This window comes from Chromobacterium sp. ASV23 (assembly GCF_016428945.1).
In the GTDB taxonomy this organism is placed as follows: domain Bacteria; phylum Pseudomonadota; class Gammaproteobacteria; order Burkholderiales; family Chromobacteriaceae; genus Chromobacterium; species Chromobacterium sinusclupearum.
The window spans coordinates 1-93,681 of the sequence record NZ_JAELTR010000009.1; the positions used below are offsets into that span (position 1 = coordinate 1).

General features: G+C 62.1%; 83 protein-coding genes, 3 tRNA genes and 1 riboswitch. Of the genes, 59 read left to right on the forward strand and 27 right to left on the reverse strand.

Annotation, left to right across the window (positions count from 1 at the left end):
• Positions 1-219: 219 nt before the first annotated feature.
• The 8 genes from JHD59_RS06035 to tssB all read right to left on the reverse strand — a co-directional run bounded on the left by JHD59_RS06035 (position 220) and on the right by tssB (position 9,227).
• Complete coding sequence (locus JHD59_RS06035) at positions 220-696, reverse strand: hypothetical protein (protein WP_199153568.1); 477 nt, start codon at positions 694-696, stop codon at positions 220-222.
• Positions 697-727: 31 nt separating this feature from the next.
• Entirely contained in the window at positions 728-3,283 is a 2,556-nt protein-coding gene (gene tssH, locus JHD59_RS06040; RefSeq protein ID WP_199153569.1) for a type VI secretion system ATPase TssH, read from the reverse strand.
• Entirely contained in the window at positions 3,280-4,296 is a 1,017-nt protein-coding gene (gene tssG, locus JHD59_RS06045) for a type VI secretion system baseplate subunit TssG (protein WP_199153570.1), read from the reverse strand. The genes tssH and tssG overlap by 4 nt, the downstream gene beginning before the upstream one ends.
• Complete coding sequence (gene tssF / locus JHD59_RS06050; protein WP_199153571.1) at positions 4,260-6,059, reverse strand: type VI secretion system baseplate subunit TssF; 1,800 nt, start codon at positions 6,057-6,059, stop codon at positions 4,260-4,262. The genes tssG and tssF overlap by 37 nt, the downstream gene beginning before the upstream one ends.
• Positions 6,059-6,523: a type VI secretion system baseplate subunit TssE gene (tssE, locus tag JHD59_RS06055; RefSeq protein WP_199153572.1), complete on the reverse strand. Its 465-nt coding sequence runs from the start codon at positions 6,521-6,523 to the stop codon at positions 6,059-6,061. Before tssE ends, tssF begins: the two co-directional genes overlap by 1 nt.
• Before the next feature lie 12 nt (positions 6,524-6,535).
• On the reverse strand, positions 6,536-7,027 hold the full coding sequence (locus tag JHD59_RS06060) for a type VI secretion system tube protein TssD (RefSeq protein ID WP_199153573.1): 492 nt from the start codon (positions 7,025-7,027) through the stop codon (positions 6,536-6,538).
• A gap of 65 nt (positions 7,028-7,092) precedes the next feature.
• On the reverse strand, positions 7,093-8,574 hold the full coding sequence (gene tssC, locus JHD59_RS06065) for a type VI secretion system contractile sheath large subunit (RefSeq protein WP_199153574.1): 1,482 nt from the start codon (positions 8,572-8,574) through the stop codon (positions 7,093-7,095).
• 38 nt (positions 8,575-8,612) lie between these two features.
• Complete coding sequence (tssB, locus tag JHD59_RS06070) at positions 8,613-9,227, reverse strand: type VI secretion system contractile sheath small subunit (protein WP_199153575.1); 615 nt, start codon at positions 9,225-9,227, stop codon at positions 8,613-8,615.
• 275 nt (positions 9,228-9,502) lie between these two features.
• Between tssB and JHD59_RS06075 the strand changes: the two genes are divergently transcribed.
• From JHD59_RS06075 to tssA, 5 genes are read left to right on the forward strand one after another with little or no spacing between them, the layout of a single operon-like run.
• Entirely contained in the window at positions 9,503-9,895 is a 393-nt protein-coding gene (locus tag JHD59_RS06075; RefSeq protein WP_199153576.1) for a hypothetical protein, read from the forward strand.
• Positions 9,896-9,930: 35 nt separating this feature from the next.
• Entirely contained in the window at positions 9,931-11,265 is a 1,335-nt protein-coding gene (gene tssK, locus JHD59_RS06080) for a type VI secretion system baseplate subunit TssK (RefSeq protein ID WP_368671536.1), read from the forward strand.
• Positions 11,262-12,026, forward strand: a complete 765-nt coding sequence (locus JHD59_RS06085) for a DotU/TssL family secretion system protein (protein ID WP_199153578.1) — start codon at positions 11,262-11,264, stop codon at positions 12,024-12,026. Before tssK ends, JHD59_RS06085 begins: the two co-directional genes overlap by 4 nt.
• Positions 12,027-12,028: 2 nt before the next feature.
• Positions 12,029-15,835: a type VI secretion protein IcmF/TssM N-terminal domain-containing protein gene (locus tag JHD59_RS06090; protein WP_199153579.1), complete on the forward strand. Its 3,807-nt coding sequence runs from the start codon at positions 12,029-12,031 to the stop codon at positions 15,833-15,835.
• Positions 15,819-16,919: a type VI secretion system protein TssA gene (tssA, locus tag JHD59_RS06095; protein WP_199153580.1), complete on the forward strand. Its 1,101-nt coding sequence runs from the start codon at positions 15,819-15,821 to the stop codon at positions 16,917-16,919. Before JHD59_RS06090 ends, tssA begins: the two co-directional genes overlap by 17 nt.
• Here the strand turns inward: tssA and JHD59_RS06100 are convergent.
• Entirely contained in the window at positions 16,916-17,173 is a 258-nt protein-coding gene (locus tag JHD59_RS06100) for a hypothetical protein (protein WP_199153581.1), read from the reverse strand. The two genes, tssA and JHD59_RS06100, sit on opposite strands and share 4 nt — an antisense overlap.
• A gap of 306 nt (positions 17,174-17,479) precedes the next feature.
• Here JHD59_RS06100 and JHD59_RS06105 point away from each other — a divergent pair, with 306 nt between their 5' ends.
• The 9 genes from JHD59_RS06105 to JHD59_RS06145 all read left to right on the forward strand — a co-directional run bounded on the left by JHD59_RS06105 (position 17,480) and on the right by JHD59_RS06145 (position 29,432).
• On the forward strand, positions 17,480-20,113 hold the full coding sequence (locus JHD59_RS06105; protein WP_199153582.1) for a type VI secretion system Vgr family protein: 2,634 nt from the start codon (positions 17,480-17,482) through the stop codon (positions 20,111-20,113).
• An 18-nt stretch (positions 20,114-20,131) separates the two neighbouring features.
• A complete protein-coding gene (locus tag JHD59_RS06110; RefSeq protein WP_199153583.1) occupies positions 20,132-21,004 on the forward strand; it encodes a hypothetical protein in 873 nt (290 codons plus the stop codon).
• A 21-nt stretch (positions 21,005-21,025) separates the two neighbouring features.
• Positions 21,026-23,503, forward strand: a complete 2,478-nt coding sequence (locus tag JHD59_RS06115) for a T6SS effector BTH_I2691 family protein (protein ID WP_199153584.1) — start codon at positions 21,026-21,028, stop codon at positions 23,501-23,503.
• A gap of 1 nt (position 23,504) precedes the next feature.
• On the forward strand, positions 23,505-24,404 hold the full coding sequence (locus JHD59_RS06120; RefSeq protein ID WP_199153585.1) for a DUF6708 domain-containing protein: 900 nt from the start codon (positions 23,505-23,507) through the stop codon (positions 24,402-24,404).
• Positions 24,405-24,865: 461 nt separating this feature from the next.
• Positions 24,866-25,909, forward strand: a complete 1,044-nt coding sequence (gene dusA, locus JHD59_RS06125; protein WP_199153586.1) for a tRNA dihydrouridine(20/20a) synthase DusA — start codon at positions 24,866-24,868, stop codon at positions 25,907-25,909.
• Positions 25,910-26,011: 102 nt separating this feature from the next.
• Positions 26,012-27,085, forward strand: coding sequence for a PotD/PotF family extracellular solute-binding protein (locus JHD59_RS06130; protein WP_103318386.1), 1,074 nt, complete (start codon positions 26,012-26,014; stop codon positions 27,083-27,085).
• Positions 27,086-27,152: 67 nt separating this feature from the next.
• Positions 27,153-27,746: an RdgB/HAM1 family non-canonical purine NTP pyrophosphatase gene (gene rdgB, locus JHD59_RS06135; protein WP_199153587.1), complete on the forward strand. Its 594-nt coding sequence runs from the start codon at positions 27,153-27,155 to the stop codon at positions 27,744-27,746.
• Positions 27,747-27,849: 103 nt separating this feature from the next.
• Positions 27,850-29,052 carry a radical SAM family heme chaperone HemW gene (gene hemW / locus JHD59_RS06140; protein ID WP_199153588.1) on the forward strand — a complete coding sequence of 401 codons (1,203 nt, stop codon included), beginning with the start codon at positions 27,850-27,852 and terminating at the stop codon, positions 29,050-29,052.
• Positions 29,052-29,432, forward strand: a complete 381-nt coding sequence (locus tag JHD59_RS06145; RefSeq protein ID WP_103318380.1) for a RidA family protein — start codon at positions 29,052-29,054, stop codon at positions 29,430-29,432. Before hemW ends, JHD59_RS06145 begins: the two co-directional genes overlap by 1 nt.
• A gap of 66 nt (positions 29,433-29,498) precedes the next feature.
• On the opposite strand, the gene JHD59_RS06150 is transcribed toward JHD59_RS06145, so the two are convergent.
• Positions 29,499-31,322, reverse strand: coding sequence for a carboxypeptidase-like regulatory domain-containing protein (locus tag JHD59_RS06150; protein ID WP_199153589.1), 1,824 nt, complete (start codon positions 31,320-31,322; stop codon positions 29,499-29,501).
• A 454-nt stretch (positions 31,323-31,776) separates the two neighbouring features.
• On the opposite strand from JHD59_RS06150, the gene JHD59_RS06155 reads away from it, so the two are divergent.
• The 4 genes from JHD59_RS06155 to recG all read left to right on the forward strand — a co-directional run bounded on the left by JHD59_RS06155 (position 31,777) and on the right by recG (position 35,735).
• Positions 31,777-32,244, forward strand: coding sequence for a DUF4124 domain-containing protein (locus JHD59_RS06155; protein ID WP_199153590.1), 468 nt, complete (start codon positions 31,777-31,779; stop codon positions 32,242-32,244).
• A complete protein-coding gene (locus tag JHD59_RS06160) occupies positions 32,244-33,083 on the forward strand; it encodes a PhzF family phenazine biosynthesis protein (protein ID WP_199153591.1) in 840 nt (279 codons plus the stop codon). Before JHD59_RS06155 ends, JHD59_RS06160 begins: the two co-directional genes overlap by 1 nt.
• 88 nt (positions 33,084-33,171) lie before the next feature.
• Positions 33,172-33,603 carry a DUF2147 domain-containing protein gene (locus JHD59_RS06165; protein ID WP_103318371.1) on the forward strand — a complete coding sequence of 144 codons (432 nt, stop codon included), beginning with the start codon at positions 33,172-33,174 and terminating at the stop codon, positions 33,601-33,603.
• A gap of 83 nt (positions 33,604-33,686) precedes the next feature.
• Positions 33,687-35,735, forward strand: coding sequence for an ATP-dependent DNA helicase RecG (recG, locus tag JHD59_RS06170; RefSeq protein ID WP_199153592.1), 2,049 nt, complete (start codon positions 33,687-33,689; stop codon positions 35,733-35,735).
• Between the two features lie 197 nt (positions 35,736-35,932).
• Here the strand turns inward: recG and JHD59_RS06175 are convergent, their stop codons facing one another.
• The 5 genes from JHD59_RS06175 to pstS form a co-directional block, all read right to left on the reverse strand.
• Positions 35,933-37,387: an inorganic phosphate transporter gene (locus JHD59_RS06175; protein ID WP_199153593.1), complete on the reverse strand. Its 1,455-nt coding sequence runs from the start codon at positions 37,385-37,387 to the stop codon at positions 35,933-35,935.
• 238 nt (positions 37,388-37,625) lie between these two features.
• Positions 37,626-38,399: a phosphate ABC transporter ATP-binding protein PstB gene (gene pstB / locus JHD59_RS06180; protein ID WP_199153594.1), complete on the reverse strand. Its 774-nt coding sequence runs from the start codon at positions 38,397-38,399 to the stop codon at positions 37,626-37,628.
• 3 nt (positions 38,400-38,402) lie between these two features.
• Positions 38,403-39,311 carry a phosphate ABC transporter permease PstA gene (pstA, locus tag JHD59_RS06185; RefSeq protein WP_368671535.1) on the reverse strand — a complete coding sequence of 303 codons (909 nt, stop codon included), beginning with the start codon at positions 39,309-39,311 and terminating at the stop codon, positions 38,403-38,405.
• A gap of 19 nt (positions 39,312-39,330) precedes the next feature.
• Entirely contained in the window at positions 39,331-40,293 is a 963-nt protein-coding gene (gene pstC, locus JHD59_RS06190) for a phosphate ABC transporter permease subunit PstC (protein ID WP_199153595.1), read from the reverse strand.
• 85 nt (positions 40,294-40,378) lie between these two features.
• The gene (gene pstS, locus JHD59_RS06195) at positions 40,379-41,416 is read right to left on the reverse strand and encodes a phosphate ABC transporter substrate-binding protein PstS (RefSeq protein WP_103318361.1); all 1,038 of its coding nucleotides are present in this window, start codon (positions 41,414-41,416) and stop codon (positions 40,379-40,381) included.
• Positions 41,417-41,586: 170 nt separating this feature from the next.
• Between pstS and tpiA the strand changes: the two genes are divergently transcribed.
• The 20 genes from tpiA (at position 41,587) to JHD59_RS06295 (ending at position 59,582) form a co-directional block, all read left to right on the forward strand.
• Positions 41,587-42,333 (forward strand): triose-phosphate isomerase, encoded by a 747-nt coding sequence (gene tpiA, locus JHD59_RS06200; protein WP_199153596.1) that lies wholly within the window; start codon positions 41,587-41,589, stop codon positions 42,331-42,333.
• Between the two features lies 1 nt (position 42,334).
• Positions 42,335-42,685: a preprotein translocase subunit SecG gene (gene secG / locus JHD59_RS06205; RefSeq protein ID WP_043623651.1), complete on the forward strand. Its 351-nt coding sequence runs from the start codon at positions 42,335-42,337 to the stop codon at positions 42,683-42,685.
• 19 nt (positions 42,686-42,704) lie between these two features.
• Positions 42,705-42,789: transfer RNA gene (locus tag JHD59_RS06210), tRNA-Leu, on the forward strand.
• A 91-nt stretch (positions 42,790-42,880) separates the two neighbouring features.
• The gene (locus tag JHD59_RS06215) at positions 42,881-43,237 is read left to right on the forward strand and encodes an NADH-quinone oxidoreductase subunit A (RefSeq protein WP_043580265.1); all 357 of its coding nucleotides are present in this window, start codon (positions 42,881-42,883) and stop codon (positions 43,235-43,237) included.
• Positions 43,228-43,704, forward strand: coding sequence for an NADH-quinone oxidoreductase subunit B family protein (locus JHD59_RS06220; RefSeq protein WP_019103471.1), 477 nt, complete (start codon positions 43,228-43,230; stop codon positions 43,702-43,704). Before JHD59_RS06215 ends, JHD59_RS06220 begins: the two co-directional genes overlap by 10 nt.
• Before the next feature lie 11 nt (positions 43,705-43,715).
• Positions 43,716-44,312, forward strand: coding sequence for an NADH-quinone oxidoreductase subunit C (locus JHD59_RS06225; protein ID WP_103318356.1), 597 nt, complete (start codon positions 43,716-43,718; stop codon positions 44,310-44,312).
• The gene (locus JHD59_RS06230) at positions 44,305-45,558 is read left to right on the forward strand and encodes an NADH-quinone oxidoreductase subunit D (RefSeq protein ID WP_199153597.1); all 1,254 of its coding nucleotides are present in this window, start codon (positions 44,305-44,307) and stop codon (positions 45,556-45,558) included. The genes JHD59_RS06225 and JHD59_RS06230 overlap by 8 nt, the downstream gene beginning before the upstream one ends.
• Positions 45,558-46,058 (forward strand): NADH-quinone oxidoreductase subunit NuoE, encoded by a 501-nt coding sequence (gene nuoE, locus JHD59_RS06235; protein WP_103318352.1) that lies wholly within the window; start codon positions 45,558-45,560, stop codon positions 46,056-46,058. Before JHD59_RS06230 ends, nuoE begins: the two co-directional genes overlap by 1 nt.
• Positions 46,058-47,353: an NADH-quinone oxidoreductase subunit NuoF gene (gene nuoF / locus JHD59_RS06240; RefSeq protein WP_199153598.1), complete on the forward strand. Its 1,296-nt coding sequence runs from the start codon at positions 46,058-46,060 to the stop codon at positions 47,351-47,353. The genes nuoE and nuoF overlap by 1 nt, the downstream gene beginning before the upstream one ends.
• Before the next feature lie 3 nt (positions 47,354-47,356).
• Entirely contained in the window at positions 47,357-49,678 is a 2,322-nt protein-coding gene (gene nuoG / locus JHD59_RS06245) for an NADH-quinone oxidoreductase subunit NuoG (RefSeq protein ID WP_199153599.1), read from the forward strand.
• 3 nt (positions 49,679-49,681) lie between these two features.
• Positions 49,682-50,728 carry an NADH-quinone oxidoreductase subunit NuoH gene (gene nuoH / locus JHD59_RS06250; protein WP_103318347.1) on the forward strand — a complete coding sequence of 349 codons (1,047 nt, stop codon included), beginning with the start codon at positions 49,682-49,684 and terminating at the stop codon, positions 50,726-50,728.
• Positions 50,729-50,748: 20 nt separating this feature from the next.
• A complete protein-coding gene (gene nuoI / locus JHD59_RS06255) occupies positions 50,749-51,237 on the forward strand; it encodes an NADH-quinone oxidoreductase subunit NuoI (RefSeq protein WP_043623630.1) in 489 nt (162 codons plus the stop codon).
• Positions 51,238-51,246: 9 nt separating this feature from the next.
• Positions 51,247-51,891, forward strand: a complete 645-nt coding sequence (locus JHD59_RS06260) for an NADH-quinone oxidoreductase subunit J (RefSeq protein WP_103318345.1) — start codon at positions 51,247-51,249, stop codon at positions 51,889-51,891.
• A gap of 27 nt (positions 51,892-51,918) precedes the next feature.
• Complete coding sequence (gene nuoK, locus JHD59_RS06265; RefSeq protein ID WP_011134506.1) at positions 51,919-52,224, forward strand: NADH-quinone oxidoreductase subunit NuoK; 306 nt, start codon at positions 51,919-51,921, stop codon at positions 52,222-52,224.
• A 33-nt stretch (positions 52,225-52,257) separates the two neighbouring features.
• Positions 52,258-54,309, forward strand: a complete 2,052-nt coding sequence (nuoL, locus tag JHD59_RS06270) for an NADH-quinone oxidoreductase subunit L (protein WP_199153600.1) — start codon at positions 52,258-52,260, stop codon at positions 54,307-54,309.
• Between the two features lie 37 nt (positions 54,310-54,346).
• Positions 54,347-55,846: an NADH-quinone oxidoreductase subunit M gene (locus tag JHD59_RS06275; RefSeq protein ID WP_084201635.1), complete on the forward strand. Its 1,500-nt coding sequence runs from the start codon at positions 54,347-54,349 to the stop codon at positions 55,844-55,846.
• A 21-nt stretch (positions 55,847-55,867) separates the two neighbouring features.
• Positions 55,868-57,322, forward strand: coding sequence for an NADH-quinone oxidoreductase subunit NuoN (gene nuoN / locus JHD59_RS06280; protein ID WP_103318341.1), 1,455 nt, complete (start codon positions 55,868-55,870; stop codon positions 57,320-57,322).
• Between the two features lie 10 nt (positions 57,323-57,332).
• Positions 57,333-57,629, forward strand: coding sequence for a DUF2818 family protein (locus JHD59_RS06285; RefSeq protein ID WP_103318339.1), 297 nt, complete (start codon positions 57,333-57,335; stop codon positions 57,627-57,629).
• Between the two features lie 136 nt (positions 57,630-57,765).
• Positions 57,766-58,500, forward strand: a complete 735-nt coding sequence (locus JHD59_RS06290) for a hypothetical protein (protein WP_199153601.1) — start codon at positions 57,766-57,768, stop codon at positions 58,498-58,500.
• Between the two features lie 347 nt (positions 58,501-58,847).
• The gene (locus JHD59_RS06295; RefSeq protein WP_199153602.1) at positions 58,848-59,582 is read left to right on the forward strand and encodes a hypothetical protein; all 735 of its coding nucleotides are present in this window, start codon (positions 58,848-58,850) and stop codon (positions 59,580-59,582) included.
• A 61-nt stretch (positions 59,583-59,643) separates the two neighbouring features.
• Here JHD59_RS06295 and JHD59_RS06300 read toward each other — a convergent pair whose 3' ends face one another.
• Together JHD59_RS06300 and JHD59_RS06305 are read right to left on the reverse strand one after the other, a co-directional pair.
• Positions 59,644-60,510 (reverse strand): lipid A biosynthesis lauroyl acyltransferase, encoded by an 867-nt coding sequence (locus tag JHD59_RS06300; protein WP_199153603.1) that lies wholly within the window; start codon positions 60,508-60,510, stop codon positions 59,644-59,646.
• A complete protein-coding gene (locus JHD59_RS06305; RefSeq protein WP_199153604.1) occupies positions 60,507-61,400 on the reverse strand; it encodes a lysophospholipid acyltransferase family protein in 894 nt (297 codons plus the stop codon). The genes JHD59_RS06300 and JHD59_RS06305 overlap by 4 nt, the downstream gene beginning before the upstream one ends.
• 76 nt (positions 61,401-61,476) lie before the next feature.
• Here JHD59_RS06305 and metK point away from each other — a divergent pair, with 76 nt between their 5' ends.
• The 4 genes from metK (at position 61,477) to JHD59_RS06325 (ending at position 66,011) form a co-directional block, all read left to right on the forward strand.
• Positions 61,477-62,646, forward strand: coding sequence for a methionine adenosyltransferase (metK, locus tag JHD59_RS06310; RefSeq protein ID WP_043623605.1), 1,170 nt, complete (start codon positions 61,477-61,479; stop codon positions 62,644-62,646).
• A gap of 237 nt (positions 62,647-62,883) precedes the next feature.
• A riboswitch (S-adenosyl-L-homocysteine riboswitch) is annotated at positions 62,884-62,973 on the forward strand.
• A gap of 73 nt (positions 62,974-63,046) precedes the next feature.
• Positions 63,047-64,447, forward strand: coding sequence for an adenosylhomocysteinase (gene ahcY / locus JHD59_RS06315; RefSeq protein WP_199153605.1), 1,401 nt, complete (start codon positions 63,047-63,049; stop codon positions 64,445-64,447).
• Positions 64,448-64,577: 130 nt separating this feature from the next.
• Positions 64,578-65,414: a methylenetetrahydrofolate reductase [NAD(P)H] gene (gene metF, locus JHD59_RS06320; protein WP_103318328.1), complete on the forward strand. Its 837-nt coding sequence runs from the start codon at positions 64,578-64,580 to the stop codon at positions 65,412-65,414.
• Positions 65,415-65,465: 51 nt separating this feature from the next.
• Positions 65,466-66,011 (forward strand): TIGR00645 family protein, encoded by a 546-nt coding sequence (locus JHD59_RS06325; protein ID WP_103318326.1) that lies wholly within the window; start codon positions 65,466-65,468, stop codon positions 66,009-66,011.
• Between the two features lie 90 nt (positions 66,012-66,101).
• Here the strand turns inward: JHD59_RS06325 and JHD59_RS06330 are convergent, their stop codons facing one another.
• Positions 66,102-66,587, reverse strand: coding sequence for an Lrp/AsnC family transcriptional regulator (locus JHD59_RS06330; RefSeq protein ID WP_043623593.1), 486 nt, complete (start codon positions 66,585-66,587; stop codon positions 66,102-66,104).
• Between the two features lie 425 nt (positions 66,588-67,012).
• Here JHD59_RS06330 and hppD point away from each other — a divergent pair, with 425 nt between their 5' ends.
• From hppD to JHD59_RS06360, 6 genes are all read left to right on the forward strand, one after another.
• On the forward strand, positions 67,013-68,086 hold the full coding sequence (gene hppD, locus JHD59_RS06335) for a 4-hydroxyphenylpyruvate dioxygenase (RefSeq protein ID WP_043623590.1): 1,074 nt from the start codon (positions 67,013-67,015) through the stop codon (positions 68,084-68,086).
• 214 nt (positions 68,087-68,300) lie between these two features.
• Positions 68,301-69,431, forward strand: a complete 1,131-nt coding sequence (locus JHD59_RS06340) for a homogentisate 1,2-dioxygenase (RefSeq protein ID WP_199153606.1) — start codon at positions 68,301-68,303, stop codon at positions 69,429-69,431.
• Between the two features lie 181 nt (positions 69,432-69,612).
• The gene (locus tag JHD59_RS06345) at positions 69,613-70,590 is read left to right on the forward strand and encodes a fumarylacetoacetate hydrolase family protein (RefSeq protein WP_199153607.1); all 978 of its coding nucleotides are present in this window, start codon (positions 69,613-69,615) and stop codon (positions 70,588-70,590) included.
• Positions 70,583-71,227 carry a maleylacetoacetate isomerase gene (maiA, locus tag JHD59_RS06350; RefSeq protein ID WP_199153608.1) on the forward strand — a complete coding sequence of 215 codons (645 nt, stop codon included), beginning with the start codon at positions 70,583-70,585 and terminating at the stop codon, positions 71,225-71,227. The genes JHD59_RS06345 and maiA overlap by 8 nt, the downstream gene beginning before the upstream one ends.
• A gap of 156 nt (positions 71,228-71,383) precedes the next feature.
• Positions 71,384-71,459 (forward strand) — tRNA-Phe (locus tag JHD59_RS06355).
• 6 nt (positions 71,460-71,465) lie between these two features.
• Positions 71,466-71,541 (forward strand) — tRNA-Phe (locus JHD59_RS06360).
• 61 nt (positions 71,542-71,602) lie between these two features.
• Here the strand turns inward: JHD59_RS06360 and JHD59_RS06365 are convergent.
• Entirely contained in the window at positions 71,603-72,799 is a 1,197-nt protein-coding gene (locus JHD59_RS06365; RefSeq protein WP_199153609.1) for an MFS transporter, read from the reverse strand.
• A 280-nt stretch (positions 72,800-73,079) separates the two neighbouring features.
• Between JHD59_RS06365 and JHD59_RS06370 the strand changes: the two genes are divergently transcribed.
• Together JHD59_RS06370 and cfa are read left to right on the forward strand one after the other, a co-directional pair.
• Positions 73,080-73,877: a Cof-type HAD-IIB family hydrolase gene (locus JHD59_RS06370; RefSeq protein WP_199153610.1), complete on the forward strand. Its 798-nt coding sequence runs from the start codon at positions 73,080-73,082 to the stop codon at positions 73,875-73,877.
• A 198-nt stretch (positions 73,878-74,075) separates the two neighbouring features.
• The gene (cfa, locus tag JHD59_RS06375) at positions 74,076-75,230 is read left to right on the forward strand and encodes a cyclopropane fatty acyl phospholipid synthase (RefSeq protein ID WP_103318471.1); all 1,155 of its coding nucleotides are present in this window, start codon (positions 74,076-74,078) and stop codon (positions 75,228-75,230) included.
• 70 nt (positions 75,231-75,300) lie between these two features.
• Here the strand turns inward: cfa and ptsG are convergent, their stop codons facing one another.
• The 3 genes from ptsG to JHD59_RS06390 form a co-directional block, all read right to left on the reverse strand.
• Positions 75,301-77,067 (reverse strand): PTS glucose transporter subunit IIBC, encoded by a 1,767-nt coding sequence (ptsG, locus tag JHD59_RS06380; RefSeq protein ID WP_199153611.1) that lies wholly within the window; start codon positions 77,065-77,067, stop codon positions 75,301-75,303.
• Positions 77,068-77,241: 174 nt separating this feature from the next.
• Positions 77,242-79,755 carry a phosphoenolpyruvate--protein phosphotransferase gene (ptsP, locus tag JHD59_RS06385; RefSeq protein ID WP_199153612.1) on the reverse strand — a complete coding sequence of 838 codons (2,514 nt, stop codon included), beginning with the start codon at positions 79,753-79,755 and terminating at the stop codon, positions 77,242-77,244.
• 552 nt (positions 79,756-80,307) lie between these two features.
• Positions 80,308-80,700, reverse strand: a complete 393-nt coding sequence (locus JHD59_RS06390; RefSeq protein ID WP_199153613.1) for a DoxX family protein — start codon at positions 80,698-80,700, stop codon at positions 80,308-80,310.
• 102 nt (positions 80,701-80,802) lie between these two features.
• Here JHD59_RS06390 and JHD59_RS06395 point away from each other — a divergent pair, with 102 nt between their 5' ends.
• Both JHD59_RS06395 and JHD59_RS06400 read left to right on the forward strand, forming a co-directional pair.
• The gene (locus tag JHD59_RS06395) at positions 80,803-81,690 is read left to right on the forward strand and encodes a LysR family transcriptional regulator (RefSeq protein WP_199153614.1); all 888 of its coding nucleotides are present in this window, start codon (positions 80,803-80,805) and stop codon (positions 81,688-81,690) included.
• A gap of 43 nt (positions 81,691-81,733) precedes the next feature.
• Positions 81,734-82,051, forward strand: a complete 318-nt coding sequence (locus tag JHD59_RS06400) for a hypothetical protein (RefSeq protein WP_199153615.1) — start codon at positions 81,734-81,736, stop codon at positions 82,049-82,051.
• Between the two features lie 21 nt (positions 82,052-82,072).
• Here the strand turns inward: JHD59_RS06400 and JHD59_RS06405 are convergent, their stop codons facing one another.
• The 5 genes from JHD59_RS06405 to aroQ form a co-directional block, all read right to left on the reverse strand.
• Positions 82,073-83,182: a DUF3426 domain-containing protein gene (locus JHD59_RS06405; RefSeq protein ID WP_199153616.1), complete on the reverse strand. Its 1,110-nt coding sequence runs from the start codon at positions 83,180-83,182 to the stop codon at positions 82,073-82,075.
• On the reverse strand, positions 83,179-84,075 hold the full coding sequence (prmA, locus tag JHD59_RS06410; protein WP_199153617.1) for a 50S ribosomal protein L11 methyltransferase: 897 nt from the start codon (positions 84,073-84,075) through the stop codon (positions 83,179-83,181). Before prmA ends, JHD59_RS06405 begins: the two co-directional genes overlap by 4 nt.
• Positions 84,075-85,433 carry an acetyl-CoA carboxylase biotin carboxylase subunit gene (gene accC, locus JHD59_RS06415; protein WP_103318305.1) on the reverse strand — a complete coding sequence of 453 codons (1,359 nt, stop codon included), beginning with the start codon at positions 85,431-85,433 and terminating at the stop codon, positions 84,075-84,077. Before accC ends, prmA begins: the two co-directional genes overlap by 1 nt.
• A gap of 117 nt (positions 85,434-85,550) precedes the next feature.
• The gene (gene accB, locus JHD59_RS06420; protein ID WP_103318303.1) at positions 85,551-86,009 is read right to left on the reverse strand and encodes an acetyl-CoA carboxylase biotin carboxyl carrier protein; all 459 of its coding nucleotides are present in this window, start codon (positions 86,007-86,009) and stop codon (positions 85,551-85,553) included.
• Positions 86,010-86,045: 36 nt separating this feature from the next.
• Positions 86,046-86,516, reverse strand: coding sequence for a type II 3-dehydroquinate dehydratase (gene aroQ / locus JHD59_RS06425; protein ID WP_199153618.1), 471 nt, complete (start codon positions 86,514-86,516; stop codon positions 86,046-86,048).
• Between the two features lie 272 nt (positions 86,517-86,788).
• Between aroQ and queA the strand changes: the two genes are divergently transcribed.
• The 7 genes from queA to JHD59_RS06460 all read left to right on the forward strand — a co-directional run bounded on the left by queA (position 86,789) and on the right by JHD59_RS06460 (position 93,477).
• A complete protein-coding gene (gene queA / locus JHD59_RS06430; RefSeq protein WP_199153619.1) occupies positions 86,789-87,811 on the forward strand; it encodes a tRNA preQ1(34) S-adenosylmethionine ribosyltransferase-isomerase QueA in 1,023 nt (340 codons plus the stop codon).
• Positions 87,812-87,978: 167 nt separating this feature from the next.
• Positions 87,979-88,350: a gamma-butyrobetaine hydroxylase-like domain-containing protein gene (locus JHD59_RS06435; RefSeq protein WP_103318300.1), complete on the forward strand. Its 372-nt coding sequence runs from the start codon at positions 87,979-87,981 to the stop codon at positions 88,348-88,350.
• Positions 88,351-88,352: 2 nt separating this feature from the next.
• Complete coding sequence (gene ubiE, locus JHD59_RS06440; protein ID WP_199153620.1) at positions 88,353-89,087, forward strand: bifunctional demethylmenaquinone methyltransferase/2-methoxy-6-polyprenyl-1,4-benzoquinol methylase UbiE; 735 nt, start codon at positions 88,353-88,355, stop codon at positions 89,085-89,087.
• Positions 89,087-89,602: a M15 family metallopeptidase gene (locus JHD59_RS06445; protein WP_199153621.1), complete on the forward strand. Its 516-nt coding sequence runs from the start codon at positions 89,087-89,089 to the stop codon at positions 89,600-89,602. The genes ubiE and JHD59_RS06445 overlap by 1 nt, the downstream gene beginning before the upstream one ends.
• Positions 89,603-89,622: 20 nt before the next feature.
• Entirely contained in the window at positions 89,623-90,210 is a 588-nt protein-coding gene (locus JHD59_RS06450; RefSeq protein WP_199153622.1) for an SCP2 domain-containing protein, read from the forward strand.
• A gap of 8 nt (positions 90,211-90,218) precedes the next feature.
• Positions 90,219-91,745, forward strand: a complete 1,527-nt coding sequence (gene ubiB / locus JHD59_RS06455; RefSeq protein ID WP_199153623.1) for a ubiquinone biosynthesis regulatory protein kinase UbiB — start codon at positions 90,219-90,221, stop codon at positions 91,743-91,745.
• Between the two features lie 415 nt (positions 91,746-92,160).
• Positions 92,161-93,477, forward strand: coding sequence for an NAD(P)/FAD-dependent oxidoreductase (locus JHD59_RS06460; protein WP_199153624.1), 1,317 nt, complete (start codon positions 92,161-92,163; stop codon positions 93,475-93,477).
• Positions 93,478-93,681: the final 204 nt, after the last annotated feature.

Genomic DNA, 93,681 nt, shown 5'->3' on the forward strand with positions numbered 1-93,681 from the left:
GAGTCTCGTGGGCTCGGAGATGTGTATAAGAGACAGGAGTTCGGCCTGTGCGACAGCAGATGCTGCAGCTCCGCAAGACTTTTCTTGGCTTTGTTTTAATTTGTATCGATTCATGATGCTTCCTTCGTGTTGGTTGCCGTATTTGATAGTGGTATTTCTTATGTTTTCTTACTGGCTTGTTGTTTGAGATTGGCTTGTTGTGGATAAGTGATAGGGAAGTTATGGGGGTGGTTTGGAATGAAGCAGGCTCGGGTAGCCTTGCGGTCGTCCTTGCAGTACATACTTGTTTTTTTTGTAGTTGATAGCGTAAGGGCTGAAGGTCAAGCATATAGTTGCAAATTCAACGCTGTATACAATGACCAAGGTAGTGTCGAGGTGTCTGATCGGAAGCGTCTTATTATATCCTTTTTGAATCGATTCAAGCTCTGCCGGATATATTTCGCTGAGTTCTGATCTTATAGCAACCCGTCTTGCGGCTATTGCGATAGCCATGTTCTCTTTAGGGGTGAGCTTAAGCTGGTCGTATTTATTTTTAGCTTTTACGTCAGAGTCTTCTGTTGATTTAAAAAGAAAACAACCTTGAGGTGCTCCGCTGTTGTTATTCTGGAGCATGTATGGCGCATGGAATTTTTTGTTGTCAAAGTTTCTCTTTATTGGCTTGAAGGTGTAACCTTGAATGGAGTTATATTCTTTCATTGATATGCATCTCCAGATGCGACTATGAGATTTACTCCAACACCCACTCCGCCAACTTCCCCGTCACCTGCGCCATCAACACATTCTCGATATCCCGCGCACCCGCTGCGCTACATTTGGCGAGCACCGCTTTCACGATGGCGGGGTCGAAGTCGAACTGTTTGCCGGTGGCGGTCTTGTAGCGTTCCCGCAGTTTTTCCAGCTTGGCCAGGACGATGCCTTCCAGCGTGGTTTCGTCCAGCGGGCGGTAGGGCACGACGGTCATGCGGGCGAGGAAGGCGGGGCGGAAGGCCTGGAGCAGCACCTTGCGCAGGCGTTCGTTGAAGGCGTCGCTGCCGAGCTGGTCGGTGGGGGTGTCCAGCACCAGTTCGGCGCCGACGTTGCTGGTGGCCAGGATGATGGTGTTGTTGAAGTCCACCGTCAGGCCGGCGCCGTCTTCCATGATTCCCTTGTCGAATACGTTGTAAAAGGCTTCCAGCACGTCCGGGTGGGCTTTCTCGATTTCGTCGAGCAGCACCACGCTGTAGGGCTTGCGCCGCACTGCTTCGGTTAGCACGCCACCCTGGCCGTAGCCAACGTAGCCGGGCGGCGCGCCCTTGAGCTGGCTGACGCTGTGGGCTTCCTGGTATTCCGCCAGGTTGACCACGATCAGATTGCGTTCGCCGCCGTAGAGGGCGTCGGCCAGCGCGTAGGCGGTTTCGGTCTTGCCGACGCCAGTGGGGCCGAGCAGCAGGAACACGCCCACCGGCTTGCCGGGGTCGGTGAGGCCGGCGCGGTAGGCCTGGATGCGTTGGGCGATCTTGCCCAGCGCGGCCGGCTGGCCGATCACGCGCTGGCCCATGCGCTGGGCCAGGGTGCGGATGGCGTAGGCTTCGTCGGCCAGCATCTTGCCCACCGGGATGCCGGTCCAGCCGGCGATGACGGCGGCCACCGCCTTGGAGTCCACATGCTCCGGCACCAGCGGGTCGTCCTGGCGCAGCGCGTCCAGGCCGGCTTCCAGCCGCGCCAGTTGCGCCGCCAGCCGCGTGGCCGGCACGGCGTCGTCGCCGTCTTCGGCTTCGTCTTCTTCGAGCAGCAGCAGCGGCGGTTCGCCGGCGGGCAGCGCGGCTTGCAGCTGTTGCAGCTGTTGGCGGACGCGCAGGATTTCGCGCACCGCGTTCAGCTCGTCCTGCCAGCGCGCGCTCAGCTCGCGCATGGCGGCGGCGTGTTCGGCGCGGTCGCGGCGCAGCGCGGCGATGCGGGCGGCGTGGTCCAGGCCGGTGGCCTGTTCGTTCAGCAGCCGCTCCAGTTCTTCGTCCAGCATGGCCTGACGGTGGCGCAGGTTTTCCAGCTGCGGCGGCTGGTCGTGCTGGGCCAGCGCCACGCGGGCGCAGGCGGTGTCCAGCACGCTGATGGCCTTGTCCGGCAGCTGGCGGCCGGAGATGTAGCGGTGGGACAGTTTGACCGCGTCGTGGATGGCGGCGTCCAGGATGCGCACGCCGTGGTGCTGTTCCAGCCGGGCGGCGACGCCGCGCAGCATGGCCACGGCGCTGTCTTCGTCCGGCTCTTCCACTTGCACCGGCTGGAAGCGCCGCGCCAGAGCCGGGTCGCGTTCGAAGTATTTCTTGTATTCCTGCCAGGTGGTGGCGGCCACGGTGCGCAGCTCGCCGCGCGCCAGCGCCGGCTTGAGCAGGTTGGCGGCGTCGCTGTGGCCCTCGGCCGCGCCGGCGCCCACCAGGGTGTGGGCTTCGTCGATGAACAGGATGATGGGCCGGGCGGCGGCGCGGACTTCGTCCATCACGCCGTTCAGCCGTTGTTCAAACTCGCCTTTCAGGCCGGCCCCGGCCTGCAGCAGACCCAGGTCCAGCGCCAGCAGGCCCACGCCGGCCAGCGCCGGCGGCACTTCCTCGTGGGCGATGCGCAGCGCCAGGCCTTCCGCCACCGCGGTTTTGCCCACGCCGGGCGCGCCCACCAGGATGGGGTTGTTCTGGCGGCGGCGCAGCAGGATGTCCAGGCATTGGCGAATTTCGCCGTCGCGGCCGACGATGGGGTCGATGCGGCCGGCGCGGGCGTCGGCTACCAGGTCGTGGGTGAAGCGGGCCAGGGCGGAGGCCGGCTCCGCGCCGGAGGCTGGCGCTTGGCGCGCGGCGGCGGCCCAGGCGTCCAGTTGTTCGCTCAGCGGCTGGCGCGGCGCGCGCAGCAGGCAGGGCGCGCCGATCAGCAGCAGGTTGCGCAGCTCGTCCCGCTCCAGCAGGGTGAGCAGCAGCAGGCCGGAGCGGATGCTGGCCTCTTGGCGCAGCGTGGCCAGCAGCAGCGCTTCCTTGAGCCAGGCCACGGTATGGCTGGAGAAGGCCGGGGCGCGGGTTTCGCCGCGCTTGAACTGGTCCAGGCTGCGGCGCAGCTCCGCGCCCAGCTGGTCGGCGCTCAGGCCCAGCTTGGGCAGCAGCGGCGGCAGGTCGCCATCCGGCATGTCCAGCAGCTCCAGCAGCACGTGTTCGATTTCCACGTAATAGTGGCTTTGCTGCAGGCAGCGCTGGGCCGCCTGCTCCAGCGCCTTGCGGCAGCCGGGGTTGAGGCGGGACACCAGTTGCGCCAGTTCCGCGCTCATCGCGCGTCCTCCGCCTGGCGCAGGCGGGTGCGCAGCAGTTTTTCGCCATCGCCGCCGCCCAGCCAGCTGTCCCAGCAGAGGCGGGGGGCGGCGTCGCGGCGCAGCCGCAGCGGGGCGGGCGCGGTCTGCAGGCGCAGCGTCAGCTGGATGTCCAGGTCCGGGCCGAAATAGAACGCCGCCAGCGCGGCCAGGGCGCGGTGGCGTTCCGCCCCGGGCAGGAAGCTGTGATACAGCGCGGCGGACAAGGGGCCGATAATCAGGCGGATGCCGGCGTGCTCGTCCCAGGCGCGGCTGCCGGCCAACGCGCCCTGGCCCAGGCGGGCATTGCGGCCGTTGGGGCCTATGGCGCTGCGGCTGGCGGGCGGAATGTCGCGCCAGCCGCCGGCGAAGGGTTCGGCGGCAAACGGCGCGCCGAAGTGATGGCGCGCCAGCGCGACAAATCCGGCCAGCGAGCGGCGGCGGTCGGCCAACAGGGCGGCGCGCGCCAGCAGCGCGGCGTCCGCCACCGCCTGGCGGCCTTGCAAGCCGGCCGGCAGCAGGCCGCACAGGCTGAGCAGCAAGGGCCGGGCCGGGCTGCTGTGCGGCGCGGCGTAGCCCGGCGCCAGCCGGTAGCGCCGCCGCACGCGGTAGAGCAGGGACAAGAGCCGGTGCTGGAATAGTTGCAGGAAAGCCGCCGGCGCAGGGTCTTTGGCCAGCTTGCGCTGTTGCAGCCACTCCTGGTAAGCGTAAGGCAGGGGGCCGTCCGGCCCGCCCAGGCCGAAGGAGGCCACGCTCAGGGTCAGGCCGTCGCCGTCGTCTTGCAGCGCGTCCAGTTCGCTGGCGGCGAACAGCGGCGCCAGCGGCCCGCGCAAGCGCACCGCCTCGCGCGCCGGATCGGCGCCGCTGCCCAGCGGCGCGGCGTCGGGCCGCAGCCGCTCCAGCAGCATCACCGCCTGGGCGAACTCGAAGCCCTGCGGCTGGCTGAGCAGCCGTTCCGCTACAGAACCAGGCTGGGGCCGGAGGGCGGCTGCCATGATTGGATCTCCTGATGCTGGTGGACGAGGCGGGTGCGGATGAAACGGTTGGCGTGGGCGTACAGGGCGAAGAAATGCGCCAGCACGGCCGCGAACAGCACCGGGCTGGCGCCGGCGAAGCAGGCTGGGTCCAGCTGCAGCGTCAGCAGCAGGCCGTTGCGCCAGCCGCGCCAGGCGTCGGCCCCCACATGATCGACGATGCGTTCGCAGGAGAGCGAGGCCAGCCCTTCTATCTGGCGGCGCGCCGCCGCTTGTTCTCCCTGATTGTGCAGGGCCAGCATTTCGCGCAGCGCCGCCAGCGCCTGCGGCCCTTCGCTCAGCGACAGGTGATTGAGGTTGAGCAGCGAAGCCAGCTTCCATCGCGACGCGCCGTCCAGCGCCGGCTGGGTTTGCGGGCGCGGCGGGCGCAGCAGCCGCGCCTGCCCCACCGGGCCGGGCAGCTCGAACATCAGCGCCGCGCCGGCCGGCAGCTGTTCCGCCAGGTGGCGGTTGGTGCACAGCAGCTCCGCGGTGAGGCTGAGGTCCGAGGGCTGCTGCGGGTCGAAATCGGCATCCACCAGGGTGAGCAGCATGTCGCTGCCGGGCCGCTGGCGATGGATGCTGCTGACCCGGCGCGCATGCCAGTAGCGGCCGGCGTCTTCCCGGCCGTGGGCGCAGGAAAAATACGGCGGGACCACGCGCGCGCCGTCGGCGCTGACGGCGCGCACTTGGCGGATGGAATGGATTTCCACGCTGCGGTCGCGGTGGGCGTCCGCCGTCAACAGGTATTCGCTGCGGCTGCCATCGGGGCGCAGCGGTTCGGACGTGTGCGGAAACAGGTTGACCACCGGCGCGCAGCCCAGCGCGATATCGCCCGGCTGCAGGCCGATGCGCGCAGCGGGCGCGCGGTCGAAGGCGATGATGATTTCCAGCTGCCGCCGCGCTTGGCGCGGCACGGCGAGCGGCAAGTCGAAGAACAGGAATTTTTCCGGGCAGGCGAAGTATTCCGCCAACAGGGCATGCGCGGGGTGGACGCCGTCTTCGTCCGGCAGCAGCGCTTCGTCCGCGGAAAAGCCGCAGGCGCGCGGCCGCGCCCCTGGGCGGACGACAGGAGCCAGTCCCGGCTGGTCCGGCAGGCGGCAGCTGATTTGCAGGCTATGGGCGGAGAGCAGGTCGTACAGCGCGGCGGCGTAAATGGGCGAGCCGGCCAGATGGATGCGCAGCGCGCTCAGCGGCAGCGCGCCCAGCGGTTCCGGCCCCAGTTTTTCCAGCCGCAGAGCCAGCGCGGCGCGGGCCTGGGGCAGGCCGCTGGCGGCCTGGGCTTCGTCCTCGGTCAGCAGCGCGGCGTCCGCGACCGCAAGCGGCCACAGCACGGCGTCGGCGGCGGTGCGGAAGCGCAGCGTGTCGCCGGCGGTGGTGTCGGCGAACAAGGGCGTGCCGCGCGGAATGCGGTAGCCGGCGTCCAGCTTGCCCTTGTCCGGGTCCGGCTCGAAGCGTACGACGGCGCAGGACGGCATCGGCCGCAAGGCGTGCGGGTAGAGCTGCTCCAGCAGCGCGTCGGCCAGTTCCGAGTAGTCGTCGTCCAGGCGGCGCTGCAGACGGGCGCACAGCAGCGCGAAGCCTTCCAGCAGCCTTTCCACTTGCGGGTCCGGGCATTCGGAATCGCCCAGCTGCAAGCGGCGCGCCACCTTGGGATAGCGCAAGGCGAATTCGCCGCCGGCGTGGCGCAGATAGGATAGCTCGTGCTGGTAGTAGTCGAGCAGGCGCGGGTCTAGCGATTCCATCAGTCGGCCTCCTCGCAGGCGGCCAGCCGCGCGCCGGATGGGTTAAGCTCGGCGACAAAGGCCGCCGGCCAGCGCTGGCCGTCTGCATTCAGCAGCCCTTCTATGCGCACGCGCAGCGCATGCGGACGGTCAGCCAGGTCCACGCTGACGGCGGGGGATGCCAGGCGCGGTTCGTAAGCGCGGATGGCCAGGCGGATTTCGCGCGCCAGCCGTTGCCTGTCTTCGGCGCGGGCAGGATGCAGCGCGCTCCAGTCCGCCACGCCGTAGTCGATGACGCTGGGTTCGTTCAAGTACGGCCGGGCCGCGCGGCGGCTGGACAGCAGCCGCTCCAGCTCCGCCCGCACCGATTCTTGCAGCTGGCCGCGGCTGACGCGTAAGCGCGGCTCCGCTTCCAGCGGTTGGCGCGGTTCGGCATCGGCCAGGAGCTCGAACAGGGCGGGGCGGAACTGGGGGGCTGGGCGCATGGATGTGTCTGTTTAGCCTAATGCGTTTTCGACCAAGCCCCAGGAGGCGGCGGATGTTCCTTCTTTTTCGCCGGTATCTTTTTGGGTAGTGATTTCCCACTTGATTTTGGTGAAGTTCAGCGACAAATTTTCCACTGGTTTGCCCCCTGTTCCGCCGCTGACGCTCACGTTGGAAATGATGGCGTTAGTCAGTGTGTAAACGATGTAGGGCAATATCTCCTTGTCAGACTTGGCGGCATTGCGGCCGACAATGATTTTGGCTTCGGGAATATTTTTCCCTTGGCAGCAGTACGAGTTGAGGCTAGGGGTGGATTTATCGGTGAATTTGGTGAGGCTGAACTCGCCCAAATAGGCTTTGCCCGATGTGCGTTCACTGTTTTGCTGATTGGTAACCTGCAAAGCCACGTTATGGCTATAAGAGAGCACTTCGATCTTGTCGGCGTAACCAGTCAGCTTGCACTCGCCCTTGATGTCGCTGCCCAGGTCCAGAATGATGGCGTCCATTGCTTTGCTTTCTCCTTGGAAGGTATCGGTTCAGGCCCGCCGCGCGGCGGGCCTGCTTGGTCGCGTCAGGCGGCCACCGGCGGCGGCAGTTCGGCCACCAGGCGGATGGATGCGGTCAGTTCCTCCAGCTGGAAGTGCGGGCGCAGGAAGACCGTGGCGCGGTAGGTGCCCGGTTTGCCCGGCACCTCGCTGACGTCCACCCGCGCCTCGCGCAGCGGAAACTGGGCCTTCACTTCCTGCGGGGCGTTGTCGTTGACCAGCACGTAGTCGGCTATCCAGTTGTTCAGATAGGTTTCCACGTTGTCGCGGCTCAGGAAGCTGCCGATCTTGTCGCGCATGATCACCTTGATGTAATGGGCGAAGCGCGAGGCGGCCAGCACATACGGCAGCATGGCGGAGATGCGCGAATTGGCATTGGCCTCGTTGGTGTTGTAGAGCTTGGGCTGGTTGGCGGTTTGGCCGCCGAAGAACACTGCGAGATCGGTGTTTTTCTTGTGGCACAGCGCGATGAAGCCCAAGGCGTCCAGCTCTTTCTCGCGGCGGTCGGTGATGGCGATCTCGGTGGGACATTTCAGCGCGATGTCGCCGGCTTCGGTGCCGAAGGTGTGGGCTGGCAGGCCCTCCACCGCGCCGCCGCCTTCCACGCCGCGGATGGCTGCGCACCAGCCATATTGGGCGAAGGCCTGGGTGATGCGCTGGCCCAGCGCATAGGCGGCATTGCCCCACAGGTATTTGCCATGGTCGGTGCCGTCCACGTCCTCAACGTAGTTCATGCCCTCGGTGGGCTGGGTTTCCGGGCCGTAGGGCAGGCGCATCAGCACGCGCGGCAGCACCAGGCTGACGTAGCGGGAGTCCTCGCTGGCGCGGAAGGCGCGCCATTTGATCAGTTCGCTGCTCTCGAACACTTTGGCCAGGTCGCGCGGCACGGCCAGTTCGGTGAAGCTGCCCATGTCGAACAGGCGCGGGCTGGCTGCCGTGATCAGCGGCGCGTGGGCGGCGGCGGCGACGTTGGACAGTTTTTCCAGCAAGGCGATGTCCTGCGGGTGGCGGCCGAATTCGTAATCGCCGATCAGCAAGCTGATGGGGTAGCCGCCGAAGGTGCCGTATTCCTCCTCGTACACTTTCTTGAACAGCGCGCTCTGGTCGAATTCGACTGCTTTTTCCAGGTCGTTGAGCAGCTCGTCCTTGCTGGCGTTGAGTAGGCGCAGCTTGAGCCGGGAGCCGGTTTCCGTATTCATCACCAGGTAGTGCAGGCCGCGCCAGGAGGCTTCCAGTTTCTGCACGTCGGGATGATGCAGGATGTTGTTCAATTGCTTGCTCAGCAGCTGATCGATGATGGCGATGCGGTGATTGATCATCGCCACGGTGTCCTTGTCGATGGCCATGCCTTCGTCCAGCACCTGGGTGGCGAATTCGTTCAGCAGGTCTTTGGCGTATTCCTGCTGCACTTCATCGTGGGCCATGCGGCCTTCCTGGATGATGCGGTCCAACAGCGACAGCGTGGCGGTCTGGGCGCCGCCGGCAGCCTGATTTTGGGTTTCAGCCATGGAGTGTCTCCAGTGTCATTGCGAGATCATGAGGCGCGTCATTCCGCGGCCGGGGTTTCCGGTTCTGGTTCCGGCGCCGGCGCTTCGGCGGCTGGCGCGGCGGAAACCGGCTGCTCCGCCTTGGGGGCGGCCGCCGCGTCAGCCTTGGCGGCGGATGGAGCGGCAGTTTGCGCGGCGCGGATTTTTTGCAGCTCTTCGGTATTGGCCATCACGTCTTGCAGCAGCTTGTCCAGGTCGTCGTTGCCGTCCAGCTTTGTCAGAAGGTCGCGCAGTTTCTGCCGAGCTTCGTAGAGACGGCGCAGCGGTTTGACTTGCTTGACGATGCTGACCGGGTCGAAATCGTCGATATGGCTGAAGTTAAGCTCAACGTTCAGCTTGCTGCCGTCGTCGGACAGCGCGTTGTCCACCTGGGCGGTGACGCGCGGGGCAAGGGACGACATCACCTGGTTGAAGTTGTCGCGGTCAACTTCCACAAAGCGCCGCTCGCCCAGTTTCGGCAGCGGCTTCTCCTGTTTGCCCGCCAAGTCGGCCATGATGCCGACTACCAACGGCAGTTCGCGCTTTTCCAGAGCGTTGCCGATTTCCACGTCATAGGTGATTTGCACGCGCGGCGGACGGATCCTGTCCAGCTTGTGCTGAGTGCTTTCAGCCATGTGTCAGACCTCGCTTGTTATCTGTTCGGATGAAGCCTGTCCCGATGTTGCACATCAAAGACAAATTCATTTTTGTAGACATAGACATTGCTATTTGCATTAATAAATGACTATGGTCTATCAAAATCTATAGAACCAGATTCAAGGCTTTGCAAAAAAATTTTTTGGTCGAGGTGGCGATGTCGTTAGTGGATATAAAAGCAAGCTTCTTGTGTCGCGCGGCCGCAATGTGCCTGCTACTGGCCGGAATGACAGGTGGGTTGTCGGCCTGCGCTGTGTTGGGATGGGGGCCGTCCGTCAAGTTGGACGCGGTGACGCTGGACATGACCCGGCGAGCCAACGACGACACGCCCTTGGCCGTGGATTTTGTCGCGGTGAAGGACCCGGAGCTGTTAAAACTGCTGCAATCGTTGCCTGCAGCCAAGTGGTTCGAGCAAAGAGAGCAGCTGCAGCGCGACTATCCAGAGGGAATGAAGATCTGGAGCCTGGAGCTGGTGCCGGGACAGCATGTCGAGACGGAAGAAGTGCCCATTCATGGCGAGCGAGCGCAGGGTCTGCTGGTCTTTGCGGGATACGCTTCGCCCGGCATGCATAGGCTGAACCTCGGCGAGATCCGAAAAGCCTGGATTCGTTTGGAAGAAAAGGACTTGAGGCTGATCCAGCCGTAATGTTTTTCAAGCGAGGGGAGCGTGGTTTGAAAACAGTGCCGCAGGCGATTTGCTGGTATGAGGGGATGCAGTTGCTGCCGCAGCATTTCCAGTTGCAGGGCTTGCGCGGCGAGGGGGTGGCGGCAGCGCTGGCCGCCGCCGCGCAGCCGCTTTATTGGGGCGTGTTGCGCCTGGAGGTGGACGAAGCGGCGCTGATCGGCGGCGTGGTGAGATTGCTGGAGTTGGAAGCGATTTTGCCCGACGGTTTGCCGGTTCGTTACATCGCAGGCGGCGGGGAGGAGCTTGCTTGCGAGATCGGCGGCGAGGTGGCGGCTGCGGCGGATGGGCGAGTCATGGTGCATCTGGCCTTGCCGCCTATCTGGCGAGGGGGGCGGCTGGATCCGCAGGCCGGACGATACCGCTCGGTCATCGGCGAGGCGGTGCCTGACCTGAGCAGCGGGGAAAATCCGGCCAGCTTGACCTTATGGCAGCCCGATGTGCGATTGCTGACCGAGTCCTCTCTGGCCGACATGGTGAGTTTGCCCTTGCTGTGCGTGGCTCAGCAAGGCGGAGGCTTTGTGCGTGTGCCGTTTGCTCCGCCGTCTCCATGGATTGCCCCGGAGAGCGTTTTGGGGCGCCGCATAGCGGCGCTATGCTCCAAGGCGCGCGAGAAGTGTGTTTTCCTGGGCGGGCGGCTGCGCCAGGCGCGCGAAGCGGGTAATGAAGACGATATCGAGGAGATCAGCCGTTTGCTGACGGCGCTCTGGCAGCGCTTGCCTGAGCTGGAGGCGGCGCAGGGGGCGCGTTGCGCCCATCCTTCCCAGTTTTACGTTCTATTGGCGGGCATGGCGGGAGCGTTGTCGGCCTTGGATCCCGCTGCCGGCGTGCCTGCGTTTCCCCCTTTCAATTATCTGGACTTGCTGGGCTGTTTCGATGCCTTGCACGGGTGGCTCTCGGAAAGGCTGGACCGGATACGCGCCGGGTATCGCAGCTGTGTGTTCAACCGGGACGCTGACGGCTTCTGGATTGAGTTGCCTGAGGCCGCGCGCAATCGCGACAAGCTGGTGATCGGATTGCGCATGCCGGCCGGCGCGGCCGTCTCTGCCGCGCGGCATTGGCTGGAGCAGGCCATTGTGGCGTCCGAGCCTCACATCGCGATGCTCGCCAGGCAACGCATGCGTGGCCTGTCCTTTCGGGCGCTGGACCTTGTGGAGCAAGTCGCTTACAGCGTGGGCGATGATACCCGGCTGTTCATGTTGCTGACTCAGGGCGAATGGTATCTGCAGGATGAGCCTTTGCGCATGACCCAACCGTCCGGCGTGGTCGGCATCGAACCATGGGAGGCTTTGCTGTTTGTGCCCGATGCTGCTGAGCTGGAGGAAGCAAAATGATGGAAGAAAGCACGCTGCCGGCATTCGGCGCCATCACTCAGGCGCCGCTTGCCACGGTGTTTGGCGATGCCTATGCCGAGTGGCTGCAGTTTTACGATGAATTGATGTCTGGCGGTTTTACGGTTGACAGAGTGGTGGAGTCGGCCGCGGAGCAGGCCAGTCTGCTGACCAGGCGCCTGAGCCGCAATGCCAGCGCCAGAGTGGGCGCGGCCGGGCAATCGCAGATCGATGCCGTGCAGTATTTATTCGTCGCGTTGGTGGATGAGCGGCTGTTGTTCCAGGAGTGGCCAGGTCAGGCGGCATGGCAACAGGCTCCGCTGGAACAAAGGCTGTTTGGCACCCGGACGGCTGGCGAGAAGGTGCCTGAGCTGATTGAACGCGTGCTGCGGGAGCGCGATCCGACCACCCGCGATTTGGCCACGGTCTGTCTGCAGTGCCTGATTCTGGGCTTTTATGGCCGTTTGCGCAGCGGGGGCGGGCTGGGTTTGCACGAGGAATGGCGGCGTGAGCTATTTGCTTTTGTGCACCAGCGCGAGGTGGACGCGCGCAGCCTGGACAGGGTGCTGGAACGCGGCAGCGCATTGCCGCCGCAGCGTATTGAAGTGCGCAGAATGCTGCCCGATGGTTTCCGGCTGGGACTGGGCATCGCGGCGCTGGCCGTCGTGGTATTGGCGGCAAGCCACTTGTTCTGGCGAGACATTGAGTTGCGGGTGGAGCCCTTGCTGTACCAGGCCAATATGGAGCGCGGGGTAGGAAAATGAGCATGGCGTCTATTGCATGGCTGGTGTTCTGGATTGCGCTGTTTCTTCTGTTGGCCGCGCTGGGGCTGTGGTGGTTTAGGCGGGAAGCAGACCCGGCGCGGCGCAGTTTTCGCGGAGCCGTGCGCCGTTTTGAACGGGAAATCGGGGCGGATGACCGTTACCAGACGCCATGGGTGCTGGTGCTGGGCGAGCAGGTGCGCGGCGCGGAAAGCCTGGCCGCGGCCTTGCAATTGAAAAGCGATGGAGAGGACAACTGGTTTGGCCGATGGTGGTATGGCAATGATGGCGCGGTGCTGGTGCCCCCCGACGACATGTTCACGCATCCGGAAGGCGCGCTTGCCCCCTTGTCTGCCTGGCGGCGACTGCTGGGCGCTTTGCTGCGCGCGCGGGGGCAAAGGCCGCTGGACGCGCTGATCTGGGTGGTGTCGGCAGACAAATTGTGGAGCGAGAGTTTGTCTGTGAGCGCTGGCTTGGCCGCCAGCCGCAAGTTTGCCGATTTGCAGCAACGTTTGGGCTTGAGCTTGCCTATTTACATCATTGTAAGCGGAACGGAGCAGGTGCCGGGCTTTCTCGACCTGTCCAGGGCGCTGCCACGGGAGGCGCGCGATGCGACGCTGGGCTGGACTTCGCCCTATGCTCCGACAATGGCTTATCAGTCTGAGTGGATAGGGCTGGCGTTGGAGAGTCTGCAGCAAACCGTGAGCGAAGCGGTAGCGGAGATTGGCGCGCTGCAGGGAAGCATTTCGCCGGAGCTGTATCTTCTGCCGCGACGCTTGGCTGCCGCGCGCGCTAATTTGCAAAGTTTGTGCGATCCCGTATTCCGCGGCAATGCGCTTGGAGAAGCCCCATCCTTGCGCGGCATTTATTTTATTGGCGCGCAGGCCATGGCTGAGGAAGGCGCAGAGCCCGCGGCTCCGGTTTTTGCCGGCCGTCTGCTGAGGCGGCGCATTTTGGCGGAGCAAGGTTTGGCACAGCCTGTGCCGCGCATTCTTCGACTGCGCAGGCGCTGGCAGCGTTGGGCTTTGGTCGGCGCTGGGCTGGTGTCCGTGCTGTGGATGGCCGGCATGACCTGGTTTTGGAATGTGGCGACGGAGCGTGTAGAGGTGCTGAGGCAGCAGCGGCAATCTTACCTGCAGGAAAGCGGCGGCGTGGCGGCGCGCCAGGTTGGAGACGCCCAGGCGGTGCAACGCATGGCCTTGCTGTGGCGGGCGCTAGGACAAATCCCGCAACGAAGGTTTGCCACCGTTTTGTTACCAACGTCTTTCTTTTCATCGCTGGATGAGCGGGTTGACCAGTCTTGGCGCGAAGCGTTCGCAGACATCATTTTGAAGCCGACCCAGCTGCGTCTGTTGCGCGATGCCTCAAAAGTGGCGCGCATTGGCGAGAGCGACATGCAGGATGTGGATGAGGATGCCTCTCCCGACAGCTGGCCGGAATATGCGCAGGCCCGTCAATTGGCTGAGGCTGCCAGCAATCTGGAGCGGCAAGTGGGACGCTACAACCGAGCGGTGCAAGATCCGGCGGCGGCGCCGGATGAGGCGGTACCGTTGCTCAACAGTTTATTCGAGCTGAATCTTGTGCCGTTGCCAACGGGTGCCAAAGCCCATCTGGCTGAGGCTTTGGCATCGTCAGATCAGCCTTTGGGCCAACTGGTCAGGCTTAACCAGATCCGTCCGCTCACCTCGGCGCATTTTCAGGATGCGATGCAGACTTGGTATGACCGCCTCTATACCGGCAAGACCTTCTCGCGGACAGCCGATATCGTGGAAGACCGGCTCAAGGATTTGACTAATCGCCGCATCAATTCTGCGCAGCAACTGCGGCAATTGGTGGATGGCATAGACATGCTGCAGCGCCTGACCAATTCAATCAATAGCGCCTGGAGCCGCGCGTCCGGTCGGGAACTGGTGCCTGGTTATGGCGCGATGATGGACAAGGCGGCGCGCAGCAGCCTGATCGGCAGCGATGTGGTAGCGGCTGCCGAGGACGCGGGGCGCCGATCCCGGCAGGCATTTCACCGGCAATGGCTTTCCCAGTCGACGTCCAGCAGCCTGCTGGAGCAGCAGTCATCCGGCAATCTCATTCTGAAGAAACCCTTGTCGCAGTTGCAGATAGCCTTGGAGGCTTTCTTGTCGCGGCCTTCTGGAGACGATGGCAAGCCGTCCAGTTTAACGGGAATGAATGCAGCCCGTTTGGTTGCGGTCATGCGCGATCATGGCGATTACCAGAAGCTGCTGGCGAGTGCCGATTTGCCGTTTGAATATCGAGAAGGGGCGGTAGTGGCGATGAACGCGGTAATGGCTGGCAGGATGCGCTATGAATTGGGACGGCGCGTCGATATGGCCAAGCCTGGCGAGGTTGCCGGGGCCGCTGCCGATTTCGACGCGATGGCACGTCAGATGCCTGCATTGCTGGCGGCCTTCGAGGATTTGGGGCGCTCGGATTTGCGAGATGAGGTGGTGGCGGAAATGGACCGCCGGGCGCTTGCCTCCTTGCGTGGCGCCAGCTTGTTGTTGCAATCGTCCGAGGCCTACAGGCCGCAGCGAGGAGGGTTCGATTGGTGGGATGGTGCGCGCAATGCCGGTGCCAAAGCGTTTCGCGCGGCGAACGAAGGCGAGCTGAAACAGTATCTTGCCGGCCAGATTGATTGGCTGGGCGGCATTGTGCAGGCCCAGGCATCCAGCCTGTCTTGGCTGGCTCCGCGTAAAGAAGCCTTGCCTGTTGGCGACCAGGCTCTGATAGAGCGTTGGCAGAAAACCGATGCGGAGTTGCGCCGCTATCGCGAAAAGGCTGTCGATAGCGCGCCGGCTTTGCTGGAGGCGCTGATCAGCCGCGAGTTGAATGATATGGATGTGGGCAACTGTCGGCGCGTTTTGGACCAGGCTGCCTTGCCTGTCGCTGGCAATCTGTTCGCGGATCGGGCCCAGGCTTTGGTGAAAATGGCCGGCAGCCGTTGCGATGCCTTGCGTGGGAAAGTCGGCGCGGCGGCTTATCAGCGCTTGGCCGCGTATTTCAATCAGTATCTGGCGAATCGTTTTCCCTTCTCCGCGAATGCCGGCGCGGAGGATGCCGCACCGGAGCGGGTTGCAGAGTTTCTGAAACTGTTGGACGACAATGTCGAACTTGCAAGCGGCGGCTTGCGCGATCTGAAATCTGACCGGGTATTGGCGGCCAGACGCTTCTTGGAACAAGCCCGTGATGCCCGATCTTGGCTTGCCCCGTTGTTCGCGCGGGATAACAGTGGCGCCTGGCAAGGCGTGGACTTGGACTTGCGTTGGCGTACCGATCGCGAACGGGAGCGCGCCGCGGATCAGGTCATCGAATGGACATGGAGCGCGGGCGGACAAAGGACTTCTTATCCGGCCAGCACTACTTCAAGGGTGCATTGGGTTGTGGGCCAGCCCGTGACGCTGACGCTGCGTTGGGCCAAGGATTCCGCTCAGGCCCCTGCCGATGACGCAAGTCAGCGAGGCTTAAGCGTGTTCGACCGCATTGCCAGCTGGAGCTATGACGGCCAATGGGCACTGCTGCGCTTGATGAGGGATAACCAGGCGCCGTCAAACCTAGCTGGCCGCAATGGCGATTGGGCCCTGATGTTGAACCTGCCTGTTCGTAATGCAGACGGCGCTGGATTAAGCCATGCTCGCATGTTTTTAAGGCTGGCGTTGGCGAACCCCGCGAAAGGAAATGTAGCAGTGGGGACCTTGCCATATCTTGCGCCCCCATCGCCGTATCGAAGCGATGAGCGTGCTGCAGGCAGCATCAACGTAGCAGATAGCAAGGGGAAGAATGATGGCAGAAGGGATTGAGGCGCTAACGCATCCTGAAATGAAAGCCCGATTGATTGCCTTGCTGCAGCCGATCCAGGACAGCAATCCTTGCGGCGAGCCGGTGCGCTATAGCCCTGAATACGACCAGCTCCGCGAATTGCGACGCGAAGATGACCCCACCCTGCCTGCTGGAGTATGGGAAAGCGATCTGAAGAAAGCCGATTGGATTGGCGTGGAGAAATTGGCGCAAGAAGTGTTGACCGGGAGAAGCAAGGACTTGATGGTGGCAGCCTGGCTGGGCGAGTCGTGGCTGCATCTGCTAGGCCTTTCCGGATTGGAGGCGGCGTTGACCTTGGTGCTGCATTATTGCGAGAGCTATTGGGACGATCTGCATCCGCAGCCACGCGACGGGGATATGTCTTTTCGCGCCGGGCCGCTTGAGTGGCTGGCGAAATGCTACGCCAGCACAGTGGAAATGAGAATGCCTTTGCTGGCTTCGAGCGGAGGGGATCATGCGCTGACCTTGGCTCATTGGCGCGACTTGAAACGTAGGCTAGGGAAGGGCGAGACGGCAGATGAAATGGCCAAGGCCAGGCAGGAGATGCGATTGCTTGAAGAAAGAGTGCGCTCTCAGCCAGGCAGCGTGGGCAAGGATGATCTGGATGCCTTGGCCGGAAGTCGCAGCGCCTTGCAACGCCTGGAGGAGTGGTGCGAGCATGCCATGGCGGAGGAAACGCCTTCGTTTGGCGCCTTGTGGCTCGCATTGGATCAGTTGGCGCACGCGTTGAATGAGCTCGCCGCCATGTGCCCAGACGATGGCCAGCGTGAGCAACCGGCGCCATCCGCTGCGGCTCAAGTCGACAAGCCGTCCGCCCATTCAGTCGAAATTGATGTGGCGATGCCCGCTGTTGCAAGAGATCCTGCCAGCCGTGAAGAGGCTTATCGGCAGCTACGGCGAATCGCCGATTATCTGGCGCGTACCGAACCGCACAGTCCAGTGCCCTATTTGATTCAGCGCGCAGTGGAATGGGGCGACAAGCCTTTGCGTGAACTCCTGGCAGAACTATTGGATAGCGACGCCGAGTCTCGCAGGCTGTGGTCTTTGCTGGGTGTGTTGCCCTAGTGCAATGATGATCCCGTTTTGGGACCTATCATCGATTCGATTCCTTCCTCTTCCACTTCTTTCAGGAAAAGATCGAATGCGTCTTGGTCGGACTCAAACTCGCCGTCGAAGATTGTGGAATTGTTGTACTCGTCCACAATTTCGAGCGTCCATCCCGTGTCAGGCAGGCGGTAGATACACACTTCTACGGTCTTGCCCTCGGAGGTGTATTTCTGTTGCAAGGGGGATTCGATCAAGTCATTTTCGTCGTACATAGTCGGACCTGCTCATGGTTTAGGCATGGCTTGGATGGTAGCATTGGTACGCTTCAACGGGGGGCGCGCCAGCTTCTGGGCCGCTTGGGCGCGTGACTTAAAGACTATCCTGGCAGGTTGGCAGGTGCAGCGTGTTATCCTTCAAGAAAGCGACATGAAATCAATTTTCACCTGTACTTTAGTGTAGGTTTGTCCGATTTGTGGCAGGGCTAGCTTGTTGACGCACGCGTAACATCATAAAATTCTTATCCTCTTTTAGTTCAATGACATACCCTCGCCATGAGGGTATTTTTATTTGGGACTCGGATGGATTTGAACGCACTGCTGGCCAGTTTCGCCTCCGCTTTTGGCCAAGATCGACGGGTATTGACTTTGCGGCTGGGCACCGGGCAGATCGCCGCCGAGCAGCTGCTGCCGCTGAGCCTGCAGGCCGAAGAAGGTCTGTCCCAACCTTACCGCTATACGCTGACCTGCTTGTCGCCGGACACCCATATCGAACTGAAGTCGCTGCTGGGCCAGCCGGCGCGCATCGGCATCGAGGATGCGGCGGGCGGCGAGTCCATCCGTTGCGGCGTGGTGAGCGAGGCCAGGCTGGCCGGTGCGGATGGCGGCTTCGCCAAGTACGAGCTGACGATCGAACCGCCGTTCGCGCTGCTGCGCCACCGCCGCACATCGCTCGTGTTCCAGGACATCACGGTGCCGGACATCATCCAGCAGATCCTCTCCGAACATCAGCAGAGCAACCCGGCCTTCGCTCGCGTGCAGACGCTGTCCATCCAGGTGCAGCCGGCCCGGCCGCGCAGCTACTGCCTGCAATATCGCGAGAGCGATTACGAATTCATCGTCCGGCTGCTGCACGAAGAAGGCTACGCCTGGCGTTTCCTCCATCAAGACGACGATGGCCCACAGGTACAGCTGGCGGTGTTTGACGATCCGCATAGCCTGCCGGCTGCCCCCTTGAGCCGCGTGCGTTTCCACCGCGCCGACGCCACCGAAGACGAAGACGGCCTGACCGAATGGCAAGCCACCCGCCAGATCGTGCCCAGCAGCGTGGCGCTGGCCAGCTACGACTACAAACCGGTCGCCACCCAGCACAGCGAAGACGGCAGCCGCATCGAACAAGGCCAAGCCGGCCAGGCGCTGCAAAGCAGCCTCACGCAATACGACGCGCCGGGCCTGTATTACGCCGGCGACGATGAACAGCTGGGCCGCTACGCCCAGCTGCGCCAGCAGGCGCATGACCTGCAGGCCAAGTCCTTCCGCGCCAGCGGCACCGTGCGCGGCTTGCAGCCGGGCGAATGGTTCCGCCTGGACGACCATCCGGCGCACGAAACAGACAGCCCGCAACACCGCGAATTCGTGGTCACCGGCCAAAGCTTCCAGGTGCGCAACAACCTGCCCAAGGATCTGGCCCAGCACGTTGGCGCCCCCAGCGACGCCGCGCCGTTCACCACCTCGCTGCAGACCCAGCGCCGCGGCATTCCGTTGACGCCGGCCTATGCCGGCACCGCGCTGGCCAAACCCAAATCGCGCGGCGTGCAGACCGCCACCGTGGTCGGCCCGGCCGAACCGAGCGACCAAGTGGCCGACGAGATCTACACCGACGCCCAAGGCCGCATCAAGGTGCAGTTCCACTGGCAACGGCCAGAGGAACACGCCCAATTCGGCGCCAATCTCGACGATAAATCTTCATGCTGGCTGCGCGTGGCCATGCCCAGCGCCGGTGCCGGTTTCGGCCACCAGTTCATCCCGCGCATCGGCCAGGAAGTGCTGGTCGACTTCATCGAAGGCGACATCGACCGACCGCTGGTCACCGGCGTGTTCTACAACGGCAGCCACCCGACACCCGACTTCAGCGGCGCCGGCGCGCTGCCCGCCAACAAAACGCTGTCCGGGATCAAATCCAAGGAACACCAGGGCGGCGGCTACAACGAACTGCTGTTCGATGACACGCCGGGCGAAGTCCGCGCCAAACTCAGCTCCGAATCCGGCAAGACTCAGCTCAACCAAGGCTTCCTCACCCACCCGCGCAGCAACGGCAAAGCCCAGCCGCGCGGAGAAGGCTTCGAACTCAGAACCGACCAGCACGGCGCCATCCGCGCCGCCCACGGCCTGCTGCTGTCCACCGAAGCGCAAAACGGCGCCGGCGGCAAACAGCTGGCGCGCGAGCATGCGCAAAGCCAGTTGCAGTCCGCCGTCGCGCTGAGCCAGGCGCTGGCGGAAACCGCCACCGGCCAGCTTGCCGACACCATGGAAACGGGTCCTGAAGAGATCTGCCCGGACAACGCCAAGGGCAGCAAGCAGCCTGATGGCCATCTGATGCATCATCTGGATGCCCTCAAGGCGTGGGAAGCCGGCAGCAATACCGACAAGGACGGCAAGACGGCCAAGGAGCAACCAGGCCAGCAACCATTGATCGTCCTTTCGGGGCCCGCCGGCATCGCCAGCGTTACCGAGCAAAGCCAAACCCTCAGCGCCGAGCAGAATCTCAACCTGGTGGCCCAGCGTGATGCCAACCATACCACCGGCCGACGCTGGATTCACAACGTGGGCAAGAGCATCAGCCTGTTCGTGGCCGGGGTGAAAGACAAGGTGGCGATTAAGCTGATTGCCGCTAAGGGCAAGGTGCAGATCCAGGCGCAGAGCGATGCGATGGAGATTACGGCGGACAAGGATGTGACCATCACCTCCTGCAAGGATCGGATTGAGGTCAAGGCCCAGAAGGAAATCCTGCTGACGGCCGGCGGCGCTTATTTCCGGATTGCCGATGGCAATATTGAAGTGCATGCGCCCGGCACCGTCAGCGTGAAAGGCGCGAGCCATGACCTGTCCGGCCCGGCCAGCCTGAACGCCCCGATGCCGGAGCTGAAGGTCAAAATGTGCGAGATGCGCGCCCGGGCGGCAGCCGCTGGCGGCGACGCCGTTGTCCCGGCAGCGTAAGGTCTAGGGGAGAGCGCAATGCATCAACAAAACTGGCAACCGCTGTCTGGCGCATTTCTGACTCAAGGCCAATTGGTTCCATTCAATTTTGCCATTGCCTCTGCGGAGCAAAGGGCTGAACTACCTGATGACTGGCCGTGGACCTTGCTTACGCCCAGAGGCTTCGAAGACAACGAAGGGCTGATGCCTTCCTTGTTGAATCTATCGGCGCTCAAGCCCGATGACCGAAGCGCCTTGTTCACCCAACTGGAAAACGCCCAGCAAGACGATGAACCAGCGCCGCTCAGCGCGCTCTTGTCGGCAGCCGTCGCCCCGGCCGCTATGGCGCGCCATCTATGTCAGGCCCAGGTGTTGCTCCATCAAGGGCAGAAATCTTGGCTGAGAATTTTTGATGGCAGAGTCTGGTCGCAACTGCCGCGCGTACTCAATGCCCCGACCATGATCGGTTTGTATGGCCCGGTCAGCCTATGGGCAAGTAATCTGTATGGCCGCTGGGCCTTGATGACGCCCCCGGCGTCCAACTCAAGCCAGCACACCGCGCCAACCATGGATTGGGAGAGGCTGCTGAGAGTCGGCGCAGTGAATCGCGCATTCGCGCAAACAGGTTGCCTGGACTGGGAAAGCGCCATGAACCGTTCGGCGCGAGTGGATAGCCTGGTTCAACGGGCGCAACACTTGTACCAGCTGGGCCGGCTTGAGGACCAAGTGGCCTTTGCCTGTTATGGCATTCGTTACGGCGATCAGTTTGATTCACACCCGTTGGTCCAGCGCGAGATCGCCGGCTGGATGGCGCAAAGCCCGGAAGAGCGTGAAGACAGCACGGTGGTGGATTGCCTTGCGTTGCTCACAGACGAGCAGTGGGCCGTCATCCAAGCTTCCGCTATTGAATAACGCCTACCCAAACGAGAAAATATGAGCACTAACCCCAGTTGCGAATACTGCGATAAGCGCGGCGTACCGATTTTCCCGGCCCGGTATGCGATTGCCCTCCCCGATGCCAATGCTCCGGCGGTAGCAAACAAACCCTCGGTGGCGCTGCCCGATGCGAGCAGCCAATACACGATGAGAACCCTCCGCAGCGGCTACCTCTATGTTTACGATGAGGCGCGCAAACGCTGGGATGACTATTTTGTCACCGAGGATGGCTATTTCTTCAAGACCAGCACCCAAGCCAAAGGTCAGCCGCTGGTTCTACCGAAAAAACCGTTCAGTTGCCCCGATGAAGGACACCGCGCTATCGCCAGTTGCATCACTATCCCCGATGCCAAGCGCGCGACCAAGGTCTGGCTGGCGTTCTCGGACGGTCAATGGACGGAGGCCGTGCGCAAGCGTCATGAAAGCGCAGACTATCGCAAGAAACACATGCGCTGCGTAGACGTCAAAGCATACAGCGCCAGTATCGATGCCAAGCATTGTCTGCCCATCAAGGATGCAGGCAGCAAAATCGCGGAATATGCACTGGATAAAGCGGCTCTGGGCAAGGCCGTGGGCTTCTCTCCCATTCCGCTCGCCAGCAGAAAAGGACGCGCCGAGCGGCTGATCGCGGAAGCAGAAAAACTCGCCCCCGGCAAAGGCTTCATCGTCGCGATTAGCGATCCGGTCGGCATTGCCGCCGAACTCTCCGCCCTGATGATTCATCACGCCAGCGCCTTCGCTAACAAGAAGGAAAACAAGCACCCGCTGATGGCCAGCATGGCTATCAGCCAGATCAAGATGGCCGTGGAGGACCAGGCGCTGGAAGCCGAGCATCAAGCGGCAGAAGAACTATCCAATGACTACCTCTCGCAGCCCGACCTCTCCGTGCTGTTCTCGTCCAGCGCCAGAAAACGCAGAGAGGCCCAGTACGATGCCCTGCGTACGGTCACGCCAGCCGAAGCCAAGCGCGCCCAAAAGCTGGCCTGGGACAAATACCGAGCCAAGTTCAACGAACCGGCCATGCAGGCCTGGCAGGTCAAGTTTGAGGCGGAAAGCCAAAAGTTCGACCAGACCACCATCCAGCCGCTCGCCAAGGCTTATCTGGGTTGGCTAGGCGGTCAGGACATCAAGCAATCTTTCCAATGCAATTACGATGAGGATGATCTAGATAGCGGAGAGGCCTATACGCGGGCGGTCACCCTCGCAGTTTCCGGCGCGCAAGACAAGAAGCTTTGCTTGGACTATCTATCGCAATTGCTATCCGGTAACTTCGAGCCAGAAAACTTCGTGTTAAACGCGACCGTACTCAATCAAAAATCGCTGAAAGACCAGATCAAAAAGGCTGTCGGCGCGCAAAGCATTGATCCGCGCATCTTCCCCGCGGATGCCTATATCGGTTTCCAGGGGGGCGTGGCCGAGAAGATCGCTCACGGTGATACCAGCCTGAATGCCTACCTGCTGACGGTCAGCGCACCCTTGGTCAAGCTGTTCGATGGCATAGCCAACAAGGTGGCACGGCCGCTCTGGACTGCCATGGCGATGCATAGCCGAAAAGTCTTCGTGCAAGTGGAAGTCACCGGCAGCAAAAAAGCCTTCCGCACCCGCTTGATCAAGGAGCTGGTCAAGCAAGGCGGCAAAGCGCTGAATCCGCGCGAGATGGAACGCGCCGTCAGCGCACAGCTGCGTAATCTGCAAGCAGCCGGTGTGCCCTTGGAAGGAACCGAAAAGAAGACGTTTACTCTCTTGCTCGATCCCAAGCAAGTTAGAGGCATGCCTAATGGGCTGACCCCTTCTCAGCAGGCTAAATGGCTGGCAGGCAGTATCCATACCCCGGCTCAGCTGGATAATATCGTCATGGGTGAATGGCGCGCCGCACTCTCCAGCGCCAAGGGCGCGATACCGTTTGCCGGCGGACTGCTGGCAGCCATTTGGCAGTGGGCCGCTTTGGACAAGCTGGGGCAAGATGAACAAAGCGCGATGAGCCACGAGGCAAAAGAGGCTAGCTGGCGTTTGCGTGCAGGCACAACTGCACTTGCAGGGACCATCGTCGATATGGCTGGACAGGGCCTGAAAAAAACTGCGGCCTGGGTGCCGAAGTTTGCCGAAGGCTTGGGTAAGTTTGGAGGTCTACTTAGCGGCCTTGGGCGATTAGGTGGATTCATTGGCGGAGCTATTATGGCATTTTGGGATGGAAAGAATGCGCTTAACTCATTTAGGTCGGGAAAGATTGGGATGGGTTTTTTATACCTAATGTCAATGGGGCTGGGAGTGATAGTTGCATATATGGCACTCGCTAGTGTGTTTCCATTTATTGGCTGGATCGCCATTATTGCACTGATTGGAGTTGCTTTGCTGATTGAACTATTCAAGGATAATAAAGTTCAAGCCTGGCTGGAAAATGGGTATTGGGGTGGGCGAACGTATAAAACACCAGACGAAGAGCAAAAGCAATTAGAATTGGCCGTGGCGGGATAATATGGAATTTACTGGGCAGGCCACTCCGTACGCAATTAATAGGCCGCTTTCGATTGATGAGCGCGATCGTCAATTAAAGCAAAAAGAGAAACTAAATACTGGGCTTTATCATCAGCTTTCGGTTGTTGAGATTAACTCTAACTGGCTGGAGGTGGTTGATAAGTATTTTTTTGACAAGGGATCCTTGACTACAGCCTGGCTAATTCAAGCTGCATTTACTATGTTCGGTTTGTTAATTGGGTTTTATTATGGCCTATCCGCGATAGCATCAGGAAATGCAGAGGGCTGGTACGTATTCATAGTAAATCCATTGCTGTTAATTTTTGTATGGCACACTTGGAAAATAACAAAGAAAGAAATCAACTATACCCACTACCCCATCCGTTTTAATCGCAAAACACGCATGGTTCATGTTTTCCGTCAGGATGGAACCATATTGAGTGTGAAGTGGGATAAGGTATTTTTCACCCAGATTCCTGTCACCTATGGGATGTGGGATATGGTTGGCCATGTGCTGGACGAGGATGGCGTAACAGTGCGCGAAACCTTTGGGCTGCCGGCATGCGCGATGGGAAGTTGGGGACGGGAGAGAGCAAAGGGGTATTGGGAGTTTATCCGCCGCTACATGGAAGAAGGCCCTGCCAGCGTCTCAGATGTGATTAGCGGCTGCCTGCCGATCAAAGACAAGAAAGAAACGCTAGCATTCAGTTTTGAGCGCATCGCTGCTTCTCTCGGCAGCTATCTCAATCCATTCATTCTTTTTTACTATATATTCTATCCCGGCCGGATGATCGCCATGCATTTCAGCAAAATCCCACAATGGCCAGCGGAGATCGAAGCGCAGTGTCCACGTCTTGACGGGCATGACCCATTTTTCAGAGATGCTAGCATGAATGCATAAGGAGGTCTGGATAAGTCGCGGCCTCGCTGGATTTAAGTTCTGCAAGAGTCTGGGCAGTGCAATTTTACTGCGAAGGACGTGCGTAGGTTTTAGGACGAGCCCGTGAAGACCGTAGGTTAATGGGCTGGACTCTGTAGGCTGATATCTTCGCTGCGTCGACATCGCCAGGGCACTCTCGGCTTTCCCTGTATATTTCGGCCTACAGCGGATGATCTCGCGTAGGGCGGATGCCCCGCAAGCGAGGCGATCCGCCGCTGAGTGATTGGCATGTATCTGTCTGCCAAACTTGACCCTCGCGCAGTGTAAGGGGGATAATTCTTCGTTTATTCAAATGCTTAGTCAGCGCCGCCTTGTCAGCTAGAAGGCAGGTGCTACGCAAGGCGCGCGAGTGGTGCTATAGCCCCGGAAAATCGCGCTTTGTGTAGCACCGGCGGGACGGAAATAGGCGGAAATCAGCCGGAATGAACGTAAACAAGACTGTACCCCAAGGCGCTGAAACCCGCGCCAATCAAGGATTTCAAGCAAATAAGCCCTCTCGTCGCCTGAGCGTGGCGCCGATGCTGGACTGGACGGATCGCCACTACCGCTATTTTGCCCGCCAAATTACGCGTCACAGCTGGTTGTACACCGAGATGGTCACCACCGGCGCGCTGCTGCATGGCGATGTGGAACGGCATCTGCGTTTCGATGAGGCAGAACATCCGTTGGCGCTGCAATTGGGCGGCAGCGAACCGGCGGAATTGGCCGCCTGCGCCAAGCTGGCCCAGCAGTGGGGCTATGACGAGGTGAACCTTAATGTCGGTTGCCCGTCCGAGAGAGTGCAGAAGGGCGCTTTCGGCGCCTGTTTGATGGCGGAGCCGCAGCTGGTGTTCGACTGCGTCAAGGCGATGCGAGATGCCGTAGATATCGATGTTACCGTCAAGCACCGCATCGGCATCGATCAGATCGAGCATTACGATTACCTGCGCGAGTTTGTGGACACTGTGGCCGAGGCCGGATGCCGCACCTTCATCGTCCACGCGCGCAACGCCATCCTAAAAGGCCTGAGTCCTAAGGAAAACCGCGAGATTCCGCCGCTGAAATACGACTATGTTTATCGTCTGAAGCGGGAGCGGCCGGATTTGGAAATCCTGATCAACGGCGGGGTGAAAACCAATGCCGAGATCGCCGAGCATTTGAAGCATGTGGACGGCGTGATGGTGGGCCGCGAGGCTTATCACAATCCCTGGCTGATGGCCGAGTGGGACGCGCTGTTCTATGGCGACCAAACCGCTCGCCCGGAACGCGCGGCGGTGGTGGAGGCGATGATGCCTTACGTCACGGCGCGATTAGGCGATGGCAGCAATGTCCGCCACATCGCCCGCCACATCCTGGGCCTGTTCCAGGGGCTGCCTGGCGCGCGCAACTGGCGGCGCATGCTGTCCGACGCCAAGCTGCTGGACGGCGCCGACGCCGGCCTGCTGCGCCAAGCCTACGAAGCGACGCTGCAAGGCCGCCGGGCCTGAATACCGCGATGACCGCCCAACTGGCGGTTGTCGATCCGGGCGGCCTAGTGCCGCCTTTTGTCATTGTCATGCCTGGCATGACCGTCTGGAGGTGAATCCCAATTGAAAAAGTTGCAGAAGTTGATGCTCGCCCTGTCGCTGTCTTCTGGCCTGGCTTGGGCCGGTCCCAATGACGTGCTGCACATCTACAACTGGAGCGGCTCGTTGTCCGACAACATCGTCAAGCAGTTTGAGCGCAGTTGCGGCTGCAAGGTGGTGCAGGACTACTACGGCGACAACGAGGAAATGCTGGCCAAGCTGGCCGCCGGGGCCAAGGGCTACGACATGGTGTTTCCGTCCAGTTTCGTGGTGCAGGCCATGACCAAGCAGAAGCTTTTGCAACCATTGGATCACCGGCAGATTCCCAATCTGAAGAATGTGGCGCCGGCGTATCTGTCGCAAAGCTACGATCCGGGCAACCGCTACACCATCCCCACTGTGCTGTCGCTGACTTCGGTGGGCTACAACGTGGAGAAACTGAAGCAGCTGGGCATCGATCCGACCAGTTGGTCGGTGATTTTCGATCCCAAGGTGCTGCAGAAGATCAAGGGCAAGGTGACGGTGCTGGACAGCTCGCGCGAGGTATTCACCGCCGCGCTGTTCTACCTGGGCAAGGACCCGAACAAGGCCACCGAAGCCGACATGCGCGCCGCGCGCGACGTGATCAAGCAGGCCAAGCCTTACTGGGCGGCGTTCTCCAATGCCAGCTATCTGAAGCAGCTGGCCATCGGCAATATCTGGGTGGCCTTGGGCTATTCCACCGAATTCTTCCAGGCCAGCGAAGATGCGCGCCTGAGCAAGCGGCGCTTCCACATCGGCAATGTATCGCAGCGCGAGGGCAATGAACTGGGCGTGGACACCATGGCCATCACCGCCAGCGCCAAGCGGCCAGACCTGGCGCACCAGTTCATCAATTTCATGCTGGATGGCAAGAATGCCGCCCAACTGACCAACCTCAACGGCGCCACCAATCCGGTGGCTGGCGCCAGCGCGTATTTCCGCGTTGATCTGAAATCCCACCCCGTGATCAACCCGACGCCGGAACAGGCCGGAAAATGGACCGTGCTGCGCGAATTGACCCCGGCCGAGCGCCGCGTGCTGGCGCGGATGTGGACGGAAGTAAAGGTCAGCCGCTAAGCTGGCGGCCTGGCCGGACGCCATGAACGGTAGTCCGGCAGCTTACAAGATAGAAAGAGCGATAAAGATGTTCGACCAACTGGTTCTCGCCAGCAATAACCCCGGCAAGCTGAAGGAGTTCGGCGCGCTGTTCGCCGAGCTGGGCGTCACCGTGCGCCCGCAGCGTGATTTCGACGTGCCGGAATGCCCGGAGCCGCACCACACCTTTCTGGAAAACGCGCTGGAGAAGGCGCGTCACGCCAGCCGGCTGACCGGCCTGCCGGCGTTGGCCGACGATTCTGGTATCTGCGTGGAGGCGCTGGGCGGCGCGCCGGGCGTGTATTCGGCCCGCTTCGCCGGCGAGCCCAAGTCCGACGCGCGCAACAACGCGCTGCTGGTGGAAAAGCTGCAAGGGCAAGCCAACCGCCGCGCCTGGTACTACTGCGTGCTGGTGCTGGTGCGCCACGCCGACGATCCGCAGCCCCTGGTGGCTGACGGCATCTGGTTGGGCGAGGTGCGCGACGAAGCGGCGGGCGAGGGCGGCTTCGGCTACGACCCGCATTTCTACCTGGCGAGCTATGGCGTGTCGGTGGCCGAACTGGACGCCGCCGAGAAGAACCGCGTCAGCCACCGCGGCCAGGCGCTGGCCGCGCTGATGGCCAAGCTCAAGGCGCTGGCATGAGCGTGGCGAATCGGTTGATTGCCTGCAACGCCCGGGATGCGAGATCGCGAAACCAAACGAGCGGCGACGAGATAGTACACGTGGTACAGCGAGGAGCCGCGACGTGCAGGTGACAAAAATATCGCTTTCCGGGCTAGGCGGGCAGGGCGGCCTGCGCGAATTGCCGCCGCTGTCGCTGTACATCCACTTCCCGTGGTGCATCCGCAAGTGCCCGTATTGCGACTTCAACTCGCACGAGCCGAAAAACGGCTTCGACGAGATGGCCTATGTAGACGCGTTGCTGCGCGATCTGGAATACAGCTTGCCGGAAGTATGGGGCCGGCCGCTGACCAGCATCTTTATGGGCGGCGGCACGCCCAGCCTGTTCAGCCCGCAGGCGATGGACGCGCTGCTGGCCGGGGTGCGCGCGCGGATGAAGCTGCATCCGGACGCCGAGATCACCATGGAGGCCAATCCCGGCACTTTCGAGATCGAACGCTTCCGCGGCTACCGCGAGGCCGGCATCAATCGCCTGTCCATCGGCATCCAGAGCTTCGATCCCAAGCACCTGAAGGCGCTAGGCCGCATCCATGACGGCGACGAGGCCAAGCGGGCGGTCGAGATCGCGCTGACCCACTTCGACAACGTCAACCTGGACCTGATGTATGCCTTGCCGGGGCAGACGCTGGACGAGGCGCTGTCCGACCTGAACACTGCGCTGTCCTACGGCATCACGCATTTGTCGGCCTATCACCTGACGATTGAGCCGAATACGCTGTTTGCCGTGCAAACGCCGCAAAACCTGCCGGACGACGAGGTGTCGGCCGACATGCAGGAGGCGATAGAATCCCGCTTGGACGCCGCCGGTTTCGATCATTACGAAACCTCGGCCTTCGCCAAACCGGGCCGGCACAGCCGGCACAACCTCAATTACTGGCAGTTTGGCGACTATATCGGCATCGGCGCCGGCGCGCATGGCAAGATCAGCAGCCACGCCGGCATCGTCCGCCAGATGCGGCACAAGCAGCCGGCGGCCTATCTGAAGGCGGTGGCGGACGGCAATCCGCTGTTCAGCAATCAGAAGATCTCCCGCACTGATCTGCCGTTTGAATTCATGATGAATTTGCTGCGCCTGACCGGCGGCTTTGAGAGCCGCCTGTTCCAGGAACGCACCGGCCTGCCGCTGGCGCTGATCCGCCGCCAGCTGGACCACGCCCAGGCGCAAGGCCTGCTGGACGGCGATGGCGCGATCTTGCGCCCGACGCTGAAAGGCCAGCGCTTCCTCAACGATTTGCTCACCCTGTTCCTGAAAGAAGGAGATGAATAATGGCTAAGGAAATCATCCACACCGACAAGGCCCCGGCCGCCATCGGCGCTTACTCGCAAGCCGTCAAGGCCGGCAACACCGTATACCTGTCCGGCCAGATCCCGCTGGATCCGGCCACCATGGTCGTGGTGGAAGGCGGCTTTGCCGCCGAAACCCACCAGGTGTTCAAGAACATGAAGGCCGTATGCGAAGCCGCCGGCGGCAGCCTGGACCAGATCGTCAAGCTGAATGCCTACCTGACCGATCTGTCCAACTTCGCCACCTTCAACGAAATCATGGGCCAGTACTTCAGCCAGCCGTTCCCGGCGCGCGCCGCCGTCGGCGTGGCCAGCCTGCCCAAGGGCGTGCTGGTGGAGGCGGAAGCGGTGATGGTGCTGTAAGCTTCTTGTTCTGGCTGGAAAGAAAACCCCGCGTTTTGGCGCGGGGTTTTGCTTTATGGCGTGCGCCTAGCGAAACAGATAGCGGGTGAATACAGATCGATCCGTTGCATCGTTTGCATAGAGGCTAATGCGATAGGCATCTGGTTGAGTCAGTTTGGTAACCAGATTATTTTTTAAGATTGCCGAATGTGTTGTGGTGTCATCTGCGCTTTCACTACGACGAATGCCCCAAGGTTGATCTGGCGTGGTGTGTTGAACCATTCTTAAGGCAATGAAATTAAATTTCAGCGAAGATGGAATTTGCCAGTTTAAATTCAATGCCGTGCTGCCATTTGCTTTATTGGCTCTGTCGATTGAAGCATCATCCATAGTGGGAAAGTTGATTTTCTTGAGGTCATTGGAAGTAAATAGCGCAGTATGTAGATAAACATCCCTGCCTGCCTGCTGTTTGAAACCTGCGTCGGAGAAGAAGCGCAACTTCAAGGTTCCTCGGCGGAGCGCTACATTATAATTTTGAATTTCTTGATCATTTGATTCAAATGCGGGGCCGCAAGCAATGGTATGGCTGCTGGGATCTTCGTATCCAAATACCGGCTCATCAGTAAAGCCACAACCAGTTTGAGTGGAAAAGGATTTGAATACCTTGTCGCCAACTAGTAGTTGAGCGCTATGTACTTGTTCTGCAGGCGGATTTTCACTAAATTGTTGCTGCAGGGCTGATGCGCCATATCGTTGAATTGAAACATAAAGTTCACCCATGCGCTTGGCGCTTTTTTTATTAACATCGATCAGCTGTTGCGCGCGGGTTTCCAGATCATAGCTAACCGGAGCATCATTGCCTGCTAGTTTCCAGATACTGTTTTCGTATTTAACTATGGCGTAAAAATTATAGGGTGGTTTTTTGCTCGGTGTAATTGTCATCCTGACTTCGCAACGTTCCGCATTATCGCAGCGTACGATCTGAGGACGGCCATAATGTGTGCCGACTGTATTGTATGAGTTTTGCGAATCGTTAGCATCAGTCTGTTCGGCGGTAATGTATTGGGCCGCATTATCACCAAAGGAGTTGAAGTCCTTGCTCAAGAGGGGCTTCAAGCGATCACTCAGACCATCTGCCTTTTGGTAGGCTGCGGTCAATTGCTTGGCTAAATCATCTAGGCCTTTTAAGTCTGGTAATTTCGCGGGAGCAGTCACTTGTGTTTTGGGTTTCTGAGAGCGATTTACAATCACTTCGTCACCGCCAAAAGCGCTGTGGATGGCAACTTCACCCGGATTATCCCCTGCTGCTACCTTGACGGTTTCCAACAGCTTATCCTGACCGGTCTTGTCAGCCTTGAACGCCGAATGCAGCATATCCAGTTTGCTGTCCAGTCCGTGAGCACTCAGCATCGGAGCCAACGCTGCCTGGAGATTGGCGCTGCTGGCGCTAAGTTTGTCGCTGGAGAGCTTGGCGGCGCAGCTATTGTCTGCGAAGCAGGCTGACGCATCGCCATCGATACTCATTGCCACGATGGCATCTGTCAGCGGCGTGACATTGGTGGTGCCAGCTTGGGTCACCACGGAATGCAATATAAGGTTTTGGCCGCCCGCGGTGCCGCTGGCTTCGATTAAAACAGGGGCTTTCAAGGAACTTAGGTCGGCTTTGTAGCTGCCATCGTCGCCCGTCGAAGCGGTGAGGGTTTTGCCGTTGACGTCTTTGAATGTCAACTGAGCATCTTCCAGCGGCGCGCCTGTCGCGACCGTGCCGCTGACGGGGCCAACTCCCTGAGCGACGGGCGCGGCGCCGCCGTTGTTGCTGGTGTTGGAGTCGCTGCCGCCACCGCCACCGCAGGCGGCCAAAAGCAGAGCGCTGCCCACGGCGAGGGGCAGGAGTTTCATCGTTGTATTCATCACGAAATCCTTAGTCTAGATGTGTCCATCGAGCCAAGATGCAGAATTGTTATTTTTTATTTCCGCGCAGAGTCTACTCTTATGCTTATGGTATTGCATCAGAACGCTTGACCTTGCTTGATGAAGGGCATGAGGGGCTTTGTGCAGGAAGAGCTAGGAAATAGCTGAATGGGCTGTCGATTTCATATGGGTTGAAATATTTTCAGGCGCAGCAAGAACTTGCTTTGGTGTAGATGCCAATTTCATGTAATTTTTGAGGGAGGCAATATTGTTTCGATCTGAACTATTGCGCTACTCGTAGCGTCGCTAAATTTGAGACAGCCTGGTGCAATCAGATCAGCAAGGCGCAGTTTTTGTGCCAACTCGTCACGAGGAGGCGGCACGACTTGTGGCCAGTAGCGTCAAATGCTCCTGCCTTGGCATGGTGACGACATGATGCCAAGCGGAGTGGGTGATGCGGATCCTGATGCTGCTGGGAATGGTTTTGGCCGATCAAGCGTGGGCCGCGCAGGTTTATAAGTGCCGCGAGCCCGATGGGCGAATCGCTTACAGCCAGCAGGCTTGTCCCTTGGGTAGCCAGCGCATCGAAATGAATGCTCAGCCGTTCAGCGTGGTGGAGCAGGATGAGCGTGACCGCGCCGCCACGCAGCGCTATCGGCGCGACTTGGCGGACTGGCTGGGCAAGCGGGAGAAGGCGCAGCAAAAAGCCGAAGCCGCTGCCGAGCGCGAGCGTCGCGAGGCGCGCAAGAAATGGCTGGCGGAGCGGGAGCGCTGCCGTCGCCTGGGCGACAAGCAGCGGGCGTTGAGCGAACAGATGCGGCAAGCGGCCTCGCGCAAGGCGGCGGATCGGGTACAAATGCGTCTTGCCAGGGTGGAGGATCAGATGCAGGATCGGGCATGCCATCTATATAAGGAGGACTGATGAGCGTTTACCGATACCGCATCGTCAATGTGTTTGCCGAGCAGCGTTTCGGCGGCAATCCCTTGGCCGTGTTCACCGATGCCGGCGGCTTTTCGGAGCGGGACATGCAGCTGATCGCCCGGCAGTTCAATTTGTCGGAAACGGTGTTTCTGTTTCCCGGCGACGCCGAATGCGCCGCCAGCCTGCGCATCTTCACGCCGGGTTATGAATTGCCCTTTGCCGGCCATCCCACCTTAGGCGCGGCGGCTGTGTTGCATGACATGGGCGAGTGCGGCGACGCGTTCACGCTGCGCACACGATCTGGCCTGATTCCCATCACGCGCCGCGATGGCGTGTTCGGGCTGCGGGCGCTGAGCGCCCAGTCTGCGCCATCGGGTTTGTCGCCCGCGGCTGTCGCCGCGATGTTAAACCTGGATCAGGCCGATCTTGCTGGCCCTGCCGAGTGGGTCGATGCCGGTGCCAAGCAATTATTGGTGCCCCTGGCCAGCCGGGAGGCGGTGCTGCGGGCCAAGCCGGAGCCGGAAAATTTCAAGCGCAACGCGGCCAAGACGCCGGGCAAGGCGATTGCCTATCTCTGGCACCAGCAGGACGGCGTAGCCACGGTGCGGCTGTTCTTCGAGCAGCTGGGCGCGGTGATCGAGGACCCGGGCACCGGCAGCGCCTGCGCCAACTTGGGCGGCTGGTGCGCGCTGAACGGCCTGGCGCCTTTGGTCTGGCGCGTTGAGCAGGGCGAGGCTATCCAGCGGCCTAATGTTCTGTATCTGGAAGTAGGAACGGATGGCTCTGTGCTGGTCGGCGGCCGCGTCATGGCGATGGGGGAAGGGGTGTTGCAACTGTGAGGCTGACTTGACGGTTGGTCCGCCAATTGGCATCCTAGAGCCGCTACTCCAAACTGTTGTTTCATAATAAACGAACGAGGAAAACATCATGATTCGAATCGCCAAAGCCGCTTGCGTGGCAGCCGTGTTCGGCCTGGCCAGCCAGATGGCTCTGGCTGGCAGCGCCGCCGGCCTGTGGAAGACCATCGACGACGAAACCCATCAGGCCAAGGCGCTGGTGCAGATCAACGAAGGCCCGAACGGCGAGTTGAACGGCAAAGTCATCAAGCTGTATCAACACCCGGATGCGGTGTGCGACAAGTGCGACGGCGCTAACAAGGACAAGCCGGTCAACGGCATGCAGATCCTGTGGGGCCTGAAGAAGGATGGCGAAGAATGGAGCGATGGCAAGATTCTTGATCCGAAATCCGGCAAGATCTACACCTCCGGCGCCAAGCTGATCGAAGACGGCAAGAAGCTGCGCGTGCGCGGCTACATCGGCCCGTTCTTCCGCAGCCAAGTGTGGGAACGTCAGCAGTAATCGTTGCCGGCTGATTGGCACGACGAGGCGGAAGCCGGCGCAAGCCGCTTCCGCCTTTGTCATTGTTGGGTACAATCGCCTACATGAATTCGCCGCTCGATCTTGCCAATCAGCCGCCGGCCGCGCCGGCCGCGCTGGTCAAAAAACTGGAAAAGCTGGGCATCCGCCGCCGCTTCGATCTGGTGCTGCATCTGCCGCTGCGCTACGAGGATGAAACCCACCTCTACCCGATTGCCGACGCGCCCTATGGCCAGCCGGTGCTGGTGGAGGGCACCGTCACCGCGCACGAGGTCAGCTACAAGCCGCGCAAGCAGCTACGGGTGCAGATCGAGGATGGCAGCGGCACGTTGATGCTGCGTTTCATTCATTTCTATCCCAGCCAGCTCAAGCAGTTTGTCGAGGGCAACCGCATCCGCGCGCTGGGCGAGATCCGCCGCGGTTTCGTCGGCGACGAGATGGTGCATCCCAAGACGCGCGAAGTCCGCGAGGGCGCGCCATTGGCGGAAAGCCTGACCCCGGTCTATCCCACCGTCAACGGTCTGACTCAGCCGGTGCTGCGCAAGCTGGTGCATGCCGAGCTGAAGTCGCAAAAGCTGGACGAGCTGTTGCCGGCGCCGCTGCTGTCGCCGCTGGCGCTGCAGCCGTTTTCGGAGGCCATCCGCCTGTTGCATCAGCCGCCGCCAGAGTGGTCGGCGCAGCAGTTGGCCGATCCGCAGCTGCCTGCCTGGCAGCGCTTGAAATTTGACGAATTGCTGGCGCAGCAGTTGTCGATGCGTTTGGCCTATCGCGCGCGGCGGCTGGGCCAGGCGCCGCGCATTGTCGGCGATGGCCGCCTGACCGAAAAACTACTGACCCAGCTGCCGTTCAGCCTGACCGGCGCGCAGCAGCGGGTGCTGGACGAGATCCGCGCCGATCTGAAACAGCCCCACCCCATGCACCGGCTGCTGCAGGGCGATGTCGGCAGCGGCAAGACCATCGTCGCCGCGCTGGCGGCGCTGGCGGCGATCGAAGCCGGTTACCAGGTGGCGCTGATGGCGCCGACGGAGATCCTGGCCGAGCAGCATTATCTGAAACTGTCCGGCTGGCTGGAGCCGCTGGGCATCAAAGTGTCCTGGCTGTCCGGCAGCCTGCGCAAAAAGGCCAAGCAACTGGCGCTGGATGAGATCGCCTCCGGCCAGTCGCGGCTGGCGGTCGGCACCCATGCGCTGTTTCAGGATGATGTGGCCTTCCACAAGCTGGGCTTGGCTATCGTCGACGAACAGCACCGTTTCGGCGTCGGCCAGCGGCTGGCGCTGCAGGACAAGGGCGAGGAGCCGCACCAGCTGATGATGTCGGCCACGCCGATTCCGCGCACGCTGGCGATGAGCTTCTACGCCGATCTGGACGTGTCGGTGATCGATGAGCTGCCGCCGGGGCGCACGCCCATCGTCACCAAGCTGATCGGCAGCCCGCGCCGCGCCGAGGTGGTGCAATTCGTCGAGAAAACTTGCGCCGAGGGCAATCAGGCCTATTGGGTATGCCCGCTGATCGAAGAATCGGAAGCCTTGCAACTGCAGACGGCGGTGGATTGCCATCAACAGCTGCTGCAGGATTTGCCGGGGCGGCGCATCGGGCTGGTCCATGGCCGCTTGAAGGCGGCGGAAAAGGCCGAGGTGATGGCGGCCTTCGCCGCCGGCCAACTGGACGTGCTGGTGGCCACCACGGTGATTGAGGTCGGCGTGGATGTGCCCAATGCCAGCCTGATGGTGATCGAACACGCCGAGCGCATGGGCCTGGCGCAGCTGCACCAGTTGCGCGGGCGGGTAGGGCGGGGCAGCGCGCGCAGCGTATGCGTGCTGCTGTTCGAGAACCCGCTGTCTGACCTGGCCAAGGCGCGGCTGAAAGTGATCTACGAGAATACCGACGGCTTCGAGATCGCTCGGCAGGACTTGCAGATACGCGGGCCGGGCGAGTTTCTGGGCGCGCGGCAGAGTGGTTTGCCCATGCTGCGCTTTGCTGATCTGGAGCAGGATCAAGCCTTGCTGGAGGCGGCGCGCGATCTGGCCCCTATTCTGCTGGAGCGCTGGCCGCAGGCGGCGGAGGCGCATCTGGAGCGCTGGCTGGCGGGACGGGAGCAATTCTTGAAGGCGTAAAAAAAATCCGCCGCGATTGGGGGCATCGCGGCGGCGAGGGAGGATTGCTGCAAACAAAAGAAACCATTGATGAAGCGCGTTCATATTAGCAATTCATGAATTAATGGTTCAAGCGTAGACAAACAAGCCGTTGACCTGGATCAAGCATGAAAAAAGCCGCTCAAGGAGCGGCTTTTTGACAGAGGCGGCGGCTTGGGTCAGAACCACTGCGCCGCCAGGTAGTACATGCCGCCGGCCAGCAGCATCGCCGCGGGCAGGGTGAAGACCCAGGCCAGGGCGATAGAACGCACGGTGCTCATTTGCAGACCGGCCTTGTCGGCGACCATGGTGCCGGCCACGCCGCTGGACAGCACATGGGTGGTGGATACCGGGAAGCCAAACCAGCTGGCCAGGCCAATGGACACCGCGGCTGTAGTTTGCGCAGCCACGCCTTGGGCATAGGTCATGTCCTTCTTGCCTATGCCTTCACCCACGGTTTTCACCACGCGTCTCCAACCTATCATGGTGCCGATGCCCAGCGACAGCGCCACCGCCACGATCACCCAGGTCGGCGCGTATTCGGTGGTGGTGGTCAGGTCCTTGCGCAGATTGCTCAGCAGCTGCTTTTCGTCGGAGGACAGATTGGGCAGCGCCGCGGCATTCTTGGCCGCATCGTCCAGGCATAGCAGCTGGGTGCGCACATCCCAACGCTGCGAGGCGCTCAGATGGTGATAGTCGGTGCTATCCCCCATCAGCTTGATCAATTGGCCGGCAGTGGCCACAGTCTGCTGCGGATGGCACTCGTACTGGCTTGTGCCATTGGTCTTGACCATGATCTTGGACAGCTCCATCTCATGGCGCTGGTAGAACTGCTGCAGATGCACGGCGGCATCGCGAGTGCGATCCAGCTGGTACGGCGTGCTGTCCAGGTTCAGCACGAACTTGGCCGGCACGATGCCGATCAGCACCAGCATGATCAGGCCGACGCCCTTCTGGCCGTCATTGGAGCCATGGGCGAAGCTGACGCCCATCGCCGATACGATCAGCATGAAGCGGGTCCAGAACGGCGGATGCTTGCGGCCTTCCACCTGCTGGCGCTGGTATGGCGTCTTGTGCACATTGCTGTGCGGCCGGTAACGACGCAGCAGGATGACGATCAAACCCGCCGTGACGGCGCCGACCACTGGCGAGACCAGCAGCGAGGCGCCGACGTCGATGGCCTTGCCCCAATTGACGCCATGGGACAGCGCTGTGTGGTTGATCAGGCTGTTGGCCACGCCGACGCCAAGGATGGCGCCGATCAGGGTATGGCTGGACGAGGCCGGCAGGCCCAGGTACCAGGTGCCCAGATTCCACAGGATGGCGGCGGCCAGCAGCGCGAACACCATGGCCATGCCGCGGCTGGTGTTCACCGAGATCAAGAGGTCCACCGGCAGCAGGTGGACGATGGCATAGGCCACGGCCAAGCCGCCGCTCATCACGCCGAGGAAGTTGCATACCCCGGAGTAGAACACGGCGAGGCGCGGCTTCATCGATTGGGTATAGATGACGGTCGCCACCGCGTTGGCGGTGTCGTGGAAACCGTTGATGAACTCAAAAGCGAGCACGAAGCCCAGAGAGAGCACCAGGGTGATGACTACATGGGTGTCGAGCCCGGAAAACAGGTCCAGCATGGCGAGTCAGTGTTTATCGTAAAGGCGGGATTGTTGGGGTCTGCGGGGGAGCCGTCAAGTTTAAATAAAAAAAATATAAAGCGTGTGGTTTTGCCGACCCAATCGACAGAATCCGCTTGACAGCGCCGCCTGGCTGGCAGGGTAAGTCCTTGATTTCTGTCGATGTCATCATCATTGATGGGTGAAGAAACAAAAGGCCCCAGCATGGGCTGGGGCCGATTGTTCGACAGCTTGGCAATCAGCCGAACTTGCCGGTGATGTAGTCTTCGGTGGCCTTGACCTGCGGCGCGGTGAAGATATTGTCGGTCTTGCCGAACTCGATCATTTCGCCCAGATACATATAGGCCGTGAAGTCGGACACCCGCGCCGCCTGCTGCATATTGTGCGTGACGATGGCGATGGTGTAGTCCTCTTTCAGCTCATGAATCAGCTCTTCGATGTGGGCGGTGGAGATCGGGTCCAGGGCCGAGGTCGGCTCGTCCAGCAGCAGCACTTCCGGCTTGGACGCCACCGCGCGGGCGATGCACAGACGCTGCTGCTGGCCGCCGGACAGCGAGTGGCCGGACTGCTTCAGCTTGTCCTTCACTTCGTCCCACAGCGCGGCCTTGCGCAGCGCCCATTCGACGCGGTCTTCCATCTCGCCCTTGGACAGCTTCTCGTACAGCTTCACGCCGAAGGTGATGTTGTCGTAGATGGACATCGGAAACGGCGTCGGCTTCTGGAACACCATGCCGACCTTAGCGCGCAGCAGGTTGACGTCGATGTCGCGGCCCAGGACGTTCTGGCCGTCCAGCAGGATCTCGCCCTCGGCGCGCAGGCCGGGGTACAGCTCATACATGCGGTTGAAGGTGCGCAGTAGCGTGGATTTGCCGCAGCCGGACGGGCCGATGAAGGCGGTAACCTTGCGCGGCGCGATTTCCAGCTGGATGTTCTTCAGCGCATGGAAGTTGCCGTAAAAGAAGTTAAGGTTGCGAACCTCGAGCTTGGAGCTAGGGGTGGTCATGGTTGTCATGCCTTAATTCGATTGATTCTTGCGACCGCCCATCCAGCGGGCGACGATATTCAGGGTGAGGACGCTGAAGGTGATCAACAGCGAGCCGGCCCAGGCCAGGGCGTGCCAGTCTTCGTACGGACTCATCGCGAACTGGAAGATCACGATAGGCAGGTTGGCCATCGGTTGGTTCATATTGCTGTTGAAGAACTGGTTGTTCAGCGCGGTGAACAGCAGCGGCGCGGTTTCGCCGGAAATGCGCGCCACGGCCAGCAGGATGCCGGTCATCACGCCGGCCTTGGCCGAGCGCAGCGTCACCTGCATCGTCACTTTCCATTGCGGCGCGCCCAGCGCGGCGGCGGCTTCGCGCAGGCTGTTCGGCACCAGGCGCAGCATGTTCTCGGTGGTGCGCACCACCACCGGAATCACCAGGATGGCCAGCGCGCAGGAGCCGGCCCAACCGGAGAAGTGGCCCACCGACACCACGTAGACTTCGTACACGAACAGGCCGATCACGATGGACGGCGCGGACAGCAGAATATCGTTGATGAAGCGGGTGGCCGGCGCCAGCCAGCCGCGCTGGCCGAATTCTGCCAGATAGATGCCGGCCAGGATGCCGATCGGCGTGCCGAACAGCGTGCCGAAGGCGGTCATCACCAGGCTGCCGTAAATGGCGTTGGCCAGGCCGCCGGTGCTGCCGGGCGGCGGCGTGCTTTCGGTGAACACCTGCCAGTTGATGCCGGACAGGCCGTGCTGCAGCAGCGTGATCAGGATCCAGAACAGCCAGAACAGACCGAAGACCATGGTCAGCATCGATATGGTCATGGTCAGCTTATTGGTCAGCCGGCGGCGCCGATAGATGGCGCTATCCATCTTCAGGCCGGATGCGGCGGCAGCGGTAGGCAAGGCGTCGTTCATTGTCGCTTGGCTCATCGTTGTGACGTCTTTCATATCAGGAAGGCTTGCCTTCCTGCTTCTTCAGGCGCAGCAGCAGCAGCTTGGAACAGGCCAGCACCACAAAGGTGATGAAGAACAGGATCAGGCCCAGCTCGATCAGCGAGCCGATGTACAAATCGCCGTTGGCCTCGGCGAACTCGTTGGCCAGCGAGGAGGCGATGGAGTTGCCCGGCTCGAACAGGCTGGTCGTGAAGCGCGAAGAGTTGCCGATGACGAAGGTGACCGCCATCGTTTCGCCCAGCGCCCGTCCCAGGCCCAGCATGACGCCGCCGACGACGCCGGTCTTGGTGTAGGGCAGTACGACGTGGCGCACGACTTCCCAGGTGGTGGAGCCCAGGCCATACGCCGATTCCTTCAGCATGGTGGGCACCACTTCGAATACGTCGCGCATGACCGAGGCGATGAACGGAATCACCATGATGGCCAGGATCAGGCCGGCGGTGAACAGACCGATGCCCATCGGCGCGCCCTGGAACAGGAAGCCGACCAGCGGCGCGTCGCCCAGATGTTCGATGAACCACGGCTGGATGTGGTCGGCGAAGAACGGCGCAAACACGAACAGACCCCACATGCCGTAGATGATGGACGGAATGCCGGCCAAGAGCTCGATGGCGATGCCCAGCGGGCGTTTCAGCCAGGCCGGGCACAGCTCGGTCAGGAACAGGGCGATGCCGAAGCTGACCGGCACGCCGATCAGGAGCGCGATGATGGAGGTGACCAGGGTGCCGAAGATGGGCACCACGGCGCCGAACTTCTCCTGCACCGGATCCCATTCCGAGCTGGTCAGGAAGCCCAGGCCGAAATGTTGGATGGTCGGCATCGCGCCGATCAGCAGCGAAATGAGAATGCCCACCAGCAGCGCCAGCACCAGGAAGGCGAAGCTGCGGGTGGTCACGCGGAAGATTTTATCCAGCAACAGCTGATAGCCCAGCTGCTGTTGATTGTTGAGTTTTTGCATGTGTCGTTGTCTTGGTGGTTCAGACACAAGGCCGGAGAGAGCTTGCTCCCCCCGGCCTGAGTGCGACGCTCAGCGTGTCGCGCTATCAGTTCCAGACGGTTTTGCCGCCATTATCGGTGATTTGCTTCCAGCTGGTGCGGATCACGGTTTTCACGCTGTCCGGCATCGGGATGTAGTCCAGTTCCTGAGCGGTCTTGTCGCCGTTCTTGTAAGCCCAGTCGAAATACTTCAGCACTTCGGTGGCTTGAGCCGGCTTGTCCTGCTTCTTGTGCATCAGGATAAAGGTGGCGCCGGCGATCGGCCAGCTGTCCTTGCCCGGCTGGTTGGTCAGCAGCAGGTAGAAGTTCGGGGCCTTTTTCCAGTCGGCATTGGCGGCTGCGGCTTTGAAGGAAGCCTCGTCCGGCTTCACGAAATTGCCAGCCTGGTTTTGCAGCAAGCCATAGGACAGCTTGTTCTGCTTGGCGTAGGCGTACTCGACATAACCGATGGCGCCCTTGATGCGGGACACGTAGTTGGCCACGCCTTCGTTGCCCTTGCCGCCTACCGAGCTGCCCTTCCAGCTGACCGCGGTGTTGGAGCCGACTTCCTTCGCCCACTCCGGCGAGACCTTGGACAGGTAGTTGGTGAAGATGAAGGTAGTGCCGGAGCCGTCGGAACGACGCACCACAGAAATGCGCTGGTCAGGCAGCTTGACGCCCGGGTTCAGCTTGGCGATGGCCGGGTCGTTCCACTTGGCGACCTTGCCCATGTAGATGTCGGCCAGTAGCGGGCCGGAGAATTTGATCTGGCCAGCGGCGATGCCCGGGATGTTATACACCGGCACCACGCCGCCCATCACGGTCGGGAATTGAGTCAGGCCGGACTTTTCCAGTTCTTCCGGCTTCAGCGGCATGTCGGACGCGCCGAAGTCCACGGTCTTGGACTGGATCTGCTTGATGCCGCCGCCGGAGCCGATGGACTGGTAGTTCATATTGTTGCCGGAGACGCCCTTGTAATTGGCCGCCCACTTGGCGTACAGCGGGTAGGGAAAGGTTGCGCCTGCGCCAGTGATGTCTGCTGCGTATACCGAACCGGCGATCAATACGGAACCAAGAGCCGCGGCGAGACGTACGGACTGTTTCATGCTTAACTCCCGAAGTGTAATGGGCTGCTGTTGTAATGGCCGCCATCGTATAGCTCAAATCTTTCAGTAATATTACAAGTCGTAAATGCTTGATCCAGCTTCATTGGAGACGCTTGCCGGCTGCGCTATAATGCGCGCCATCTTCTTTTAATAAAGATGGGGAGAGTGGCATGTCCGGCAAGCTGGTGATTGGCAATTGGAAGATGAATACGCGCGCCGACAGCGCGCAGGCCCTGGTGTCCGCGCTGCTGGACCATGCCGCGACCAATCGCGAAGGCGTCGGCATCGCCGCGCCCGCGGTGTATCTGGCCGCCCTGGCCGAATCCCTGAAGGGCAGCCGCCTGGCCTTGTCGGCCCAGGATGTCAGCCGCTTCGCCGCGGACGGCGCCTATACCGGCGAAACAAGCGCCGCCATGCTGGCCGACATCGGTTGCCGCTACGCGCTGGTTGGCCATTCTGAGCGCCGCCAGTATTTCGGCGAGGACAACACCGCGTTGCTGCAAAAAATGCGCAATGCCATCGCCGCCGGCGTGACGCCGGTGCTGTGCGTGGGCGAGACGCTGGAGCAGCGCGAAGCCGGCCAGCATCTGGAGGTGATTGCGGCGCAGCTTGCTATCCTGCCGGAATTGACCGATGGTGATTACGTCATCGCCTACGAACCGGTGTGGGCCATTGGTACCGGCAAGGTGGCGACGCTTGAGCAAATCGCCGAAATTCATGCATTCATCAAAAACTGGTGCTTGCAAAACATTGGCAGCTCCGATAAGATTCGCGTCCTCTACGGCGGCAGTGTCAAAGCGGAGAACGCCGAGGCGATTCTGGCGACGAAAAACGTCGACGGCGCATTGGTCGGAGGGGCCTCGCTGGACGCCGATTCATTCAGAGTGGTTTGCCAAGCCGCAGGAAAATTGATATAGTATGGAACTTCTCAAGACGCTTATTTGGATTGTAAACCTGCTGTCCGCAGTGAGTATCATCGTCCTTGTTCTGATGCAGCATGGCAAGGGTGCGGATATGGGTGCGGCTTTTGGTAGTGGTGCGTCCGGCAGTCTGTTTGGGGCGTCTGGCTCTGCGAATTTCCTGAGTAGAACCACCGCGGTCGCCGCGGCAGTGTTCTTCTGTACAGCCATGGGTCTGGTATACCTTTCCGGGGGCGGAAAGCATGACCTTGGTGTGATGGGTGGAAAGATTGAACAGGTTGCGCCGCAAATCCCGGCAGGCGCGCCTAATAAAAACGCTTCCGGAACGGCTTCCAAGATTCCGGAGTGACAATTTAAAGCTTTGCTGTGCCGACATGGTGAAATTGGTAGACACGCTATCTTGAGGGGGTAGTGGCGAAAGCTGTGTGAGTTCGAGTCTCACTGTCGGCACCACCATTCAAAAACAGGCCACCGGGACTCCGGTGGCCTGTTTTATTTGGAGCCAAGAGGGGGTGACCCCTCTTTTTTTGGGGGTGTACGGGAAATGCTGCAAAACTACTTTCCCATTCTGATGTTTGTCATTGTCGGACTGTTGGTCGGTGTGGGCCCTATTGCCTTGGGCAAACTGCTCGCGCCCAATCGTCCCGACTCTGAGAAACTTTCTCCATACGAATGCGGCTTCGAGGCCTTCGAAGATGCCCGCATGAAGTTCGACGTCCGTTACTACCTGATCGCCATCCTCTTCATCCTGTTCGACCTGGAAATCGCATTCCTGTTTCCGTGGGCCGTGGTGCTGAAGGACTTGGGCGTGTATGGCCTGGGCGTGATGGTCGAATTTCTCGCCGTGCTGACGCTCGGCTTCGTCTACATGTGGAAGAAGGGAGCTCTGGAATGGGAGTAGAAGGGATTCTGGAGAAAGGCTTCGTTACCACGACAGCCGACAAGCTTATCAACTATACCCGCACCGGTTCGCTGTGGCCGATGACCTTTGGTCTGGCCTGTTGCGCGGTGGAAATGATGCACGCCGGCGCGGCGCGTTACGATCTGGACCGTTTCGGCATCGTGTTCCGCCCCAGCCCGCGGCAAAGCGACCTGATGATCGTCGCCGGCACGCTGTGCAACAAGATGGCGCCGGCCCTGCGCAAGGTGTATGACCAGATGGCCGAGCCGCGCTGGGTGATCTCGATGGGGTCCTGTGCCAACGGCGGCGGGTACTACCATTATTCCTATTCCGTTGTTCGAGGCTGTGACCGCATCGTGCCGGTCGATGTCTACGTGCCGGGCTGTCCGCCGACGGCCGAGGCGCTGCTGTACGGCATCATCCAGCTGCAGAACAAAATCAAACGTACCAACACCATCGCCCGCTAAGGTAGAAACTTATGGCCTCCAAGAAAATGGAAGCGTTGGGTTCGGTCGTTGCCGCCGCGCTGGGCGACAAGCTCGTGCGCAGCACGCTGGCCCTGGACGAGCTGACCATCGTCTGCAAGGCGTCCGATCTGCTGTCCGTGGCCCAGACGCTGCGCGACCACGCCGATCTCGCCTTCGAGCAGTGCATCGACGTCTGCGGCATGGACTACAGCGCCTATCGCGATGAGCCGTGGGACGGCCCGCGCTTCGCCGCGGTATACCATCTGCTGTCCGTCAAGCTGAACCACCGCATCCGCCTGCGCGTCTTCGCCGAAGACGACGCCTTCCCGGTTATCCCATCGGTCAACGGCATCTGGAACGCCGCCAACTGGTTCGAGCGCGAAGCGTTCGACCTGTACGGCATCGTGTTCGAAGGCCACCCCGACCTGCGCCGCCTGCTGACCGACTACGGTTTCGTCGGCCACCCGTTCCGCAAGGACTTCCCGCTGTCCGGCCACGTGGAAATGCGCTACGACCCGACTCAGCAGCGCGTGATCTACCAGCCGGTGACCATCGAACCGCGCGAAATCACTCCGCGCATCATTCGCGAGGAGAGCTACGGTGGCTGAGATCCGCAACTACACCCTGAACTTCGGCCCGCAACACCCGGCCGCGCACGGCGTGCTGCGCCTGGTGCTGGAGCTGGACGGCGAAGTCGTCCAGCGCGCCGACCCGCACATCGGCCTGCTGCACCGCGGCACCGAGAAGCTGGCCGAGAGCAAGACCTACATCCAGTCTCTGCCGTACATGGACCGTCTCGACTACGTGTCCATGATGTGCAACGAACACGCCTATTGCCTGGCTATCGAGAAGCTGGCTGGCATCGAAGTGCCCGAGCGCGCGCAATACATCCGCGTGATGTTCGCGGAGATCACCCGCATCCTGAACCACCTGCTGTGGATCGGCGCCCACGCGCTGGACATCGGCGCGATGACCATGTTCCTGTACGCGTTCCGCGAACGCGAGGATCTGATGGACTGCTACGAGGCGGTGTCCGGCGCGCGCATGCACGCGGCTTACTTCCGTCCGGGCGGCGTCTACCGCGACCTGCCGGATTCGATGCCGCAGTACACCGTGTCCAAGATCAAGAACGCCAAGGAACTGGCGCGCCTGAACGAAGGCCGCAAGGGTTCGATGCTGGACTTCATCGAAGACTTCACCAAGCGCTTCCCGACCTATGTCGACGAATACGAGACCCTGCTGACTGACAACCGCATCTGGAAGCAGCGTACCGTGGGCATCGGCGTGGTAACGGCCGAGCGCGCGCTGAATCTGGGCATGACCGGCCCGATGCTGCGCGGCTCCGGCATCGCCTGGGACTTGCGCAAGACCCAGCCGTACGATGTGTACGACAAGATGGACTTCGACGTGCCGGTGGGCGTGGGCGGCGACTGCTACGACCGCTATCTGGTGCGCGTGGAAGAGATGCGCCAGTCCAACCGCATCATCCAGCAGTGCGTGGCCTGGCTGCGCGCCAATCCTGGCCCGGTGATCACGGACAACCATAAAGTGGCGCCGCCTTCGCGCGAAGGCATGAAGTCCAATATGGAAGACCTGATCCACCACTTCAAGCTGTTCACCGAAGGCATGCACGTGCCGGAAGGCGAGGCTTACGTGGGCACGGAACACCCGAAGGGCGAGTTCGGCATCTACCTGGTGTCCGACGGCGCCAACAAACCGTATCGTCTGAAAATCCGCGCGCCGGGCTATGCCCACTTGGCCGCGCTGGACGAGATGGCCAAGGGTCACATGATCGCCGACGTGGTGGCGATCATTGGTACGCAGGATATCGTGTTTGGGGAGATTGACCGCTGATGCTGTCCGCACAATCGCTAGCCTTGATCGACCGCGAGGTCGCCAAATACCCGGCCGACCAGAAGCGCTCCGCCGTCATGGGCGCGTTGCGCATCGCGCTGGAAGAGCGGCGCGCCACCGGTGAAACCCCGGAAGCGCGTTGCCTGAATAAGGACGTGATCGAGTTCGTCGCCAACTATCTGGAAATCGCTCCGGTAGCCGCCTACGAAGTCGCCACCTTCTACAACATGTACGACATGAAGCCGGTGGGCAAATACAAGATCACCGTCTGCACCAACCTGCCCTGTGCGCTGTCCGGCGGCGTCAATGCCGCAGAGTACATCTCGCAGAAGCTGGGCATCGCCATCGGCGAAACCAGCGCTGACGGCATGTACACGCTGCAGGAAGGCGAATGCATGGGCGCTTGCGGCGATGCGCCGGTCTTGCTGGTGAACAACCACAAGATGTGCAGCTTCATGACGCCCGAAGCAATCGATAAAAAACTGGCGGAGTTGAAATAATGGCTGTCTTCGCTAATGGCGTGATTTTCGACGGCGTCGACACCGCGCAGCCCGACTGCTGGCGTCTGGACGCTTACGTAGCCCGTGGCGGCTACCAGGCGCTGCGTCGCATCCTTGACTCCAAGATGACCCAAGAAGACGTCATCGCGGAAGTGAAGAACTCCGGCCTGCGTGGCCGCGGCGGCGCGGGTTTCCCCACCGGCCTGAAGTGGAGCTTCATGCCGCGCTCGTTCCCGGGCGACAAGTACGTCGTCTGCAACACCGACGAGGGCGAGCCGGGCACCTTCAAGGACCGCGACATCATCCGCTACAACCCGCACTCGCTGATCGAGGGCATGATCATCGCCGGTTACGCGATGGGCACCAAGGCGGGTTACAACTACATCCACGGCGAAATCTTTGAAGACTACCAACGCTTCGAAGAGGCGCTGGAAGAAGCGCGCAAGGCGGGTTTCCTGGGCCAGAACATTCTGGGCACCGGCTTCAACTTCGACCTGTTCGCCCACCACGGCTACGGCGCCTACATCTGCGGCGAAGAAACCGCGTTGCTGGAATCGCTGGAAGGCAAGAAGGGCCAGCCGCGCTTCAAGCCGCCGTTCCCGGCCAGCTTCGGCCTGTACGGCAAGCCGACCACCATCAACAACACCGAGTCCTTCGCCTCGGTGCCGTTCATCATCCGCGACGGCGCGCAAACCTTCCTGGAAAAGGGCAAGCCCAACAACGGCGGCACCAAGCTGTTCTCGGTCTCCGGCCACGTCAATCGTCCGGGCAACTACGAGGTCGCCCTGGGCACCCCGTTCACCGAGCTCTTGGAAATGGCCGGCGGCATGCGCGGCGGCAAGAAGCTGAAAGCGGTGATTCCGGGTGGCTCGTCCGCGCCGGTGCTGCCTGCCGACATCATGATGCAATGCACCATGGACTACGACAGCATCGCCAAAGCCGGCTCGATGCTGGGTTCCGGTGCCGTGATCGTGATGAACGAGGACGTGTGCATGGTGAAGGCGCTGGAGCGCCTGGCCTATTTCTATCACGAGGAATCCTGCGGCCAGTGCACGCCGTGCCGCGAAGGCACCGGCTGGCTGTACAAGGTCATCCACCGCATCGCCAACGGCCAGGGCCGTCCGGGCGATCTGGAGCTTCTGGATTCCGTGGGCAACAACATGGCGGGCCGCACGATCTGCGCCTTGGCCGACGCCGCTGTGTTCCCGGTTCGCAGTTTCACCAAGCATTTCCGCAATGAGTTCGAGTACGCGATCGAACACGGAAAGACCTTGGTGGATCACAAATGGTGTTGAGCGATGCTTGAAATCGAAATCGACGGTAAGAAACTGACGGTGGAGCAGGGCAGCACCGTCATGGAAGCGGCCCACTCCGTTGGGACCTACATACCGCACTTCTGCTACCACAAGAAGCTGTCCATCGCGGCCAACTGCCGCATGTGTCTGGTGGAAGTGGAAAAGGCGCCTAAGCCGCTGCCGGCCTGTGCCACTCCTGTCACCGACGGCATGAAAGTCCATACCGCCTCGCCGCTGGCCAAGAAGGCCCAAGCAGGCGTGATGGAGTTCCTGCTGATCAATCACCCGCTGGATTGCCCGATCTGCGACCAGGGCGGCGAATGCCAGCTGCAAGACCTGGCGGTCGGCTACGGCAACTCCACTTCGCGCTACGAAGAAGAAAAGCGCGTGGTGGTGGGCAAGGACATGGGCCCGCTGGTCTCGGCCGAGGAAATGTCCCGTTGCATCCACTGCACCCGCTGCGTCCGCTTTACCGAGGAAATCGGCGGCTATCAGGAAATCGGCATGGCCAACCGGAGCGAGTTCTCCGAGATCCTGCCGTTCCTGGGCAAGACTGTGGATTCGGAAATCTCCGGCAACGTCATCGACCTGTGCCCGGTGGGCGCGCTGACCTCCAAGCCGTTCCGCTACAGCACCCGCGCCTGGGAACTGTCGCGCCGCAAGTCGGTTAGCCCGCACGACGGCCTCGGCTCCAACCTGATCGTCCAGGTGAAGAGCAATGAAGTGATGCGCGTGCTGCCGCTGGAAAACGAAGCCATCAACGAATGCTGGATCGCCGACCGCGACCGCTTCTCGTACGAAGGCCTGAACAGCGCCGAGCGTCTCACCAAGCCGATGATCAAGTTCGACGGCAAGTGGCACGACACCGACTGGGAAACCGCGCTGAACTACGTGGTGAAGGGCCTGAACGGCGTATCCGCCGATCACGGCAAGGACGCCATCGGCTTCCTGCTGAACCCGCACTCCACCACCGAAGAACTGCATCTGGCCCAGAAGCTGGCGCGCGCCTTCGGCGTGAACGCCATCGACTACCGCCTGCGCCGCAGCGACTTCTCCGCCGATGCCGCCAAGCAGGGCGCGGAGTGGCTGGGTTCCAGCATCGTCGAACTCGGCGACGCCAAGTCCGTGCTGGTTGTCGGCTCGTCGCTGCGCAAGGAGCAGCCGCTGCTGGCCGCCCGCCTGCGCGCTTCGGTCAAGAAGGGCAGCGAGCTGAACATTATCCATGTCGCCGACGACAATTTGCTGACCAAGATCAACGGCAAGCTGATCGTGTCGCCGCTGGCGTTGGTGAACGCGCTGTCGCAAGTGCTGAAGGCCGTCGCCGAGATCAAATCCGGCTCGACCGAGATCGACCTGTCGTCCGTGGAAGTGTCCGAACAGGCGCGCCGCATCGCCGCCAGCCTGACTGGCGCGGAAACCGCGTCCATCGTGCTGGGCAATGTGGCGCAACACCATCCGGCTTATAGCCAGCTGCTGTCGCTGGCCCAGGAAATCGCCCGCTTGAGCGGCGCGCGTTTCGGCATCCTGGCCGAAGCCGCCAACAGCGTGGGCGCGGAATTGGTGGGCGCGCTGCCGACCAACGGCGACAACGCCGCCGCGATGATCGCCAAGCCGAAGAAGGCCTACTTCCTGCTGAACACCGAAGTGGAGTTCGACAGCTACAACCCGCAGGCCGCCGTGGCTGCGATGAAGCAGGCGGCTACCGTGATCGCGCTGACCGCGTACAAGGGCCAGGGGCTGCTGGACTACGCCGACGTGCTGCTGCCGATCGCGCCGTTCTCCGAGACCGCCGGTTCCTTCGTCAATATGGAAGGCAAGCTGCAAACCTTCAACGGCGTGGTGCGTCCGCTGGGCGAAACCCGTCCGGCCTGGAAGGTGCTGCGCGTGCTGGGCAATATGCTGAACCTGTCCGGCTTCGAGCAGAACAGCGCCGAGGACGTGCGCGCCGAGTTCGGCGATCTGGCCTCCAAGCTGAACAACGCGTTGTCCAAGGTCGCCGCCAACCCGGCAGTCGCCTCCGGCATCGTCCGCGTCGGCGAAGTGCCGATGTACCAGGCCGACGCCATCAGCCGCCGCGCCAAGCCGCTGCAGGAAACCAACGAAGCCAAGGACGCCTCCGTCGCACGCGCGCACGGCAGCTTGCTGGCCAAGCTGGGCATCGCCGCCGGTTCCACCGCGCTGCTGAAGCAGGGTTCGGGCGAGGCGCGCTTGCGCGTCGAGGCCGACGACAGCCTGCCGGCCGACGTGGTACGGGTCGCCACCGCGCACGCAGCAACGCTGGCGCTGGGCGGCATGTTCGACGCTATCGAGATCAAGCAGGGGTAAACCATGGAGTTCTTGCAAGGTATTCTTGGCACTGATGCGGGGCTCCTGGTGTGGACCCTGCTGAAGATCATCGCCATCGTTCTGCCGATGCTGGGCGCAGTGGCCTATCTGACCCTGGCCGAGCGCAAGGTGATCGGTTATATGCAGATCCGGATCGGCCCCAACCGCGTGGGCCCGTTCGGTCTGCTGCAGCCTATCGCCGACGCGGTCAAGCTGCTGATGAAGGAAATCATCCTGCCCACCAACTCCAGCAAGGGCTTGTTCCTGCTGGCGCCGGTGCTGTCCATCGGCCCGGCCTTGGCGGCCTGGGCGGTGATTCCGTTTACCGACCACTTGGTGTTGGCCAACGTCAACGCCTCGCTGCTCTACATCCTGGCGTTGACCTCGATGGGCGTGTACGGCGTGATCATCGCCGGCTGGGCGGGCAACTCGAAGTACTCCTTCCTCGGCGCGATGCGCTCCGCCGCCCAGATCGTCTCGTACGAACTGGCGATGGGCTTCGCCCTGGTCGGCGTGCTGATGGTGTCCGGCAGCCTGAACCTGGTCGACATCGTCAAGCAGCAGGCCGTGGGCATGGCCGGCGGTTCGCTGTTCTCCTGGAACTGGCTGCCGCTGTTCCCGCTGTTCATCGTCTACCTGATCTCCGGCGTTGCCGAAACCAACCGCGCGCCGTTCGACGTGGCGGAAGGCGAATCGGAAATCGTGGCCGGTTTCCACGTGGAATACTCGGGCATGGCCTTCGCCATCTTCTTCCTGGCCGAATACGCCAACATGATTCTGGTGGCGGCGCTGACCTCCCTGCTGTTCCTGGGCGGCTGGCTGTCTCCGTTCCCGGCTTCCTGGGGCATCCTGGGCGCCGGCGGCTTCTTCTGGCTGGCCGTGAAGATGTCGATGGTGCTGTTCTGCTTCCTGTGGTTCCGCGCCACCTTCCCGCGCTATCGCTATGACCAGATCATGCGCTTGGGCTGGAAAGTGTTCATCCCGGTGACCCTGGTGTGGATTCTGGTGGTGGGCGTGTGGATGTTTACCCCGCTGTCGATTTGGCACTGAGACAGGGGATAGGTGAAAAAATGAATTCGATCCGCAACTTTTTCAAGACCTTCCTGCTGGTGGAGCTGGTCAAGGGCCTGATGGTCACTGGCCGCTACTTCTTCGCCCGCAAGATCACGGTGCAGTTCCCGGAAGAGAAGACGCCGATTTCGCCGCGTTTCCGCGGCCTGCACGCGCAGCGCCGCTACGCCAACGGCGAAGAGCGCTGCATCGCCTGCAAGCTGTGCGAGGCGGTGTGCCCGGCGATGGCCATCAGCATCGAGTCCGAACAGCGCGACGACGGCACCCGCCGCACCACGCGCTACGACATCGACCTGACCAAGTGCATCTTCTGCGGCTTCTGCGAGGAAGCCTGTCCGGTGGACGCCATCGTGGAAACGCACATCTTCGAATACCACGGTGAAAAACGTGGCGACCTCTACTACACCAAGCCGATGCTGCTGGCTGTGGGCGACAAGTACGAGGCCGAGATCGCCGCCAACAAGGCGGCTGACGCCAAGTATCGCTAAGGGGAGGCCATGAACCTAACTACGGTAATTTTCTACGTTCTGTCCGCCATCCTGATCTTCGCCGGTCTGCGCGTGGTGACGGCCAAGAACCCGGTGCACGCCGCGCTGTATCTGGTGCTGGCTTTCTTCACCAGCGCCGGCCACTGGCTGCTGATGGAGTCGGAGTTCCTGGCGATCACCCTGGTGCTGGTCTACGTCGGCGCGGTGATGGTGCTGTTCCTGTTCGTGGTGATGATGCTGGACATCAATATCGAGCAGCTGCGCGCGGGTTTCTGGAAGAACCTGCCGGTGGCCGCCCTGGTCGGCGCCATCATGGTGTTCGAGATGGCGCTGATCCTGGTCAGCCCGCAGGCCGGCCTCAGCCAGTTCAAGGCCGCCGCGCCGCTGGCTGCCGACTTCAGCAACGTCAAGCTGCTGGGTAGCCAGCTGTACACCACCTATCTGCTGCCGTTCGAAATCGCCGCCGTGGTGCTGCTGTTGGCGATGATCGCCGCCATCGGCCTGACCATGCGTACGCGCAAGGACAGCAAGGTGATCGATCCGGCCGTCCAGGTGAAGGTGCGCAGCCAAGACCGCGTCCGCATCGTCAAGATGGACGCCGTGAAAAAAGTGGAAGAGGCCGAAGCGGCCGATTCCGGTGAGCAACAGGCCTGACGGCCAATCAACCACAAGGGAGGAAACGTGCTGACACTGACTCACTTTCTGGTGCTGGCCGCTATCCTGTTTGCCATCAGCGTGCTGGGCATCTTCCTGAACCGGAAGAACCTGATCATCCTGCTGATGGCCATCGAGCTGATGCTGCTGGCGGTGAATTTCAACTTCATCGCGTTCTCGCATTACCTGTCGGATTCTGCGGGGCAGATCTTCGTGTTCTTCATCCTGACGGTTGCCGCCGCCGAGTCCGCCATTGGTTTGGCGATTCTGGTGGTGCTGTTCCGCAACCTGCAGAGCATCAACGTTGAAGACTTGGGAAGCCTCAAGGGCTAAGGCAAACCGGAACCACAACTAAAGCACAAAAGCATGGATATGAAGAGCTTATACCTGCTGATTGCACTCGCTCCGCTGGCGGGTTCCATCATTGCAGGCCTGTTTGGATGGGCGATCGGACGGCGCGCTTCGCACGTCGTCACGATAGCCGGCGTGGCGGTGTCCGCCGCGCTGTCGCTCAAGGTGCTCCTGGGTTTCCTCAACGGAAGCGCGGAAGTGTTCAATGGACCGGTCTACACCTGGCTGACTGTCGGCGGCCACGAGTATGCGGTCGGCTTCCTGGTCGACTCGCTGACCGCGATGATGCTGGTGGTGGTCACCAGCGTGTCGCTGATGGTGCATATCTACACCATCGGCTACATGCAGGATGATCCGGGTTACCAGCGTTTCTTCAGCTACATCTCGCTGTTTACCTTCTCGATGCTGATGCTGGTGATGAGCAACAACTTCGTCCAGCTGTTCTTCGGTTGGGAAGCGGTGGGTCTGGTGTCCTACCTGCTGATCGGCTTCTGGTTCAAGCGGCCGACCGCGGTGTTCGCCAACCTGAAGGCTTTCCTGGTCAACCGCGTGGGCGACTTCGGCTTCCTGCTGGGCATCGGCATGGTGCTGGCCTATTTCGGCGGCTCGCTGAACTACAGCGACGTGTTCGCCGCCGCTCCTGCGCTGGCGCACAAGACCATCGAGATCATCCCGGGCCACGAGTGGTCGCTGATGACCGTCACCTGCATCCTGCTGTTCATCGGCGCGATGGGTAAGTCGGCGCAGTTCCCGCTGCACGTGTGGCTGCCGGACTCGATGGAAGGTCCGACGCCGATCTCCGCGCTGATCCACGCCGCCACCATGGTGACGGCCGGCATCTTCATGGTGTCGCGCATGAGCCCGCTGTTCGAGATGTCCGACACCGCGCTGAACGTGGTGATGGTGGCTGGCGCGATCACCGCGCTGTTCATGGGCTTCCTCGGCATCGTGCAGAACGACATCAAGCGCGTGGTGGCTTACTCCACGCTGTCGCAGCTGGGTTACATGACCGTGGCGCTGGGCGCGTCGGCCTATTCGGTGGCGATGTTCCACGTGATGACCCACGCCTTCTTCAAGGCGCTGCTGTTCCTGGCGGCCGGCTCCGTGATCATCGGCATGCACCATGACCAGGACATGCGCAATATGGGCGGCCTGCGCAAGTACATGCCCATCACCTGGATCACCTCGCTGCTGGGTTCGCTGGCGCTGATCGGCACGCCGTTCTTCTCCGGCTTCTACTCCAAGGACTCGATCATCGAGGCGGTCGCCGCCTCGCATCTGTCCGCGGCCGGTTTCGCCTACTTCGCGGTGATTGCCGGCGTGTTCGTGACCGCTTTCTACTCCTTCCGCATGTACTTCCTGGTCTTCCATGGCAAGGAGCGCTGGATGCAGAACCATGGCTCGCACCACGAGCACCATGGCGACAGCGATGAGGAAGAAGTGTCCCACGACCATCACCATGGCCTGGGTCCGAACGACAAGCCGCACGAATCGCCGTGGGTGGTGACTCTGCCGCTGGTGCTGCTGGCGATTCCGTCGGTGCTGGTCGGTTACTTCGGCATCGACAAGCTGGTGTTTGGCGACTTCTTCAAGGGCGTGATCGCCGTCAACAACGAAGCGCACCCGGCCATGGAAGAGCTGGCGCATGAGTTCCACGGCGCTGTCGCCATGGGTCTGCACTCGTTCACCAGCCTGCCGTTCCTGCTGGCCCTGGCCGGCGTAGTGACCGCCTGGTACTTCTACATGAAGGCGCCGCACATTCCGGCCGCCATCAAGCAGAAGTTCGCGCCGATCAACGCGCTGCTGGAAAACAAGTACTACCTGGACGAGATCTACTTCGCCGTATTCGCCAAGGGTTCCCGCGCCATCGGCACCTTCTTCTGGAAGGTGGGCGACATGCTGCTGATCGACGGCCTGCTGGTGAATGGCACGGCCAAGCTGATCGGCTGGTTCTCCAGCGTGATCCGCCGCATGCAGACCGGCTTCATCTACAGCTACGCCACCGCCATGATCATCGGCGTGCTGGGTCTGATGACCTGGTGGTTCCTGCCGTTGATTTTGCGTTGAGTCCGGCCTCCGGGATTGAAATAACAATATAGGTTTGATTATGTCCACAAATCTGCTAAGTCTGGTGATCTGGACGCCGATCCTGGCCGGCCTCGTGGTGCTGGCCACCGGCGGCGACCAGCGCGCGCCCTTGGCGCGCTGGCTGGCCTTGGCGGGGGCCCTCGCGGGCTTCCTGCTGTCGGTGCCGCTGTTCACCGAGTTCAACAACCTCAACGGCGGCATGCAGTTCGAAGAACTGAAGCCGTGGATCGCCGCGCTCAACATCAACTACCACCTGGGCGTGGACGGCATCTCGATGCTGTTCGTGGTGCTGAACAGCTTTACCACGCTGTTGGTGGTGATCGCCGGCTGGGAAGTGATCCAGAAGCGCGTGGCGCAGTACATGGCCGCCTTCCTGATCATGTCCGGCCTGATCAACGGCGCCTTTGCCGCGCTGGACGCCATCCTGTTCTATGTCTTCTTCGAAGGCATGCTGATTCCGATGTACCTGATCATCGGCGTCTGGGGTGGTCCGCGTCGCGTCTACGCGTCGATCAAGTTCTTCCTGTACACGCTGCTCGGCTCGCTGCTGATGCTGGTGGCGCTGATCTACCTGTACTTCCAGGCTGGCAAGAGCTTCGACATCCTGGCCTTCCACGCCATCGCCAAGATTCCGCTGACGGTGCAGATCCTGCTGTTCGTCGCCTTCTTCCTGTCGTTTGCGGTGAAGGTACCGATGTGGCCGGTGCACACCTGGTTGCCGGACGCCCACGTGGAAGCGCCGACCGGCGGCTCCATGGTGCTGGCCGCGATCACGCTGAAGATCGGCGCTTACGGCTTCCTGCGGTTTGCGCTGCCGATTCTGCCGGACGCCTCGCGCGAAGTGGCGCCCATCATCATCGGCCTGTCGCTGGTGGCGGTGGTGTACATCGGCTTGGTGGCGCTGGTGCAGTCGGACATGAAGAAGCTGGTGGCGTATTCGTCCATCTCCCATATGGGCTTCGTGACGCTGGGCATGTTCCTGTTCGCCGGCAACGAAATGAACCAGTGGGCCGTGGAAGGCGCGCTGGTGCAGATGGTGTCTCACGGTTTCGTCTCCGCCGCGATGTTCTTCTGCATCGGCGTGATGTATGACCGCGTGCACAGCCGCAACATCGCCGACTACGGCGGCGTGGCCAACAAGATGCCTATCTTCGCCGCCTTCATGATGCTGTTCGCCATGGCCAACTCCGGCCTGCCGGCCACCTCCGGCTTCGTCGGCGAATTCATGGTGATCATGGGTTCGGTGCAGGTGAACTTCTGGTATGCCGCGCTGGCCGCCACCACCCTGATCTTCGGCGCCGCCTACACCCTGTGGATGTACAAGCGCGTGATCTTCGGCGATGTGGGTAACAGTCATGTGGCGGAACTGTCCGACGTCAATAAGCGCGAGTTCCTGGTGCTGGCCATCCTGGCCGTCATGGTGCTGGGCATGGGTCTGTACCCCGAGGCTTTCGTCTCCAAGATGCACCTGGCGGTGAACGACCTGATCACGCATGTTGCGCAGAGCAAGCTGTAAGCGCGGAAGGAATACATACAAATGAATTGGGCTGATCTCAACCTGATACCCGCGATGCCGGAGCTGTTCCTGATCGGCGCCTTGCTGGTAGTGCTGATGCTGGATCTTTTCATCTCCGATGAAAAGCGCGGCATCACCTACGGCTTGACGCTGCTGACGCTGGCCGGCACCGCTGTCGCGCAGGTCTACACCTTTACCCCATACCCGGTGCATACCTTCTCGGGCATGTACGTGGCCGACCCGCTGGCCTCCCTGGTCAAGCTGGCGATGTATGGCGCCACCGCCATCGTGCTGGTGTATAGCCGCCAGTACACGGCTGACCGCGGCTTGTTCAAGGGCGAATACTTCTCGCTGTCGCTGTTCGCGCTCCTGGGCATGAACCTGATGGTGTCCGCCTCGCACTTCCTGACCCTGTACATGGGCCTGGAGCTGCTGTCGCTGGCCTTGTACTCGCTGATCGCGCTGCAGCGCGATTCGATCCCGGCCACCGAATCGGCGATGAAGTACTTCGTGCTGGGCGCGCTGGCTTCCGGCCTGCTGCTGTACGGCATCTCGATGATCTACGGCGCCACCGGCTCGCTGGAGCTGGCCACCGTCGCCAAGTCCATCAAGTCGCACGCCGCCAACCCGGTGCTGCTGATCTTCGGCCTGGTGTTCATCGTGGCTGGCCTCAGCTTCAAACTGGGCGCCGTGCCGTTCCATATGTGGGTGCCTGATGTGTACCAGGGCTCGCCGACTTCCGTCACGCTGATGGTCGGCGCCGCGCCCAAGCTGGCCGCCTTCGTCTTTGTGCTGCGCATCCTGGCCCAAGGCCTGGACGTGCTGGTGGGCGACTGGCAGTCCATGCTGGCGATCGTGGCCGTGCTGTCCATGGCCATCGGCAACATCACCGCCATCGTGCAGACCAACATCAAGCGCATGCTGGCTTACTCCACCATCTCGCACATGGGCTTCCTGCTCCTGGGCGTGTTGGCGGGCACCCAGCAGGGCTACGCCGCGGCGCTGTTCTACGCCGTGGTGTACGTGGCCATGTCCATGGTTGGTTTCGGCATTATCCTGGCGCTGTCGCGCAAGGGTTTCGAGTGCGAGAACATCGACGACCTGAAGGGCCTGAACAGCCGCAACAGCTGGTACGCCTTGCTGATGCTGCTGGCCATGTTCTCGATGGCCGGCATCCCGCCGCTGCTGGGCTTCTACGCCAAGTTCGTGGTGATCAAGGCCATTCTGGACATCGGCATGGTCAAGCTGGCCGTGTTCTCGGTACTGATGTCGGTGATCGGCGCCTTCTACTACCTGCGCGTGGTCAAGGCCATCTACTTTGATGAGGCGCAGGATACGGCTCCGATCGCCGTCCGCGCAGACATGAAGCTGGTGCTGTCGCTGAACGCGCTGGCGCTGCTGGTCGTCGGCGTGCTGCCGCAATCCTTGCTGGAACTGTGCGTGCAGGCGATGCGTCAATCGCTGGGCATGATCTAAGGCAGCGGCCATGGATAGCAGCATCACCATACTGCTGGTGTTGGCCGTTGTGGCCGCCAACCTGCCGTTCGCCAGCGATCGCGTCGCCGGCTTCTTCAAGGTGGCGCGCAAGCATTTCGGCTGGCATGCGCTGGAGTTGGCGGTGCTGTTCGCCCTGGTGGGCGGCCTGGCTCGGCTGCTGGAGGCGCGTGAGATGCCGGTGCACGAACAGCACTGGCAGTTCTACGTGACGACGCTTGCCTTGTTTCTGGTGGCGGCCTTCCCAGGTTTCGTCTACCGCTATTTCTGGCACCGGCCGGCTCACTAGCCTGCTTCCGACACGCGCTCAAGAGCACTGCCACGGCAGTGCTTTTTTGTTAAGTTGTATTGCCATGGATTGCCTTATGGTGATAAAGAATTGACATTTGCATGTCTTGATCTTGATCCCGCTATCCTGAGGCGATATGAAGAAAACCATCTCTTGTCTGATCTCCGCGCTGGCCTTCACCGGCGCGGCCCACGCCGCCGACTTGCAGCCGGCCCAGCATGCCGATTTTCCCCGCTATACCTACGCGCTGACCTGGCAGCCTGGGTTCTGTTCGACAGGGGACGGGTGCCTGCCCGAGCAATCGCATGAAGTGCAAATCGGTTTGCATGGGCTGTGGCCGTCGGAGCCGCAGAGCCTGATCACCCAGAATGTGCCGGTTCAGCAATGGTGGGCCAAGGGCTGCGCCTTTTTCCCGCATGTGCATGCGGTGCCGGCCTTGCCTGCGGAAACGCGTGACGAATTGAAAGTGGTGATGCCGCAGCTCAAGGACGACCTGCTGCTGCATGAGTACGTCAAGCATGCTCAGTGCTTTGGCTATCCGGCGCAGCAGTTTTTCGAGACGGCGCTGAAGATGCGCCAGGCCGTGGTGGATGGCGGCTTCGGCGATTATCTGTTGGGGCAAGCGGGGCAGACGCGCACGCGTCAGGAGTTGCAGGACGCTTTCGCCAAAGCCTTCGGCACCGATCAGCGGCGCTCGCTGCAATTGCAATGCGGCAAAGACAAACAAGGCCGCAATGTCTTGACGCAATTCTGGTTCACGCTCAAGGCCGACAAGCTGGCGAGCTTTCCCGCCACTGAGAGCTTTGTGAATACGCCTGACGGCGAATACGAGGATAGCTGCGCGGAGCCGTTTGTTTTGCCTGGCTGGTAGGCGGCTATCGGGCATTGCATTGCGACGTAGGCGATATGTTGCTTCGCATGTGGCCGTCGTTACTGCAGCCGGGCTGTGTTGGGAGTACGACAGTTCTTTCGGCCAGTCAGCCTGGCTCAGACCGGCGGCGGGGTACGCATATGGCCTGCATTAACCCTTGTATTTCAAATTCTTAATGCGTGATGTTACTTGCGTGAAATATTCAATATTTGTAAATATTGATTAATTTAGTTTGAGAGTGTGGCTTGCATTCTCGCTTCTTAAGGTAGATTCGAGCAGCTGAGTGCCGTATTGCCGGCATCCGCTGGCGAAACAGCTTTTGACAATCTAGTCCAAAGGGAGCGGGAATGTTTGCACGGATCCGTCTGGTGCTCATCATTTTGATCACATCATTGCCTGCTATGGCAAGCAATCTGCAGGCCAGCAGGAATGGCGATTTTTCCCATTACACATTGGCGCTGGCCTGGCAACCAGGCTTTTGCAAGTTGAGCCAGTCCTGTCAAATGCCGCTGAATTCTGATGGCGCGCTAGGCCTGCTGGGCCTGTGGCCTTCCTTGCCGGCCAGCCTGCGGGAACAAGGCGTCACCGAGGAGAGTTGGCGAGTCAAAAGCTGTTTCTACTTCAGCCATAGCATTGATGATCCGCAGCTCTCCGATGAGGTGCAGGCTCGACTTGCCAGGGCGGTTCCCAAATTATTGGATGACGATCTGATCAGCAGCGAGTTCGTCAAACATGCCCAATGCTTCGGTTTTGCCGGCAATGATTATTTTGCGAAAGCGCTGCAATTGCGGCAGTCGGTGCTGGATAGCTCGTTTGGCAACTATCTGAAGAATAAGCAGGGGGCGATGGTCGATCCGAATACGGTGCGGCAGGCCTTTATACAGGCTTTTGGCGCAGCCAGCGGAACGGCGTTGAGTTTGCGCTGCCTGCGCGATACGCAGCAGCGCAATGTCTTGACCAGCCTGGAAATCCAGATATCCGCGCAAAAGCTGAATGCTTTTCCGGCAGAGGCTTCCTTGTGGCATCAAGACGGAGCGGATGCGTCGGATACCTGCTATGGGCCGATATGGATTCCTAACTGAACCGCGCTGGCCCAGCCGGGCTGGGCGCGGCAGCTCGGCAAACGTCAACAGCCCCTAGGGGTCAGTAAAAGCGCGCCTCGCCCTGCGGCCGGCTCTTGAAGCGCTTGTGCAGCCAGAAGTACTGATCCGGGATTTCGCGGATGCGGTCTTCCAGGAAGGCGTTCATGCGGCGGGTGTCGGCCTCGATGTCTTCGCTTGGGTAGTTGTCCCAGGCTGGGTAGAACTCCAGTTCGAAACGGTCGCCGACGCGACGCGCGATGGCCGGCACGATTTTGGCGCGCGCCAGCTTGGCGATGCGCGCCATGCCGGTGATGGTGGCCGCCTTGACGCCGAAGAAGTCGACGAACAGCGAGTCGCGCACGCCGAAGTCCTGATCCGGCAAATACAGGAAAGGCGCATGGTCCTTGCGCATGGCTTTGATGATGGGGCGCAGGCCTTCTTGGCGGGACACGATGTAGGCGTTGTTGTAGCGCTGGCGGCCGGCGTAGATTTGCTGGTCCAGCGCCTCGTTCTTCTGGTGCGAGTAAACGCTGACCAGCGGGATGTATTGGTTCAGCGCGTAGACGCACATCTCGAAGCCGACGAAGTGCGGATAGAACAGGATCACGTCCTCGCCCTTGTCGCGAAGATCGGTGACGTAATGCAGGTTCTTGATGCTGACCAGATCGTCGATGCGCTTGGCCGAACTCCACCAGCACACGCCATACTCCAGCACCATCCGTATCATGTGCTGGCAGTTCTTGCGGATCAGCCGGCGGCGTTCCGCGTGCGGCATGTCCGGGAAGCACAGCCGCAGATTGATCAGACCGACGCGGCGGCGGCCGCGAGCCAGCAGGTAGGCGAGATTGCCTAGGCCGGCGGCGAGCAGGCCGATCGCGCGCATCGGCAGCAGGCGGATCAGCCACAGCAGGGCAAAAGCGAGTTTCATGCGAATCCTTGTTCTGCGTCCGGCCGGCTGACGCCGGGCGGGCATTTATAGCGGTTGTAGCTCCACAGGTACTGGCAGGGGAAGCGGCGGATCAGTTGTTCCACCTGGGCGTTCATCTGCGCGCAATCCGTTTCCTTGTCGCCGGTGAACGGTTGCGCCAATGGCTCGATATGCACGGCAAAGCCCTGCCCGCCGGGCAGCCGCTCCCCGACGAAGAACAGCGTGGTCACGCCGCTCATTTGCGCCAGGCGCGGCACCAGCGTCATGGTGTAGGCCGGCCGGCCGAAAAACGGCGCCCAGATGCCTTCGCCGTTGCCGGGCACTTGGTCGGGCAGAATGATGGTGGCTTCGCCGGATTTCAAGGCTTTCATCAGCACGCGCACGCCGTAGGCCGTGGCCGGGGCGGTTTTGCCTTTGCCGCGGGCCCGTCCGGCCTGCATCACTGGCTCCAGCCACTGCAGCTTCGGTGGGCGGTACATGGCGGTCAGCGGGAAGGGCAGGCGGGAGCTGATATAACGCCCGGCGATATCGTAGCTGCCCAAGTGCGGAGTTACGAATATAATACCGTTGCCGAGCGCCAGCGCCTGCTCCACATGCTCCCAGCCTTCGCAGCGTTTGACCATGCCGGCGATGTCTTCGGGGCTGCGGCACCAGGCGATGGCCAGCTCCAGCGCCCCCTTGCCGGTTTCGGCCGCGCTTTGTTTGACTTTGGCTGGTAAAACCGGATAATTTTCGAAGATTTTACTAGAACTTAGATTCTCCCGCAGCCTAGCGGCGAAGCCGGGGGACGCGAGATAAGTCAGTCGCCCCAGAGCGGCACCCAAACCTTGTAGCCAGGATAAGGGGAGGTGCGCCAGGACAGACAGTAGTAAATGGACTAGCTTGGACATGAGCTCAGCAGTCTGGGTCTGAAAGCGGCCTATTTTATCACCACAGGGTTTTGTATTTTTTGGGAACGCAGAATAAATGAGTGAATACCTGTTTACCTCGGAATCCGTATCCGAAGGCCACCCGGACAAAGTCGCCGACCAGATCTCCGATGCCATCCTCGACGCCATCCTGCGCGAGGACAAGCACGCCCGCGTAGCGGCGGAAACGCTGGTCAACACCGGCCTGGTGGTGCTGGCAGGCGAGATCACCACCACCGCCAACGTCGACTACATCAAGATCGCGCGCGAAACCATCAAGCGCATCGGCTACGACGACTCCGAACTCGGCTTCGATTACCGCGGCTGCGCGGTGATGGCCTGCTACGACAAGCAATCGCCGGATATCGCCCAGGGCGTCAACGAAGGCGAAGGCCTGGATCTGAACCAGGGAGCCGGCGACCAGGGCCTGATGTTCGGCTACGCCTGCGACGAAACCCCGACGCTGATGCCGTTCCCGATCTACTACGCGCACCGCCTGGTGCAGCGCCAGGCCGAACTGCGCAAGGATGGCCGCCTGCCGTGGCTGCGTCCGGACGCCAAGAGCCAGATCACCTGCGTGTACGACGGCGCCACCGGCCTGCCCAAGCGCATCGACACCGTGGTGCTGTCCACCCAGCATACCCCGGACATCGACCACAAGACGCTGACCGAGGCGGTGATCGAAGACATCATCAAGCCGGTGCTGCCGCCGGAAATGATCACCGCGGAAACCAAGTTCCTGATCAACCCGACCGGCCGTTTCGTCATCGGCGGTCCGCAAGGCGATTGCGGCCTGACCGGCCGCAAGATCATCGTCGACACCTACGGCGGCGCGGCGCCGCATGGCGGCGGCGCCTTCTCCGGCAAGGACCCGTCCAAGGTGGACCGTTCCGCGGCCTATGCCGGCCGTTACGTGGCGAAGAACATCGTCGCCGCCGGCCTGGCGCGCCAGTGCCAGATCCAGGTTTCCTACGCCATCGGCGTGGCGGAGCCGACCTCGATTTCGGTCGACACCTTCGGCACCAACACCATTCCGAATGAGAAGATCGTGGAACTGGTGAAGAAGCACTTCGACCTGCGTCCGAAGGGCATCATCCAGATGCTGGACCTGCTGCGTCCGATCTACGGCAAGACCGCCGCTTACGGCCACTTCGGCCGCGAAGAGCCGGAATTCAGCTGGGAACGCACCGACAAGGTGGAGGCGCTGCGCGCCGACGCCGGCCTGTAAGCGACTAACCTGTCGATGGTCTGGAAAACCGCCTGCTCATGCCGGCGGTTTTTTTATCCGCTTTCATAATGGAATCGCCGCGCGCTTGGCGGCGGCTGTTGTGAGCATTGGCAGGATAGCCGGCTATTGGTCGCCGGTCGAGAAGTCTGGGCATGGACGCTGGCGATGAATGGCTTGCGTATCGTGCCAGCATGACAACGCCTATATTTTCCGCGCGGACTAGGTATAATTACCCGGCATGCCGAGGGGCGCTGCGAGGAGGGTGTTCTCCCCAGGCTTGGCGTGCCGCCTGCTGTCCGGTGGGCGAGGCAACGGCGCTCACCTGACTCATGACCGTGGCGGGCATGGGATGACGGGTGGGCCGCATCCTGCCTGGCCGCGTGAACAAGGATGCTTCACGATGGCTGATTTCTCCGATTATCACGTAGCAGATTTCTCCCTTGCCGGCTGGGGCCGCAAGGAGCTGAACATCGCCGAAACCGAAATGCCGGGCCTGATGGCGATCCGCGACGAGTATCGCGCCGCGCAGCCGCTGCGCGGCGCCCGCATCGCCGGCAGCCTGCACATGACGGTGCAGACCGCGGTGCTGATCGAAACGCTGACGGCGCTGGGCGCGGAAGTGCGCTGGGCGTCGTGCAACATCTTCTCCACCCAGGACCACGCTGCCGCGGCCATCGCCGCCGCCGGCATTCCGGTATTCGCCTTCAAGGGCGAGAGCCTGGACGAGTACTGGGAGTTCAGCCACAAGATCTTCGAATGGCCCGAAGGCCAGCCGGCCAACATGATCCTGGACGACGGCGGCGACGCCACCTTGCTCTTGATGCTGGGCAGCAAGGCGGAGAAGGACATCGGCGCGATCGCGCACGCCACCAACGAGGAAGAGACCGCGCTGTTCGCCTCGATCAAGCGCCACCTGGCCATCGACCCGCAGTGGTATTCCAAGCGCCTGCAGCACATTCAGGGCGTGACGGAAGAAACCACCACCGGCGTCCACCGCCTGTACCAGTTGGAGAAGGATGGCCATCTGCCGTTTCCGGCGATCAACGTCAACGACTCCGTCACCAAGTCCAAGTTCGACAACCTGTACGGTTGCCGCGAATCGTTGGTGGACGGCATCAAGCGCGCCACCGACGTCATGATCGCCGGCAAGGTTGCGGTGGTGCTGGGCTATGGCGATGTGGGCAAGGGCTGCGCGCAGAGCCTGCGCGGCCTGGGCGCCACCGTGTGGGTGACCGAGATCGACCCGATCTGCGCGCTGCAGGCGGCGATGGAGGGCTACCGCGTGGTGCGCATGGACGAGGTGGCCGATCAGGCTGACATCTTCGTCACCGCTACCGGCAACGTCGGCGTGATCACGTACGAGCACATGAAGAAGATGCGAAACAACGCCATCGTCTGCAATATCGGCCACTTCGACAGCGAAATCGAAGTCGCCAGCCTGCGCCAGCACCAGTGGGAAAACATCAAGCCGCAGGTCGATCACATCATCTTCCCCGACGGCAAGCGCATCATCCTGCTGGCGGAAGGCCGCCTGGTGAACCTGGGCTGCGCCACCGGCCATCCGAGCTTCGTGATGTCCAACAGCTTCACCAACCAGGTGCTGGCGCAGATCGAACTGTTCGCCAACGGCCAGCAGTACGACAAAAAAGTGTACGTGCTGCCCAAGCATCTGGACGAAAAGGTGGCCCGGTTGCACCTGGGCCGCATCGGCGCGCGGCTGACCGAACTGTCCGACCAGCAGGCGGCCTATATCAGCGTGCCCAAGCAAGGGCCTTATAAGCCGGATCACTATCGTTATTGATTTTTGAACCAAACTGAAACGGACAGCCCCCCTAGAATGGTGCTGTCCGTTTTTTTCGGGCCCGCGCAAGCAACGGCACCCAGAGGCCGACAATGACAAGATAGCCAGGACAGCGATAGAGAGGATCACGATGACACAAACGCCGCGCACCTTCAGTTTTGAATTCTTTCCGCCGAAAACGCCGGAAGGCGTGGCCAAGCTGCGCACCACTCGCCAGCAGCTGGCGCAGTTCAAGCCGCAGTTTTTCTCGGTGACCTTCGGCGCCGGCGGAACCACCCGCGACGGCACCCTGTCTACCGTGCTGGAAATCCGCAGCGAAGGACAGGCCGCTGCGCCGCACCTGTCCTGCGTGGGCTCCACCCGGGAAAACATCGCCGCCATCCTCAATGAATACCGCGGCAACGGCATCCGCCACCTGGTGGCGCTGCGTGGCGACATCCCGTCCGGCATGGTGGGGGCGGGGGAGTTCCGCTACGCCAACGAGCTGGTGGAGTTCATCCGCGCGGAGCACGGCGACCATTTCCACATCGAGGTGGCGGCCTATCCGGAGTTCCATCCGCAGGCCCGCTCCGCCGAGGACGATCTGGACAATTTCGTGCGCAAGGTGCGCGCCGGGGCCGATTCCGCCATCACCCAGTATTTCTTCAACGCCGACAGCTATTTCCGCTTCGTCGATGAAATCCGCGCCCGCGGACTGGACATCCCCATCGTGCCCGGTATCATGCCGATTTCCAATTTTGGCCAGCTGTGCCGCTTCTCCGACATGTGCGGAGCGGAAGTGCCGCGCTGGCTGCGCCTGCGCATGCAGGCCTATTACGACGACACCGCGTCCATCCGCGCGCTGGGCCTGGACGTGGTGACCGAGCTGTGCGACCGGCTGCTGCAAGGCGGCGCGCCGGGGCTGCATTTTTACACATTGAACCAGGCAGGCCTGGTCTCCACCATCTGGCAGAGGCTGGGCCTGTGACGGCGCGCGGGCGGCATGGGCCGCCCGCGGCCGCCAACGACAGGAAAGCCTATGCAAGACTCATTGAGCATCCAGAATCCGCCGAGAAAATCGCTGCTCGGCCAGATCATTTTCAGCAGTCGCTGGCTGCAATTGCCCATCTATCTGGGTTTGATCGTGGTGCAGGGCGTTTATGCCTGGAAATTCCTGGCGCAGTTGTGGGAGCTGCTGGAAGGGCTGAATCACCTGACCGAGACAGACATCATGCTGGCGGTGCTGGGGCTGATCGATGTGGTGATGATCGCCAACCTGCTGGTGATGGTAACGGTGGGCGGTTACGAGACCTTCGTGTCGCGCCTGCGCATCGACACCCACCCGGACCAGCCGGAATGGCTGGACCACGTCAATGCCTCGGTGCTGAAGGTGAAGCTGTCGATGGCCATCATCAGCATCTCGTCCATCCACCTGCTGCAAACCTTCATCAACGCTAGCCGCATCGACGAGCACACCATCAAGTGGCAGCTGTTTTTGCATCTGGCCTTCCTGCTGTCCGCCGCGGCCATCGCCTATACCGACAAGCTGCTGGCCAGCGCGACCGCGCAGCATCAGCGGCACTGATCTGCCGTTTAGAGCCGAAATCGATGTGAACAGGCTCCGGCAACGCAAAACGGCCCGCGAAGGGCCGTTTTGCTTATTGCGGGGGAGTGATCACATGCCGCGCATCTGTCCCAGCGGCAGCGCGGTGGTGCGCTTGATCTCCTTCAGCACAAAGCTGGATTTGACGTCCTCCACGCCGGGATGCTGCAGCAGCTCATCCATCACGAAGCGCGAGAAGTGCTCCATGTCTTCAAAGTACACCTGCAGCAGATAGTCCATTTCGCCGGTCATGGCGAAGCAGTTGATGACTTCCGGCCAGTTCTGCACCGCTTCGATGAAGCTTTGCAGGTGCATATTGCCGCGTTTTTCCAGCGTCACTCGCACCCAGGCCTGCAGGCCCAGACCGATATGCGCAGGATCGAGCAGCGCCACGTATTGGCGGATCACGCCGGACTCTTCCAGTTGCTTGAGCCGGCGCAGACAGGGCGACGGCGACAGCGCCACGCGCTCGGCCAGCTCGACATTGGTCAACCGGCCATCCAGCTGCAATTCGGCCAGAATACGCAAGTCCGTCTTATCTAATGTAAGACTTGGCATATTTTCTCCTGATTATCGGTTTGTTGCGGCATTTTATTCTTCAATATCAATCATGGAAAGCAATTTGGCAAGATAATTGCTATGCACTTTCCATAGAATAAAAAGCCTAAATCGCAAACGGCAGCGCCAGACTGCCGACGCATGTCGATGGTGTGTGACAGCAGATAACGATTCATTCGGAGGAGAGCTAACCGTACCGCCATCGGCGGTCGGCGCCGATGCGCCCGTCCCTGGTGCGCAACGCGGTTTTCCCGTCTGCCTCTTCCCACCCTGTCGACCTGCCAACCGCCCGCAAAAGCGGGCGGGCAGGCGGCCTGCTTACATAACGCGGATCGCCTGCAGACGTTTACACACAACGCTCAAACCGAGTGGATTATCGCTTTCCGTATCATCGGATCGCGATCTATATAACAGAGGAGAAACAGATGAAAATGGAAGCCATGCTGCAAAACCCGCTCGCCACCGACGGCTTCGAGTTTGTCGAATACACCGCGCCCGACGCGGCCGGTGTGGAAAAGCTGCGCCAGTTGTTCCTGTCGCTGGGCTTTACCGAAGTCGCCCGCCACCGCAGCAAGAACGTCAGCCTGTTCCGCCAGGGCGACATCAACTTCATCCTGAACGCCGAAACCAGCCAGCCGGCCAGCGAATTCGCCCACGCGCACGGCCCGTCGGCTTGTGCGATGGCCTGGCGCGTGAAGGATGCCGCCAAGGCCTACGAATACGCGCTGGCGCATGGCGCCAAGCCCTATCAGCGCCCGATCGGCTTCATGGAGCTGAACATCCCGGCAGTGCAGGGCATCGGCGGTTCCGCGCTGTATTTCGTCGACCGCTACGGTCCGGAACACAATATCTACGACGTAGACTTCGTGCCGGTGGACGGCGTCGACCAGCATCCGTTCGGCGTGGGCCTGACCCTGATCGACCACCTGACCCACAACGTGGCGCGCGGCAATATGGCCACCTGGGCCGACTTCTACACCAACATCGCCAACTTCCGCGAGATCCGCTATTTCGACATCGAAGGCAAGCTGACCGGCCTGGTGTCCAAGGCGATGACCAGCCCCTGCGGCAAGATCCGCATCCCGATCAACGAATCATCCGACGACAAGAGCCAGATCGAGGAATTCCTGCGCCAGTACAACGGCGAAGGCATCCAGCACATCGCGCTGACCACCGACGACATCTACGCCACGGTGGAAACGCTGAAGGCGCGCGGCACCCGCTTCCTGGACACCCCGGACACCTATTACGAAAAGGTGGACGCGCGCGTGCCGGGCCATGGCGAGGACGTGGCTCGCCTGAAGAAGAACAGCATCCTGATCGACGGCGCGCCGGTGGAAGGCATCTTGCTGCAGATCTTCACCGAAACGGTGATCGGCCCGATCTTCTTCGAGATCATCCAGCGCAAGGGCAACGAGGGCTTCGGCGAAGGCAACTTCAAGGCCCTGTTCGAGTCCATCGAGGAAGACCAGATCCGCCGCGGCGTGCTGAAGGCCTGAGCGGCCAGCCACTGAAAACGGTTCTGGGCACCGTCGCTTCCCGTTCAAACCGGCGCGTGGCGGCAGCCCAAAGCAACTTGGCCACGGAAACACACGGAAGGACACGGAAAAGCAAGAACGGGCAAACATCCTTGAGCCTCCCGAGGCAAGGATTCACGCTCGGGATGTCTTTCGTGTTTTCTGTGTATTTCCGCGGCGAAACAGGATTCTCAAAATGCGTAAATGGATCAGTTTTCCGCACCGCGAAGGCACCATCTCGCGCCAGGCCCACGCCGACTTGCCGGCCGAAGGCATCTATGAACGGGAAGTCGGCCGCAGCGGCTTCTTCGGCCCGGCCACCCACTTGCACCACAAGCATCCGCCTACCGGCTGGAGCGACTGGGAAGGCCCGCTGCGCCCGCGCGCTTTCGACCTGAACGAACTGCCGCACGGCGCGCCGGCGCCGTGGGAGGCGCCGCTGGTGTTGCACAACGCCCAGTGCAAAGTCCGCATCTGGCGCTGCGACCAGGCGATGACCCAGCTGTTCCGCAATGCCGACGGCGACGATCTGCTGTTCATCCACGCCGGCAGCGGCGAGCTGTTCTGCGACTATGGCCACTTGAGCTACCGCGACGGCGACTACCTCCTGGTGCCGCGCTCCACCAGCTGGCGCATCGAGCCGGCCGAAGCCACCACCATGCTGATGATCGAAACCAGCAACGGCGCGTATCAATTGCCGGACAAGGGCCTGGTGGGTCCGCATGCCATTTTCGACGAGGCGGTGCTGGACGTGCCGGCCATCGACGACGCCTTCCGCGCGCAGCAGACCGAAGACCCATGGCAGGTGGTGATCAAGCGCCGCGGCGCGCTGTCCACCGTCACTTACCCCTTCAACCCGCTGGACGCCATAGGCTGGCACGGCAATCTGTCGGTGGCGCGCGTCAACTGGCGCGACATCCGTCCGCTGATGAGCCATCGCTACCACCTGCCGCCGTCGGCGCACACCACCTTCGTCGCAGACGGCTTCGTGGTGTGCACCTTCGTGCCGCGGCCGATCGAGTCCGACCCGGGCGCGCTCAAGGTGCCGTTCTATCACAACAACGACGATTACGACGAAGTGATCTTCTACCACGCCGGCGACTTCTTCAGCCGCGACAACATCAAGCCTGGCATGATGACCTTCCACCCGGCCGGTTTCACCCACGGCCCGCACCCGAAGGCTTTCGCCAAAGCGATGAGCGACCCGAAGAAGTTCACCGACGAAGTGGCGGTGATGATCGATACCCGCGACGCGCTGGAGCAGGGCCCAGGCCTCGCCGCCGTCGAGTGGCAGGGTTACGTGGACAGCTGGAAGCCCAAAGCTTGAGCTTGAGTTCATTTCTGCTGCGCGGGCCGATCTCGAAGCTGCGATGCTCGCTGTACCACTTGTACAGCTGCGCGTCTCGCTTCGACCTCGGGCCGCTCGCGACGAAATGCTCCTCAAGCCGCGTTAAGCATTTAAATACCAAGCAAGCGCGTCACTGCCTGTTAGCAGAAAGAACATCAAGATGAAATTAGCGACCTATCACAACCACACCCGCGACGGCCAGCTGATGGTGGTCAGCCGCGATCTGACCCGCGCCGTGGCGGTGCCGGCCATCGCCGCCACGCTGCAGGCCGCGCTGGACAACTGGGCGCAAGCCGAACCGCGGCTGAAGGAAGTCTACAACGCCATCAACCATGGCCAAGTGCCGGACGAAGTCGCTTTCGACGCCAAACGTTGCCTGAGTCCCTTGCCGCGCGCCTATCAATGGGCCGACGGCAGCGCCTACCTGAACCATGTGGAGCTGGTGCGCAAGGCGCGCGGCGCCGAGGTGCCGGCCAGCTTCTACACCGATCCGCTGATGTACCAGGGCGGCTCCGACGCCTTCCTGGCGCCGACGGCCGACATCCCGCTGCGCGACGAAGCCTGGGGCCTGGATTTCGAAGGCGAAGTCGCGGTGATCACCGGCGATGTGCCCTTGGGTGCGCCGGCCGATGAGAAGCACATCCGCCTCTTGATGCTGGTGAACGACGTGACGCTGCGAAACCTGATCCCGGCCGAGCTGGCCAAGGGCTTCGGCTTCTTCCAGAGCAAGCCGGCCACCGCGTTCTCGCCGGTCGCCGTCACGCCGGACGAACTGGGCGAAGCCTGGCAGGGCGGCAAGGTGCATCTGCCCTTGCTGGTGGACTATAACGGCGATTTCTACGGCAAGCCCAATTGCGGCGTGGAAATGCAGTTCAGCTTCCCGCAACTGGTGGCGCATGTGTCCAAGACCCGCGAGCTGGCGGCCGGTTCCATCGTCGGCTCCGGCACCATTTCGAACAAGGACCGCAGTGTCGGCTCCTGCTGCCTGGCCGAGCAGCGCATGATCGAGACCATCGAACAGGGCGCGCCCAAGACCCCGTTCATGAAGGCGGGCGACACCGTGCGCATTGAGATGAAAGACGTCGCCGGCCGCAGCATCTTCGGCGCCATCGAGCAGGCCGTGGTGGCGCATGGCTGAGCGCGTCCTATACGGCTACTTCCGCTCCAGCGCGGCGTATCGGGTGCGCATCGCGCTGAACCTGAAGGGCTTGGCTTACCAGTACCGGGCGGTCAATCTGCTGCAGGGCGAGCAGCGCAGCGCCGACTACCTAGCTATCAATCCGCACGGTCTAGTGCCGTTGCTGGACGACGGCGAGGTGAAGATCGCCCAGTCGCTGGCCATCTGCGAATATCTGGACGAGGCCTATCCGGACACGCCGCGGCTGTTGCCGGCCGATCCGGCGCTCCGGGCGCAGGCGCGTTCGATCGCGCTGGCCATCGCCGCGGACATCCACCCGCTGCAGAATCCGCGCGTCGGCAAGTATCTGCAGGCGGAGTTCGGCGTGGGCGAAGAGGGCAAGACTGAGTGGATACGCCACTGGATACGCACCGGTTTGGCCGCGCTGGAGCGGCAATTGGCAGAATCGGCCGGGCGCTATGCCGTGGGCGACGCGCCGACGCTGGCCGACGTGTGTCTGCTGCCGCAGGTATTCAGCGCGCGCCGCTTCGGCGTGGACCTGGCGCCGTATCCGACCATCGTCCGCATTACGGAGGCGTTGGAGGCGCTGCCGGCATTTGCCGACGCGCATCCTGCCAAGCAGCCGGACGCGGTGTAAGTGTTTGATCCGGCAGCCCGGGCGCCTGGAGCGGCCGGGCTGTTTATGTTTTCAGGCGGATGGCGAGCCGTTTTTTTGCAATTATGCCTTGACTCAAAAGCCGTCCTCTGATTAAATGCGTGGCTCTGACGGCGCGCTAGCGCTGAAAGAAGAAGTGGCCAGTTAGCTCAGTTGGTAGAGCAGCGGATTGAAAATCCGCGTGTCCGTGGTTCGATTCCGCGACTGGCCACCACAGCAAGGCCAGTTAGCTCAGTTGGTAGAGCAGCGGATTGAAAATCCGCGTGTCCGTGGTTCGATTCCGCGACTGGCCACCAGAATTACGAAAAGCCGAATCCGCAAGGGTTCGGCTTTTTGCATTGCCGCGCCTCGCAGCGCTCAGCAAGCCGGTTTGACGTCCTTGCGGATGGCCGCGCGCGGCAGCATGGAGGCGACCAGCAGCGCGGCCAGGCCCGCCGCCAGGGCCAGGCTCTGGCCTGCGCGTGGGCCGTAGTCGTCCGTCAACAGGCCGCACAGCGAGGCGCCGCCGGCCAATCCCAGCTGGATGCCGGTGACCAGCCAGGTCAGGCTCTCGGTCAAGCGGGCGCGCGGCACGGATTTTTCCACCATTTCCATGGCGACGATCAGGGTCGGGGCAAACGACAAGCCAGACAGCAACATGGCGGCCGCCAGCCAGGCGCTGTCGGGCGCCAGGGCGATCAGGATGGAGCTGAGCGCGGTGGCTACGCAGCAATACAACAGCAGCCGGCCCAAGGGCAGGGCGGGCTTGAGCGCGCCGAAGGTCAGCCCGCCGGTGGCCGAACCCAGCGCGTACAGCGCCAGCACCCAGCTGGCGGCCGACGGCGAGCCTTCCGCCTTGGCGATGGCCACGGCGGTGACGTCTATCGCCCCATTGATGGCGCCCAAGGTGCCGAGCAGCAGGGCCAGCGTCGGCACCGGCCGCAAAAAGAGCGCCGGCCGGCCGCCGTGCTGCGCATCTGGGTGGACCGGCGGTTCGGTGGCTTTCTGGCGCAGCAATACCGCGGCGCCCAGCAGCAGCAGCAGTACGGCGCAGATCGGCCCGGCTTCCGCGAACCAACCCATGCACAAGGCGATGGCCAGCGGCGGGCCGATGACGAAGGCGAGTTCGCTGAGCACGCTGTCTAGCGCAAACGCGGTGGGCAGCAGGGTGCGGCCGTCCAGCAGCCGGGCCCAGCGCGCGCGGGTCATGGCCGGGATGCTGGGCAGGCAGCCGGCCAGCGCGGCGCAGACAAACAAGGCCCAGGGCGGAGCGCTCAGCCAGCTGCATAGCGCCAGCGCCAGCAGGGCCGATGCGCCGATGCCGACGGCCGGCGGCAGCACGCGGCTCTGGCCGTAGCGGTCGGCCAGCCGCGAGACTTGCGGCGACAGGAAAGCCGCGGCCAGCGTCAAGGTGGCGGCCACCGCTCCGGCTAAGCCATAGCTGTTCTGCGTCAGCGACAGCATGGTGATGACGCCGATGCCGACCATGGCGCCGGGCAGGCGCGCCACGCCGCCCGCCAGCGCTAGCGTAGCGACGCCGGGGGTGCGGAACAACTCGCCATATCGATTGGCCATGTCGGCTCCCATTAGGCTTCCTGCCGATGGGCAGGAAATTTTCTGCGAAGAGCCGCCAGCAAAACCCCTGACCCTGCGTTGCGCCTCCTTGCCGTACTGCCTGCGTCGGCGCGCCTTGGCTCAGGTTCTCCGCGAGGTTTTGCTTGCGGCTCTGAATAGGCCAAGTTATCTGCCGCTTATGGCTTTGTCAATTTGCGGATAATCAGCATAGCGCCGCGTAACGCGGTGCGGCTTGGTCGGCCGGCGTATAATCTTGGCTTCGCGCAGCATTGGAGTTTCCATGTCCTATCGTTTCATCGCTTCCGACCTGGACGGCACGTTGCTGGATGTGCATCATGCCGTCGATCCGCTGACCGCCGACACCCTGCAGCGTCTGGAGCGGCGCGGCGTCCAGTTCGCCATCGCCACCGGACGCCATTATCTCGACGTCAAGGGCATCCGCCAGGCCTTGGGCGTGCGCGCCCACTTGATTACCTCGAACGGCGCCCGCGTGCATGATCCCGACAATGCGCTGATCCACCGCCAGGATATCGACGCGGAGCTGGTGCGCCAGATGGCGCAGCCGGAGTTCGCCGCCGGCGCCATCGTCAACTTCTACCTCGACGACGAATGGCTGATCAGCGAACCGAGCCAAGCGTTGCTGGACATGCACCGCGATTCCGGCATGGTCTATCGGGTGTGCGATCTGGGCCGCCACGACGGCGCGCGCGTGGGCAAGGTGCTGTACATCGCGCCGCACGCCCATTTGCTGGAGGTGGAGCGCAAGTTGCGAGCGCGCTTTGGCGACCGGCTGTACATCACCTTCTCGCTCGATCATTGCCTGGAAGTGATGGCGGCAGGGGTGTCCAAGGGCCATGCGCTGCAACTGGTGTTGGATAGGCTGGCGATTCCCGCCAGCGAGTGTCTGGCCTTTGGCGATGGGCAGAACGATATCGAGCTGCTGCAGGCTGCCGGCCATCCGCGGCTGATGGGCAACGCGCATCCCCGGCTGCGCCGCGAGCTGCCGCATGCGCGGCAGATCGCCAGCCATGCCGACTCCGGCGTGGCGCGGCACTTGCGCGAATTATTCGCGCTGTAAATCGCCTCTTCTCGCTCTCGCTAGCCAAGTGCCGCGGGAGCGCGCTAAGCTAAGACCATCCGAGAAAACTTCGCAGCCTGCCGGCGTCACGGCGTCATGCCGGGTCTGGGGCTGGCGGGCCTCCATCCAAAACAAAACTGATTTTAAGATTGTCGATCGAGTTCGCTGTGCAGTGTGGCTGAGGCCATGGGGGATGCCATGAATTCATCTTGTCTTGAAAACGAGGGCAATGCCGTCCGCCAACCGGGGCAGGCGGTGATCGAGGAACTGTTGTCCGCGGCGGACATCGCTGTCAACGGCAGCCGGCCGTTCGATATCCAGGTCAAACATCCGCAGTTTTACCGGCGCGTGCTGCAACAGGGCTCGCTGGGGCTGGGCGAAAGCTATATGGATGGCTGGTGGGAGTGCGAGCGGCTGGACATCTTCTTCCAGCGGACGTTGCGCGCCGGTCTGGAGCATCGGCTGCCGCGCCGCTGGCGCGACATCCTGTACGTGCTGGCGGCCAGAGTGGTCAATTACCAATCCTTGCGCCGCGCCCGCCGGGTGGGCGAGCATCACTATGACTTGGGCAACGACTTGTTTGCCGCCATGCTCGACCCCTATATGCAATATTCCTGCGGCTACTGGAAAGACGCCGACACGCTGGAGGCGGCGCAAGAGGCCAAGCTCAAGCTGATCTGCGACAAGCTGGGCCTGCAGCCGGGCATGCATCTGCTGGATGTCGGTTGCGGCTGGGGCGGGCTGGCGGAGTACGCCGCGCGGCATTATGGCGTTCGCGTGACCGGCATCACCATTTCCGAACAGCAGCAGCGGCTGGCGCGGGAGCGCTGCGCCGGGCTGGACGTGGAAATCCTGCTGCAGGATTATCGCCATCTGCAGCTGCGGGCGGATCGCATCGCGTCGGTCGGCATGTTCGAGCACGTCGGCCCGCGCAACTACCGCGCCTACTTTGAAACCATCGCCCGCAATCTGAAGCCGGACGGCCTGTTCTTGCTGCATACCATAGGCGCCAAGGTGACCGATATGTGGGTGGACCCGTGGATAGAGAAATACATCTTTCCCAATGGCTGCCTGCCATCCGCCATCCACATCGCTGAAGCCAGCTCGGAATATTGGCTGATGGAGGACTGGCACAACTTCGGCGCCGATTACGATCTGACGCTGATGGCTTGGCTGCAGCGTTTCCAGCAGGCCTGGCCGCAGTTGTCGGGCCATTATTCCCCGCGTTTCTACCGCATGTTCTGCTATTACCTGAATGTCTGCGCCGGCGCGTTCCGGGCGCGGGACATCCAGCTGTGGCAGGTGCTGTTCAGCCGGCAGGGGATTGAAGGCGGGCTGCGCGTGGCGCGCTGAGGGATGGTGGATAATGAAAAACGCCAGCGGTGAGCCGCTGGCGTTTTGTTTTGGCCGGAGACAGGGCCTATCAGGCTTGCAGCGCCACGGCGAGGGCGGCGGCCTGATCGCCTACGATCAGGTGCAGCGTGCCCGGAGACACTTGCGTCACCGCGCTCACGCCGGCGGCGCGGGCAGCGGCTTCGTTGAAGCGGCTGGCATCCTTCAACTCCACGCGCAGGCGGGTATGGGCGATGGCTTCTACCTTGCCCAGGTTGGCGTTGCCGCCCAGGGCCTGCTTCAGCGCGGCGACATCGGCCTTGGCCGCAGCCGGTGCGGCCGCGGGAGCGGCTGCCGGCGCCGGAGCGGCGGTTGCCGGAGCGGAAGACAGTTCGGCATCGCTGCCGGCGCTGCGCAGGTAGATGTCCATATCGGTTTTCAGGTTTTCCGATTTGGGTCCGAAGATGGCTTGCACGCCATTGCCCACCACCACCACGCCGGAGGCGCCCATGGCTTTCAGCTTGGCTTGGTCCACTTTGGCGATTTCAGCCACGGCCACGCGCAGACGGGTGATGCAGGCGTCCAGGCCGCGGATGTTGGAGCGGCCGCCGAAGGCCAGCACCAGTTCGCGAGCGCGCTGGTCTTCGCTGACTGCGCCAGCGCTTTCCAGGGTTTCATCTTCGCGGCCCGGGGTCTTCAGGTTGAACTTGGTGATGACGAAGCGGAACACGCTGTAGTACACCACGGCGTAGATCGGGCCCAGGATGAACACGTACCAGGCGTGCTTGGCCTTGTCGCCGATCAGGTTGAACATCAGGAAGTCGATGCCGCCCTGCGAGAAGGTGAAGCCCATGTGCATGTCCAGGGTGTTGGCCACGAACTGGGTGGAAGCGGCCAGCACGGCGTGGATCACGTACAGGATCGGCGCCACGAACAGGAAGGAGAACTCGATCGGCTCGGTGATGCCGGTCAGGAACGAGGTCAGCGCGGCGGAGATCATGATGCCGCCCACCTTGACGCGGTTTTCCGGCTTGGCCGAGTGCCAGATGGCGATGGCGGCGGCCGGCAGGCCGAACATCTTGAACAGGAAGGCGCCGGACAGGATGCCCGCGGTCGGGTCGCCGGCAAAGAAGCGGGCGATGTCGCCGTGGATGACCTTGCCGGTCACCGGGTCGGGGAAGGCGCCGATTTCAAAGAAGAACGGCACGTTCCAGATGTGGTGCAGACCGAACGGGATCAGCAGACGCTCGACGAAGCCGTACACCGTGGCGGCGGTGCGCGGGTCGCTGACGGCGGCCCATTGCGAGAACGCCTTGATGCCGTTGCCGATCGGAGGCCAGATGAAGGACAGGATCACGCCCAGGCCGATGGCGCCGATGGCGGTGATGATCGGAACAAAACGCTTGCCGGCGAAGAAGCCCAGGTATTCGGGCAAATTGATCCGGTAGAAGCGGTTGAACATATAGGCTGCCAGACCGCCGGCCAGAATGCCGCCGAACACGCCGGTCTGAATCGACGGCAGGCCCATGATGGTGGCGGTTTCCACACCCATGATGCCGGCCATCACGCCCAGGGTGACGGTGGTGACCAGATGGCCGATCACCGCGGCGATGGCGGCCACGCCATCGTTTTCCGTGAAGCCGAGCGCCACGCCGACGGCGAAGATCAGCGGCAGGTTGCCGAAGATCACATCGCCGGAGTGCTTCATCAGCGACAGGATCGCCAGAGCGATGGCGTTCTGGGTGTGGAAGTCGGTGGCGCCGATGCCGAGCAGCAGGCCCGCGACAGGCAGCACCGCTACTGGAAGCATCAGCGCCTTGCCTATCTTCTGCAGAAAAGCGAACGATTGACTAAACATGATTATTATCCTGCTTTGACATGCTTATGGAATGTCGAGCGGCTGTGAGGCCGTCCCCTCTATAAAGCACCGCCGTGGCTGGATGCTGCGCTAGGTGGCGCCGGACGGCGCCAGGTTGCCCTGGCGGTCTCCCCATCCGGCGCCGCAGCTCCCGCCGCGTCGGCGCTTATCCGATTAACGAGCGTGTTGATTCAGGTAGTGGCGGACGTCGGTCGCGGTGGACAGCGCCAACACATCCTTGGCCAGTTGCTGGCACTCGTCCAGGCTCCAGCGCGACAGCGTGGCTTTGACCGAGGCCACGGCCGGGGTGCTGGCGGACAGTTCGGTCACGCCTATGCCCACCAGCAGCGGCGCGGCGCGTTCGTCCGAGGCCAAGCCGCCGCATACGCCTACCCATTTGCCGTGAGCGCGCGCGCCTTCGCAGGTCAGCGCGATCATCGCCAGCACCGCCGGGTGCAGCGCGTCGGCCTGCTTGGCCAGTTGCGGGTGGCCGCGGTCCATCGCCAGCACGTACTGGGTCAGGTCGTTGGTGCCGATGGAGAAGAAGTCCACCTCCGGCGCGAAGCGAGCGGCCAGCACGGCAGCCGACGGCACTTCCACCATGATGCCGACCTTGACGTCGGTGACGCCGGCGGCGGCCTGTTCCTCGGCCAGAATGGCCTTGGCGGCGCGCAGCTCTTCCAGCGAGGCCACCATCGGGAACATGATGTGCAGCTTGGTCAGCGGCGCGGCCTGCAGAATGGCGCGCAGCTGAGTGCGCAACAGGTCAGGACGGTCCAGGCTGACGCGGATGCCGCGCAGGCCCAGGAAGGGGTTGTCTTCCTTGGGCAGCGGCAGGTAGGACAGGGGCTTGTCGCCGCCCACGTCCAGCGTGCGCACCACCAGCGGGCGGTCCTTGCCCAGGGCTTCGGCCACGGCGCAATATTCTGCCGCCTGTTCCTGTTCGGTCGGCGCGGTGTCGCGGTTGTCGAATAGGAATTCCGAGCGCAAGAGGCCCACGCCTTCGGCGCCCTTGGCCACCGCTTCGCGCGCGTCGGCGGCGTTGCGGATATTGGCCACCACGTCGATGCGCACGCCGTCGCTTGTGGCGGCCGGCTGCATGGAGCTCTTGGCTTCGGACGCGCGGCGTTCAGCCAGGCGGGCGATTTCCTGCTCGGCGGCGGCCAGGTCTTCAGCAGTCGGGGCGATCGCCAGCGTGCCTTCATTGCCGTTCAGAATCACTTGCAGGCCTTCCGGCAGCTTCAGCGCGGACTGCGAGATGCCGCAGATCGCCGGGATGCCCAGCGAACGCGCCAGGATGGCCACGTGGCTGGTGGCGCCGCCGGTGCGGGTACAGAAGCCCATCACCTTGGACGGATCCAGCGAGGCGGTGTCGGACGGGGCCAGGTCTTCGGCGATCAGGATGGAGCCGGCCGGCAGTTCCAGCGAGGCCTGCTTCACGCCGGCCAGCAGGGCCAGCACGCGGCGGCCCACGTCGCGGATGTCGTTGGCGCGTTCGCGCAGCAGGGCGTTGTCCTGCGCTTCCAGACGGGCGGAGTAGGCACTGAAGGCGGCGCGCCAGGACCAGGCGGCGGACTTGCCGTCGGCTAGGCCGGTATAGGTTTGCGCCAGCAGGTCCGGGTCTTGCAGCAGTTCCTGGTGCATGGACAGGATGGCCTGCTTGGCCGGGTCGGTCAGTTGCGCCTTGACCAGATCCAGCTGGGCGGCGGCTTCCTCGGTGGCGCGGGCGAAGGCCTGCTGTTCCACATTGGCGCCCTTGCCCTGTTCCGGCACGTCGAACTCCTGCAGGCGGTGATGGACGATGCGGCCGATGGCGATGCCGGGCGAAGCGCCCACGCCAGCCAGCTGGGTGTCGCTGTCCTGTTGCTGGGCCGCGGCCGGAGCGGCAGCCGGCGCAAGCGGCGCCTCGTCGGCTTTCTCGCCGCAGCGGTCATTCAGCAGTTGGGTCAGTTCCGCGATGGCGGTGGCGGCATCGTCGCCCTGGGCGCGGATGCGCACCTTGTCGCCGAACTTGGTCGACAGGCCCATGATGGCGACCACCGACTTGGCATTGGCTTCATTGCCATCCAGGAGCAGCTGGATGTCGGAGCCGAAGCTCTTGGCCTTGCTGGCGAACACGGCGGCCGGACGAGCATGCAGGCCGGCCGGGTTGCCGATGGTGATGTCGGCGGACAGTTGCGGCTCGCCGACAACGGCTTGCAGCACATCCTTGCCGTTGGCCAGCTGCAGCGACAGCACCACGTTCTTGCCGGCATCCACCATGCCGGTGGCCGGCTGCATGCGGGCCACGGTCTCGCCGTTGGTGATGATGATCTGCGTCAACAGGCTGGCGGCCTTGCGTCCCACCAGGTCCAGATCGAAGTCGATGACCGGCTGGCCGGCGCTGACTTGCTGGCCTTGTTCGATCAGCGGGAAGAAGCCTTCGCCCTTCAGCATCACGGTATCGATGCCCACGTGCACCATGACTTCCACGCCTTCCGCAGTGGTGATGGTGAGAGCGTGATGGGCCGGATGCAGGTTGCTGACCACGCCGCCGACCGGCGCCAGCAGGCTGCCGGAGGTGGGGTCAAGCGAGATGCCGTCGCCGACCATTTTGCCGGCGAATACCGGGTCCGGAACGCTGTCCAAGGGGACCAGCCATCCAGAGAGGGGGGCCAGGATGTCTAGTCTTGGTGCGGAGGTGCCCATGAGAAACTCCTCAATTCGTGGATAATTCCAGTCGTTTTATTACGAGCGTCAATCAAACCGGTTCTTGTTTGCGCCAGCTCAAGGGCCATTTCTGCGCCTCTTGACGGCTTGGCTTGTCCTGACTGGCTTTCGGCGATTATATACAGGTCGCCATCTGCAGACATCGACGACTGGGTTGCGTTATATCTTGCCAAGGTTTGTAGTTAAACTACACGCAAATTACGCAGCAGCTTGATGGCAATCAAGAAAATGTGCAAGTCTGAATTGTTCGAATTAAGTGCTGCGTTGCACCATAGCTGGGCAAGCCCGTTATTGTAGCTTGATTGCGCTGGAATTAGCGGCGGGAAGGGCGGCGGGGCGGTTGTTGCATTTTTGTAATGCAACTCTAAAACGGAGAAAGGCGGCATCCGGCCCGGGAGGGCCGGATGAAAGGGCATTTAGAGCTGCTCACAAAATCTCGTTAGAGAACCTGAGCCAAGGCGAGCCGACGCAGACAGTACTTGAGTACGGCAAGGAGGCGCAACGCAGGATCAGGGGTTTGATTAGCGGGTCTTAGGCGGCGCGGGCGCGCTTGACATCGCCTTGCAGGAACAGCGCCAGCGATGCGGCGATCAGGAAGGCCGGATATTCCCAGCCGCCGCCGGCATTGGCGAACATCCAGCCATTGGCGGCATGAACCAGCACGATGGCGCCCAGAAGCTGCGGAATCAGCAGCAGCGCCACCCAGCGCGCCTGGATGCCGGCCAACAGCAGCAGGCCGCCGACGATTTCCACCAGGATGGCGATATAGCCAAAGAAGCCGGGCAAACCCAGGCTGGCGAAGTAGCCGGCGGTGCCGGCCGGACCAAAGACGAAAAGTTTCAATGCGCCGTGCGACAGATACATCAGACCCAGCGCCACGCGCAGCAAAAGCGTGGCGAGGTAGGGGTTTTGCAGACGGTTCATGGTGTTTGTTCCTGAAGAATGGGGATGGCGCTATTTGACCATCGGCCTTATATTCAATAAATATCGTTCTATTGAAATTATTATTTACCAATAAGAAACTATATGGACCGTTTTTCGGAAATACGCGCCTTCGTCGCGGTGGCGGAACTGGGCAGCTTTGTCGCCGCGGCGGAGCGGCTGGAGTTGTCGCGGGCGATGGTGACCAAGCTGGTGGCGGCGCTGGAAAACCGCTTGGGCGCGCGGCTGATGCATCGCACCACGCGCAAGCTGTCGCTGACCGAAGCCGGCGAGACCTATCTGGCGCAGGCAGGCAGCCTGCTGGCGGAGCTGGATGAACTGGACGCGCGGCTATCGCACGGCGCCAGCGAGCCGGTGGGGCGCTTGCGGCTGTCGGCCCCGGTATCGTTCGGCATGCGCTACCTCGGCGCCATCATCGGCGGTTTCCATCAGCGTCATCCGCGCATCGAAGTGGAGCTGAACCTGAACGACCGGCGGGTGGATCTGGTGGAGGAAGGCTTCGATCTGGCGCTGCGGGTATCCAATCTGACCGACTCCACCCTGGTGGCCAGGCGCTTGGCGCAGATCCGCGACCTGGTGGCGGCATCGCCGGACTACCTGGCGCGCCACGGCACGCCGCGCCACCCGGCGGAGCTGGCCGAGCATCAGTGCCTGCTGTACGCCTTGACGGCTCAGCCCAACATCTGGGATTACCGCGGGCCCGACGGCAGCCAGGACAAGGTGAGAGTGAAGGGGGCGCTGCGCGCTAATAACGGCGACGTATTGACCGACGCCGCGGTGCACGGCATGGGCATCGTCTTGCAGCCGCGTTTTCTGCTGGAGAAAGCGCTGGCCGATGGCAGCCTGGTGCCGGTGCTGCAGGAGTACGACTGGCACTGCCTGGATCTGTCCGTGGTGTATCCGGTGCGGCGGCATGTGCCGGGCAAGGTCAGGGTGTTCGTCGAGTATCTACACGAGTTTTTCAATTCATGACATTTTGATAGAATCCACGGCTTTTATTCAAGGAGTCATGGTCATGCTGAAGGAGTGTTTGCTCCTGGCGGGGTTGTTGTGTGGTACGGACCCCGCATGGGCTGGCGGCTGCGAAAAAGTCACGACCCCGGAATACCCGCCTAGTGTCATGGCCGCGCACCCAATCACGGTCAAGGCGACAGTGTACTTCGACACTGCCGCGAATGGCTTGGTGAGTCAGCTGGTGCGTCTGGATTTCAGCGTTGGAATGGATGAGGCGTCGCGCGAGGCATTCAAGGCCTCAATTGAAGCCGCGTTGAAGCAGTATAAGTGTGATCCCAACTCGCATCTCAAGCAGTGGTTTAATTTCACATTCGATTGATGAGCGTGGCGGGGCGCGGGCTCAGGGATAGAACCAATACAGGCTGTAACCCATGGCGTGCACCTTGCCGGCGTCCAGCCGCATGGTGACTTTGACTTCGCTATTGCCATTGAAGCGGCCCAGCTTGAGGTCGTCCGGCTTCAGATATTCCTTGGGTGTGAATACCTTGCGGATCAGCACCTGGTCGTCGCTGTCCTTCAGCGTCACTTCCAGCATCGGGTAAGCCTGGGCGTACTGGGCGTGGTTCTTCAGCGTGGCGGACAGCTGGATCAGATTGGGGTAGTCCGGCACGAAGGCCAGTTCCGACCATTCGGTGCGGATCAGCGCGATGTCGGTGGGCCAGGGCACGTCGCAGCCCATGGACTTGCACAGCTGTTCCAGCGCGGGACGGGTTTCCGGCGCCTCGGCGGCGATGCGGGTGCGATTGATGTAGACCAGTTGCGCGGCCAGAAACAGCAAGCCCAGCAAGGCGAATGCCGCCAGCAAGCCGTTGAGCCAGGGCGCGGCGGGCTTTTGCTTGCGGGCCTCGTCTTCCTCCTCGGCATCGGCGTCGGTGAACAGCGGCTCCTCCGGCTCGATGCGGGCCGCGGGCTTGATCGGCTCCGGTTCCGGCGGCGTCTCGGCGCGGCGGCGGCTGCCAAAGACTTCCGGTTCCGCGGCGATGGCCGGGCCGGGGGCCGGCTCATTGAAGGGATTGCCTATCGGCGCCGTGATGTTGCGGTTCTGCATGGCCTCGGCCAGCGCGCGCTGGAAGGCTTCGACTTCTTCCGCCGGCGGCTCGGCCGGCTGCGCGGCGTGCTCGGCAGGAAGGTCGTACTGCGGCGCCGCTGCTATCGGCGAGGAGAGTTCGGCGGCGTTGGCGTGCGGGTCGAAGTCCGGCACCTCCAGCTCGAAGTCGTCCATCGGGTCGCGCTCGGGCGCGGCGGTCGACGTGATGGCTGGCGGCGGCGTGGTAATCAGCGGGGGAGGCGCAACCGGCGCGGGCGCCGGCTGCGTGATGACAAAATGATCCGGCGCCTTGAAGACATGCGAACAGCGCCCGCAGCGAACCAGTCCGTCGGCGGCGGCCAGCTGGACGTCGTTGACCTTGAAACGGGTCTGGCAGTTTGGGCACTGTGTCGTATATGTCATACCTGGGCGCGTCGGGTTCCTGTCAATCGTGTCCACCCTTCGTCGAACACAGGCGCGTCCATCTCAAACCACTGGTTATAGATGGCGGACAGCTCGTCGGCCTGCTCGGCGAGGATGCCGGAAAGCACGATTCTACCACCGGTTTTCACATGGTTTGCCAGCAAGTCGCCCAACATGCGCAACGGATTAGCCAGAATATTGGCCAGCACTACGTCGTATTGGGCTTGCGGATTGGCGTCCGGCAGGAAGAAGTCGGCCTGCACGCCGTTCTGCTCGGCATTGTCCTTGCTTGAGCGCACCGCTTGCGGGTCGATGTCGATGCCCACGGCCGAGGCCGCGCCGAGTTTCAGCGCGGCGATGGCCAGGATGCCGGAGCCGCAGCCATAGTCGAGCACGGACTCGCCGCCTTTCAGCTGCTTGTCCAGCCATTGCAGGCACAGCCTGGTGGTGGGGTGGCTGCCGGTGCCGAAGGCGAGGCCCGGGTCCAGCTGCAGGTTGACCGCGTTCGGCTCCGGCGCCTCGTGCCAGGTGGGGGTGATCCACAGCCGGTCGGAGATGCGGATCGGGTCGAACTGCGATTGGGTCAGCCGCACCCAGTCCTGCTCTTCCACGCGCTCGATCTTGTAGCTGGGCATGGCCAGCTGGCAGGCGGTGGCGGCGGCGGCGATCAGCAGCGCCGGGTCGTCGTTCTCGTCGAACAGCGTGATGATGCGGCTCTGGCTCCATAGCTGGTCAACCGGCTCGCCCGGTTCGCCGAAGATGGGCTGCTCCTTGTCGGTGCCGGCCCAGGCGTCCTCGATGGCGGTGGACAGCGCGCCGGCGTCCATCAGCGCGTCGGCTAGCCGTTCGGCGACAGAGGAATCGGAATCAATGGTGGCTTGCAACCAGGCCATCAGGCGCTCCCTTTTTTCTGCTGCGACAGGCGGTTTTCCAAATAGTGGATGCTGGTGCCGCCGCGCTGGAAGGCCGCATCCATGAACAGCTCCTGGTGCAGCGGGATATTGGTCTTGATGCCGGAAATCGCCATTTCCGACAGCGCCACGCGCATCCGGGCCATCGCTTGCTCGCGGGTGTCGCCGTAGGCGATCAGCTTGCCCACCATCGAGTCATAGTGGGGCGGCACGACGTAGCCCTGGTAGATGTGCGAGTCGATGCGGATGCCGGGGCCGCCGGCCGGGTGGTAGCTCTCGATCTTGCCGGGAGACGGCACGAAGGTGAACGGGTCCTCGGCATTGATGCGGCATTCCATGGCGTGGCCGGAGATCACGATGTCTTTTTGCTTATAGCGCAGTTTCTCGCCGGCTGCGATGCGGATCTGTTCCTGCACGATGTCCACGCCGGTGATCATTTCGGTCACCGGGTGTTCCACCTGCACGCGGGTGTTCATCTCGATGAAGTAGAACTCGCCGTTTTCGAACAGGAATTCAAAGGTGCCGGCGCCGCGGTAGCCGATGCGGCGGCAGGCTTCGGCGCAAGCTTCGCCTATCCTCTGGCGCTGCTTGTCGGTGATGCCGGGGGCCGGCGCTTCCTCGATCACTTTCTGGTGGCGGCGCTGCATGGAGCAGTCGCGCTCGCCCAGATAGATGGCGTTGCCGTATTCGTCGGCCAGCACCTGGATTTCGATGTGGCGCGGATGCTCCAGGAATTTTTCCATGTAGACGGTGGGATTGCCGAACGCCGCGCCGGCTTCGGTGCGCGTCATCTGCACCGAGCTGATCAGCGCGCCTTCGGTATGCACCACGCGCATGCCGCGACCGCCGCCGCCGCCGGCGGCCTTGATGATGACCGGGAAGCCGATCTTCTTGGCGATCTTGGTGATTTCTACCGGGTCGTCCGGCAAGGCGCCGTCGGAGCCGGGCACGCAGGGCACGCCGGCTTCGATCATCGCGTTCTTGGCCGATACCTTGTCGCCCATCAGGCGGATGGTGTCCGGGCGCGGGCCGATGAAGACGAAGCCGGATTGCTCGACGCGCTCGGCGAAGTCGGCGTTTTCCGACAGGAAGCCGTAGCCGGGGTGGATGGCCTGGGCGTCGGTGACTTCGGCTGCGGCGATCAGCGCCGGCACGTTGAGATAGCTCTTGGCGGACGGGGCGGGGCCGATGCACACCGACTCGTCGGCCAGCTTCACGTATTTGGCGTCGCGGTCGGCCTCGGAATGCACGACCACGGTCTTGATGCCCATTTCGCGGCAGGCGCGTTGGATGCGCAGGGCGATTTCACCACGGTTGGCGATTAGAATTTTTTCGAACATGGAATTCTCCACAAGCCGGCCAGCGTCGGGATGATCGACCGGCCTTTGCTGTCACGTCAAACGACAAGGGCACAGACCTTGGCCGTGCCCTGAATCTCGCGAGGTCGTCGGAGCGTCTTACTCGATGACGAACAGCGGCTCGCCGTACTCCACCGGCTGGCCGTCTTCCGCCAGGATGGCCTTGATCACGCCGGAGCGGTCGGCTTCGATCTCGTTCATCAGCTTCATCGCTTCGATGATGCACAGGGTGTCGCCGGCGTTGACGCTTTGGCCCACTTCGACGAAGGACTTGGCGCCGGGGCTGGGCGAGCGGTAGAAGGTGCCGACCATCGGCGACTTCATCGCGTTCTCATTGGCGGCGGCCGGGGCTGGGGCAGCGGCCGCAACCGGCGCGGCGGCCGCAGGGGCGGCGGGCGCGGCGGCGTACATTTGCGCCACCGGCTGGGCGTAGCCTTGCTGTTGGTTGGCGGATACGCGGGTGATGCGGACTTTTTCTTCGCCCTCGGTCACTTCCAGTTCGGCGATGCCGGACTCTTCGACCAAGTCGATCAGTTTCTTGAGTTTACGCAAATCCATTGTTGATCCTTCGAATGGGGTGTTCAGTTACGGCGATCAGGGCTGCGCGGACAAATGCCGCAGCGCGTGCGCCAGCGCCAGCTCGTAACCGTGGGGGCCCAACCCGCAAATCACACCGAGCGCCAGATCCGAAAAATACGAATGCTGGCGGAAGGGTTCGCGGGCATGGACATTGGATAGATGCACTTCGATAAACGGCACTTTCACCGCCGCCAGGGCATCGCGCAGCGCGACGCTGGTATGGGTGAACGCCGCCGGATTGATCAGGATGAAGGCGGTGCCGTCATCCAGACATTGATGTATGCGTTCAATCAGTACATGCTCGGCGTTGCTCTGCAATGCTGTCAAAGCAAAGCCGGCGGCTTTGGCCTGATCGGCCAGCCGCTGGTTGATGGCGTCAAGTGTGTCCCGGCCGTAGTGTTGTGGCTCCCTGACCCCTAGCAGATTGAGGTTGGGACCGTGCAGCACAAGGATGGATCGGCTCAAGGCCTGACTCCCGTTTTTCATCTTGGCCGCGAGTTTGCCGCACTTCGCAGCAAGATGTCCAGCGTTTGCAGAAATTAAAACAATCGTTTAGCGGCTGGAATGCAGGGCAAGATCTTGGTTTTAGAGTAAAAAACTTAGCTGAATCAGGGTGCCGCAGTGTAGCGTATCTGCAATATGTCAAGAAAATATTTACGCGTCTAGTACGCCATGGCATCGGGTATTGGCGTTCCCGGCACTGTGCCCGATGGTTGGGCGCAGGTATAATCGGCCGGTTCTGAACCATAGCTTTCACCATGCAGCTCTCCGATTTCGATTACCACCTGCCTGAGGCCTTGATCGCCCAGCACCCGCCGGCCGTGCGCGGCGCCAGCCGACTGTTGCATGTGGACGGCATGACGCTGTCCGACCTCACTTTCGCCGATTTCCCATCGCGTTTGCAAGCCGGCGATTTGCTGGTATTCAACGACACCCGCGTCATCCGCGCCCGCCTGTTCGGCGAAAAAGCCAGCGGCGGCAAGGTTGAGGCGCTGATTGAACGCGTGCTGGACGACCATACCGCGCTGGCGCATGTCCGCGCGTCCAAGTCGCCCAAGCCGGGCAGCCGGCTGATTTTCGCCGGCCGCTGGGAAGCGGAGATGGTGGAACGCCACGACTCGATGTTCAAGCTGCGTTTCCTGGCCGAAGAGAACGTCTACGATATTCTGGAGGCGTCCGGCAAGCTGCCGCTGCCGCCTTATATCGAACGCAGCGCCGAGCAGGACGACGACGAGCGCTACCAGACCGTCTATGCCCGCGAGCAGGGCGCGGTAGCGGCGCCTACCGCCGGTTTGCACTTCACCGATGACATGCTGGCGACGCTGCAGGCGCAAGGCATCGCCACCGCCTTCGTCACGCTGCATGTCGGCGCCGGCACTTTCCAGCCGGTGAAGGTGGACAATGTGGCCGATCACAAGATGCACAGCGAGATCTACGATATTCCGCAGTCCACGGTGGACGCCGTCGCCGCGGCGCGCGCCCGCGGCGGCCGCGTGGTGGCGATCGGCACCACCAGCGTGCGCGCGCTGGAATCGGCCGCGCAGCATGGCGAACTGAAAGCGGGACGCGGCGAGACCGACATCTTCATCACGCCAGGTTACCGTTTCCGCGTGGTGGACCGCCTGCTGACCAATTTCCATCTGCCGAAATCGACGCTGCTGATGCTGGTGTCGGCCTTCGCCGGCTATGACGAGATGTTTCATGCCTACCGCCATGCGGTGGAGCAGCAATACCGTTTCTTCAGCTACGGCGACGCCATGCTGCTGGAACGGAAAGATTGATTGAGCGTTTTTTAGCCACGAAATCCACGAAACGACACGAGAAAAACGCACAAAGAAGGTGTGGAAGTCTGTGTGAGTTTTAAGCGCTTTGTTTACGGTCGTTTTTTGTGGTTTTCGTGGATTAAGTGGCTAATGAGTTTTTTCAGGATTTAACCGAGGATAAGGCCATGTCCGGACTCACCCCCGACGCCGCGCAGCCGGTGGAAATCCAGCTGCACCAAATCTCCAAGGTGCTGGAGATCGCCTTTGACGATGGTGCCCGTTTCGAGCTGCCGTGCGAGTATCTGCGCGTCTATTCGCCTTCGGCCGAAGTGCGCGGCCATGGCGTGGGTCAGGAGAAGCTGCAGACCGGCAAGCGCCATGTCGGCATCACCGCGCTGGAGCCCATGGGCCATTATGCGCTGAAGATCACCTTCGACGATGGCCACGACAGCGGCCTCTACAGCTGGAGCTATCTATACGAGCTGGGCGCCAAGCGCGACCAGTACTGGCAGCAATATCTGGACAAGCTCGCCGCCGCCGGCGCGAGCAGGGAGTGAACATGGATAAGACCACGCATTTCGGTTACAAGACCGTGGCGGAGAGCGAGAAGGCCAGCAAGGTGGCCGAAGTCTTCCACTCGGTGGCCGGCAAGTACGATGTGATGAACGACCTGATGTCCGGCGGCCTGCACCGGGTGTGGAAGCATTTCACGCTGACCACCTCTGGCGTGCGCGCCGGCGACAAGGTGCTGGACATCGCCGGCGGCACAGGCGACCTGGCGCGCGGCTGGGCCAAGCGCGTGGGAAAGAGCGGCGAAGTCTGGCTGACCGACATCAACAGCTCGATGCTGACCGTGGGGCGCGACCGCCTGCTGGACGAAGGCATGATCTTGCCGGTGTCGCTGGCCGACGCCGAGAAGCTGCCGTTCCCGGACAATTATTTCGACGCGGTGTCGGTGGCTTTCGGCCTGCGCAACATGACGCACAAGGACGCGGCGCTGAAGGAGATGTGCCGCGTGCTGAAGCCGGGCGGCAAGCTGTTCGTGCTGGAGTTCTCCAAGGTGTGGAAGCCCTTGTCGCCGTTCTACGACTTCTACTCCTTCAAGGCCCTGCCCATCATGGGCAAGCTGGTGGCGAACGACGCCGACAGCTACCAGTACCTGGCTGAATCGATCCGCATGCATCCCGATCAGGAGACGCTGAAGCAGATGATGTTGGACGCGGGCTTCGGCAAGGTGGACTACCATAATCTGACCGGCGGCGTTGTTGCGCTGCACAAGGGCGTCAAGTTCTGATGACGCCGGAGCTGGCGGCGCGTCTGGCCGAGCTGGGTATCGCTCCGGCTGACTTGCTCGCGCGGGGGCTGGAAATCCATGCCGAGCCGGCCGAGCTGGCGTTGGCGGAGACCAATGCCGAAGGGCGAGAGTTTCACCTCGTCCCAGCGGCGGCGGCCGCCTGGCAGGCTATGCGACGCGCGGCGGCGGACGAGGGCGTGGAGATGTTCCTGCTGTCCGCTTTTCGCAGCGTGGCGCGGCAGCATGAAATCGTGGCCGCCAAACTGGCGCGCGGCCAGCGGCTGGACGAGATACTGCGAGTCAGCGCCGCGCCCGGCTTCAGCGAGCACCATAGCGGCTGCGCCGTCGATATCGGCGCGCTCGGCTCGCCGCCGCTGGAGGATGCGTTTGAAACCACCGCCGCCTTTGACTGGCTTGAGCGGCGGGCGGCGGATTTCGGCTTTCATCTGAGCTACCCGCGCGGCAACGCCAGCGGCTATCTGTACGAGCCCTGGCATTGGCGCTGGCGGGCGTGACGGTTCACCGGAGTAAACACATGGCCCTGACCATCGCCGCATTCAACCATCTCTTGAACCAGCATCCGGCGCGCCGCGCCGAGCTGGCGCGCTTTGTCGGCCGGCGGGTCGCCATCGCGCTGCCGCCGCTGCATGTGGCCGGCGTGATTACCGATGAGGGCTGGCTGGCCGCCTGCGAGGGCGAGCCGGAAGCCAAGCTGGTGTTGCGCCACGGCGTGCTGTTCTCGCACCTGACCGGTCAGGCGCCGCAGTTGTCGGACATCGCGCTGGAGGGCGACGCCGAGCTGGCCGCCGCGCTCGGCCGCATCCTCGGCCAGCTGCAATGGCACGCCAGCGAAGACCTGTCGCGGGTGCTTGGCGATGTGGCGGCGCAGCGCATCGAAACGCTGGCGCGCGGCCTGTTCGGCTTCAAGGGGCAGTTGGCCTTCCGCCTGGCCGACAACTGGCTGGAGCACTTGCGCGAAGACGGCGCCGTGCTGGCTGGACGGCATCAGGTGGGCCGCTTCGTGCAAGACGTGGACAAGCTGCGTGATGACGCCGGCCGGCTGGACAAGCGGCTGGAGCGGCTGGAAGCCGCGCTCAACAATAAACAGAATTCCCAGACCTGACGGACTTTATGTCGATATCGCGCTCGCTGAAGATTGTTGCCACCCTGTACCGCTACGGTCTGGATGATTTCCTGGAAGGGCATTCCAGGCTGGCCTTCCTGCACAAGCTGCTCCGCCTGTGTCCTATCCCACGCGACACCGCCGCGCCCCTGCCGGCGCGGATGCGCATGGCGCTGGAGAGCCTGGGGCCGATCTTCGTCAAGTTCGGCCAGGTGCTGTCCACGCGGCGCGACCTGCTGCCGCCGGAATACGCCGACGAGCTGGCCTTGCTGCAAGACCGGGTGCCGCCGTTCGACGGCGCGCTGGCGCAACAGGTGGTGGAAAGCAGCCTGGGCCGCAAGATCGATGAAATCTATGTCGATTTCAACCTGACCCCGGTGGCCAGCGCCTCCGTCGCCCAGGTGCACAAGGCCTGGCTGCGGCAAGCGGACGGCAGCCGCGGCCGCGAAGTGGCGGTCAAGGTGCTGCGGCCCGGCATTTTGCCGGTGATCGAGCAGGACCTGTCGCTGATGCGCACGCTGGCCGGCTGGGTGGAGAAGCTGTTCGCCGACGGCAAGCGGCTGAAGCCGCGCGAAGTGGTGGCCGAGTTCGACAAATACCTGCACGACGAGCTGGACATGATGCACGAGGCGGCCAACGCCTCGCAGCTGCGGCGCAACTTCAAGGGCTCGGACAAGCTGATCGTGCCGGAAGTGTTCTACGACTACTCCAGCCGCGAAGTGCTGACGCTGGAGTGGATGCACGGCATTCCGGTAGGCCAGGTTGAGCGGCTGCGACAGGCCGGCATCGATTTGAGCAAGCTCAGCCGCTACGGCGTGGAAATCTTTTTCACCCAAGTGTTCCGCCACGGCTTTTTCCATGCCGACATGCATCCGGGCAATATCTTCGTGGCCGCCGACGGCCGCTATATCGCGCTGGACTTCGGCATCGTCGGCAGCCTCACCGATACCGACAAGCACTATCTGGCGGTCAACTTCCTGGCTTTCTTCAACCGCGATTACCACCGCGTGGCCACCGCCCACATCGAATCGGGCTGGGTGCCGAAGGATACCCGCGCCGAGGAGCTGGAAGCCGCGGTGCGCACCGTGTGCGAACCGATCTTCGAGAAGCCGCTGTCGCAAATTTCCTTCGGCATGGTGCTGTTGCGGCTGTTTGAAACCAGCCGCCGCTTCAATGTGGAAATCCAGCCGCAGCTGGTGTTGCTGCAGAAGACTTTGCTGAATATCGAAGGCCTGGGTCGCCAGCTGGACCCGGAGCTGGACCTGTGGGACACCGCCAAGCCCTTCCTGACCAAGTGGATGAACGAGCAGGTCGGTTGGCGCGGCCTGTTGCGCACGCTGAAGCACGAGGCGCCGCAATGGGCTACTACCTTGCCGACCTTGCCGCGCAAGCTGAACGATACGCTGAGCTCGGCCAAAACCGACTTGTTGGTGGAAGGCTATATCCAGCTGATGCGCGAACAGAAGCGGCAGAATTTCCTGCTGCTGCTGATCGCCCTGCTGCTGGCGGCGCTGCTGGCCAAAAATCTGCTGTAGGGCGGATGCCCGCGCTTGCGGGGCGATCCGCCCCTGTTCCGCGCTGGCCCGTCGATTCTTACGTCAACCGCGTAGGGCGGGCAGGCCGGCAGGTCTTGCCCGCGCAATGCCTTCATGCGAACGCATTCATTCGAAAGGTTCGGCCGGCGATGCCGCGGCATGGCGGATCGCCCCTGTGGGGCATCCGCCCTACTAGGCTGCTGGCGCAAGCATGGATCATGCGCATGATCTGTGGATAAAAATCAAAATCTAGTATGGCTGTGGATAAGCTACCCGTCGGCGCGCGATTATCCGCAGCGTTTACGCGCCATTGGCATGACCCGCCCATGACGCTGGCTAATTTTCGCCGTTCACCGTTGATGGCCGGAAAAATGCGGTAATCTTGGCCAAAAATACCACTCATCAGGAGCTGCTTATGTTAAGCCGCAACGCGGCGCTGCCGCGCATCGTCATTGTCGGGGGAGGCGCCGGGGGGCTGGAGCTGGCCACCCGTTTGGGCCGCACATTGGGCGCGCGCCACCGCGCGCAGATCGTGCTGGTCGATGGCTCGCCTACTCACATCTGGAAACCGCTGCTGCACGAAGTGGCCACCGGCGCGCTGAATACCGGCGAGGACGAAGTCAATTACTTCGCCCACGGCTACCGCAACGGCTACGATTTCGAATTCGGCTACATGACCGGCCTGGACCAGGCGCAACGCACGATACGGCTGTCTGCCATCCAGAGCCAGGATGGGAGCGAACTGAGCCCGGCGCGCGATGTGTCCTATGACTGGCTGGTGATCGCGGTGGGCGCCCAGGCCAACGACTTCGGCACGCCCGGCGTGGCCGAGCACGCGATGTTCCTGAACACGCCGGCCGATGCCGAAAAGCTGCGCCATCGGGTGCTGGAGCAGGCCTTCCGCGCCAGCGGCGCCGCGGCGCCGGCGCGCGCGCTGTCCATCGCCATCGTCGGCGGCGGCGCCACCGGCGTGGAACTGGCCGCCGAGCTGAACCATACCATGTGCGAACTGCACCACTATGGCGCGCGTCTGCAGCCGGAGCGGGTGAGGATCAGCGTGATAGAAGGCGCCGAGCGCATCCTGGCCGCCGCGCCGCCGTCGCTGTCCGCTTACGCCGAGGAGCAATTGGCTGGCAAGCGCATCCAGGTGCTGACCAATAGCCTGGTGGCCGCGGTGGAGGCCGATGGCGTGGCGTTGAAGGATGGCCGCAAGATCGAGGCCGACATCACGGTGTGGGCTGCCGGCGTCAAAGCGCCGGCCTGGCTGGCCACGCTGGACGGTCTGGAAGTGAACCGCGTCAATCAGCTGGTGGTGGACACCCGGCTGCATTGCGCCGGCGGCGACTGCATCTACGCGATGGGCGATTGCGCCGCCGCGCCGGACGGCGACAGCGGCCGCATGCTGTCGGCCACCGCCCAGGTGGCGCACCAGCAGGCGCGCTATCTGGCCGAAGAGTTGGCGCGCCGGCTGGACGACAAGCCGGCGCGGCCGTTTGTCTTCAAGCCGCAGGGCATGATGGTGTCGCTGGGCAAGCATACCGCGGTCGGCAGCCTGGCGGCCGTGGTGGGGCCAAAGCGCGATTACCACGTGGAAGGCCGCGGCGCGAAGCTGATCTACGCCTCGCTGTACCGCATGCACCAGGCAGCGGTGCACGGCTGGGTGCTGGCGGTCCTGCTGTTCATCGGCGACAAGCTGCGCCGCGCGGCGCGGCCGGCGTTGAAGCTGCATTGATGGCTGGGCAGGCTGTTGCGGCCCTGCCGAGGACGTGCTGATAAATGCTGTCGCCTTAGGGGCTGTTGACGTTTGGTGAGCGGTCGCGCCGGGATGCGTTTTGCGCCGAATCGAGGCGTTTCGCGCGCCGCATAGTCATTCTCTGCCAGCGCGGAACAACGAAGAGTCGGCGCGAAAGGCGCCCGGCCCTGCGGGTTTGGCCGC

What these genes read in the sequence shown, in the direction of transcription:
- JHD59_RS06035 (WP_199153568.1), bottom strand. Translation starts at nt 696, where the DNA reads ATGAAAGAATATAACTCCATTCAAGGTTACACCTTCAAGCCAATAAAG.
- tssH (WP_199153569.1), bottom strand. Translation starts at nt 3,283, where the DNA reads ATGAGCGCGGAACTGGCGCAACTGGTGTCCCGCCTCAACCCCGGCTGC.
- tssG (WP_199153570.1), bottom strand. Translation starts at nt 4,296, where the DNA reads ATGGCAGCCGCCCTCCGGCCCCAGCCTGGTTCTGTAGCGGAACGGCTG.
- tssF (WP_199153571.1), bottom strand. Translation starts at nt 6,059, where the DNA reads ATGGAATCGCTAGACCCGCGCCTGCTCGACTACTACCAGCACGAGCTA.
- tssE (WP_199153572.1), bottom strand. Translation starts at nt 6,523, where the DNA reads ATGCGCCCAGCCCCCCAGTTCCGCCCCGCCCTGTTCGAGCTCCTGGCC.
- JHD59_RS06060 (WP_199153573.1), bottom strand. Translation starts at nt 7,027, where the DNA reads ATGGACGCCATCATTCTGGACCTGGGCAGCGACATCAAGGGCGAGTGC.
- tssC (WP_199153574.1), bottom strand. Translation starts at nt 8,574, where the DNA reads ATGGCTGAAACCCAAAATCAGGCTGCCGGCGGCGCCCAGACCGCCACG.
- tssB (WP_199153575.1), bottom strand. Translation starts at nt 9,227, where the DNA reads ATGGCTGAAAGCACTCAGCACAAGCTGGACAGGATCCGTCCGCCGCGC.
- JHD59_RS06085 (WP_199153578.1), top strand. Translation starts at nt 11,262, where the DNA reads ATGATGGAAGAAAGCACGCTGCCGGCATTCGGCGCCATCACTCAGGCG.
- JHD59_RS06090 (WP_199153579.1), top strand. Translation starts at nt 12,029, where the DNA reads ATGGCGTCTATTGCATGGCTGGTGTTCTGGATTGCGCTGTTTCTTCTG.
- tssA (WP_199153580.1), top strand. Translation starts at nt 15,819, where the DNA reads ATGGCAGAAGGGATTGAGGCGCTAACGCATCCTGAAATGAAAGCCCGA.
- JHD59_RS06100 (WP_199153581.1), bottom strand. Translation starts at nt 17,173, where the DNA reads ATGTACGACGAAAATGACTTGATCGAATCCCCCTTGCAACAGAAATAC.
- JHD59_RS06105 (WP_199153582.1), top strand. Translation starts at nt 17,480, where the DNA reads ATGGATTTGAACGCACTGCTGGCCAGTTTCGCCTCCGCTTTTGGCCAA.
- JHD59_RS06110 (WP_199153583.1), top strand. Translation starts at nt 20,132, where the DNA reads ATGCATCAACAAAACTGGCAACCGCTGTCTGGCGCATTTCTGACTCAA.
- JHD59_RS06115 (WP_199153584.1), top strand. Translation starts at nt 21,026, where the DNA reads ATGAGCACTAACCCCAGTTGCGAATACTGCGATAAGCGCGGCGTACCG.
- JHD59_RS06120 (WP_199153585.1), top strand. Translation starts at nt 23,505, where the DNA reads ATGGAATTTACTGGGCAGGCCACTCCGTACGCAATTAATAGGCCGCTT.
- dusA (WP_199153586.1), top strand. Translation starts at nt 24,866, where the DNA reads ATGAACGTAAACAAGACTGTACCCCAAGGCGCTGAAACCCGCGCCAAT.
- rdgB (WP_199153587.1), top strand. Translation starts at nt 27,153, where the DNA reads ATGTTCGACCAACTGGTTCTCGCCAGCAATAACCCCGGCAAGCTGAAG.
- JHD59_RS06145 (WP_103318380.1), top strand. Translation starts at nt 29,052, where the DNA reads ATGGCTAAGGAAATCATCCACACCGACAAGGCCCCGGCCGCCATCGGC.
- JHD59_RS06150 (WP_199153589.1), bottom strand. Translation starts at nt 31,322, where the DNA reads ATGAATACAACGATGAAACTCCTGCCCCTCGCCGTGGGCAGCGCTCTG.
- JHD59_RS06155 (WP_199153590.1), top strand. Translation starts at nt 31,777, where the DNA reads ATGCGGATCCTGATGCTGCTGGGAATGGTTTTGGCCGATCAAGCGTGG.
- JHD59_RS06160 (WP_199153591.1), top strand. Translation starts at nt 32,244, where the DNA reads ATGAGCGTTTACCGATACCGCATCGTCAATGTGTTTGCCGAGCAGCGT.
- JHD59_RS06165 (WP_103318371.1), top strand. Translation starts at nt 33,172, where the DNA reads ATGATTCGAATCGCCAAAGCCGCTTGCGTGGCAGCCGTGTTCGGCCTG.
- recG (WP_199153592.1), top strand. Translation starts at nt 33,687, where the DNA reads ATGAATTCGCCGCTCGATCTTGCCAATCAGCCGCCGGCCGCGCCGGCC.
- JHD59_RS06175 (WP_199153593.1), bottom strand. Translation starts at nt 37,387, where the DNA reads ATGCTGGACCTGTTTTCCGGGCTCGACACCCATGTAGTCATCACCCTG.
- pstB (WP_199153594.1), bottom strand. Translation starts at nt 38,399, where the DNA reads ATGACAACCATGACCACCCCTAGCTCCAAGCTCGAGGTTCGCAACCTT.
- pstA (WP_368671535.1), bottom strand. Translation starts at nt 39,311, where the DNA reads ATGAGCCAAGCGACAATGAACGACGCCTTGCCTACCGCTGCCGCCGCA.
- pstC (WP_199153595.1), bottom strand. Translation starts at nt 40,293, where the DNA reads ATGCAAAAACTCAACAATCAACAGCAGCTGGGCTATCAGCTGTTGCTG.
- pstS (WP_103318361.1), bottom strand. Translation starts at nt 41,416, where the DNA reads ATGAAACAGTCCGTACGTCTCGCCGCGGCTCTTGGTTCCGTATTGATC.
- tpiA (WP_199153596.1), top strand. Translation starts at nt 41,587, where the DNA reads ATGTCCGGCAAGCTGGTGATTGGCAATTGGAAGATGAATACGCGCGCC.
- secG (WP_043623651.1), top strand. Translation starts at nt 42,335, where the DNA reads ATGGAACTTCTCAAGACGCTTATTTGGATTGTAAACCTGCTGTCCGCA.
- JHD59_RS06215 (WP_043580265.1), top strand. Translation starts at nt 42,881, where the DNA reads ATGCTGCAAAACTACTTTCCCATTCTGATGTTTGTCATTGTCGGACTG.
- JHD59_RS06220 (WP_019103471.1), top strand. Translation starts at nt 43,228, where the DNA reads ATGGGAGTAGAAGGGATTCTGGAGAAAGGCTTCGTTACCACGACAGCC.
- JHD59_RS06225 (WP_103318356.1), top strand. Translation starts at nt 43,716, where the DNA reads ATGGCCTCCAAGAAAATGGAAGCGTTGGGTTCGGTCGTTGCCGCCGCG.
- nuoE (WP_103318352.1), top strand. Translation starts at nt 45,558, where the DNA reads ATGCTGTCCGCACAATCGCTAGCCTTGATCGACCGCGAGGTCGCCAAA.
- nuoF (WP_199153598.1), top strand. Translation starts at nt 46,058, where the DNA reads ATGGCTGTCTTCGCTAATGGCGTGATTTTCGACGGCGTCGACACCGCG.
- nuoG (WP_199153599.1), top strand. Translation starts at nt 47,357, where the DNA reads ATGCTTGAAATCGAAATCGACGGTAAGAAACTGACGGTGGAGCAGGGC.
- nuoH (WP_103318347.1), top strand. Translation starts at nt 49,682, where the DNA reads ATGGAGTTCTTGCAAGGTATTCTTGGCACTGATGCGGGGCTCCTGGTG.
- nuoI (WP_043623630.1), top strand. Translation starts at nt 50,749, where the DNA reads ATGAATTCGATCCGCAACTTTTTCAAGACCTTCCTGCTGGTGGAGCTG.
- JHD59_RS06260 (WP_103318345.1), top strand. Translation starts at nt 51,247, where the DNA reads ATGAACCTAACTACGGTAATTTTCTACGTTCTGTCCGCCATCCTGATC.
- nuoL (WP_199153600.1), top strand. Translation starts at nt 52,258, where the DNA reads ATGGATATGAAGAGCTTATACCTGCTGATTGCACTCGCTCCGCTGGCG.
- nuoN (WP_103318341.1), top strand. Translation starts at nt 55,868, where the DNA reads ATGAATTGGGCTGATCTCAACCTGATACCCGCGATGCCGGAGCTGTTC.
- JHD59_RS06285 (WP_103318339.1), top strand. Translation starts at nt 57,333, where the DNA reads ATGGATAGCAGCATCACCATACTGCTGGTGTTGGCCGTTGTGGCCGCC.
- JHD59_RS06290 (WP_199153601.1), top strand. Translation starts at nt 57,766, where the DNA reads ATGAAGAAAACCATCTCTTGTCTGATCTCCGCGCTGGCCTTCACCGGC.
- JHD59_RS06295 (WP_199153602.1), top strand. Translation starts at nt 58,848, where the DNA reads ATGTTTGCACGGATCCGTCTGGTGCTCATCATTTTGATCACATCATTG.
- JHD59_RS06300 (WP_199153603.1), bottom strand. Translation starts at nt 60,510, where the DNA reads ATGAAACTCGCTTTTGCCCTGCTGTGGCTGATCCGCCTGCTGCCGATG.
- JHD59_RS06305 (WP_199153604.1), bottom strand. Translation starts at nt 61,400, where the DNA reads ATGTCCAAGCTAGTCCATTTACTACTGTCTGTCCTGGCGCACCTCCCC.
- metK (WP_043623605.1), top strand. Translation starts at nt 61,477, where the DNA reads ATGAGTGAATACCTGTTTACCTCGGAATCCGTATCCGAAGGCCACCCG.
- ahcY (WP_199153605.1), top strand. Translation starts at nt 63,047, where the DNA reads ATGGCTGATTTCTCCGATTATCACGTAGCAGATTTCTCCCTTGCCGGC.
- metF (WP_103318328.1), top strand. Translation starts at nt 64,578, where the DNA reads ATGACACAAACGCCGCGCACCTTCAGTTTTGAATTCTTTCCGCCGAAA.
- JHD59_RS06325 (WP_103318326.1), top strand. Translation starts at nt 65,466, where the DNA reads ATGCAAGACTCATTGAGCATCCAGAATCCGCCGAGAAAATCGCTGCTC.
- JHD59_RS06330 (WP_043623593.1), bottom strand. Translation starts at nt 66,587, where the DNA reads ATGCCAAGTCTTACATTAGATAAGACGGACTTGCGTATTCTGGCCGAA.
- hppD (WP_043623590.1), top strand. Translation starts at nt 67,013, where the DNA reads ATGAAAATGGAAGCCATGCTGCAAAACCCGCTCGCCACCGACGGCTTC.
- JHD59_RS06340 (WP_199153606.1), top strand. Translation starts at nt 68,301, where the DNA reads ATGCGTAAATGGATCAGTTTTCCGCACCGCGAAGGCACCATCTCGCGC.
- JHD59_RS06345 (WP_199153607.1), top strand. Translation starts at nt 69,613, where the DNA reads ATGAAATTAGCGACCTATCACAACCACACCCGCGACGGCCAGCTGATG.
- maiA (WP_199153608.1), top strand. Translation starts at nt 70,583, where the DNA reads ATGGCTGAGCGCGTCCTATACGGCTACTTCCGCTCCAGCGCGGCGTAT.
- JHD59_RS06365 (WP_199153609.1), bottom strand. Translation starts at nt 72,799, where the DNA reads ATGGCCAATCGATATGGCGAGTTGTTCCGCACCCCCGGCGTCGCTACG.
- JHD59_RS06370 (WP_199153610.1), top strand. Translation starts at nt 73,080, where the DNA reads ATGTCCTATCGTTTCATCGCTTCCGACCTGGACGGCACGTTGCTGGAT.
- cfa (WP_103318471.1), top strand. Translation starts at nt 74,076, where the DNA reads ATGAATTCATCTTGTCTTGAAAACGAGGGCAATGCCGTCCGCCAACCG.
- ptsG (WP_199153611.1), bottom strand. Translation starts at nt 77,067, where the DNA reads ATGTTTAGTCAATCGTTCGCTTTTCTGCAGAAGATAGGCAAGGCGCTG.
- ptsP (WP_199153612.1), bottom strand. Translation starts at nt 79,755, where the DNA reads ATGGGCACCTCCGCACCAAGACTAGACATCCTGGCCCCCCTCTCTGGA.
- JHD59_RS06390 (WP_199153613.1), bottom strand. Translation starts at nt 80,700, where the DNA reads ATGAACCGTCTGCAAAACCCCTACCTCGCCACGCTTTTGCTGCGCGTG.
- JHD59_RS06395 (WP_199153614.1), top strand. Translation starts at nt 80,803, where the DNA reads ATGGACCGTTTTTCGGAAATACGCGCCTTCGTCGCGGTGGCGGAACTG.
- JHD59_RS06400 (WP_199153615.1), top strand. Translation starts at nt 81,734, where the DNA reads ATGCTGAAGGAGTGTTTGCTCCTGGCGGGGTTGTTGTGTGGTACGGAC.
- JHD59_RS06405 (WP_199153616.1), bottom strand. Translation starts at nt 83,182, where the DNA reads ATGACATATACGACACAGTGCCCAAACTGCCAGACCCGTTTCAAGGTC.
- prmA (WP_199153617.1), bottom strand. Translation starts at nt 84,075, where the DNA reads ATGGCCTGGTTGCAAGCCACCATTGATTCCGATTCCTCTGTCGCCGAA.
- accC (WP_103318305.1), bottom strand. Translation starts at nt 85,433, where the DNA reads ATGTTCGAAAAAATTCTAATCGCCAACCGTGGTGAAATCGCCCTGCGC.
- accB (WP_103318303.1), bottom strand. Translation starts at nt 86,009, where the DNA reads ATGGATTTGCGTAAACTCAAGAAACTGATCGACTTGGTCGAAGAGTCC.
- aroQ (WP_199153618.1), bottom strand. Translation starts at nt 86,516, where the DNA reads ATGAAAAACGGGAGTCAGGCCTTGAGCCGATCCATCCTTGTGCTGCAC.
- queA (WP_199153619.1), top strand. Translation starts at nt 86,789, where the DNA reads ATGCAGCTCTCCGATTTCGATTACCACCTGCCTGAGGCCTTGATCGCC.
- JHD59_RS06435 (WP_103318300.1), top strand. Translation starts at nt 87,979, where the DNA reads ATGTCCGGACTCACCCCCGACGCCGCGCAGCCGGTGGAAATCCAGCTG.
- ubiE (WP_199153620.1), top strand. Translation starts at nt 88,353, where the DNA reads ATGGATAAGACCACGCATTTCGGTTACAAGACCGTGGCGGAGAGCGAG.
- JHD59_RS06445 (WP_199153621.1), top strand. Translation starts at nt 89,087, where the DNA reads ATGACGCCGGAGCTGGCGGCGCGTCTGGCCGAGCTGGGTATCGCTCCG.
- JHD59_RS06450 (WP_199153622.1), top strand. Translation starts at nt 89,623, where the DNA reads ATGGCCCTGACCATCGCCGCATTCAACCATCTCTTGAACCAGCATCCG.
- ubiB (WP_199153623.1), top strand. Translation starts at nt 90,219, where the DNA reads ATGTCGATATCGCGCTCGCTGAAGATTGTTGCCACCCTGTACCGCTAC.
- JHD59_RS06460 (WP_199153624.1), top strand. Translation starts at nt 92,161, where the DNA reads ATGTTAAGCCGCAACGCGGCGCTGCCGCGCATCGTCATTGTCGGGGGA.